The organism is Floridaenema flaviceps BLCC-F50, from assembly GCF_041929275.2.
Classification (GTDB): domain Bacteria; phylum Cyanobacteriota; class Cyanobacteriia; order Cyanobacteriales; family Aerosakkonemataceae; genus Floridanema; species Floridanema flaviceps.
Map to the genome: position 1 here is coordinate 467,501 of NZ_JBHFNR020000003.1, position 115,343 is coordinate 582,843.

Here is a 115,343-nt window from a genome sequence, read left to right on the forward strand (position 1 = left end):
TTGTACGATCCATTTAATCAAACAGCAGAAGGTTTGGGAAATTTGGCATTTCAACTAAATTTAGTTGCTGTTCTTGGTCATTACTCAAGTGAAATGACTCAAAAGGCACTAAACTTTTATGCTAAAAAAGGTTTGCTTTTAGTTAATTCTAGTAGTACTTCTGATGAACTTTCTACTTTACCTATAGAACAAAAGTTGTCCTTTTTTAGGTTGACAACTCCAGATAGAATTAATGCGAAATACTTGGTTAACTATTTAAGCAATAATTGTTTAAATGGCAATCCAGCTAAAGTAGCAATTATTTACAACAAAAATAGCAGTTATAGCACTTCTTATAAAATTGCCGTCGAACAGCAGATTGCTGAACACAAAGGTAAGTTTAAGCTTTTACAAGAATGTAGCTGTTTGAGCGAAGATTATTATAAGGTTAGAGATTACATAGCAGAGATAAAGCAACAAAATGTTGATATTATTATTCTGATTCCTGATGGAGGAATAGAACCAAATTCTCTCAATAATACAGCTTCAATTAGTCGGCTTGGTTTGCAGAATTGTTTAATTGCTGGTTCAGCTACATTTTATCAAGAAAATGTTTTGCATTGGCAAGATGGGTTGGTTAATTTTAATCAAAGTCAGATAATCGCTTGTATTCCCTGGCATTGGAATAGTCAAAATAATGGCAGTAATAGTTCTAATTCTTTAGCTGAATATTTTTGTCAGATTGGTACTGAGTTATGGGGAGAGGAAAATTTAACTTGGCGCAGTGCAACAGCTTTTGATTCGGGATTTATTATCCTCAGAGTTTTAGAATTACATCATTTGCAAAACAATCAATTATTAATGAATAGCCAATCTTTGCTTGAGCAAATGGATCGGTATTTCAAAAGAGAGAAAAATGTAGAAATGGGAGTAACGGGAAGAATTGAATTTGCTGAAAATGGCGATCGCATTAACCCCCCAGCAGAAATCGTTTCTGTAAAATGGAACGAACAAAGGCGACGCTGGAAATGGGAACATTTAAAATCAATGTAAAAACTTGACTTGGCTACACTTGTCGCAAAAGTCGCTACAACAGTAGTAGATATTTTCTGAATTCCGTTAGTAAACTGCACCTATCCAATTGAGGAAATGTGTTATGTCAAAGGAAAATATTACTGGACGTTGGCAGTTTTGGATCGATCGCGGTGGCACTTTTACCGATATAGTTGCTCGTAGTCCAGAGGGTGAAATTATCACTCACAAATTACTTTCGGAAAATCCAGAACGCTATGCTGATGCAGCAATTCAGGGGATTCGAGATATTTTAAGAATTGAAAATAATCAACCAATTCCGGCAGCAGAAATCGCGGTTGTTAAGATGGGAACAACTGTGGCTACAAATGCGTTATTGGAGAGAAAAGGCGATCGCACCATCGTCTTAATTACTAAAGGTTTCCGCGATGCTTTGCGAATCGGTTATCAAAATCGTCCCCAAATTTTTGCTCGTCACATTGTACTTCCTGAAATGCTTTATGAGCGAGTCATTGAAGTAGCAGAACGCTACACGGCACAGGGAGAAGAACTGTTACCTGTGCAAATTAATGACGAATTAATTCAGCAATTACAAACAGCATACAATGATGGAATTAGAGGTTGTGCGATCGCTTTTTTACACGGTTATCGCTACCCCAAACATGAACAACAAATTGCTACTTTAGCTCAACAAATCGGCTTTACTCAAATTTCAGTTTCTCACCAAGCTAGCCCTTTAATGAAATTAGTCAGTCGCGGCGATACTACAGTTGTTGATGCTTACCTTTCTCCCATTTTACGCAGGTATGTCGATCGCGTCGCCGCAGAGTTGCAGGCAGGAGAGATGGGGAGATGGGGGGATGGGGAGATGGGGGGACAAGGGGACAAGGGGACAAGGGGACAAGGGGACAAGGGGAATCTGGATAGTTGTTCCTCCCAGTCCCCAGTCCCCAAATTGATGTTCATGCAGTCGAATGGTGGACTTACTGATGCGCGAATGTTTCAGGGGAAGGATAGCATTTTGTCGGGACCTGCTGGGGGGATTGTGGGTGCGGTCAAAACTAGCTCTATGGATGGATTTGATAAAATTATTGGTTTTGATATGGGTGGCACTTCTACGGATGTTTCTCACTTTAAGGGTGAATACGAACGCACATATCAAACCGAAGTTGCAGGGGTAAGATTGCGTGCGCCGATGATGTCGATTCACACGGTTGCAGCTGGGGGCGGCTCAATTTTAGCATTCGATGGTTCCCGTTATCGGGTTGGCCCTGAGTCTGCGGGAGCTTATCCCGGCCCTGCTTGCTATCGTCGGGGGGGGCCATTAACCGTGACTGATTGTAATGTGATGGTGGGTAAATTGCAAGCTCAATTTTTTCCGGCTGTATTTGGTATAGAAGGAAATTTACCTTTAGATGAAAAGATTGTGCGTCAAAAGTTTGCTCAATTAGCAACAGAAATTAGTGAGAAAACGGGAAGTTTTAGTACTCCTGAACAGGTGGCATCGGGATTTTTAGCGATCGCAATTGATAAAATGGCAACCGCAATTAAAAAGATTTCTGTGCAACGGGGTTATGATGTTACTGAATACACGCTTTGTTGCTTTGGTGGTGCAGGGGGACAACACGCTTGTTTAATTGCGGAAGCTTTGGGGATGAAACAAATTTTTATTCATCCTTATGCGGGAGTTTTGTCTGCTTATGGAATTGGTTTGGCGGATTTGCGATCGCTCAAAGAAAAGGCTGTGGAATTACAATTAAATGAAGATGCAATCCCTACATTAACGGAAATTTTAAACAGTTTGAGTGCAGAAAGTCAAGGGGAAATTATTGCCCAAGGAGTCGATAATTCTTCCATTCAAGTTCTGTGTAAAACTCATCTTCGCTACGAAGGCACAGATTCAGCAATCATTGTGGATTTTGGGAATTTAGGAGTCATGCGCGAACAATTTGAACAGGAATATCAACAGCGATATGGCTTTATTATGCCTGATAAAAACCTGATTGTTGAAGCGGTTTCTGTGGAAGCGATCGGACAAACAACCACTCATCAAGAACCGACTCTTCCATCAGATAGAACTACTCCTTTAGAACCTGTAGCTACAGTGCAAATTTACACTAAAGGTAATTGGCATCAAACTCCAGTTTATCGACGGGAAGATTTAGTTCCTGGCGATCGAATTCCCGGCGCAGCTTTAATCATTGAACCAACAGGAACTAACGTAATTGAACCTGGATGGAACGCAGAATTAACCACAAAAAATCACTTAATTCTCAGACAGCAAAAGGGCAGAGGAGACGATCGCTCGAAAATGGAAAATTTCCCAGTCCCCAGTCCCCAATCCCTAGTCCCCGATCCCATTCTTCTGGAAATATTCAACAATTTATTTAGAGCTATTGCTGAAGAAATGGGAATTACTTTGCAAAACACAAGTTACTCGGTGAATATCAAAGAACGGTTGGATTTTTCTTGCGCTATTTTCGATCGCCAAGGTCAATTAGTTGCCAACGCTCCTCACATTCCCGTACACTTAGGTTCCATGAGTGAAAGTGTTCGCAGCCTCATCGAAGCTAAAGGTGATACCCTAAAATCAGGCGATGTTTACATCTCCAACAATCCCTACAATGGAGGCACTCATCTCCCAGATATAACAGCAATTACGCCCGTATTTACGCAAAACTCCGCCATTCCCATATTTTACCTTGCTTCTCGCGGACATCACGCCGATATTGGCGGCATTACTCCCGGTTCTATGCCTCCTCACAGTAAATCAGTTGAAGAAGAAGGTATATTAATCGACAATTTCTTATTAGTTGATGGGGGACATTTTCGGGAAACAGAGTTACTAGAACTTCTGACATCCGGCAGTTATCCAGTCCGTAATTCCCAACAAAATATTGCTGATTTACAAGCACAAATTGCGGCTAATGAACGGGGTGCGAAAGAATTGCTTCGCATGGTGAATCATTATGGTTTGGAAACTGTGCAAGCTTATATGCAGCACGTTCAAAATAATGCTGAAGAATCGGTAAGACGAGCGATCGATGTTTTAAAAGATGGCAGTTTCACATATCAAATGGATGATGGTTGTGAGATTGTGGTTCAGGTTTCTATTAATCATGAAAAGCGATCGGCTAAAATTGACTTTACCGGAACTTCACCGCAACAATCAACGAACTTAAATGCACCATTAGCAATTTGTAAAGCTGCGGTTCTTTATGTTTTCCGCACCTTAGTTGAAGATGACATTCCTTTAAATGCTGGATGTCTTAAACCTTTAGAAATTGTTGTTCCTGAAGGGTGTATGTTAAATCCTTGTTATCCTGCCGCAGTTGTAGCAGGTAATGTGGAGACTTCACAAGCGATCGCAAATGCCCTTTATGGTGCTCTTGGTGTGATGGCAGCTTCTCAAGGAACAATGAACAATTTTACTTTTGGCAATCAACAATATCAATATTATGAAACAATTTGCGGAGGTTCTGGTGCGGGAATTGATTTTGATGGAACTGATGCTGTGCAAACTCAGATGACTAACTCGCGTCTCACCGATCCAGAAGTTTTAGAATGGCGTTTTCCCGTTTTAGTAGAAGAGTTTTCTATTCGTCCTCACAGTGGAGGAAAAGGAAGATTTCATGGCGGAAATGGTGTGATTCGTCGCATTCGTTTTCGGGAAACAATGACCGCTGCTATTTTATCAGGTCATCGAATAATCCCGCCTTTTGGGTTAGAAGGTGGGGAATCAGGTGCAGTCGGGCGTAATTATGTTGAGCGCGATCGAGGTAACATTGAATCCTTAGAAAGTAAAGCCGAAATTCTCATTCATCCTGGTGATATTTTTGCTATTGAAACACCTGGAGGTGGCGGATTTGGTCGTTAATGCCTCGACTTCAGATCCCCGACTTCTTCAAGAAGTCGGGGATCTTTAGCTGCTGGATTGTTTTACTACTTGAATTGCCCTTCTACGAATTTCGAGAATTTGACCAATTTCACGGGCAAAACTGGGTTGGCGTTCTATCATTTGGTTGACTATAGTTGCAGAAATAATCATTACTTCGAGATCGTTGACAGCAGTTACCGAAACGGCGCTTGGTTCACCGGAAAAAAGTGCCATTTCTCCAAAAAATTCTCCTGCTTTTAATGGTAATACTTCATGTTCTGTTCCCCATTCATCTGTCGTTGTTAATAATGCTTTTCCTGAAATAATGATATATAAATCGTTGACTGGGTAACCTTGTTGAACTACTTTTTCTCCAGCTCCAAAGTGGTGTAATACTATTCCTTGAGAGAGGTTATCTAGGTTTGCTTGTTCTTTGTTAAGCGGTACAAAGGCGGGGATAGATTGCAGACTTTCAGCGAATTTTTTGGTGCCTTGCGATCGCGAAGTTGGCCCGTGAAAATGATACAAAGTCCGAATAGGGAAGGGAATGGTGAGATTGCTTCTTTGTGCTGCGTACCAGATTCTTGTCATAAAGCGATCGCGAATTTCCTCCAACTCGCTATAATTTTCAATAAAAAATTTCACTTCATAAGTTACACTGGAATCATCGTAGGAAACAGTAAAAATCTGCGGTTCTGGATCGCTAATAATGCCTTGAGTTGATAATGCTGTGCTTTTTAAAACTTGCTTGGCTAAATTAGGCGGATCGCTATAAGAAAAGCCGATTTTAATGCGTTCTGCGTGAAGATATAAAGGCTGGCTAAAATTACGAATGGTTTCTCCGCTAATTACTTTATGGGGAATGACAATCATTTCGCGATCGAACGTTTGTAACCGCACTGCACGCCAGTTAATATCAATAACTTGTCCAACAATATCTCCGACTTTTAACCAATCTCCAACGGAAAATGGACGTTCAAATAATAGCGCAATGCCTGACATAACGCTACCCAAAGTATCTTGCAGTGCTAAACCAATGACGATCGAACTTACACCCAAAGCGGTAACTAAACCTGCCAAATCTGCATTCCAGACGCTTGCTAGGACGATCGCAGTTCCCAACAAAATTAACAATAACCGGGAAAGATCGACCAATAGTTTAGGAAATCTTGCACGCCAAGTATTAGCTTCTGCTTGTTCAAATAATATGACATTCAGCAAAGAAAGTGCAGCATGAATCACGCAAATCCATAGCAAAGTTTGCACTGCTTTAATTAAATTATCGTTAGGATTCAGCTTGAGAACTTGCTGCATGAATAGCATGAATACTAGAACGGGTAAAATCAAATTCCGCACAACTAGCAAAGTTGCTGCAAGGGGTTTACCACGCCGTTTTAGTCGGTGGATTGCTTCGCCCAGAATTATTATTAAGAAGGGGAAACCGACTACGAGAGCGATCGACCAAACTAATAAAGTACTTTCAATTGTTGTATTATTCATTGCATTGTTCACAAATTTAAATGTCTCAACAGGTTTCTTCTTCTTTCTTCGTGTTCTTCGCGTCTTCGTGGTTCAAAAAAATCTTTGTTTGAACCACGAAGACACGAAGGAAACGAAGGAAAGAGAAAGAGAGCAGTATATTTTAAACTGGTTAATTACCTCCAACTTCAACAGGTGAGAGCGTACTTTTTAATAGCCACGCATTCAATTTTGATTTACCATTTGTTTCCATGTTAGTCATTTGTTCAAACTGATAAAGGTCTTGCGACCGACGATAAACTGTTTGAGAAACTAGAATTCCGCCTGGTGGACAAACATTTTTCAATTCAGCAGCAACATTAATTGTACTGCCCCAAACGTCGTAAATACAGCGATTTCGACCGACAATTCCGGCAATGATATCGCCAGAATTGATGCCAATTTGAATGTTGAGTTGTACTCCTCGTTCATGATTAAATCGCCGCACAATCATTAGCATTTCTAGTGCTACATCAATGGTTCGTTTGTCGTGATCGAGATAGGGAATGGAAAGTCCACAAACCGCTAGATAACTATCGCCAATTGTTTTGATTTTTTCTACGCCATAGCGATCGGCAGTTTCATCAAATGCCGTAACTAAATCATTTAAAATTGCTACAGATTCAGATGCGCTTAAGCTGCTTGATAGTTTAGAAAATCCGGTTAAATCTGAGAACAAAACGGCAACATTTGCTACATCTTCCGCAATTTCTTTTTCTCCCCGTTGAAAACGTTTCGCTACCGAAGTTGGGAAAATACTTAAAAGTAGTTGTTCGTTTTCCCGATTTTTTTGTTCTACTAAATTAGTTTGAGTGCGAAGACTTTGCACAATTTCATTGACAGAGTTTGCTAATTCACCAAATTCATCTTCGGTTTCTAAAGGAGTAATCGCATCAAGTTTTCCCAATGCTACTTGGCGCGTACTATTAATAAGTTGATTAATCGGTTTCACAAATAAATTAGCTAATGCCATCGCTAACAATGTCACCAATAGCATCAGTAAGGTTGCTGAAATTAAAATTTGATATCGGAAGGAATAAATGGGAGAGTATGCTTCCGAAAGATCCATTTCGGAAAGGATTACCCAATCTAATCCATCGATGCGAAGTGGTGCATAAGAACTGAGAACTGGAATATTTCGATAATCTTTAATAATCCTCGTTCCTTGCTTTCCAGTTAAGGCATCTGCAACGGCTGCTGTTCGCACATACTGTTGTAAAATCGAAGTTTGATATTGGTTAATTCGATCGATCTCTGCCTCACTGACTCCTAGCGATCGCAAATTCTTAGCATAACCTTGAGGATCTTGTACTAAAAACCGAGAAACCGATCGCATTAGCGCATCTCGCCCTACTAAATAAGTTTCTCCCGTGTTGCCTAAACCATCTCTTTCCCAGTTACGATTACCTGTCATTACATTATTAATTTCATTAACGGGAAGCTGAAATGCTAACACTCCAATCAGTTCAGATTGATTATAAATTGGTGCAGCAATAAACGCCGCAGGTGCCCCATAAGAAGGAGAATAAGGTGCAAAATCTACAATTTTGGTATAGTCTCTAGCTTTCGATTCTCGCACCATTTGGTAAAGCTTTGCCAAGTTAGTATTTTGGTAAGCATCCTTCTGCAAATTTGTGGCAAAGTCGGTTTCTTTAAAGACAGTATAAACGATCGTTCCCTGTGGATCGATCAGAAACATATCGTAATAGCCAAATTTCTGAATAATTTTGCGAAAAATTGGATGATAGCGGGCATGAATTTTGCTATATTCGCTATTATCTTGCGGGTTATTTAAAGAATCTTTTTTTCCCACTGAATTGGGATTAGTGGCAATATAATGATATTGTAGATAGCGGGAAGCGATCGACTTTGGCAAATAAGATTCTAAAATTGGTGAACCTTCATCTACCTTAGTCAAACGAGTCAGAAATTCATCACGATAGTAAGCTGTCAATTTCCCCTCAAAAGTTGACGGTACATCGGCATTTTGAAGTTGATTATAAGCAGCAGTAAATTCCTGCATCGCAGCGATTATAGCCGGATTTTCGCTCAAAGTTTGGGTATGATTGCCAATGTTTTGGAAATAAGATTCGATCTGGTATGCCTTAGAAGTACGAACGCTGGTAAGCTGATTAAAAACTCGGTTTGTCAGGTTAAGTTGCCCACTGCGATATCCCAGATAAGCAGTAACTAAAATCGAACAACTGCTGACACCTAGCAGCATCATAATTAGTTTGGATTTTATACTTAGAGAAGTTAGCGATCGCATAAATTAAAGTACAGCTTGCTTCCAAGCCACAGAAATAGCTCTATGTACCATAAGATACAATAAACCACAATATTGTAGTCAGCGAACATAAACAAGGTTTGCTATGATTTAAACATATTATTATTGCCAATTTTGACGAGAAAAATATGATTAGATCCCCGACTTCTTCAAGAAGTCGGGGATCTGAAAGGGGATCTGAAATGATCTGAGAGGATTTAGAGCACCTGATTTAGGGTAATCAATAAATCTTTAGCTGTAAAGGGTTTAGTTAAGAAAGCGTGAACATCTACTCCGGTTAATTCGGACAATTTATCACCTGTAACTAACCCACTAATTGCGACAATTTTCACCTTGGGATTAATTGCTTTAAGAGTACGAATTGCCATTGAACCATCCATTGTCGGCATCATCATATCTATAATTACTAAATTAATATCTTCAGGATGCTGCATATAAAGAGAAATTGCTTCCACACCATTAGTCGCAGTTAATGTTTGATAACCATAAGTTTCTAATGACTTTTCGATAATTTCTCGAATTGCTGCTTCATCGTCCACAATTAAAATAGTTTCTCCATTTCCTGCCGGAAATTCTAAATTTTCCTCTGTTGTTGTCGCTGAAGGAACGATCGCAGGCAAAAATACTTTAAATTCTGTGCCTTGATTAATTGTACTAGAAACTGTGATAAAACCACCGTGACTTTTGACAATTCCGATCGCAGTAGACAACCCTAAACCAGTACCTTTGCCAAACTCTTTTGTCGTAAAGAAAGGTTCAAAAATGCGATCGATTATTTCCGCAGGAATGCCTGTTCCTGTATCGGAAACTGTCACCAAAACATAAGCACCAATCTTAGCATCAATATGTTTTTGGGTATAGGTGGCATCGACAACTAAATTTTGTACATAAAGTTTGAGTAACCCTCCATTTGGCATGGCATCACGCGCATTAACACAAAGATTTACTAACACCTGATGCAATTGAGTTTCGTCGCCAGAAACCGCCCATAACTCTGAGCTAATATTAGTAGAAATGGCGATCGATTTAGGAAAAGTTTCCTCTAGCATTTGTTTGATTTGCTTAATCAAATTTGCCGGGTCAATGAAAGTATGATTTCCCTCCATACCCCGCACAAATAGCATAACTTGCCGAATTAAATCAGCCCCTCGCTTAGTATTACTTTCTAACAGTTCCAACCATTGTTGACTTTGTTTATCTTGATGTTTCATGGCTAATAATTGCACTGAAATTAGAATTGGAGTCAGTACATTATTTAAATCATGAGCAATTCCACTAGCTAAAGTTCCTAAACTTTCCATCCTTTGCGATCGCAAAAGTTGTCTTTCTAACTGTTTGCGCTCAGTCACATCTTGAATTAAAACATAAGTTCCCACGACTTCATCGCCATTTTTATCAGGCACATAAGTCACTTCCAGATTGTGTAAACTACCTTCATTAAAGAGATGATTTTCAAATGTAACCGATTGCCCAGAAAGAGCTTGATTTAACTTAGGTGAAATGTCTTGATACACAACATCACCAAGTAACTCTTTTATATGCCGATTTTCAATCTTTTCTCTGGGCAAATTGTACCATTCTTCATAACCTCGATTCACGAACCGATAGTAGTGATTGCGGTCAATATAGGAAATCAGAACAGGCAAAGAATCAGTTATTAAACGTAGTTGTGCTTCTCGCTGACGCAGTGCTGTTTCTACCTGAATGCGTTCCTGAATTTGTTTTTCTAACTGAATATTCTGCTCTTGAATTTGTCGATTTAGATTTCGTAAATTGAGATGTAATTGAATTCGTGCCAACACTTCTTCATGTTGAAAGGGTTTAGTAATATAATCAACCGCCCCTAATTGCAACCCCTTCACTTTATCAACTGTGTCGGAAAGGGCACTCATGAAAATAATCGGAATATCTTGAGTTGTTTTGTTTGCTTTCAAAGCTTGGCAGGTTGCAAATCCATCCATATCAGGCATTAAAATATCTAATAAAATTAAGTCAGGAGGAGAATATTCTACTTTCTGAATTGCGCTTTTACCTCCTTGAGCAACTAATACTTTAAATCCAGCATCCCGCAAAAAATCAAACAAAACATTTAAGTTTGCTGGAGTGTCATCAACAATTAAAATAGTAGCTGGCTTAGTAATACTCATAACTGTTCTCTGTAGTGGCGAATTAATTCTAAAAGTTGCTGTTCTTCAAATGCTTTAGCAAGCTGTTGCACTTGAGTAGTGAAGGGAATCCAGCGATCGTCAGTTTGCTCTAGTTGAGTTAAGTATTCTATAATTCCTTGTAAATCGCCCTGCATTGCTAAATCGAGAAGAACATCAAGCTCAGATTTGGCTGCAAGTTGGGCAAGATTTTTACTAATCGAAGAAATGGCAAAATCGCTGTTTTTTATTTCCTCTTCTCTATTTGCTATTTCCGGTTCTTTTTCTTCATAAATCCACTCCAGATCGAGATAATTTTGGATATCTTCTAATAAATCTTTTTCTCGCACAGGTTTAGGTAAAAAACTATCATAACCAGCTTGACGACTTGTTTCTCGATCGAAGTCTAATATACTCGCAGAAACTGCAATTACTGTAATATTTTTCAGGGTGGGAGATTTTCGTAAACGGCGAATTGCTTCAAATCCATCCATTAAAGGCATAACCAAATCCATTAAAATTAAATCAGGCTGAAATTGAGCCGCTTTATTTAGTCCATCTTGTCCGTCAACTGCTTCCATAAGCTGGAATCCTAAAGGTTTTAACAAGTCAACCAGTACTGCACGATTTTCCCATTGGTTATCGACTACGAGGACTTTTTTGCGATCGCCCTTATACCCAACAATACTAGGTTTAATCAATGGCAACATCTCACTTTGGTTAGTTGTTTCTGGTAAAGTTAGATCGAACCAAAAACAGCTACCTTTTCCTAATTCACTTTGCAAATAAATTTCACTACCCATTAATCTCACCAATTGACGGGTAATAGCTAATCCTAAACCTGTTCCTTCAATCTGTTGTGAGTTTTCTCCTACTTGCTGAAAAGGCAAGAAAATTGCTTCCCTTTGTTCCTCAGCAATGCCAATTCCCGTATCTGCAACTTGAAATCGAATTGTCAAAGATTCTAGTTGTCGAGCGACAATACTAACTCTAAATTTTACCTGTCCTTGTTCAGTAAATTTAATCGCATTACTTAACAAGTTCAACAATATTTGACGCAAGCGTTTTTCATCAGCATGAATATATTTTGGGAGAGGTGCAACGGGTTCATAAACAAACGCAATTCCCTGACGAACCCGAACTTTAAACATTTGCACTAAGTTTTCGATAAAGGCGATGAACTGAAAAATGTTCGGGTGCAATTCCATCTTTCTCGCTTCAATTTTAGAAAGGTCTAAAACATCATTGATTAAAGTTAACAAATGTTCGCCACTTTGATGAATAATCTCTAAACCTTTTTGTTGTTGTTTTGTTAAACCGGTGTTTTTTTTCAGAATTTGTGTATAACCAAGAATGGCATTTAAAGGAGTGCGAAGTTCATGACTCATGCTGGCTAAAAATTCGCTTTTAGCGCGGTTAGCTGATTCTGCCATTTCCTTGGCTTGCTGGGTGGCGACTTCGGCTAATTTGCGTTCGGTAATGTCATCAAATACCCAAAGACGACCGGGAACATCTCGTAAATAAATTGGTGTGCTAGAAAGGCTTAATACTTGTGTTTGTGGCTGACTAAAAAACCACTGCCAATCACGGATTTCAATTTCAGGATTAGTAAAAAGACTAATAGCTTGTTTGGCAATATCTTGTTGATTATCTGCTTTGAGTCGGAGAGTTGTCATTGCTTGCGCGATCGCCAAAGGTTCCACTGCACCTTGAGGAAGTCCTAATTGCATTGCTGCGGTGTGATTCAACCAACCTTGTTCGCCACTTTCATCAACAAAAACCACACCTTGAGGAATAGTTTCTAAAATTGCCCGCAATCTAGCTTGAATTTTATCTAATCGCAAGTTCATATCTTGAAACCGCAGTAAATTTCTCAATCCACCTAACAAAGATTGGAGAAACTGTTGTAAATTAGGAGAAAAATTTACTTCTTCATACCAAAAAAGGACGATCGCACCACCCATTCGATCGCCTTCCTGCAAAGGCAAAACCGCTACAGATTGCACTCCTTTTGCGACTAAAACCGTTGCTGGGTTAGGAATTGCCGGATAATTAGAATAATAAACACATTGTTTTTTGGCGATCGCTTCCGCAAATAAATCTGGCTTAGTTAATCGATCGGGAAGTGCATTAATGGGTAAACGAACTAAGGCTTCTGCTGTCACTTCATCTAATTGACGGAGGACAATTGCGCCATCAGCACAAACGAATTTTTTTAAAGTAATTAAAGCCTTAGCGATCGTTTGTTCGGGACTAGTTGCTGTTTCATCTTCGGTAAGAGTTGCTAATGTTGTTTGCGCTGCCGATCGCCATTCCTGCTGTACCAAACTCCGCCGTACTAAAGGACTTAGCAAAGCAACTATTGCCAAAACAATTAGTTGACGACTTACTAATTCATCGCCATTGAATAACAGTAATACTGACCAAATGCCGAGAAAAATAAGCATAATTGCTCTGGATGGCGATCGGAATATACAATAAGTAAATAAAAGCGGCGCAATCCAAATTAATGGAGGACAACCGCCGAATATTTCCAAAATTGATAAAACGCTTGCACCTCCCAATAAAAAAGGTTCAAACGTTGGTAATCTTTCTGGATGACAAGCTGGGATAGATGTAAATTTGTCATCTTTTTGGAAAAACTTTAAGCTTAAATTTTGACTCAAGCTGCTAAACATTCTGCAATAGTATTTGTCACAACTTCAGGCGCACTAATATGGGGAAGATGTCCCCGAGCATTAATATTAATTAATTTAGATTTTGGCAAGTTCTTTGCCAAATATTCCCCAACCACTAAAGGAACTGCAATATCGTTGTTAGACTGAAGAATCACCGCAGGAACTTTCAATTTTGGTAGTTCCGATCGGTGATCTGATTGAAAAATTACTCTCGCGACTGCTTGAGCAATATCTGGACGAATAGCGGCTAGGGTGTTGGCAAATTCGATCGCCAATTCCGGTTTTTCGGGGTTTGCCATTGCGATCGGAGCAAAACCACTAACCCAGGCATAATAGTTAGTAGACATAGCCGCATAAAGTGCATCCAAATCAGACTGTTCAAATCCCCCAATGTAATTATTAGCAGGATCGTTCACATAACGAGGAGAAGCACTCAAGAAAATTAACTTCTTAAAGCGACTTGGATCGACTAAAGCAGCCAATAAACTCACCATTCCACTCACAGAATGACCGACTAAAATCACCTGGGAAAGTTTCAATTCTGCACACAATTCTAACAAATCTTCAGCATAGCTATACAAAGAACTATATCTACGTGGACTGTAAGCCGACATATCCGATTTTCCGGCTCCTACATGATCGAACAAAACTATTTTATAAGATGACTGAAAAGCTGCAACTTGATGCCGCCAAGCCGTTTGATCCGAGCCAAAACCATGTGCAAAAACTAGAGTTTGCTCCCCTTGACCCAAGGTAACAACATTATTTCGCTGGAAAATGCTATTTAACATAAATTCTTAATTTCATTAATGAGATTTATTAAGTAATTAATCAAATTCAGTTAAAAATATTATTTTTGTTTAAGTTTAATATAACACTATATTTATAAAGGAGTTGGGCAATTTTACAAAAATCAACTCAAATAGTTTGCTTTTAGAAGAGTGGGAAGCCTCAAAAAATTGCCAATTGGGACAGAAAAGTAGTAATATTTTGACAGAAACAGCAATTTGGCGGAAGCCATAAATAACTCAAGTTGCTAGTTACAAGTCTGCCTCTTTCTTAGCCCCCCTTGTTAAGGGGGGTTGGGGGGATCTAAACGTAGTAATCACAGCCGAAGATCCCCCCTAACCCCCCTTACTCAAGGGGGGAACTCCGAAAGAATTAATAACTAGCAACTTGCGTTAAATATTGTCTTCCATAATTTCAAGTGAAACCTTATAAAAAATGAAAACAGCATTAATTTGTGGTATTTCTGGGCAAGATGGAGCATATTTAGCTCAACTACTTTTAAACAAAGGATACAATGTTTGGGGAACATCAAGAGATGCCCAAGTATCAAATTTTGATAATTTAGCGCGGTTAAAAATTCGGGATTCAGTCAAGCTGGAATCGATGGCTTTGAGTGACTTTCGTAGCGTTTTACAAGTAATTAATAAAGCTAAACCTGATGAAATTTATAACTTAGCTGGACAAACATCTGTAGGTTTATCTTTTGAGCAACCTGTAGAGACAATGGAAAGCGTTACTTTGGGTACTTTAAATTTATTAGAAGCGATCCGATTTACCGGATCGAAAATCAAATTTTATAATGCAGGTTCGAGCGAATGTTTTGGTGATACAGGCGATCGCGCAGCCGATGAATACACCCCATTTCGTCCCCGCAGTCCCTACGCTGTAGCCAAAGCCGCTGCTTTTTGGGAAGTAGCTAACTATCGAGAAGCTTACGATTTATTTGCTTGTTCTGGGATTCTATTTAATCATGATTCGCCCCTCAGACCTAAGCGTTTTGTTACCCAAAAAATTGTCGCTACTGCTGACCAAATTTCCCAAGGAAAAGCAGAGAAACTTTATCTAGGAGACATATCTATTCAAAGAGACTGGGGTTGGGCACCAGAATATGTAGAAGCAATGTATTTGATGTTGCAGCAAGAACAGGCAGATGATTATGCGATCGCCACAGGAGAAACTAACAAATTAGAAACTTTTGTTGCCGAAGTATTTAGTTATCTTGGTCTAGATTGGCGCGAACATATCACTATTGATACTACACTTTTCCGACCTACAGATATTGCCATTAGTCGCGGAAATCCAGCCAAAGCAAAACAACTACTTGGCTGGGAAGCTAAGTACAAAATGAAAGATATCGCCAGAATGATGGTAGATGCCATTCGCAATTAAAGGGGCACAGGGGCAGGGGAGATGGGGAGATGGGGGGATGGGGAGATGGGGGGATGGGGAGAGATCTAGAACTAGAAACTCCCCCCACCCCCCTACCTCCCCACCCCCCCACCTCTTCCCTGTCCCCACTCTAAACTGATGGATAATATCCCGCTGGTTTGATACCGACGGGTTTATTGCCATGAATCATTGCTTGGTGTCCGGGGGTAAAGAAAGTGTAGGGGAATTGAGATTCTGGGCGACCGATCGCATCGAGTCGATCGCTCAATTCCTTCGGCAATTCAAAGTCTAAAGCTTTCAAATTATCTTCCAATTGTGATAATTTGGTAGCTCCTACAATTACCGAACCAACACCCGGTTGATTAGCAATCCAATTAACAGCAACTTGTGCCATACTATGTCCCAATTCTTTCGCAACTGCTTCTAATTCGGCGACAATTTTCCAATTGCGATCGCTAAATTTTTGAAATGCAGGGTTTTGCGTATCCTTCATCACGTCCAATCTTCCCTCTGCACTTAAAACACCTTCGCTGGGGCGATATTTGCCACTTAGCAACCCACTTGCCAGCGGACTCCACACCATGATTCCCATTCCCAGTTCTAACCCCACTGGAACGAACTCGCGCTCGATGTTGCGTTCTACCAGAGAATATTCTAGTTGCAGTGCGCTGATGGGTTCGTAACCACGCCATTCTGCCAAAGTTTGTGCCCTTGCTGCGTACCAAGCAGGAGTGTCACTCAATCCAATATGACGCACTTTGCCCGATCGCACCAAATCATCCAAGGTTCGCATCACTTCCTCAGCTGGCGTGATTCGATCCCAGGTGTGCAGGAAATAGAGATCGATGTAATCTGTTCCCAGTCGCTTTAACGACCCCTCAACTGCACGTAAAATATTTTTGCGTCCGTTACCGCCTGTATTTGGGTTGCAGGGGTCTGCGTTGTAGGTAAATTTGGTAGCAAGGACGATGCGATCGCGCAAATTCCGTTCTGCAATAAATTTGCCAGTCCAGATTTCGCTAGTACCGTTAGTATACAAATCAGCCGTATCAACAAAATTACCACCTGCATCGACGTAGGTATTAAACAGTTGACGCGCTGTTTCTTCATCCGCACCCCAACCCGATTCTGTTCCAAAGGTCATTGTGCCCAAGGAAAGACGACTGACTCGCAAACCGGAACGTCCTAGAGTGTAATAAGCAGCAAGAGACATGAGTAATACTCCTTATAGCTTGTTGAACATATTGGATGAGATTGCCATTCAGATCTCGGATAAAAAGGAATCTTGAGCCGTGCTCCAGAAGAAGGCATCAAACGGATGTTGATTGCGTGAACTACCCACACTTACCCTACGGGTAAGTGTGGGCTTCTGGCACATTTTAATGTTTCCAAAACTTGCTTTGCGGTACTGTGAGTAAATGATTTACTTATCTTCCCGCTCCGCCTGTTTATAGTCAGGAAAAGTTCCAGCCCGACTCTCTTTATGTTGATCGCGGCGTTGATGTCGCGGTCAATTAAGAGTTTTTCTATCTCATCCCAATAGTCCCGAATATTACAATCGGTGAAAACTTTTTCATCACGATAACAAAGGTATTGGGATGTATAACTAGGGGAGACTGCTATAACTCTGACACCAGCTTTTGCGGCTATGTGTTCTAGAGTGGTAAAGAAATTACTAAAAGCAGCATGAGCGAGAAATTACCTCTCTTTTTAGTGGTTAGTAAATCTTCTGCCCGGAGCAGCTAAATTACCAAGGTACTGGTTGACCGAGATGGAAAAAGCCACCACTCGCGCCATCATCGGGAAGGGTTGCTAACTGAACACCTGTTTTTGCTCCCTCAGTAATATCCATCATTGCGCCTTCACCCCCTAATTCTGTTTTCACCCAACCGGGATGAGCGCTATTGACTTTCACAGGCGTATTTCGTAGCTCGTGAACCAAGTGAATAGTAAATGAATTGACTGCTGCTTTGGACGCATCATAAGCAAAGGGTTTTGAATCATAAATGAATGAGGTCGGATCGGCATGAAGCGACAAGGAACCTTCGATGCTTGTCATATTTACAATTCGACCACTCTCACTTTTCAGAATTAACGGTAGTAACGCCTGAGTCACTGCAATTAATCCAAAGAAGTTGGTGTCGAAGGTCTTGCGGATAATGTCGAGCGAAACTGAACTGGCGTTACTGGTTGACCATTCACCATCCAACATGACTCCAGCATTATTAATTAGAACATCGAGCTTGCCAAACTTATTGCCAATCTCCTGAACCGCTGCTTGAATTTGATTAGTGTCATTGACATCTAAGGCGATCGCTTCTGCTTTGAGTCCTTCATTGCAGAGGAGCGTCGCTGCTTCTTTTGCCGCTTGCAGTTTGCGGGCGGCAATGAGAACTGTTAATCCTTGTTGTGCAAGTTGACGACTCATTTCAAATCCTAACCCTTTATTTGCACCTGTAACCAATGCAACCTTACCGTTCGATTCTTTGTTGTCCATTGACTCGTCATCCTTTCGATTAGGGATTTACGCAACTATTTTTCAATGCGATATCAATTCGTCTGTCCACTTTTTTGCAGTGTTTTTGTGGCTCGTCGCCAGAGCGATCGCACATATTTTTTCTGGTCAATTATATGCAGCACAATGAAAGCTAAAAAGGTGTAAGCAATCCAAAAGTGGAGACTGCGGGCTAATTCCAAAACAGCCGAATTTTGCGGAAAAATATCAGGCAATGTTGTCAACCAAAAGAACGGAACATAGTTGCTTTTATAGGAATTGGTCAGAAAAAATCCGCTCAATGGCACTGCCAGCATGAACACATAAATAGCTGTATGAAAAAGGAAAGTGCGAATCCATTCTGGTGAAAACTTTGGCAATCGATGTGTATATTTACGCCACCAAACTCTTTGCAAAACAAAAATTCGCCAAGTCAGCAACGCCATTGTTAATACTCCTACCGACTTATGGAAAGTATAGAGATTGCCTTGGATTGCTGTACCTTCTGGCGATCGTACCATGCTAAATCCGCCGACAAACAACACCAGATAGCAAGCTGCCATCCACCAGTGCATTGACCAAAGTTGCTTAAACGCCGAGTTTAGCCTATTTTTTGGCTTAGGATTTTGCGGTCTGGCTGCAAACTGGGAACTCATTAGACACTTCCTTGAACTTAACTACAATCTAAGCCAGGGTAGATTTGCCAATGCTTACCAGTGGCGCACCCAAATGCAAATCATTAAAGTTAATAATTGCAAACATTTTAAATTTAACTATAACATCCTATCTCATCATTTCTTGCGAAAAAAATTCCGTTCTTGCTGCCCTAACTTTGTTAGTAAAATAGCGACGCGCATTTAATCTGATATTGCATACTTCGCAGGATAGATATTAGGAGAAATTCCTCACAGTTGCCAAACCAGTCTATCTTAATGTCGCAAGAGGACTCCCGTCACAGCGTAGTGGTAATTCATGAATTACTCCTACTTAAGGGGGAGTTGGCTGACCAAATGGGGCAATATTTTATCACAGTCCGCCTTTTTAATGTCATACTTTAGACAGATGTACCCCGTTTTGGGTAACAATTAACCGTTTTCGCGGAATTATTAGATTTTATAGTTTTTTTTTCAGTAAATTCGCTTAATCTGCTCCCTAGTTCTGTTATGACCTTTGAAGATTCTATTGCCTCAGATAATAATGAATTGGTTTTGTCCGAAGAAGCGTTTTTCTTTCATCTATCACTCGATCTGCTAGCGATCGCAGATCTGAAAGGTTATTTTAAGCGGGTTAACGCAGCGTTTACCAAAACCCTTGGTTACTCACAAGCAGAACTTATTAGCCAACCCTCTATTGAGTTCGTCCATCCCGACGATCGCTCCACAACCTTAGCAGAAATTCAGAAATTAGCCACAGGCGCATCCACACTCTATTTCGAGAACCGCTATCGGGCAAAAGATGGTTCTTACCTCTGGTTATCTTGGACAGCATCCCCACAAATTGAGCGAGGAGTAATCTATTGTATTGCTCGTGATGTGACAGAACAAAAGCAAACAGAAGCCGCCTTACAACGAACCAATCAAGAACTAGAACAGCGCATTACCGAACGGACAGCCCAACTAGAGCAAGTAAATGCAGCATTACGGGAGAGTGAAGAGCGCAACCTCTTGGCAATGAGAGTTGCCCGGATGTTTACCTTTGAGTGGGAACCCCAGACCGATCGCGCCAAGCGATCGCCTGAAGGTGCGGCTATCCTGGGGTTAGAACCAGAATTGGCACAAAGGGATACAGGCAGTAATTTTTTTCAACGCATTCATCCAGACGATCGCGATCGCTTCATCGCCATAGTACAAGCACTCACACCAGAGAATAGCACTTACAAAATCACCTACCGCATCCTCCGCCCAGATGGTCTGATCGTTATCCTTGAAGAAAGCGCACGAGCTCTATTTGACCAGCAGGGACAGTTAACCCGACTGATTGGCATGACTGCCGATATCACAGAACGTCAGCAACTCGAAGCCAAATTACAAGAGAATCGGGCAACCTTGCAACGGCAACTGGCTGAAATTGAAACTATCTATCAGTCTGCCCCGATCGGGTTGAACTTTCTTGATACCGACTTGCGCTTTGTGCGGATCAATCAGCGATTGGCCCAAATCAACGGTTTTTCCGTAGAAGAACATATCGGGCGAACCGTGCGAGAATTATTGCCTGACATTGCCGATGTTGCTGAAGAGTTGCTGGGTTCTGTCCTAAAAACTGGAGAACCGCTACTAAACGTCGAAATTCACGGGGAAACTCCGGCACAACCGGGAGTAGAGCGGGTTTGGTTGGAGAGCTTTTTGCCGTTGAAGGATGGCGATCGCATCATTGGCATCAACACCGTTTGCGAAGAAATTACCGATCGCAAGAAAACCGAAGAGACACTGCGCCAATTCAAGCTGCTGATAGAATTATCTTATGAACCTCTTCTGGTGTGGAGCGTTGAGCAGGGAATTATCAGTTGGAACCAAGGCTGCGAGCAGCTTTACGGCTATACAAGAGAAGAAGCTATCGGACAGATCAGCCATACATTGCTCCAGACAGTTCATCCGCTCCGAAAAACTTACTCAAACTTACTTTGGTCACAGAACGAAGCTGGAAACAAAGTTTATTCAATGTTTTCTTCTTGCATCCGACGAATCCTTAACAGTTGAACCATTAAGTTTACTTAACTCTCCACAAGCAATCCCCGTTGAGCTAACGGTTCTTTGAAATTCAATTAAGGGATGCCAATTTTCTAAATTAATACTGGCATTTAAATCTCTATCTAACTCTATTCCACAATTGCCACACTGAAAAGTTCTTTTTGAGAGTGGCATTTTTTGACGGTGATGACAACAGCTACAAAGTTGAGAGCTTGGGTAAAACCTGTCAACTTTAATTACTGTTGAACCATACCAACTAGCTTTATATTCAAGCTGCCTTTTGAATTCATAAAATCCGCAATCAGCGATCGCACTTGCTAAACGATGGTTTTTGAGCATACCGGAGATATTTAAATCTTCGATAACTATTTCGCTGTGGTTCTTGGCTAACCAAGTCGTTAGTTTGTGCAATGCGTCTTGTCTGATGTTGGCAATCTTTCTGTGTAAGAGAGCTACTTTTAGGTTAGCTTTAGCTCGGTTTTTTGAACCGAGTTGCTTACGACACAAAGACCGTTGCAGGTGCGCTAACTTTCTTTTCACCTTTCGATAAGCTTTCTGGTTAGGAAAAACTGTCCCATCGGAACAAGTAGCCAGAGCATTAATTCCCACATCAACTCCGATCCGCTTTCTATTATGGCGAGTTGGCGATAGCTCTAACTCGTATTTAAAACTGATATACCAATCATTTGCTTTTTTAGAAATGGTGACATTTTTTGGTTGAACTGTTGGGAGGATTTCATAACATTTAACCCAGCCAAATAAAGGGATTTTGATCTGATTGCCTGAAATCCTAATATTTCCTTCTAGGTAGAAACTATCTTTGACGTTTTTCTTTTTAAATTTAGGTAGACGAGTTCCTGGTACTTTAAAACAACGTTTAAACGCTGCATCTAAATATCTTAACGCTTGTTGAGGAGCGCATTTGGAAACTTCATAATACCAAGGATTGACTGATTTAACTTCTGCAACTAATCGCTTATGTAAGTCTATAGCAGTTGGTCGCTTTTCTTTGGCCTCTTTTGCTTTCAGACAAACATTTAAACCCCAGTTCCAAGCATGACGAGAAACACCAGCGTGTTTGGCAGCTAATGTTTTTTGCTGGTTATTTAGGTTTAGCTTTGTCTTAAAACTTTTCAGCATTTCAGCAATTACTTAATATGTATTTGGATTATTTTAACATATTTAATCCCGACATTTAAAGACTTTAAACAATAATCTAATTCTAACTTTGAGCTATTTAAAAAGCTAATGAATTAATCATTTGTTTGTACCGCTCTCTTAATTCCGTGCTTAGATTAAACTTGCTCATTTGTTGGTTATAGCTGAGAAAATGAGGAAATTTAAAGAATTTTAGACAAGAATTGAGGAGCAGTCAATACCCCTTGCCTCTGGATGAACTGATGGCAATCTTAGAGAGCGATCGCCAATGGACAGGAGAGTTAAAGCATATTACCCGTTCTGGACAACAGGTGATCGTGGAAAGTCGTCAGCAACTAATTGAGACTAACGGACAGAAATTAATCCTGGAAACCAACCACGATATTACCGATCGGAAACTTGCCGAACAACGTCTGCGCGAATCCGAAGAACGATTGCGTTTGGGAATGCAAGTAGCAGGGTTTGCCCTAGCTAAAGTTGACTACACCTCAAATACCGTTGAGCTTTCCCCAGAAGCCGCTGCTCTGTACGGGTTTGAGACTCAGATCGGGGGCAGGGGGGCAGAGGGGCAGAGGGGCAGAGGGGCAGAGGGGCAAGAAAACCCTGTAGGGGCGGGTTTTGCTGTTAATTCTTCTGCTGTGAATACAGATTTATCTGCTAAACCCGCCCCTACAAACTCAAAACTATCCCAGTCCCCATTAATAGTTTCGCGAGAACAAATCCATGCTACTTTTCACCCTGAAGACTGTGCCGAACTAGCTCAGGCGATCGAGCAAACCATCGATCCAGCAGGAGCAGGTTGGTTTGCCCAGGATCATCGCGTAGTTTGGAGTAACGGCGAAGTCAGATGGTTAACCGTCCGCAAACAAATCTTTTTTGACCGTTCCAGTGAAGTGCCAAAACCAACCCACGCCATTTTAGTCGCCCTTGATATTAGCGATCGCAAAAAAACAGAGGCAGCGCTACGACAGAATGAAGACCGTTTGCGAATGGCGATCGCCTCAGCCCAATTGGGAACCTGGGATTGGAATATCATTACAGGAGAATTGAAATGGGATACAGGCAGCAAAGCCATGTTTGGAACATCGCCCGAAGCCGAGACTAGCATGGAAGTATTTTTGGCAGGGATACATCCTGACGATCGCGATCGCCTGCAAGCAATTATTCAAGCCTCGCTCAATCCCGCATCCGGTGGTTTGTTTGATGCTGAGTATCGGACGATCGGCATTCAAGACCGAGTGGAACGCTGGCTGAAATCGAAAGGGGTATTGACTGCTCCTCAATTCTTGTCTAAAATTCTTTAAATTTCCTCATTTTCTCAGCTATAACCAACAAATGAGCAAGTTTAATCTAAGCACGGAATTAAGAGAGCGGTACAAACAAATGATTAATTCATTAGCTTTTTAAATAGCTCAAAGTTAGAATTAGATTATTGTTTAAAGTCTTTAAATGTCGGGATTAAATATGTTAAAATAATCCAAATACATATTAAGTAATTGCTGAAATGCTGAAAAGTTTTAAGACAAAGCTAAACCTAAATAACCAGCAAAAAACATTAGCTGCCAAACACGCTGGTGTTTCTCGTCATGCTTGGAACTGGGGTTTAAATGTTTGTCTGAAAGCAAAAGAGGCCAAAGAAAAGCGACCAACTGCTATAGACTTACATAAGCGATTAGTTGCAGAAGTTAAATCAGTCAATCCTTGGTATTATGAAGTTTCCAAATGCGCTCCTCAACAAGCGTTAAGATATTTAGATGCAGCGTTTAAACGTTGTTTTAAAGTACCAGGAACTCGTCTACCTAAATTTAAAAAGAAAAACGTCAAAGATAGTTTCTACCTAGAAGGAAATATTAGGATTTCAGGCAATCAGATCAAAATCCCTTTATTTGGCTGGGTTAAATGTTATGAAATCCTCCCAACAGTTCAACCAAAAAATGTCACCATTTCTAAAAAAGCAAATGATTGGTATATCAGTTTTAAATACGAGTTAGAGCTATCGCCAACTCGCCATAATAGAAAGCGGATCGGAGTTGATGTGGGAATTAATGCTCTGGCTACTTGTTCCGATGGGACAGTTTTTCCTAACCAGAAAGCTTATCGAAAGGTGAAAAGAAAGTTAGCGCACCTGCAACGGTCTTTGTGTCGTAAGCAACTCGGTTCAAAAAACCGAGCTAAAGCTAACCTAAAAGTAGCTCTCTTACACAGAAAGATTGCCAACATCAGACAAGACGCATTGCACAAACTAACGACTTGGTTAGCCAAGAACCACAGCGAAATAGTTATCGAAGATTTAAATATCTCCGGTATGCTCAAAAACCATCGTTTAGCAAGTGCGATCGCTGATTGCGGATTTTATGAATTCAAAAGGCAGCTTGAATATAAAGCTAGTTGGTATGGTTCAACAGTAATTAAAGTTGACAGGTTTTACCCAAGCTCTCAACTTTGTAGCTGTTGTCATCACCGTCAAAAAATGCCACTCTCAAAAAGAACTTTTCAGTGTGGCAATTGTGGAATAGAGTTAGATAGAGATTTAAATGCCAGTATTAATTTAGAAAATTGGCATCCCTTAATTGAATTTCAAAGAACCGTTAGCTCAACGGGGATTGCTTGTGGAGAGTTAAGTAAACTTAATGGTTCAACTGTTAAGGATTCGTCGGATGCAAGAAGAAAACATTGAATAAACTTTGTTTCCAGCTTCGTTCTGTGACCAAAGTAAGTTTGAGTAAGTTTTTCGGAGCGGAAAGCCTACTATGATGCCAACGGCAAACCGATTCGCTTCAATGGTACGGTATTGAATATTACAGAGCAAAAACAAGCCGAAGCCCAAAGGGAACAGCTATTCCGACAAGAGCAAGCCGCACGGGAAGCAGCAGAACAAGCCAACCGCATCAAAGACGAATTTCTCGCCGTACTATCCCACGAACTGCGAACACCCCTTAACCCGATTTTGGGCTGGTCAAAACTACTGCAATCACCGCGTATCAGTTCCGAAAAGCTCCAGCAGGGATTAAGCACGATCGAACGTAACGCCAAACAGCAAGCGCAACTGATCGATGACCTCTTGGACATCTCCCGCATCATTCGGGGCAAACTGACTCTTAACTTTAGAGCGATCGGATTATCAGAACCGATTTTGGCTGCTTTAGAAACAGTGCGGTTAGCCGCAGAAGCAAAAGCCATTCAGCTTGAGGTATTGCTTGACCCAACCGTAGGGCAAATTAAGGGGGATGCCAGCAGATTACAACAGGTAATCTGGAATTTATTGTCCAATGCAATTAAATTTACCCCAGCAGGAGGGCGGGTGGAAGTACGGCTGGAGCGGGAGAGCAGGGGAGCAGGGGAGCAGAGGGGCAGAGGGGCAGAGGGGCAGGAGAGTTCTTCCCTAACCCCTAGTCCCCAGTCCCCAGTCGTAGGGGCGATTCATGAATCGCCCGTACCCCAGTTTCCCCAATTAGCTCGAATTACTGTCACCGATACCGGAAAGGGGATTAGGCCGGAATTTTTGCCTCATGTGTTTGAGTTATTCCGGCAAGAGGATAGTTCTACGACTCGTTCTTTTGGGGGATTGGGACTGGGACTGGCGATCGCACGTCAAGTAGTGGAAGCACATGGCGGCACTATTACAGCTGCCAGCGCGGGTGAAGGGCAGGGGGCAACTTTTACGGTACAGTTACCATTAATACCTGTATTTAGTCATAAAGCTCCTGATTTTCTCAACCATCAAACCCTGGATTTAGAGAATCTACGGGTGTTGGTGGTGGATGATGAGCCAGATGCTCTGGAACTGGTTAAGGTGATACTGGAGCAGGAAGGCGCGATCGTCCAGGCTGTCTCCTTGGCACCCCAAGCCCTGCGGTTACTCACTCTAAGTAGGTTCGATCTGCTGATCAGCGATATTGGGATGCCTGAAATGAACGGTTATGTCTTGATTCGTCAGGTTCGCACTCTACCCCCCGAATCTAACCGGGATATTCCGGCGATCGCATTGACTGCTTACGCTGGTGAAACCAACCAGAATCAAGCCCTCACCTCTGGTTTTCAAGTCCATCTAGCAAAACCGATCGAGCCTCAACAACTGCTAGATGCGATTCGCGCCGCGTTAACATAGCTTTCTACTAAAGTGTGGTATTTAGTAGGTAGGTATAAATAAAGTGAAAACTCTTGTGGGGTGGGCATCCTGCCCGCCCCATCCTCATATAACTATTATCACTTTATTTACACCTACTTACAAAACTTCGCTCAACTTATAACCAACTATGAATCTAAAAACTAAAGCAGTATTGGCTTATTTGGCGATCGCTTTTCTCCCAGCTTGGCTCTACTGGACTATTGTTTGGCTAGCCGGAATTTCTGGTACTAATCCCATCTTTCAAGTAGCTGTTTTACCGGGAGCATTTACCCCAGCATTAGCCTGCTTTATAGTTCGCAAATGGGTAACTAAAGAAGGTTTTACCGATGCCGGACTCAAACTAAATTTTAAAAATCATTGGGGCTATTATTTATTTGCTTGGCTATTACCATTAGGAGTAACAGCCGTAATTATTGCTTTAGCAATTCTTTTCAATTTAAGTCAACCAGATTTTACTTTACAGCAGTTCTTTACCACCTTAAATTTACCAGATGGTAATCCAAAAACTTCTAATAATATTTTATTTTTCCTCATACCAACTCTATTGATTCAAGCGATCGTAGTCGCCACACCTATTGTTTGGGGCGAAGAATTTGGCTGGCGTAGCTATTTACAAATTCGCTTACTAGCAGAACGTCCTTTAATGGCAGCGATCGCAACCGGGGTAATTTGGGGAGTATGGCATTACCCGCTAATTTTCATGGGCTATGAACAATATGAAAATCAATTTTTGGGACTACTAATTTTTACTGGATTCACAATATTGTTATCGATTATTTTTGGTTGGTTAAGGATAAAAACCGGAAGTGTTTGGGCTGCTAGCGTAGGTCATGGAGCAACAAACGCTATTGGCGGTTCTCTAACATTAATGCTATTTTCTGGCAGCAAAAATTGGCTGTGGGTTGGCTACAATGGCATCCTTGCTTGGCTTCCTTTAGGGATAGTTTGTGCTTGGATTATTCTTCAAGGCATGGGGAATAGGGACTAGGGAATAGGGATTGGGAAAGTAGGGGGGATTGATGAATCGCCCCTACTGAATTTTCAAAGCTTATTACTGACGATAAACTTCACCAAAATAAGCTTTGAAATCAGACCAATCATGTTGGAGTGAAACTTGAATTTCTTGGCATAAGTAGATGGGAATGGAACTCTTTATGCCGATCGTATTTTCATGGGTGATGGTATCGACTTTTTCAACTTGTTTAAACAATTTTTTCAAGTAATCAAAATCACCGCCAACACTAATAACGATATTACCTGAGTAATTTCTTGGCCCCCAAAAGTAGAAAGCATGAGCGCCGCTAATTACTTTTGGTATATTGTACTTTTTGCCAAAAAAATCGATCGCAGATGCGTAACCATAATCCCACGTTAAAATTGCCACGTCAGATCGATAGCTCAATGCTAGGCTGTGATAAACTTTGCTCGCTTGAGCCGCGATGTCTTCCCAACCAAGCATTTGTCTAAAATGCCAAGGTGCTTCTATGGAGTTTAGGTCTGTACTTTCGCGATCGGGAAGTGTATAAATTGAGGAATAAAACTTGGAAATCTGGAGTAATGTTGGCAGAGGCAAAATAGGCAGAGACATCGGAATTAAAAATACGCTACTAGCAGCTAAAACCGCTATAATCGAAGTTTTCCAAAGCTTTCTATTGCGGACAAATCGCTCAACCATAATCGCCCCTGACGCAAACAATATCGGATAAATGGGAGCTAAATAATAAGATTTGCCTCCCAGTACAAAAAATATGCCAAAAAGCACCAAAAAAGACCAACCAAAGAAGCGATATAGTTTTCCTTCGGGAGAACGAAGATAATAGTAAATTCCTGCTAACCAAACGGGTAACGTTAAAGGTTGCATCATCAAAATTGGTTGAATAAATAAATCAACCATAGATTCTGCCAATGGCTTTTTACTAGATATATTTGCTGCTGCTTGTTGTTCTAAAAAAGGCCAATCATGCTGACTTTGCCACAAAATATTCGGCAAAAACATGACAAAAGCTATTAAGATTGCTGTCCAAATCCATTTTGACCAAAACAGTTGCCGATAGGGAGTTAGACATAACCCAACTAACAAGCTAAACCCGAAGAAAAGCATTGAATATTTGTTGAGTAAACCAATCCCAGCTACAAATCCTACTAGATACCAAAGCTGAGGTAATTTATATTTCAAGCTGAGTAGAATGATGAATGCACATAATGTCCAGATCAGTGGCTCAAAAGCATTCATCGTTAAAATTGTATGGATGAAGAGATAGTAAGGGGAGAAAATTATTGCCAAACAAGCTAAACATTGGGCAAACTTTCCTCCACCAAGTTCGCGAACGATTAATCCGGTTATTACTACTAATAAAGCTCCTGCTACAGCCGGAAAAAATCGAATCGAAAATAAGGAATCTCCGAATAGCGATCGGATAAAATTAGCAATAACCGGAATTAAAGGGGGTAGTTCTGTATAACCCCAATCCAAATGTTCTCCACAAGCAATATAGTAAAGTTCGTCAATCTGATAACCGTATTGCCCATTACTTAAAAAATGCAGCATTAATTTGGCTAATGCCAAAATCCAAATAATCACTATTACACTCCTACGACACCTAGATAAGATTTAAACCTCAATGCCAAATCGAGGTTTTTCAAAACTGCTAAAATTGCTTTTACTCCTGAATCAGTTACTCTTTTTGGGGAGTAAACTTTGTTCTATTGACTTTAACAAAATCAAATTGTAAGGATCTTCACTAATTGCCTGGGCATAAGCAGCTGAAAGGTAAGGACGATAACTAGAATCATTGGTAAGATAAACTCGGAAAAAAGCTAAGTTTAAAGCTTTTAGATAGGATTTGGCAACCTCTGGTTCCTTAATTGTCACTTTATCTGCTACCTCTCGATCGGGAGAAGCAATACTACTTAAAGCAGAAAAATTAAGATTAAGGTGATCGAGTCCTGTTCCTACAATTAAATATTTTTCTTTGGTTTTCAACCAACTAAAAGCAGGAGCTTGTTCTAATAAAAGTGGGCTGAAAATATCTTTATCAACGGCTCCCCAGAGAATTGGAATGTTGATTTTACTTAAACCTGCTTCACCGTAAAGACTGCTACTACCTGGGAAAAGCACAGACACAGCTTTAATTCTATTGTCCCGAAAGTTGTAAGTTTTTTCTGGTAGTTCTAAAGCCTGACACTGAACTAACAGTGATAGTTTTACTAAGTTTTTTTCAGGAGTGCAATCTTTTTTCAATTGGGCAAAGTTGAACTGGGCACCCGCTAAAGCAAGTGCTGTATCACCGCCGAAAGAATTGCCAAATAGTCCGACTTGTTGCAGATTTAGTTGTCCGTTAAATTCAGATGAATTCAATCGTTCGAGTTCATCTAACATATAACTTACATCTAATGGTCGGTTAATATAGGCAGTTGTTTTAAACATTTGTGGCGATAAACCTTGGAAAAATGCTTGCTGTTGGATGTCATCACTATCAGGATGTTGGGGAATGGCAACTGCAAAACCATGAGAGGCTAAATGTTGGGCTAAATAATCGTAGCGATCGAGCTTTGTCCCTATTCCATTAGAAATAACTACTACAGGTATCTTCTCACCATTTGGTACTTCAGGTAAATAAAGCTCAAGGATAAATTCCCTCTGACGACTTGCATCTCGCAGTTTTTTGGTTTGCTGGGAGTAACTGAATTTACCTGTTTCTTTTAAATTTGGTAATTGGGAAAAATCGATCGATGATTCAGCATTTTTAACTTGGACATTGGTTTTTTGCAGAGCCGCAACCAAAGCATTGGTTTTTGAAGTCAGTGCGGAAACTTCTTGAAATTGTTGCATGATTCTTTTGGTATTCAGCCGAATATCTGTCGGAAATTTCCGCAGGAAATTAATCGGAGATAACCCATCAGAATCAGCAGTAGATAAAATTAAAGCAGACCGAATTCCATATAAGCCATTTTGACCGCCTTCAACTTGAATTAACTCTCCCAAATAAGTCAGAAATCTTTCCCCAAACGAAGAGTAAAAAAATCGGGACATTAATACTGAACTAAATTGATAGCGGGAGTTTAATACATTACGTAACTGTGCCTGTTGTTCTGGACTAATCCGATTAAGAATGAAGGCTAATTCTGGCTCTACTTTTCCTTCTTTAGCAAACTTTTCTAAAGAATCAACAGAAATGGAAAAATCGAGAGGGCCATAATTAAAGTAGATGCGATCGGCTGCTCTAACTGGTAAAGCAGTCAAGATAAATACCAGGGAGCAAGCACCCAACAAGGGAAAGAAAAATCTCCGCCCCATCAACTTCCTCAACGGCTTGTGAATATTTGCCAGGTGCTTATCCAACATTCGTTTATTCATTCTTTAGTCGTCTTGCTCTAAGCAATAGGTAGTTTTGCACTCAAACCTATTAATCTTATAAAACAAAAGATCAAATAGCTAGAAACTTAAGTGAATTTCAATTACTGACAAACCATTGTATAATATACAATTGTCTATATTTATCAATGAATTTGATATATCTACCCAGATCCCCTACCCAGATCCCCGACTTCTTCAAGAAGTCGGGGATCTTAGATTCATGATATTATTTGGTATTGGTGCGAGTTTTGATAACTCTACCAGGGCTAACCAAAGATACTCCCTGATTGCCACTGGCATTGATCATCACTGCCTCAATTACAGGTACAGAAACTTGCTTTTGAGTTACCCACTCTACAATAAAACTGGCTCCCGCACCACCACTGGTGTCTTCTTGATCGACAATAAAATTCGTGGAAGCCAATCGGGGAAGTTCTACGGGTTGCTTTAAATATTTGCGGACAAGCTTACCGTTACTATCGTAATAGTTGACAGAGGCAATAATTATTGGGTGAGTCAGGTCAGTGTTGCGAACACTAAGCGTACTGGTTAATTCCATTGTTCGACCACGCTCCCAGATGTAGATATGAGAGTAAATGGGAACATAAACGGTTTGACCTCCAATAATTTTCACTCTGTTGTCAAGGGTGACAGCTTTCAGTTGAGTGACAGGTTCTATTGGCTTTTCTGGTGCTGTGCAAGCTGTAAGCAATACTAACAGTGGCACGATGTAACTACACAGGTATCGCTTCATTGAGTTTGGAATTAGGAATATGGCAATTGATATCATGTCCGGTCGATCAGCCATAATACAGCAGATTGCAGGTTTATGAAGTACTCAAAAGAAACCGGGTTTCTTTGTACCTCAGTTACCTGAAAAGTGCTGTATCTTTTTTCCACGACCCTGTAGAGACGTTATATATAACGTCTCTACAGAGTGGGAAGATACTTAAAATGAATATATCTAGGTTAAAAACTCAAAACTCTCCCAGTTGCGGGTCCCTTAACAAAATCGAATTATTTGGCAACAATTGTGATCGATCGATCGTCTGTTCAAAATGTACTTTCTGCGGGCAATCTTTGGTCTGCACTTTGGAATGGTTGGTGTGTTGCTTGCTTTAACTCAGCAGGTGAAGAAATCTTCCGAGTTAAAATGCCAGTGCAGCCTCCTACTAGTGTTGCTTTCGGTGGAACTAATCTCACAGACCTTTATATTACCGGGGCTGCGATCGGGCTGAGTCAGAAAGACATTCAACAGCAAATTAACGCCGGAGATTTATTTTGCCTGTCAACTAACTCTCCGGGAATCCCTAGCCACCAATTTTTCAATTCATCAATGTAGAATATGAACCGTAAAACTTTATTTATTGTCACTTTAATAGTTGGAGCAGTTGGAATTACATCGATAAATTCTGTAGTCGCACAACAAACTACAAAAAACCCTACTTCATCTTTGGAAATGGCTCAATCCTCTCCACTTAAAGGTAGTTGGCGACTGGGAAACATGGCATTATTAGACTTGCCAACGCCGATGGTTCCCTCACAAGAACTAACAGCCAATTTTGCTAATGGACGTATTTCTGGTTCAGGTGGATGTAATCGCTTTATGGGTAGTTATGAAATTCAGGGCGATCGATTAACTATCAATCAACTTGCATCAACTTTCAAAGCTTGTGAAGAACCGATTATGACCCAGGAATCTAAATATCTGAAAGCATTACAAGGTGCCCAAAGATTTGAGTTAGATGATAAAGGTCAATTAACAATTTATTATCAGAGCGAACAAGAATCAGGCGTTTTGCGCTTTGTTTCTAAAAGCGTCAGGGGATTGTGGTAATTTTAGGGTTAGGGGGTAGGGGTTAGGGGTTAGGGTGTAGGGTGCGTTAACGCCAGTGTAACGCACCATTCCACCATCAGCTAGCGTCACTGCGTAAGCCCTGATGCAATTTGAAACCGCTGCTACACAAAACTTAGTCCGCTTGACAAGGACTAAAGAATAGCGGGGGTGTTTAAACCGGATTTAGTATCAATAAGTGATTTAAATGCGTGGCAGCTTATCATTGGAATAAATTACCAAATATTTTTATCCCATGCCACAACGTCCAATTATTACTATGCCTCAATCTCAACTAGCATTAGTACTCAATATTATCACCGTTGTAGGTGTACTTCTGTCCCTGATTATTGCTATTCGTGGTTGGTTTATTTTACCTGATGTAATTCCTATTCATTTTAATTTGTCTGGTCAACCTAATGGATGGGGTTCTAAAGCAATTATTTGGTTATTTCCAGCTTTAGCTATAATTATCTCAGTGGGCTTAACTTTCTTAAGTCGTTACCCTCGTCTTTTTAATTATCCAGTACAAATTACCCCAGAAAATGCGGCTCGTCAATATCAAATAGCCTGTTCTTTGCTTAACTTTTTCAAAGCAGAATTGGCTTGGATATTCGCCTATACGGTATGGTTGATTTACTATTTAGGAAGCTCTAGCTCAACGGAGTCTGGGATATTAGGATTACCATTAATACTTTTGGTTATTAGTATTTTTACCACAGTAGGTTTTTATTTACGTCAAGCTTTTTTATATCGTTGAATGCCAGGAGACAGGGGTAGGGAGATAATTGATTATTTTGCCATTTCCCCATTACCCTATCTTTTCATCTTTCCTGATTATTTAGACGTGAACAAGCGGAAATAAAGAGATTGAGAAAACTCCTTAATGGGAAAGGCAATATAAGTAATCGGGTTAATGGTAACAATAATGTCCCGAAAATCTCGTTTAGCTAAAGCTACGATCGCCCAAGCTATCCAACGAGCAGACATTACACCATAAGGATTAAGTTGACTCTTAAATGGCCCTAATATTAACTTCCGAATCACGCAAGGAGCATCTAAGCGACGTAGAGTAATCAAGTCTCCGAGAGCTCTTTTAGACAACTCATACAACGGACTGAATGCTGGATTTACTTCGGCTTCTGATGTGTTTATCCAAAGTTCTTTAATCGCTTTGTGGTCAGATTCGGTGACAGTTTCCAGAAATGCTTCGGCTAATTTTACTGCGGAAATAGTGTTGATTTCGTAAGCTTTTTGGATGGCTGCGGGAGAGCGATCGCCATGTACATTCACGCCATGATTAACGATCAAAATATCAACTGTTTTCAAACGATTGATTAACTCTGCTTCCGCTCCTAATTCCCAGTAAACTACATTAATTCCTGGCTGAAATTCAGCAGATTTATTAGTAGTGAAAGCCACTACTTTAGCACCTTGCAAGGAAAGTTCTTCAATTAATGCTTGTCCTAAAGTACCAGAAGCTCCGGTAATTCCTACTACTTTTCCCTTCAAAGATAGAGCAGTTCCCAACATTTTATCCGTTATTGTAAAGTAACCGCAAAAGTAAGCATTACCTTGATCGAAATGATGTCGCCAGTGATAAGTACGATTCACTGTCCATTGGGAAGGTATTTCGACTAAATCTCCTTGTTTATGAGCAAAATCAGTTACAAGCAATAGTCCTTGGGAACGTGCGAAGGCAGGAATCACAAAGACAAAAGCATACAAAACACCGAGCCACATTCCATATATTCCATAGCTCTGAGCTATTCCTGCTGCTAAAGCCGTTACTTGGACCATTACCAGAGACTCAGGTACATCATTGTACAATTGTGCTTTCTTATAAGCCTCTAAGCTGGTCATGCTCAAATCACGGCGATAGGCTTTATGATGCAGGTTATGGAAGCTCTGTAAAGGTTTCCAGTAGTGCCCTGCGAGGTGATAGGCATCCCGTACCACTTCGGCAAATAGGACAGATAGCAGTCCCAGCAGTAATTGGATAAACAGTTGAGGGTGTAGCAGTTGGAAGTCCATCCGGGTTCGTAAAGTTTTTTAGTTATTTGTAAACGAGGTTTATGGGTTAATAGTAATATGGGTAGGGCATTTCTAACCACATTAACCAAAATTTCTAGTAATAAGCTTAAGTACGTTTTAAGTACGTTGTTGCGCTTTAGCGCTTTAATAATAAGAGCGCCCAAGCGCAACAACGTACCTCAACAATGTACCTCCTAAGTTAAACTAACTTTGCTGTTTGTATTATTACCTCTATGAACTCAAATCAATTTTGGCGAATGTTTGAAGATGAGTGGTTTACCCCTAAGTATCGCTTAAAAAAAGTCTTAGGTGCGGGTTCTTCGGGGGCGGTATTTTTGGCGGATGAAGTAATTGTCGATCGCGCCATCAGAGAAGTAGCAATTAAAATTTTTTCTGACGATCGAGAACAGCAAGAACGTCAAATCACTGAATTACAAACTGCAATTTCTCTCAAACATCCAGCTTTATTAGAAAGTTTCAGTCCCGAACAAGGTTGGCTCAAAGGTACAGAATATCTTGGCTTAGTTATGGAACTAGCGCAAGATTCTTTAGCAAAGCGTTTGCGACAAGAAGGTTTACCACTTTCGGAAATCAAATTAATAGACATCGTTATCTATTCCTTTGCGGCTACAGTTTGACAGAAGTTATCAAATTATCAAGTGTTTTTGTGCGATCGTTAAGAAATTTTGGTACTTGTGAATCTATAACTTAATCCCATGAGATAAAAATAGCATTTACAATTAGCCTGTTTTACGGGCAAGGAATAATCTGTGCAAATCAAATTGAGCTTATGTCATTAACCAATCGAGCCAGAATCCTCTATGATTCTCCGTTAAGTAACCCCCGCAAGGCGATACCGATCGTTCTTTTCCTGGCAGTGCTAGTGATTATCAGTGCGATCGTCCTGATTCGCAATTTTTTCGGCGGTATGTCTCCTGCGGGTTTTCAAATCTTTCTCCTTAGTCTGGGAGGAACATTACTAATCTCGATTATTCCTCTATCAATTTTGTGGTTTTTAGACCGTCGTGAACCAGAATCAAAGTGGCTTTACCTAATTGCCATTCTCTGGGGTGCCTTAATCGCAACTGCGCTGGTTTACCCGATTAACACCTGGATAATTGAAAATATTGGCAATCTGGTGAAAACAACCCCCATCCTTAAGACTATTTATGGTTCTGATGCCAAAACAATTATTGGCGCACCAATAGCAGGTCCGATTGTCGAGGAAACCACCAAAGGATTAGGGATTTTGCTTTTATTCTGGCTTTTCAGGTCAGAATTTGATGGGGTGCTGGATGGGTTTATTTATGGTGCGCTGGTAGGAATTGGCTTCAATCTGCTGGAAGCGCCGTTTTATGTGACGAAAGGATTTATGACTACGGGGGATGTGCCGCTGTATTTTCAAATGGCCGATCGCTTTGCCTTATTTGGTTTAGCCGGACACGCTCTGTATTCAGGTCTATTTGGCATGGGACTTGGTTTAGCTCGCCAAACAACTCGTCAATGGCTGCGGTATGCGGCACCCGTGACTGGTTGGTTGTTGGGTTTTTCAGGACACTTTTTCAATAATGCGATCGGTCTAATTTTTTTCTTAGCGGTCTATTTGGTGACGGGTAAATCGATCGCTGCACATGAACCTGCCAAACCAGCCGTTTCTGCGGTTGTTGAACCTTTTCTCAATCAGTGGGTTCAGCATAGTGTCATCAGAGCGATCGCTTTTTTCCCATTTTTTCTGATAGTGGGGGTAATGCTCTGGCAAAGCGGTCTTTGGGAGTTGCAGGTGATTCGGGATGGACTGGCAAATGAAAAAGAACCAGTGATTACGCCAGAGGAATATGAGGGAGTGAAGGGCGATCGCTTATTTGCCACTCGTCGCATTCCTGGGTTGGATCGACGCACATCGTATGCGATCGTCCGCGCACAGAACGAACTGGCGATTCGCAAATGGCGTGTTAATCATGACGGAAAAGATGTGCAAACCGATCCTCTAGTCGCCTCCTGGCGCGAGGAGTTGGCACGGTTGCGCGATCGAGTCAAGAATGCGGTTATTTGATAAAGAAACCATAAACAAACACATCTTTTACCGCATTTGAAGTAAAATTTGATACTGGTTCATCTGAACGAGTTTGAGTTATTTAAGTTCGCGCTGCGTTGCTTAGCGATTGCCAAACCGGACGCATAACTATTAACTCAAGTTGCTATTTATAAGTCTGGCTCTTTCTTAGCCCCCCTTAATAAGGGGGGTTGGGGGGATCAAAACCTAGTAATCACAGCCGAATATCCCCCCTAACCCCCCTTACTCAAGGGGGGAACTCCGAAAGAATTAATAACTAGCAACTTGCGTTATTATCAACCTGTCACAGACACCGAATTTTACAACTACATCTACAGCGACGTAGACGAAGGTTGTTTGTAGTAAACTAATTTTTTCCCATAAGAGTAAGAGTAACCAATGAAAATTCAAACAATTGCCCTCGCATCTATTCTGTCTTTGACATCTCTGAGCATCGCTATTGTTGCCAAAACCGACACCGTTCAAGCTCGTTGTGATGTTTTTCCTAAAGGCGAAGACCGCGCCACCTCTTCCGGCCCTTGTACATTTTCTCAAAGACAAGGTTTTGTCAGCATTCAACTGCAAAATGGCAGACGCTACGAACTGCGTCCAGTGGGCAATCAACCCGGTAACTATCAAGATCAAAATGGTCAACGCGCCTTTCGCCAATCAGGACTAGGCGACAAAGGACAGATTTATCGCCTTGCCAATCAATCAATCTACGTCTATTGGGATACAGCTTCTAGCAATAATAATCAATCCAGTGAATCTACATCCAGTAGTTCTTCGCCTACCCCAGTCACAAAATTGACTCGCCGCAATGCCAACCAATATGCAGTTCAAATTACAGAAGGAGAATTCAAATTCACAGGAGTTTTGAACCGCACATCTGGCAATAAATTTACTGGTACAGATGGGCGAGTGCGCGTGATGTACGATCGCGACACTAAACGCATGACAGTTATCAACGCCGTCACAGGCACCGAATTTTACAACTACATCTACAGCGACGTAAACGAAGGTCGATTATAGTTAAGATAATTTTTTTGTGAGGACTACTAAATGAAAATTAACTTGAACCAAAAATTGACCGCATTAGGAACTGTTGGATTAACCATTGCCACCTGGCTTTTACCCTTCGTTCCCACAGCATCAGCAGAAACTCTTGCCAGAGCACAAGGACGTTGCAAACTAACAGAAGAAAGCTCTCAATATCCTCAATTTGACGGGCATTGTGTCATCAAGCAAAAACAACAAGGCAGCACAATCGTCTTCGTAGTTGAACTAGACGACGGATCTCAGTATCGGTTTTTTGGCCCAGATAGAGAATCGCTGCAAGTAGAAACCCACGATGAAGTCCACAACGTCCGCTTTAGAGATGAACCTGACAGAGGAGTATTCACTTGGGAGGAAGATGGAGCCAGACACCGCTTATCCGTCAAGGTAGACGCTCAATATCCAGCTAACGTTTCCCATGATAACGATCGCAAACCATCAACAGGTGAAGTGGTTGCAGGTGTCGCAGTTGGGGCTTTAATCGTCGGACTCTTAAGCGGAAAACATGGTTCCTCTTCTTCCCACTCAAATTCTTCCCGCTCAAACACCACCCAAGCACGAGTCGGTGCATCCGTCCCAGATTTAGAAGATTTAGTCGGTGCCAGAGCCGGACAAGCCGAAGATACCGTGCGCGAACGGGGTTACGTTTGGGTGAAAGCAACTCAACAAGCCGACAGCGCCTATAGCAACTGGAGAGAACGGCGCACCGGAAATTGCGTAGCGATTAGAACTACCGATGGACGGTATGAAGCGATTGTTTATGCACCCAAGGCAGATTGCGATCGCTAATCCATAACAACCCAAATACTAGTTCAACATTAAACATTCTGAGGGTGAAATCATGACAATTTAGCTTCTTTTTTGCAAAGGACTAAATTAGCTCGTGGTAATTAACTCTGCTGGCGCTTGCCAAATCAGAGTTTTTGATGTCCGCGTCACTTCTGCCTCTTGAAATAGCAACTTAAGGGGCAGATTAACTCAGTTTCGCAGCAGGAATTAATTTTAACTACAGATCACTCTAAATCAAGGAAATCCCTCAAACATCTAACTCAGGGAGGAGAATCACTTCTCCCTGTAAACAAAGTTCTTTCTTCAATTTTTCATTAAGTCAAAGGAGTTCACAATGACTGAAGTTATTTGGGCGAAAGGTTTCGGTAGTACTGGGCCCGATGCAGGCTACGACATCGCCACCGACAGTAGCGGCAACCTCTACACCATAGGTTATTTCAGTGGCAGCGTCACCTTCGGGAATACGACCCTGACTTCCCAGGGAAACAGTGATGTATACATCACCAAACAGGACAGCAGTGGCAATGTGATTTGGGCAAAAAGTGTCCCTGGAACCGACAGCAGTAGTCCCAAGGCTATAACCACCGACAGTAGCGGCAACATCTACGCCACAGGTGTTTTCTCTGGCAGCGCTACCTTTGGGAGTGTTACCCTGACTTCCACCAACGGCACCCAAGACATCTTCGTAACCAAACTGGACAGCAGTGGCAATTTCACTTGGGCGAAAAGTTACGGGGGTAGTGACAATGACATAAGCTACGGCATCGCCACCGACAATAGTGGCAACCTCTACACCACAGGGTATTTCGGTGACAAGACCACCTCTTTTGGGAGTGTTCCCCTAACTCCCCAAGGCGGCTATGACATCTTCGTAGCTAAACAGGACAGCAGTGGCAATGTCACTTGGGCGAAAAGTTTCGGTGGTAAAGAAGGCGATGCTGGCAATAGCATCGTCACCGACAGCAGTGGTAATGTCTACGCCACAGGTAATTTCCAAGGCAGCGCCACCTTTGGGAGTGTTACCCTGACTTCCCAAGGCGACAGTGACATCTTCGTAACTAAACTGGACAGCAGTGGTAATGTTGCTTGGGTCAAAAGTTTTGGTTCTATCGGTAATGACACAGGTCTCAGCATCGCCACTGACAGTAGTGGTAATGTCTACACCACAGGTATTTTATCTGGCAGCGCCACCTTTGGGAGTGTTACCCTGACTTCCAAAGGTAGCACTGACATCTTCGTAGCTAAACTGGACAGCAGTGGCAATGTTGCTTGGGCGAAAAGTTTTGGTTCTATCGGTAGTGACGGAGGTAACAGCATCGCCACCGACAGTAGTGGTAATGTCTACACCACAGGTATTTTCGGTGGTAGCGCCACCTTTGGGAGTGTTACCCTGACTTCCAAAGGTAGCACTGACATCTTCGTAGCTAAACTGGACAGCAGTGGCAATGTCGTTTCGGCGATCGGTATGGGGGGTAGTGGTACCGATCAAGGCAGAAGTATCACCACCGACAATAGCGGCAATGCTTACATCACAGGCGCTTTCAATGGCAGCGCCAGTTTCGGAACTAAACTTCTAACTTCTCAAGGAAACTTAGACATCTACGTAGCCAAACTCAGCCTGTTACCTAATGTCACCCTTGGTTCTACCACACTTGCCAGAGAACAAGGCCATGTCAACGGTACCTTTAGCATTACCTTAGACACACCAGCACCTCAAGGCGGTTTAGTTGTCAACTATAGCCTGGGCGGAAATGCTACCAATACCACTGATTACACCCTAGCCACAGGCACCAACGTTACTGCTGTTAGTCCCACCAGTTTTACCATTGCTGCCGGACAAACCACCGCCACCTTAAACGTCGTCCCCGTTGACGACAGCGAAGTTGAGCCAACTGAAGTCGTCCAACTCACCTTAACCAGTAGTAGTAGCTATAAACTCGGTACCATCACTCAGGCTATTGTCCCCATTCTCGATGATGATGTAGCGGCTCCGATTATTCCCCCAGTTATCACCATTGCCGCAGGTACAAATCCCAGCGAAACAGGCAGCAGCAACGGTACCTTTGTCGTCACCTTAGACAAACCCGCCCCCGCAGGCGGTTTAAGCATCAACTATGGTGTAGCCGGAACCGCCACCAATAACACGGACTACCACTTAGCCCCAGGCAACAATATTGTCGCGGCAACTGACACCGATTTTACGATCGCAGCCGGACAAACCACCGCCACCATAAACGTCTCCCCCTTTGACGACAACATAGTTGACCCCAATGAAACCGTCCAACTTACCTTAAACAATGGCACAGGCTACAGCGTCGGTACAGCCAATAACGCCACCGTCACCATTGCCGATAATGATGTCACAGCCCCCGTTATCCCCACTCTCCCCACTCTCCCCAACGTCACCATTGCCCCAGGCACAAATCCCAACGAGAGAGGCACCATCAACGGCACTTATCTGATCACCTTAGACAAACCAGCCCCCGCAGGCGGTCTAGTCATCAACTATAAAGTTGCAGGAACCGCCACCCGTACCACCGACTACACCCTGACCACAGGCAACAACATTACCTCTGTTACTGCCAAGAGTTTTACCATTGCCGCCGGACAAACCACCGCCACCTTAAACGTCACCCCCGTTGACGACGCAGTAGTTGACCCCAATGAAACCGTCCAACTCACCTTAGAAAAGGGTACTAACTACAACCTTGGTGCTGCCAATAACGCTACCTTGACTATTGCCGATGATGTCCGCGTCGTCAGCATTGCCCCAGGTACAAATGCCAGCGAAAGAGGCAGCAACAACGGCACTTTTCTCATTACTTTAGACAACCCAGCCCCAGCAGGCGGTTTAACCATCACTTATAAGGTAGCGGGAACCGCCACCGAAACCACCGACTTCTCTGTAACACCGGGTACCAACATTACCGACGTTAGACCCAAGACTTTTACCATTGCCGCCGGACAAAAAACTGCCACCTTAAACATCACCCCCGTTGACGACGCAGTATTTGACCCAGGCGAAACCGTGCAACTCACCTTAGAAAAGGGTACAAGTAACTACACTCTCGGTGCCACATCTCAGGCGAGCATCACCATTGCCGATAATACACCCACCGTCACCATTACCTCTAAAGATTTTGCCAGCGAAAGAGGTCTGGTTAATGGCACGTTTGTCATTATCTTAGACAGTCCCACCCCAGCAGGCGGTTTGACCATCAACTATAGCGTGGCGGGAACTGCTACCCTCACCACTGACTACACCCTAGCCATTGGCAACAACATTGCCAACCTAACTGCTACCAGTTTTACTATTGCCGCCGGACAAACCACCGCTATTTTAAACGTCACCCTAGTTGGGGACACCGTATTTGATCCAAATGAAAGCGTCCAACTGGTTTTAAATAGTGGTAATGGCTACAACGTTGGTGCTAACAAAAACGCCAGCGTTGCTATTGCCGATCTAGAAGATTGTTTTTGTGATTATATTACTGCTCCCGATCTGAATAATTTGCCCGGTGTGTTAATAGATTTATATCCAGCTGACGATTTCTTGGATGATGATGACAACGGTAATTTTATTGTCGGCAATATTAGAAACGATCAGTTTTTCGGTTTTGGTGGTGATGATTTTGTACTAGGCGAAGGTGGTAGTGATAATTTAGTTGGTGGAAAAGGGAATGATAATCTTTACGGTAGTACCGAAGATGATTGGGTTGCTGGTGGTGAAGGGGATGATTTTCTCAACGGTAACGAAGGTGAAGATTTTGTTAACGGTAACGAAGGTAATGATACAGTTCGCGGCGGTCAAAATCTTGATTTCCTGCGCGGCGGTCAAGATAATGACATTATCTACGGCGATAAAGGCAATGACATTTTAGCTGGTGATAAAGGTGACGATACAGTATTTGGCTGTGGTGCTGATAATTTATCAGGCAGCACTGATGACGATGTAATCTTTGGCGGTGAAGGTAATGATTTACTTTACGGTAATACTGGCGAAGATTTTATTTTTGGTGAGGATGGTAATGATACGATTCGCGGTGGTCAAGGACAAGATTATCTGTTTGGAGAAGCCGGAAACGATCTGGTGTTTGGCGATTTAGGTAATGATTTTCTCTGCGGTGATGATGGTAATGATACTCTCTTCGGGGGTAATGGAACTGATGTTTCTGATAGTGATAATGATGAAATTTGTGGCGGTATTGGCAATGATTTAATCTTTGGCAATCAAGGGGGAGATTGGCTAAATGGTGAATTAGGAAATGATTCGATTTATGGTGGTAAAGGTGATGACACTCTGATTGGTGGTGATGGTAATGATTTGTTGAGTGGTGATGCGGGAAATGATTTGTTGACTGGTGGTAATGGAAGTGACCTATTTGTGTTAGCTTCTGGCAAAGGTAGTGATGTAATTACTGATTTCCAAGATGGTGTAGATTTCTTAGCTTTATCTGGTGGTTTGACTTTCGCACAATTGGCAATTACCCAAAGTGGAAATAATACGGTTATTACTAAGCTTGGTAGTAATGAATTGTTGGCAACTTTGAATGGAATTGCTGTTAATTTAATTACTCAGGCTGATTTTGTTTCTTTGCCTTAGTTTGGTACGTTGTTGCAGGGGCGAAGACAGCGCAACAACGTACTACTTGACATTTTTTCCTGATTCATATAGCTTGATAATCAAATTATTTTTTTGGGGAAAATCATGAGTATTGAAGACAAAATAAAAGCGGCTGCTAAAGATGCAGAAGGCAAATTACAAGCAGCTGCGGGTGAGTTGACTGGCGATCGCAAAATGAAAGCGGAAGGAGAAATCAAACAAGCGCAAGCATCGGCTTTGAATACAGCGGCAGATATTAAAGATAAAGCCCAAAATTTGCTGGATGGGATTAAGAATGCGGCAAGTGATGCGATCGATAAAGTGAAAGAAAAACTGGACTAAATGTGAACCAATATTGACTGGTTTGGGTTAACAGCTTTGGGGATTACTTAATCATAGTTAACTAATTCTTGAATTAGTCTATTGAGTGAGCTTAAAAATCCCCTTCCTTGGCAACTTTATTAATCACTTATCCAGGTAAAAGAAGTTTTTGTACAAAAAAACTTCTTTTGAACTATATCTTGGCTGTTTTGGTTCTTCCGTATTTAGGGCTTGCTGAAAAAGTCTACAGAACGAATCCAAGCGATCGCGATGAGAGGAAAAACTTCTTGGTTTACTAATTAAATTAATTCCATGAATAAAATAACATCTACTGAGATTGCCCACATTCTCTACGGTTCGCCCTTGAGCCGTCCTAAAAATGCAATCTTTGCCATCATTGTTCTGGTTGTGCTGTTACTAGCCAGTACGTTTTCGTTATTTCGTGTCTACTTTTCGACCCTCTCCCCAGCGGCTGTTCAGGTTTACATTATTGGCTTACTGGGCACATTCCTGGTGACGCTGTTCCCCCTTGCCATCCTGTGGTTTCTGGATCGACGTGAACCAGAATCTCGCTGGCTTTATCTGATTGCCTTACTGTGGGGGGCGCTGATTTCCTCTGGAATTGCTTTTCCTGTTAACGCTGTTTTCTTCAAAAGTCTGGGTGATTTTGTGGCGCTTCACCCCGATATCAAAGGCGTTTTGGGTGAAGATGCCGTGATGTTGCTGACGGCTCCAATTGCAGGGCCACTGGTGGAGGAAACAGCCAAAGGGCTGGGAGTTTTGCTTTTGTTCTGGCTATTCCGAAGTGAGTTTGATAATGTGCGCGACGGCTTCATTTATGGAGCATTGGTCGGCATTGGCTTTAATTTGCAGGAAACTCCATATTACATCACCAAAGGATTTATCAGCACAGGAGATATCCCGCTATATTATGAAATCGCCGCTCGCCTTGCGATATTTGGGTTTGCGGGTCATCCCCTATTTACAGGATTGTTTGGCATGGGGCTGGGGTTAGCCCGTCAAACCACCCGTCGCTGGTTGCGCTATGCGGCTCCGATCGGAGGCTGGTTGCTGGGGTTTTCGGCTCATTTCCTCAACAATATGATCGGGTTGACGATCGCATTAGTCATCTATTTTCAGACGGGCAAACCTGTGGCTGATACACCCGCGACTGTCACACCAGCTGTGGTGGCACCTTTCCTCAATCAGTGGGTACAGCAAAGCGCCATAAAACTGGTGTGTTTTTTCCCGTTTTTCCTGATTGTGGGCGTGATGCTCTGGCAGAGCGGCATCTGGGAGCGGAATGTGATTCGAGAACAGCTTGCCGATGAACAGAAACCTGTGATTACGCCGGAAGAGTATGAAGCCGTGAAGAGCGATCGCATCTTCCAAACCCGCCGCATTCTAGGATACAATCGCCGCACTTCTGCCGCCATTGTGAAAGCGCAGAATGAACTGGCATTTCGCAAATGGCGGGTGCAGCATCAGGGTCAGGATGTAGAAACCGATACCCTGGTAACATCCTGGCGCGAGGAATTGCTGCGTCTGCGTGATGCAAAAATGCTAAACCAGCCCAGTAGTCAAACAGTTTAGTGGCGGGAGTGTATGTTCTCACCGCAGTCCTAATGCCTGATTTCAATCTCAGTAGCTTATCAATCGCGATCGCTATGGATCATCCCGCTAAAGTTAACTTAAAAGTCCGCAACTTAATTCTAGATTATGCGCTGGGAGCGGCGATCGTTGCTCTGCTGCCAATTCCCAACATTGGCTTATTGCAAGCGATCGTCCTGGTGCTGCTCAACGTTTTGCTGGTGATTGGGATTGCCCGCCTCTGGCAGTTCCAGAAGGGAGGCGGGCTCTTAGCCAGGGTTGGCATTTTGTTTGGGATCGCTGGCGCAGTTTTGATGGGGTTCCTAGCCTGGTTATTGACAGTGGCAGTGGGAGTCGTTGTGCCGCTGATTGGGGCGTTAGCACCTGGAATGTTTGCCTTCTCTTATTTCTGGGGTATGGGGCAAGCTGTCAATCATTTCTATGTGAGCAAATTGTCTTTAACTTCAGATCGTCCTCCATCGGGTGAGCAAAATGAGATTTAACCGCCGATTTTTACTCTGGTCTGGATTAGGCACTACGATCGCAGCAGTATTTGGGCGCGAACAGTTGCAGCAGCAAGCGTTGCAAGCCGAACAAGCTAAACTGCGGCAATTGTACGATCCAACGCAACTGGTTCAATCTGCCTTTGGCGCTGACCTGACTTCAATTAAAGATTTGGTCGCTGTGCAACAGAGTGCTAAACTGCGATCGCCGACCATTCCCTACAACCGCGAGTGGTCTAAGCTGTTGATTACTGGCAGCAAGCTCTGTACCCAGCAATATCTCAAAGGTAAATATGACGCGAATTATGACGGTAGGATTTCAGCCTTACCACTCTATACAACGGGCTTTAAACCCTTTCGCCAAATTACATCCTTTAAAGCAGCCGAACGAGTGGAAGAGGCAATTCCCTTTGAAGTGCCACTTGCAAATTTAGCAAACTCTCCTGAGAACCTGAATGAACTGGGCGATCGCGTCAACCAAACAAAAGATATCATTCAGAATCAAGTCAAGCAGGTGGTGAATGTGAAACAACAAATCCCGGTTTACTACGGGTTTTTGTTGTCTTCTCCCAAGATGAATATCCTAATGTTTCGAGGGACTCAGCGCCAACTGGAATGGTTAGAAAATATCCTGGCGATTCAAGAAAACTATGTTCATCCAGTAAATGGGACTGCGATCGGTAAAGTTCACTCCGGCATTTATAACTTTTATCAAACGCATTTAGCCGCAGCCGTTAAGAAAGCAGTTCAATCCTTAGATCCTAAGAAACCGCTGATAATTTCTGGACACAGTTTGGGGGCGGCTCTGACGACCTTTGCCGCGATCGATCTAGCCCTGATTTTCCCAGAGTTGCGACCCAGTATTCAGGTTTATACCTACGCCGGTCCTCGGTTAGGCAACAAAGCTTTTGTGGAAGCCCACAGCCAGTTGCTTCCCAATCACTATCGCATCACCAATCTGGCAGACATGATTCCCATGCTGCCCCTGAGCAAACTACTCAAGGATGACTTTGTGCACGTGGGAGAGTCATGGTCGTTTCTTTCCCAACAGGGCGACATTATGCCCAATCATTTTGTGGAAACTTATCGCCAAACCATTGAGCAAGGAGCAGAAACCCGGTCAGATAAGGGCTTTGATAATTTACGAGTGCGTTTGTCGTAACATCTGTCCCCAATTCCATTCATGTTTGAGCAAACCCTTTTTCCTACAGGACGTTTATGCTAACCCACCCTGCAATGAAATTATCCTTTCCTAACTGGAGATCATCAATGGATACACGAACCGATTCAAAAATCCGCCTGCTCCTGCGTATCCTGCGTTTCCCGCTCACCAGCCTGCTGGTGCTCTACGTCAGTCTCGTACACTTGATGAACGAAGGTGAAACCCTCGTAGGTGTCGCGTCCATCGCCATCGTGTTCGGCCCAATGCTAGCCGCGCCCTATATGGTCACCCGCCGCTTGTGGATGAGCATCGGCCTCCACATTGCCTGGAACTACACGATGGGCAAAATTTTCTCCGGTGCCGTGTCCGGCGGCAATGAGATGCAGGGTCTATTCAAGACCACCTTTGCAGGCCCGCAACTGCTTACTGGCGGCAGCGCTGGCATGGAGGGTTCGCTGATCGCCATCCTGGTGTCTGCCGCTGCCAGCGTGATATTGCTGATCCTGGCAGTTCGGCGTGGCAAGATCGTGCCGCCGTCCTGGAAGCGCAGGGCATGAGCCGGAGTCCAGCATGGATGATGCGTCCCGCCTTAGACCAATAGCCCTCCTTTTCAACATGAGGAGGGGTTTTTCAAAGCGTTTGGTATCAAACCTGGCGATCGAATGTGGTTGAATGAGAAAGATCGTGTGAAAATTTGGTAAGTCTCAAAAGACTAATTTGATTTTTTTTGACTCATGAGTAGGTTCTTATCTTATCGTTGGTTTCAAACAGTAATCCGCTGTTTCTTGATCTGTGTATTCACGTTCAGTTTGTGCATCGGCTGGAATCTTCCTGCTCAAAGTCAATTACCTTCTATATCAACGGCTGCTTCCACCAATCCGATGGAGCCGCCACCAAATGTTAGGAGAATTGGGGAATTTGAAGTTGCAAAAGTTCGATCGCCTCTAGATAGTAAAATTTTGTTTGAAGTGGCATCCCCAACGATTTGGAATCGAGACAATATACCAGAGAGGCGACTTCCGGTTGAGACAAGGGCGCAAGAAATTGCCGATCGACTTTGGCGAGTTGTAGAACGAACTTTTCAAGCAAAACAAACCCCAACTGTTTCAACTGCCATACTGAATAATCGCTACATCATTCAAATTAGTGACGATCGATCTTCTCGTCCAGTTCGGTTAGTCACGGTGACAGAACCCGATGCTGATTATAACGGCAAAACTTTGTCAGAGTTAGCCAAGGAATGGCAAGGAATTATTCAAGAGGAAATAGTTCGCATGAAGCAATTATTATCCCCGGAAGTGTTGCGAGAGAGAATTTGGCAAGCAACACAAATCTTTTTGGGGCTTTTAATTGCTACTGCTGTAGTTTGGTTGTTGCGGCGAATATTGAGTCGTCGGGAAAAAGCTCTGGAAGCTCGTTATCAAAAAGAATTGGAAATTGCGATCGCAGCAGATAAACTTAAGAAATCTCAGGATATAGCTGAATCTGAGACGATGGAGGGAGAAGAGACAGAAGCTAGGGAAATTGCCGATTTGCGCTCTTCTTTTCTGGCTACTATGCAACATCAATTCAGTGTGAAAAAACGATTGGAGTTTGACAAATGTCTGAAATGGTTGCTGCTTTGGATTTTAATTTTAATCTGGTACATCGGGATTTATTTTATCGTCTCCCTAGTGCCAATTCTGATGCAATTCAGCATTACTTTGTTAGCTACACCATTTGCATTGCTTGTGATTTGGTTTGCGATCAGTTTGGCGATTCGGGTTAGCAAAACTTTGATCGATCGCTTCATCCATCCCTGGAAAATCAATCCGGCAATTTCTTTAGCAGAAGCGCAGCGGATTGCCTTACGAACTAAAACAATTGCTGGAGCTTTAAAAGGTTTAATTACCTTTGTTTTAATAATAGTTGGTGTTCTCTGGACACTCAGCTTATTCGACATTCCTACTAGTTCAATTTTGGCTGGTGGTGCTGTGATTGGTTTAGCGATTTCTTTTGGTTCCCAAAGTTTGATTAAGGATCTTGTCAATGGTTGCTTAATTTTAATGGAAGATCAATTTGCTGTGGGAGATTTTATTCAAATAGGGGAGAAAAGCGGATTAGTAGAAAACTTGAATCTACGAGTAACTCAATTAAGAAATGCCGAAGGTCAACTGATTACAATTCCTAATAGTAATATTATAGATGTCAGTAATTTAACACGCCTTTGGTCACGGGTGGATTTTGCGATCGTAGTAGCTTACGAAAATGACCCCGAAAAAGTGTTAGAAATTCTCAGAGAAGTAGGGGAAAAACTTTATAATGAACCGGAATGGCGAGTGCGTTTACCTGAACTACCAGATGTTCTAGGTATTGATGATTTATCCCACGAGGGAATGTTAGTAAGAGTCTGGATAAAAACCGCACCGATGGAACAATGGAGTGTTGGAAGAGAGTTTCGTTTGCGAGTTCGCCAAGCTTTTGCTGCAAATAAAATCGAAATTGGCAAACCTCAAAGGATTAGTTACAACAGATCTTTAAACTAAAGATCCCCGACTTCTTCAAGAAGTCGGGGATCTAGATACTACGACTGCGCGATCGCCTCGATCGAATTTTAACGCTTCTGCCTCTGGAATTTGTGCGACTCGCTGTTCTAATTCTTCTAACTCAAATTGTTGTCTTTCAATATCTGCCAGTCGTTTTTTTTCTGCTTCTTCTCTGCGCTTTCTGTGCAATGCTTCTTGCATCGCCAATTCAATTTTGATTAGTTCTTCGGAAATTGCTAGCAGTTGTATTTCTGACTCTGCTTGTTGGATTGCTTCTACTTGATTTTGACAGTGAAATTGCAATGTTACTGCTTCTTGGAGATAATAATTCCCCCATTGCCAGCTGAGTTCGGAAAGTAAACCCTGTACTCGGATTTGCAGTTGGTGACGCGAATCTTCTAATTGTCTTTGTCGTTCTAATTCTTCTGCTTCTTGCCGTCGTCTTGCTTCAATTTGGGCCCGTCTCTGACGTTCAGCTTCTAATAATTTTTGTTTCCATTCAGCAATTTCTGCTTCGGAGAATTTAGGGGTGCCACTCATAATCCTAATTTTAGACCCGCTCTTAATTGAAGTTTTAATTAACTAAATTCAGTATTTATTTTACCCATTTTAGAACTCCATCGGTCAAAAGTCAATTTTTCGTAACTACAGCCCTAGTCGTACCACAAAATATTCTGCAAGTTCTGCCGTTTCCCGATCTGGTTAAAAACCACAAATTTATCTATTTTTATCAAAAAAGTGATATGATAACTGTACTAAGAACTATGAAAAGCATTTTATAAGTGAAAATATGAAATTACACCTGCGATTTATCTTAATTGTTCCTTTTTTATTACAAATTTTTGCAGTGGTAGGATTAACAGGATGGCTTTCTTTACGCAATGGACAAAAGGCAGTAGAAAATATTGTGATTCAATTGCAGAGGGAAATAGGCGATCGCATCGAACAACACCTCCATAATTATTTACAAAAACCCTATATCGTTAATCAAAACGTTTTAGACGCAATTAATCTAGGATATCTCAATCCCGAAAAACCCCGCAGTATGGACAAATACTTTTTACAGAAAATTAGATTGTTTGCGGGAGTTAGTGTGATTCAAGTTGGCAACGAAAAAGGCGAATTTTATGGAATAAACAACTTTAATGAAGAAGGTTTGATCATTTCGATTGTCGATCGCGCCACAGGTTACAACATGAACGGCTACGCCACCGATAGTCAAGGGAAAATGACGCAAAAGTTAATCGTTTCCATACCAAACTTCGACCCCCGTCGTCGCCCTTGGTATCTTCCCGTCGCTACCCAAGGTAAATCAATCTGGAGCGATATTTATGCTTTTCGCGGAAGCACTCAACTTGCCATAACTCTTGGGACTCCCATTTACAATCAAAATCACAAGCTAAGGGGAGTTGTTGCTACAGACCTAGTTTTGTTAGACATTAATCGATTCCTCAGTAAGTTGAAAATTGGCGAGTCAGGACAGACTTTTATTTTAGAACGTTCCGGGCTATTGGTTGCCAGTTCCACAAGGGAACATCCTTTCTACTCGACAGGTAAAAACCAAACATTACAACGACTTCCAGCTATTAATAGTCAAAATAAGTTAACCAAATTGACGGCGAAATTTTTACAGGAACGCTTTGGTGATTTCAGCAAAATTAGTGGGAGAGAGAAACTAATTTTAGAGATAAATGGCGAACGGAAATTTTTACAAATAATACCTTATCAAGATAAATTAGGTTTAGATTGGCTAATCGTGATAGTTGTGCCAGAAAAAGACTTTATGGCTCAAATTAATGCCAATACTCGCACTACCATTTTGCTGTGTATTGTCGCATTAGGCATCGCTTCTGTGTTAGGAATTTGCACTTCTCGTTGGATTTCTCTCCCGATATTGCACTTGATTCAATCCGCAGAAGCTATGTCTCGTGGCAATTTAGACCAACAAGTTTCTAATATTGTGACGATCGCAGAACTTAATACACTGTCTAATGCCTTCAATCTCATGGCAAACCAATTGAATGCTGCTTTCGCAAATCTAGAACAAAAAGTTCAAGAACGTACAACTGAACTGATGGAAGCTAACCTTGATATTCAAGAAAAAAACCAACATTTGCAACAAACTCTGCAAATATTGCAGCAGACTCAAGCTCAATTAATCCAAGCCGAAAAAATGTCGAGCTTGGGACAAGTAGTAGCAGGTATTGCTCATGAAATTAATAATCCTATTACTTTTATTTCAGGAAATATCAATCATGCTCGTGAATATGTTGAGGAATTATTTGACCTAATTGCGCTTTACGAACGAAATTCTCCTCATCCCCATCCAGCTATTCAAAAAAAATTAGAAGAAATCGAATTAGAATATTTGCGTGATGACTTGGATAAGCTGTTTAATTCTATGGAAAGAGGGAGCGATCGGATTTCTAAAATTATCCTGGGTTTGCGTAACTTCTCTCGCCTTGATGAATCAGAAAGGAAGGCAGTAGACTTACACGAAGGACTCGATAGTACGTTAATGATTTTGCAACATCGCTTAAAAGCTAATAGCGAATACTCGGAGATTGAAATCGTCAAAGATTACGGGAAACTTTCCCTAGTTAACTGCCATGCTAGCCAAATTAATCAAGTGTTTCTGAATATTCTGAGTAATGCGATCGATGCTTTAACTCAGTTTCGCGGTATTGATTATCCCAGAATTCAAATTACTACCAAAATGTCGGACGCACAAACAGTAAAGATTTTCATTGCTGATAATGGGCCGGGAATGGATGAAAGTGTTCGCCAAAAAGTTTTCGATCCGTTTTTCACCACCAAACCTGTTGGTAAAGGAACTGGTCTAGGATTATCAATTAGTTACCAAATTATTACCGAGCAACATCGAGGACAGTTACAATGTTTTTCCCAACCTGGGAAAGGTGCAACTTTTGCGATCGTCCTCCCGATTTTGTAAGGGCACAGGAGATTCTCTTAGTCCTTAGTCCTTAGTCCCTAGTCCCCTGTCTCCAGTCCCCGAATTTAGCATAATTCCTCGTTGCTGCATTCTGGAGGCAAATTCTTCTCGGAAACCTTTCAGGGCGGGAACGCCAGTAAAATAGAATGCGCCTGTAACATCTATGCCAAATTCTAGTCCTGCCGATCGATCGCCCTTCCCCAACTCTACCGCTAAAATTTGCTCGTAGCGATCGCTCAACAACAACAATCTTTGATTACTGGAACCTCGCCACAGCAAATCACCATGTAAGGATTCAATATACAATCCATCTACTAGTAAATCAATGCGATCGAGCAATAATTTTTGCGCTGCTGTTCCCTGTTGTAGTTGCTCCCAACGGTAGCTAGTGTAACACATGACACCCAAGTTTTTGCTCTCACGAATTTTATCAATTAAATTTACCAAAGCTGCTGCTTGTAGCATTGGTTCTCCGCCAGAAATTGTAATTCCTTCAATATCTGGTTGTGCTAAAATCCAGTTGGTTAGTTCGGTTATGCTGATAGTTTCTCCCCCTGTTTCATCCCAAGATTCGGGAACTAAGCAACCTGAACAGGCAAACTTGCAACCTTGTACCCAAATTACTGCTCTTTTGTCAGGCCCTAATACCATTACAGGCGATTGACGGCGAAAAATACGTAAATAATTTTGGCTACTCTTATTAATCATTATTAAGTTTGGGTATAATTTCCAGGACTTACGCAAAGCCTCCATCCTTCGGGTGCGTTAACGCCAGTGTAACGCACCATTTCACTTACGCAAAGCCTCCATCCTTCGGGTGCGTTAACGCCAGTGTAACGCACCATTTCACCATATTTAGCGTCGCTGCGTAAGTCCTGATTTCATCTAATTGCCTACAGCATAGCAGTCTTCTTGACAAGGGCGATCGCTTCTGCCTCTGCTTATATATCCGGCACCTCTTTCCAGTCTGCCCTAAGAAGTAAAAAACTGCTGCAAAATTTACATCTTTTGAAACAAACCGAAATTGCCACAAGATAGATGATGAAAGCGGCGGAAATTTGGCATATATAGAATTGAAATTTAGAAAATACTTTTTATAGACTTATGTTTGACCTAATGCAAGCGGCTGTTAAACCATTAATTGATAACACTGTTACGCCTTTAACCATTAACTGGAAACTGCTGGATGTTGCTTACCAATTATATTTGGAAGCGCCGCAAGATTCTTCTCCATTAATAAACTTAAAAGAACTTTCTCGAAAAACTGGCGCAAGTATGCTCGAATGTCGTAATGCAATTGTGGAAGCAAATAGATTGGGGAAATTTCCCAATTGTAGCCTCGAATCTTAAGTATTGGAAGTTTAGATTATTGCGGTTGTATTGCGATAGTCTAAACTCCACTATTTTAAAAACATATTTATAAGTTGTTTAGAATCAAGGCAAATTCTATCGAGTCAGCGATCGAATATCTATGACAGAAAATCAGAAAAAGCGCACAGTGTTTGCACCTCAACCAACATTAGTTTTATCCTCTAATCTCCCAGCTAATCGCATTATCAGCGTTGAACTAAATGATAATGAAGATGTAGAGTGGATGTGGGCAACATTGCCTGATGGTACAAAGTATGTCAGTGGTTATATTATTGTTAAAAAAACTGTATAGTTGTTGCAGTAACTCCTGATCTCCCCGTCGTAGGGGTAATTCATGAATTACCCCTACGACGGCAGGAGATGAATTGCGATCAATAACTCAGATTGAGTGTAACAAATCAATATAATAATTGACGAGAGCAATTTTTTCGATCGCTTATCCCAGATCTTGCACTCAAAGGAGGTAGAACCTCCCACATCTCGTACATCTCGTTCCCAGGTTCAACCAGGGAACGAAAAATAGAGGCTCTGCCTCCTGATGCAAGATCTCAGTTATCCCCTTTTCTCGTTTCTCGTGTTTCTCGTTCTCGTGTTTCTCGTTCCCAGGTTCAACAAATGGAACGAAGTCTAGGAGGTTCTACCTCCACTGCCGCCAGATCGGAATCAGAACGTCTCTACATTATGGTTAATCAAGTCGATATAAGTGTTTTTGACAAATTTTAAGTAACATTATTGACTAATATAAAATATTTTTCCAGTCAGCAAACTACGATCTTGTCAGTTAATTGAAAAGTAGTGTAAAACAGTTTTAAAGCTTAGGCAAAAAACCAGAGTTATAAGCAACAAAGTACCGAGAACATTGTTTAGTTCTTGTGACACTTGCGTAACTCCTAGTTTGTTTAATTGTAGGGGCGGGTTTAGAGGACAATCCTTGATTCTCACAAACAATATCTAGACAAAACCGCCCTTACCATGCAATGTTTATCGAACCGGACACAAATTCCTGCATAATCTCTCAAAATGACACCCATCTATTATTAGTACCCATTAAAAGCTAACCAACAAAAAGCATCATTTAAATCAGAGGCAGTATGGCATCTATCCAAAGAAGGATATTTTGGTTTTACCAATCTTTAGCAAGTGCTTTAGCCCTAACTTTTCCCAGCCATCTCCCCTTCATCTTACCAGCCGCTGCCCAGCCAATTATCCCAGCCAAAGATGGTACTGGCACAGTAGTAACGCCGAAAAATGGTAATCAATTTGACATTACTGGCGGAAGTACCTCAAAAGATAACGCTAATTTATTTCATAGTTTTACTGAATTCGGATTAAGTCAAGGTCAAATTGCTAACTTCCTATCTCGACCGGAAATCCAGAATATTTTAGCCAGAATAAACGGTGGCAATGTTTCTTATATTAACGGATTGATTCGAGTTACTGGAGGCAATTCTAACTTATTTTTAATGAATCCATCGGGGATTGTTTTTGGGGCAAATGCTAGTTTAAATGTTCCCGCAGCTTTTACAGCGACGACTGCGAATGGGATTGGTTTTGGCAATAATTGGTTTAATGCTGTTGGGACTAATAATTATGCGGAATTAATTGGCAAACCCAACGTTTTTGCTTTTACGATGAATCAACCCGGAAGCATTATTAATTCCGGGAATTTAAGCGTGGGATTAGGGCAAGATTTAACTTTACTTGCGGGTACAGTAATTAATACCGGACAATTAACAGCACCCGAAGGTAATATTACAATTGCGGCGGTTCCTGGTTCTAGTTTAGTGCGATTGAGTCAGGCGGGATTTTTGCTGAGTTTAGAAATTCAACCAATTGGAAATAACAGCAATTTACCGAATAATTTTCCTTTGTCAATTGCATCTTTACCGCAAATGTTAACTGGAGGAAGCGGGGGAAATGCAACGGGGGTGCAAGTCAATCAAGATGGAAGTGTAGAATTAATTGGTTCGGGAATTAGGATACCGCAAGAAGGTAATACAGCTATTGCTTCTGGCAATATTAACGTATCCACACCCCCATTTAGCAAGGGGGGAATTGGTGGTTCGGTTAATATTTTAGGTGGTAAAGTTGGGGTTATTAGTAGTAATATCAACGCTTCTGGGACTAATGGCGGTGGTGTTGTCCGTGTAGGTGGAGATTATCAGGGGAAAGGTGCTTTACCGAATGCGGCGCGGACTTTTGTGAGTAAAGATTCGGTGATTTCGGTTGATAGTTTGATTCTGGGAAATGGCGGAAAAGTAATTGTTTGGGGAGATGAAGCAACCCGTTTTTATGGGACGATTACAGCGCGGGGTGGAATGCAGGGTGGGGATGGTGGATTTGTTGAAGTTTCGGGGAAAGAATCATTAGATTTTCAGGGAAATGTTAATACTTTAGCAGCAAATGGAAATGCAGGAATGCTGTTGCTCGATCCAACAGATATAACGATCGTATCAAGTGGGGGTTCGTTTACAGCATTGACTGATGTGGATGAATTTGGCGATCCTAATAATGGTGAAAATAAAATTAATGCTGCTTTGATTGATGCGGCGACTACTAATGTAACTTTGCAAGCTAGTAATGACATTACTTTTAGTGCGCCGATTAATATTGCAGCGGCGGGAGTTGGGATTACAGCGCAAGCTAATAACAATATTAATGTTAATAACAATATTACGACAAATGGGGGAGCAGTTACCCTGAATGCCGATGCTGATAATAGTGGTGCAGGCGCACTTAGTATCAACAATGGAACAATTAATGCTGGAGGAGGCAACATTAATCTCACAGGCATGGGAGGAAATGGTGGTAGTCAAAACTACGGCATCGCTATTTACAATAGTGGTGCAGTAACAACTACAGGAACGGGAACAATTACCCTCATTGGTACTGGTGGCACTGGCATAGATGATAATAGCGGAATATTCCTAGATAACTCCAAGATCAAAACAGCAGACGGAAATATCACCTTCACTGGCAAGGGTGGTAATGGGAGTGGAAAAAGCAACCGAGGCATCAATATTCAAAATGGTAGCGAAATCACAAGTACGGGGACAGGTGCGATCGAGCTTATTGGCGATGCTGGTACAGGCACGGATAGTAACATAGGAATATACATAAATTCATCCAGTGTCAACTCAGCAAATGGAAATATCACCTTCACTGGCACTGGTGGCAAAGGTACTGGAAACAGCAACCGTGGCATTAACATTCAAGGCACTAGCTCTCTCAATAGCACCGGGAATGGCACAATTACCCTAAAGGGAAAAGGTGGCTCTGGAAAAGATAACAATATTGGGATATTTATAGATATAGACGATAATGCTGGTAACAATGGTCAGAGTGACCCTAGAAACTCCGATAGCGTCGATAGTAATAGTGTGATATCCACAGGTAGTCCCAGCGAAAACGGTGCTCAAGCCGGAAAAATCGAACTGATTGGCATTGGTGGTGATGGCACCGGAATACGCAACCGAGGCATTAATATTCAAGGTAAGAGCATTCTCAATAGCGCTGGGAATGGCACAATTATCCTCAATGGGAAAGGTGGTTCTGGTGGAACCAATAGCAATATTGGCATATTTATAGATAATTCTGCGCTCAACACAGGTGGAACGATTGAACTGATTGGCAAGGGTGGTAATGGAACTGGAGAAAGCAACCGAGGCATCAATATTCAACAAGGCAGCGCAATCACAAGTACAGGGACAGGTGCGATCGAGCTGACTGGCGCTGGCGGCAACGGTACAGATGATAACCTTGGGATATTTCTAAGTTCAAAATCCAAAGTCAACTCAGCAGGTGGAAATATCACATTCACTGGTGAGGGTGGTAATGGAACTGGAATACGCAATCGAGGCATCAATATTCTAAATGGTAGCGAAATCACAACCACAGGCACAGGTGCGATCGAGCTGACTGGCACAGGCGGCAATGGCACGAATCAAAACAACGGGATATTTCTAAGTTCAAACTCCAATATCAACACAGCAGATGGAAATATCACCTTTACTGGCAAGGGTGGTAATGGAACTGGAGAAAGCAACCGAGGGATCAATATTCAAAACACTAGCACACTCACAAGTACGGGGACAGGTGCGATCGAGCTGACTGGCACAGGCGGCACTGGCACGAATGAAAATAACGGGATATTTCTAGATACAAACTCCAATATCAGCACAGCAGATGGAAATATCACCTTCACTGGCAAGGGTGGTAATGGTACTGGAATACGCAACCGAGGGATCAATATTCAAAACACTAGCACACTCACAAGTACGGGGACAGGTGCGATCGCACTTACTGGCGCTGGCGGCACTGGCACGAATGAAAATAACGGGATATTTCTAGATACAAACTCCAATATCAGCACAGCAGATGGAAATATCACCTTCACTGGCAAGGGTGGTAATGGTACTGGACAATTCAATGGAGGCATCACTATTCAAAACAGTAGCAAAGTCAAAAGCACGGGGACAGGTGCGATCGCTCTGACTGGTACTGGTGGCGATGGCACAAACAACAACAACGGAATCAGAATTTCTGACTTAAATACTGAAGTTAGTACAGTCAATGGAAGTATTAGCTTGATAGGAAAGGGTGGTGTTAATGGAACCGAGACTAATAACTATGGCATTAATATCTTTAATAGTGCTGTAGTGAAAAGTACTGGAACGGGTGCAATTAATCTTACTGGCGATGGTGGCACTGGCACAAATGATAATATCGGCATACGCCTGGATAACTCGACACTCAACACAGCAGGTGGAAATCTGATCCTCATGGGTGTTGGTGGTAATGGAACTGGAGAAAGCAACCGAGGGATCAATATTCAAAACACTAGCACACTCACAAGTACAGGGACAGGTGCGATCGCACTTACTGGCACTGGCAGCACTGGCACGGATAACAACATTGGGATATTCCTAGATGCAAACTCCAAGATCAACACAGCAGGTGGAAATATCACCCTCACTGGTACTGGTGGCAATGGGACTGGAATCCGCAACCGAGGCATCGATATTGAAGACGATAGCGCACTCACGAGTACGGGGACAGGATCGATCGAACTGACTGGCACTGGCGGCACTGGCACGAATGAAAACAACGGGATATTCCTAAGTTCAAACTCCAATATCAACACAGCAGATGGAAATATTACCTTCACTGGTAAGGGTGGTAATGGTACTGGACAATTCAATAGAGGTATCACTATTCAAAACAGTAGCAAAGTCAAAAGCACGGGGACAGGCGTGATCGCTCTGACTGGTACTGGTGGCAATGGTACGAATAAGAACAGTGGGATAGTTGTAGATTCCGCTACAGTCAGCGTCAATCATGGAGATATCGCCCTTAATGGTATTGGTGGTAGTGGGACTAACTTCTCCAATGACGGCATTGACCTTTATGATAATGCCAAGTTGGAAATTACAGGAACGGGAAACATTACTATTTATGGTACTGGTGGGGGTCAAGGGAGTCAAACCAATGGGAATGACGGAATATGGCTACCAGATCCGGGAAATATTATTGTAAATGATGGAAAGATTGACTTTATCGGCATTAGCGGTAATGGAACTGATAGTCTAGCAATTAGGTTTGAAAGTGATGTTACATTCAAATCTCCAGTAACATTACGATCGCTCGAAGGTTCGATCGACACATCATTTTCTAATATCACTGGAACGGGTAATGCCAGCATTACCCTAGAAGCAAACGGAGATATCACTACTGGCAATATCACCACTCCCGGAAATGCAATAACTATCATCAGCACAAACGGCAATATTGATACTAGTGCAGGCACTCTTGATTCTAGTTCTACAACAGGTAATGGAGGTGCAATTACCCTTTCTGCTCCTGGTGATATTATCACAGCAGATATTTTTTCTTTTAGTCAGGGTTCTCCGGGAAATGGGGGTAAGATCACCATTACTAGCACTGGCGGTCTAATTGATACCAGCTTAGTTAGCTTAGATTCTAGTGCAACGAATGGAATGGGAGGCGCTATTACTCTTTCTTCCCCCACTAATATCGTTGCAGAGAATATCAATGCTAATGGCGCTACCAGTGGCGGTGACATTAATTTAACTAGCAATAAATTTGAGTTAGTAGGTGGAGATAACTCAATATCTAGTCAAAATGGTACTTTAACTTTACAGCCTTTTACACCTAGTCAAAATTTAGATATTTCGCTAATAAATCTAGATCCGTTTCAAGATGGATTTAACTCTATTACTATTGGCAGAATCGATGGAACGGGAACTTTAACTATTGGAAATCCCATCACTTTTAACGATCCGACAATTATACGCTCTCCCCAAGGATCGATCGCCCTCAACGCACAACTCACTGGTACAGACAACGCCTCCATTACCCTCAACGCCGCAACCATAAACCTCAACGCCAATATCACTACAAATAATCAAAATATCGCCATTAATGGTAATTCTATTCTCGGTAATGATCTGAACTTTACCACTGGCACTGGTGCCGGAGATATCAGTTTTTCTGGTACTGTTGAAGGCAACCGTAATTTGACTGTTAATGCTGGTACTGGGAATGTTGCATTTGCGGGAGCGATCGGCAATACTAACCCTCTGAGCAGTTTAAATATCAACGGTCAAAATGTTAATATTAATTCTACCACCAAAGTAGCAGGAAATATCAACATCACCTCTACTGGTACTCTGAATTTAAATAATACTCTAACTACTACTAATAACGGTAATCTCACCCTTACTAATACACAAGACTTAACTTTACAAGCAGATAACTTTAGTTTAGATGGCGCTTTTACGCAAAATGGTATTGGCTCAGTCTCCATTTCTGGTAATCTGAATACTACGAATGACGATATCAGTTTTAGTTCTCCAGTCACATTAATTGGCAACACTACCTTCAATCCAGGAACTGCTAAAATTTACTTTGGTTCTACTTTGAATGCTGGTGATTATCCTTTGAATTTAAGGGCAGGTGAAATTGATTTTAATGGTGCAGTATCGGGGAATAATACTATTTTACTCGAACCTGCAACAGCCAAACAAAATATTGTTATTGGTGATTCTAGTAATACCACCGATGCTTTAGATTTAACTGCTGCCGAAATAGCTAATCTGCAAAATGGTTTTAGTGCAATTACTATTGGCAGAATAGATGGAACGGGAACAATTACTATTAATAACAGTACGTTTAACGATCCGGTAACGATTCGATCGGGAAATGGAACAATTAACCTGAATGGTAATTTAACTGGAACAGGTGACGCTTCAATTACATTGAATGCTGCTACAACTACTTTAAAGGGAAATATTACTACAGAAAATCAAAATATTGCGATCGGCAATAAGATCGTACTAGATGCAGATGTTTTCCTAAATACAGGTACAGGCGCGGGAGATATTAACTTTAACGGTTTATTGGATGGGACAAAACAATTGCAATTAAATGCAGGTACAGGTAATATCCGATTTAAAGATGCTGTTGGTAGTAGCACTCCTTTAAGTAATTTGGAAATTACCAATGCTAATAATGTTTTTGTCGCTAGTGGAATTAGAACTAATAATAGTTCCCTCACTTTTAACGCACCCGTTACTCTGACTGAAAATGCTGTGTTTAATACAGGTAATGGCAATATCACTTTCGGTAAGACTGTCGATAGCGAAGCAGGAGAAGCTAATAATTTAACCCTGATTGCTGGAACTGGTAATGTTAATTTTAATGGTGTCGTCGGTGGGGGAACAAATCAACAACTTGGTGCGATTTTAATAGAAAGTGCGGCTAACTTGTCCGCTACTTCAAATATTAACGCTAATAGTCTGCAATACACAGGAGGCACAGGAACAATTTCCTTGCAAGGCAATGTCATAACTAATGGTAATGCTGGCGTAAATTTAATCACTAATGGTAATATCAACACAGCTAATTTTACTTCAAAAGGTGGTAATATTAGCCTAATTAGCAACAATGGTACTGTTACAACTGCTAATCTCGATTCTTCATCTACTACGGGAAATGGAGGTGCGATAAACCTTTCTGCTCTTAATAATATCACCACAGGCAATTTAACTTCTAGTTCAGAAAATAATGCGGGTGGAAATATCACTGTTAATAGTACAAGTAGTATAAATGGAACTGTCACAACTGGTGACTTAAAGGCTTCAGGTAATAGTAAAGGTGGAGATATTACTGTCAAAGCACAAACTGCGATTACTGCTGGAAAAATTAATTCTAGTGCTGTTATAGGTGATGGTGGTAATGTTTTTCTCGATCCAGATTTTGATATCGTAGTTGAATATATTAACGCTCAAGGTGGAACTAGCGGTCAAGGTGGTAATGTAGATATTACTAGTAAACAATTTTTCCAAGCGAAGGGTAGTTTTCAGGCTCTCAATGGACTAGATGCTAGCATTTCCACTGCTGGGGGAGCGGGTGGTGGTGCAATTAGAATTCGTCATGCAGGTGGAGATGGAGTAGATCCGATCGCACCTTTTATTATTGGCGATGCTAGCACTAATGGAACTGCTGGAGCTATCACCAGTGGAACATCTACACTGGCGCAAGGCGAAAGTTTTCCCCGTTCCTTCTCGCGGGGTGATATTCAACTAGTGACTGATGACGGGATCACGCTACAACCACAACCGCAACCACAACCGCAACCGCAACCACAGCCGCAACCGCAACCACAACCACAACCGCAGCCACAACCGCAACCGCAACCACAACCACAACCGCAGCCACAACCGCAACCACAGCCGCAACCGCAACCGCAGCCAGAACCACAACCGCAGCCACAACCGCAACCACAACCGCAACCACAACCGCAGCCACAACCGCAACCACAACCGCAACCACAACCGCAACCACAACCGCAACCACAACCACAACCACAACCACAACCACAACCGCAGCCACAACCACAACCACAACCGCAGCCACAACCACAACCACAACCACAACCGCAGCCGCAACCGCAACCGCAGCCACAACCGCAACCACAACCACAGCCACAACCGCAGCCACAACCGCAGCCACAACCACAGCCACAACCGCAGCCACAACCGCAGCCACAACCACAACTATCTAATCAAGTAGAGCGATCGCTAACTCCCCAAGAAAACCCTGCACCTCAACCAATTATAAATTCCGCTGCTAATTTAGAACTAGACACATCGATCGCTGCGATTGAAGAATTTTTCACGCGAGAATACGAAGTGTATTTAGGTCAACCTCCAGTGACGCGAATTCAAACAATATCAGAAATTGTCACAAGATTGCGGGAAAATGAACAAGAAACTGGTGTTAAAACTGCTTTGGTTTATATTGTATTCAATCGCCGCAAATTAGGAACCAACAGTGTTTTAATTTGTCCATTATCTCAATCTAGGGAAAATCTAGAACAGACAGAAGAGCAACAGAAATTATGCGATCGCAACCCTGAAGATCCGGCAAATTTAATTTTATTAACTAGCAAGGGCATAAACATTAATTTACCAATACCTAATACTAAACGACAGGAAGTAGAAGCCTTAGTTAAGGAAATGCGGGAAGGAATAACAATTCCCTATCGAGATATTGCGCCCGATCAATACCTGAATGCTGCTCAGAAATTATATCAATTACTAATTGCACCAATTGAGCCAACTTTACAGAAGGAAGGTATCAACCATATTGTCTTCATTCCAGATAGGGGGATTCGCTCTCTACCATTTGCCGCACTGCATGACGGAAAGCAATTTCTGATCGAAAAATATAGTCTTGGCATCATGCCCAGCTTTAGCTTAACACTACCTCGCTACAGTAATATTTCTAATACGCCAATCCTAGCAATGGGCGCATCAGAATTTCCTAATGCCCCAGAGTTAAATCCTTTACCGGGAGTCCCCCTTGAGTTAACTAATATTACTAGTAATAACTCATATCCGAATCAATCAATTCTCAATGAAAAATTTACCTTGGACAGTTTTATCACTCTCAGAAATACTCCCAAATTTAAAATAGTTCACTTAGCCACTCATGCTGGGTTTGACAAAGGCGATCGCAACAATGCTTTCATTCAATTTTGGGATACTAAATTACGGTTTCCTGAAATAGAAAAACTCCAATTGAAAAAACAGGAAATAGAATTGTTAGTTCTCTCTGCTTGCAATACGGCGGTGGGAGATGAACAAGCTGAATTAGGTTTTGCATCATTAGGATTACAAACCGGAGCCAAATCTGCAATAGCAAGTCTTTGGTCTAGCAGTGATGTGGGAACATTAGGATTAATGGTCGAATTTTACGCACAATTAAAGCTAGGAAAAACTCGCGCTCACGCTATTAGGGAAGCTCAAATTGCCATGTTGAAAGGAAGTGTTACCTTGAGAACCGGACAATTGTTAATTTCTCGTGGGGCAGCGGTATCGCTACCTTCAGAAATTGCTCCGAGTGAAATAGACTTTTCTCACCCTTATTATTGGGCGGGATTTACTTTAATTGGAGATCCTTGGTAATATCCATACAGCATATTTATGTTGGTTTTTCTGTCCAGATTTTTTACCCGACTGGCGCTCTAGTGGTTATTTTGCATTACTATTTTTACCTAAAACTTGGTAAACATCGACAGATTGTTCTCTTCCTTTCAGTTGTACGGAACCAATAAATTCTGTGGTAAATTTATCTTTAATATATTCGTAAGTTTGTCCGCTAATTAAAATTCGACAAATGTTACTCTCTAAGGATTTATCGTAACTTTCCAAGCGAGCAGCTATGTTAACAGTATCGCCAATAGTTGTATAGTTCAATCTTTGACGAGAGCCTAAACTTCCCGCTACTACAGTTCCCGTAGCAATTCCTACACGCATCATCACTACAGGAAGTTGTTTTTCTTGCCATTGCTGATTGAGTTGTTGCAATTTTTCGCCCATTTCTACGGCACAATTAACTGCTGCGATCGCATCTTGAGCAATTTCTTTTTCTGTAGTTCTAGGAATGGGAACACCAAATACAACCATTACCGCATCGCCAATAAATTTATCCACCACACCATCGTTATCTATCACTACTTGAGACATGACTTTCATATAATCATTGAGCCAAAACATTAAAGTTTCTGGCTCAGTTTTTTCTGTAATAGTTGTAAAACCTTTAATATCAGTAAATAACACTGTTGCTGTCATTTTTTGTCCCAACAATTGTCCTTCTCTTAGTAACTGATGGCGATCGCTCCAAACAGCTTGAGCAATTTTGGGGCTAACGTGCTGACCGAGCAAAGTCATTACTGTTAATCGATCTTGTCGTTCAATATAATTAATATAAGCTGTGATGCCAACTTCCGAGCAAATTAAAGCTAACAAAGAAGGTATAACCGGAATCCACCATCCGAAAAGAAAAGCAATGTAACTACTACCAACAATCGATACTCCCACCAACAAAATACTAATTATTTTCCAACGAATTCGTAATAAATGAAATCCTAAAATTGCGCCCACAGCCGAAAAAACCCCAATCAAACATATTTCGCATTCTTCCGACCAAGATTTAATTAAAGCACGTCCATCTAAAGCAGCACTAATAAGTTGACTGCTCAGTTCTGCGTGAATTTCTACTCCTGGTGTAGGTTCTAATATATTAAAACTATAAGGAGTAAAAAAGCTATCTTTGACACTTTCTGCATTTGAACCAATTAACACAACGCGATCGCGGATTAGCTCGCCAGAAACTTGATTTTTTAGTACATCACTTATGGAAACAGTTTCAAAAATTCTGCAATCTTTTTGCTGTTTTTTCCCTCGGCATTTATGAGAGCGAAAATTTAATAAAACTTGGTATCCACCCGAATCTAAATTTATATAACCGCCGTAATTTTCCGTCAATGGATATACTTCAGCTTTTCCTAACTTATAAATACTTAAGTTATTATCTATTGCTTCAAAATTAATCCCCTGTTTCTCTAAGTACCTATCAGCCAATTCTGCACCTAGAGAGGAAATTGATTTATTTTTTTGTTTTTCAAGAGATATGAAAGCGCGACGCACTTTACCATCGGCATCGAATGGGATGTCGCTAGCAGCAACTTGATTTAACTTGTCCAAGGTAGGTGGAGGAGCAACTGAATTTTTTTCATTGCCAATTTTGGTAATTCCAATTAAGTTAGGTGTGGTTTCAAACAAGGAAACTAATTCTTTACCTCCCGGTTCAACAGGCAAATCTCGATAAATATCTAAGCCGATTACTCTCGGCTGAAATTTTTTGATTTTCAGCAATAATTCGGCTAATTTGCGATCGGAAATCGGCCATTGACGCAACTTTTTAATATCTGTTTCCGTAATTTCTACCAACAAAATCCGAGAATCTGTTGGTTCTTGTGGTCGCCAGCGAAAAAAACTATCAAGTGTGGCTAACTCCAACAGCTGCAAAAGTCCTATTCCTCGCAATGCAATCACAAGTAAAGCTACTGTTGGTACGGTGATTAACACTCCCCGCCATTCACTCAATAATTGCCGTAGCTTTTGGAGTTTCATGCTCACTTTTTCCGAATTTAGCGCTATTTGGCTGGTTTGCAACAATCAATCAAGGGATAGGAAACTATTTCTTTTAAATTTTCTGCTTGTAGGAGTTCTTCCCACATAGTCGCTGCATTAGAATTCATACCAGTTTTCGGGCGCAGTTCAGCTACAGTTTGCAGAGCATCATACCAAAGATTGTTTTGTTGATAAACTCGCGCTTTTTCTAAAGAGTTAGGATTTCCTTGAATTTTAGCGATCGCTTCATTAGGCGCTACTCGCTTAATTTCTCCACTTTTTATGATATCTTCCGAGCGATCGTCATTCGGCTTACAATGTAATAAAAAACGCCACTCATAATTATTATCTATCTTTAGAGGTGGTTTGTCTTTGGGTAGTTGTATGCTGATAATACCAGGAATGCCACTTAACTCGAAAGTTGTTTGATAAACTAATTGTTTTTCAGTGCGATCGTATAAAACAAATTCTCCTGTCTTAGATTTTGTTTGCGGCACGAACACAAAAAAAGTAGGATATTTCTCCACTGTTAACCCCTCTTTATTATTAGGGATTAATAGGGTGATATCTGGCTGGAAATTTAAATTTACATCTTGCGGACATCCTCCTCTGGTTCCCCCGCCACCAGTACCCCCCCTTGGTCTACCCGGTCTACCGGGAGGAGGAGTGGGAACAGAGCTAATTTTTATAGGTAAATTTTGGTTAATTTGACTTGAGTCTTGTAGTGGTGATTCAACTTTTCTCAAATCCGCACCAAAACCTAAGTTTAAAGGAAAAAGCAGCAAAAATACCGATAAATACAAGCAATCTTGTTTCGCCGTCATCTTAAATTTTATCCTCCCTACATAACTTTCTGACGACTTACTTTCAATACAGGTCGGTTTGTTCATATTTAGCCTGCTAAAATGTAGATTTGGGAAATTTAATACCCTATTTTGCTTAGAGAATAATTTTTTCTGACATCGGGTCTGTAAAATCTAATACTAACTAAGTTTGGTGCAGAACAATTAGCTAAAATTACAGTCTTTTTTAATCAGAGTACTAAGAATATCGGTTCGGCAAAAAGACCGTGTTTCTGAGGTGTACTCTAACTGAAAACTGTTAGATCGTTTGATTGAGATAAAGAGCTTTATTCGCAATTATAGTGATTGAGTTTGGACTTTGGCAAGATCAACTTGGCTACTAACAGAATGTAGTCAAAGGCAGTTGGTGAGAGCAATAGCAAAAACTTACCTTTTTCCTCTAAAAAGTTGGTGGGGGTAGGGACACGGCATCATTAATATTTGCAATTCTTACCGTTATCTCTTTCATGCCGTGTCCCTACAATTTCCTGGAAAAAAGCCAGGATAAAAGCGCCAAAAGGTCAATAAAGCCTTTTGCACTTGTTTTGAGCAAAAAAGTCGCTTTCACCCTTGCCTATCTTACTTTTTACCTTTATTCAGCAAACCCTAATTAGTGGTTATTTCTGCGGCGCTGCACTAGTAAAAGAAGGTAGAAGGAAAGAGGCTTGTACAAAATCATTTCTTAATATTGGTTTATATAGTTTGCGATCGCATAATGAAGTACGATTGAGCAAAGCGATCTACTGAAATGTGGGTGATGGTTTAGGGTGGTAGTGGTTATCAATGTATACTGACATCAGTTGGCGGTTCTCCCTTAGCCGGACGCAAAGGTTATTTGTTTTGCATTAATCCGGCGCGACAATGGCAATTTTGGTTGGGAACTGGGCAACCCAAGGGATTTTGGCAGGTGATAACTGGGTCTGTAGCTAGGCAAAATTCTTGGGCGCATTTAGCAGGAGCTTACGATCGCTACGGCTCTGGCGAAGATTTTTTATTTTTAGACGGGCAACTTATTGCCCAAACAGCTAACACAGAAAAAGGCAAACCTAAGCAGAGCCAAATCCCGCTAGGAGCCTTACAAAAAGGACTTCATACAATTTCCATTACCACATCGAATGGTGTCGATGCCGCACATCTTATAGATTACTTACAACTCCAAAATTCTAAACTTATGGCCTCAAAATCAACTTCTCAAACTGGGGGCCTTGCTGGGAAGCAAGCCCCCCTCAAAAGGCAACCAATCAGGTTCTCAACAGCAATCCGCTCAGTCTGGTGGAAAAGGTAGTGGGTCGCTTGGTGGACTTACTCCTGTAACGGGGAAAACTTTGACGGTGCGAGTGTAGGCGGAAAAGTTGGGGGTAAATTATATAGCTATTGCTGGCCCCGAAATTATTGGTAAATATTATGGTGAGGCGGAGTTACGCTTGCGGCAAGTTTTCCAAAAAGCTTCAACCTCTGCACCTTGTTTGATATTTATTGACGAAATTGATAGTTTGGCTCCCGAACGCAGCAAAGTTGAGGGGGAAGTGGAAAAGCGGGTAGTAGCACAACTTCTCAGTTTGATGGATGGCTTTGCTCAATTAAATGGGGTGATTGTTTTAGCTGCTACTAATCGTCCCGATCATGTCGATCCGGCGTTGCGTCGTCCGGGTAGGTTTGATCGAGAGGTGTGTTTTCGCGTTCCCGATCGCAACGGCAGGTTAGAAATTTTACAGATTCACACGCAGACCATGCCCTTGGCTTTTACGGTGAATTTGGAGGCAATTGCAGATTTGGCGATCGGTTTTGTCGGCGCAGACTTACGCGCCCTTTGCCAAAAAGCAGCGTATAATGCCTTACACCGAGTCAATCCTTCCCTAGATGACCCCGCCCTACCCGAAAATTTGTGGATTGAGCATCAAGACTTTCTGGGAGCTTTGCAAGATGTGAAACCTTCGGTGTTGCGTCCGGTAACAATTCAAACTTCAAATGTTACTTGGGATCAAATTGGTGGGTTAGAAAATATCAAAGCCATTTTGCAAGAATCTGTAGAAGGTGCGTTACTTTATCCCGAACTTTATCAACAGATGAAAGCAGTTTCGCCGCGTGGGATTCTGCTTTGGGGACCACCGGGAACTGGCAAAACTTTGTTAGCAAAAGCAGTAGCAGCACAAGCTAGAGCTAATTTTATTGCAGTCAATGGGCCAGAATTTTGGTATAAAGAGAAATTGAGATACAGCTTTTATGAAGGGTGTTTAATTCAGCAAGTCTGTGTCTGAATCGCTCATAACTCCCGGAAAGAAATCAGGGTTTTCTATTTCTTGCCAAGTATAAGAAATCTCAGACGGAAAAGTTCGCAGTTCCATTAATGTTTCCCGAACAGCTAAGTCTCTGCCATCAGCCCAAGCTTTTTTCAATATTTCATCTAAGCTAGATTTTAGGCTAGGACTTTCTTGGAGTAAATCGGTAACTTTCCGGCGCTGTTCCCTGATTGTCGCCACCCAATTTCTAGACCTTCTGTTGGGTTGATACTCCCATTTCAACGGATTTAACTTTTTGTATTCGGAAGCAAAACCAGAAAAATATTTAACATCTCGGCGGAATCTTTTGTGTCATGAGAAAGTGTTAGAACAAGCAATGAGTGAAGGTTTTCCTAACCTTTTACCGCTACGTTTTGGATTGGTAGTGAAAGATTGGGAAGCAGTTACCAATCACTTGATCAATCCTTATAAGGAAAAATTGGAACAGTTATTTGTCAAGTTAAGTGGACAACGAGAAGTTAGTGTTAAGGTATTTTGGAATAGCAATTCGGAAATGCAAGCGTTGTTAGTATCAAATCCTAGTTTAAAGCAAAAACGGGATATGTTGGAAGGTAAAACTTTAAGAATGGAGGAAGTAATCGAAATAGGCAAAATAATAGAAGAAGGTTTGCAACTTCGCAAGGAAGAAGTTATTAATACGTTTCGGAATGAATTGGATATTTTAGCAGAAGAAGTGATTGAAAATGATACAATGACGGAAGAAATGATTTACAATACGGCTTATTTGATTCCTTGGGATAGCGAAGCGAATTTTAGTGAAAGGGTAGATGCGATCGATCAAAAATTTGGCGATCGTCTACGAATTCGGTACAACAATTTTACTGCTCCTTATACATTTGCTCAACTTGAATAATCAGTATAAATGAAAGTAGAGGTTTACTTATGATGACGCTGCTTAAACTATTAACATTTCCTGTTTCAGCGCCGCTGAGTGGAATTTTTTGGATTGGAGAACAACTTTCAGAACGCGCCAATACCGAATTAAATGATAAAGAGAATTTGCAAAAGCAATTATTAGCCTTGCAATTAACCTTTGATTTGGGTGATATTTCCGAAGAAGAGTTTGAGATTCAAGAAGAAGAACTGTTGCTGCAAATTCAAGCAATGGAAGAAGCAGAAGATTAGGTACGTAGTTGCGCTTCAGCGCTCTTATTATCTCGGAGATAAGAGCGCTGAAGCGCAACTACGTACTTATTATTAATATTCCAGAAAAAAGGTTTCAAACTTACTTGTTTCAGAATTCTCTTTATTATCAGCCGATTTTTTATCAGGAGTAGTGCGATTAGCTGCACTCCACCTGAGATAAAATGACCGGAAAAAGTGCCTCCCAATTTCAGCGATTTTATTGCTGAAGAAAGACAGTTAATACTGGTTGGCGGGAAAGGAGGAGTGGGAAAAACTACGGTAGCAGCTGCGATCGGTTGGGCGTTAGCAAATCGCTATCCTGAAAAAAATATTCGGATGATTTCGATCGATCCTGCTCATTCTTTAGGCGATGCTTTTGGCACACAATTAGGACATGAACCAACTCAAATTCTGCCTAATTTAAGCGGTCAAGAAATCGACGCTGAGATAGTTTTGGAAAAATTTCGTAATGATTATCTTTGGGAATTAGCCGAAATGATTAGCGGCGAAGGAACGGAGGAAGGCGCAATCAAAATTGCTTACACTCCCCAAGCTTGGCGGCAAATTGTTGCCCAAGCTTTACCGGGAATTGATGAAATGTTATCGCTAATTACGGTTATGGAATTATTAAATAGTAAACGATTTAATTATTTTAGATACTGCGCCAACAGGTCATTTATTGCGATTTTTGGAAATGCCAACCGCATTAGCAGATTGGTTAGCTTGGATTTTTAAACTGTGGATGAAATATCAAGCTGTGTTAGGTAGAGTTGATTTAATGAGTCGGTTAAGAAATTTGCGCCAACAAGTTATCCAAGCACAGAAAAAGTTGAAAAACCCGCAACATACAGAATTTATTGGCGTGATTCAAGCGGAAGCAGCAATTATTGCCGAACAAGTGCGGTTAACTGAATCTTTGGAAAAAATGGAGGTTTCACAGCGTTACATCGTTCATAATCGTTATAATTCAGTTAGTGAAATAGATGCAAACATATTTCCAAATCAAACAATTATTCGCTTGCCAATTTTACCCCGATCGATCGAAGCGATCGCCAGAATTCAAGCAGCAGCCCAACTTTTATTTTAATCCTGGTCATTAGTCCTTGGTCATTGGTCAAAAGGTTAACAAATGACAAATGACAAATGACAAATAACAAATGACAAATGTCTCAATTAGTGAATAAATATGTTCAACCTACAAGTTGCTTGGGCTCGTCCGATTAAACTTAGTTCGCAACTCTCAGAACACATTTTAAGAGTGCGAATTCTACCTTTAGAAAATCAAACTACAACTAAGCAAGAACCGCAAACTTTGCCTTTACAATTAGCGATCGCTTTAGATACTAGCGCTTCTATGCAAGGGGAAAAATGGGAAAAAGCGAAAGCAGCTTGTCAATCATTAGTCGCACAATTACGACCTTGCGATCGCCTATCCATCGCCGGATTTGCTGATTGGGTAACTCCTTTAGCCAAAAATTTACCAAGTGTTGAACTGGGAAATTTACCGACTATTTTAAATACTTTAGTTGCTGAAGGTGTCACCAGAACTGATTTAGCTTTAAACTGGATTCATTCTACATTATCTTCAGAAACAATTCAAACAAAAGTCGGAATTTTGATTACAGATGGATATCCAACTAGTCAACAAGGAGATGTTTTAGAGAACTTTGAATCGCTAATTTTACAAGCCGAAAATATGGCAGCACAAGGTATGATGCTTTGTACTGTAGGTTTAGGGGATGCTGCTGATTTTAATTCAGGGTTATTGGTGAGTTTAAGCGATCGCGGCAAAGGTACTTTTATTTATGCTGACCAGCCTATCTAATTAACACCTCAATTACAAGAACAATTACAAGTAGTGCAACAAATCGCCGTGACAAATGCTAGTTTAAAATTAAATTTGCTTGAAGGCGTTAAATTAAAAAATATTTGCCAGTTTCGTCCTGAATATTTACCTTTAACAGTAACGGATTACCAAATAATTTCTTTACCAAATCTTAGAGCCGATGTTCCTACAGATATATTATTAGCCTTCGATTTTCCGGCTTTTAATCTTAATGAATTTGGCAATTATATAGTTGCTGAAATTCAGTTATAAGCTTTGGAGTTTGCGCCAATTACTGCCCAAGTTCCGCTACAATTTACTAATTCCTATCGGGAAGCACAACAATTTAATCAAGAGGTCGATCGCGATCGGCTTTGCTGGGATATTAATCGTTATAGCAACGACGCATTTCATCCAATAATTTATTCTGATAGCGTAAAAATTCTTGGCGGGATTCTTGAGAACGACGTTTATGATCTGCGTAAATTTCCTTACGTAAATCCTCAATTTCCTGAACTCGATTTTTGTGGTCGTTCAGGAATTGGTTTTGATGCCTGAGATATTCTCCATGCCATTCACGGTAGCGGCGATCGCCATCTCGAACCATCATTTGGCGATAATGTTCGCTAGACAGTAAATGTACTGGAATGTTGCTAAGATCCGCCATAGTTTAAACCCTCTTGCTTTATTTCTATTATCAGCTAACACTGTTCAATTAAGAGTAAAATTAAAAGCAGTTCTGCTTATTTTTAAAGAATTAGGTATGTTGTTGCGCTGAAGCGCTCTTATCCCATTTGTGAGAAGAGCGCTTCAGCGCAACAACGTACCTAGCGCTTCAGCGCAACAACGTACCTAGAAAGCAAGTGTAGGATAGAAATGTCCGAAAAAGGGCTACCTCACTTTAACAGCAATGTCAGAAACTACTTTACCTGCAACTCTGATTGAATCTCCGCCCACCCAAGCCGAACTTCCTTATGATGATGGTGAACCAATGGAAAGTGCAAGACACAAAGCGCAGATGGATTTGCTGATCGATGCTTTAATTCCTTGGTTGTCACAACGAGAGGATGGGTTTGTTGGTGGCAATATGTTTGTTTACTACAGTCTGGCACAGCTGCGAAACCAAGACTTTAAAGGGCCAGATTTTTTTGTGGTGTTGGGTGTGCCTAAAGGTGAACGCAGAAGTTGGGTTGTTTGGGAGGAAGGAAAAGCACCAGATGTCGTGATTGAGTTGCTTTCAAAAAGTACCGCTGCGGCAGATAAAAACGAGAAAAAGCTGATTTATCAAAACCAAATGCGGGTGCCGGAATATTTCTGGTATGACCCTTTTAATCCTGATGATTGGGCAGGTTTTTCGATTCAACAAAGAGTTTACCAACCTCTAATTCGTAACGATCGCAATCAACTACGGAGCGAATCTTTAGGATTAGCTTTGCAGCAATGGCAAGGAAATTATAAAGGGATTGATGCAATTTGGTTACGCTGGGCAACTTTGGAAGGAGAATTACTGCCAACGCCTGAAGAACTAGAACGCCAACACGCAGAACAAGAACGCCAACGCGCAGAACAGGAACGCCAACGCGCAGACAGGGTTGAGTCACAGTTATTACAAACTGCAAGCAATTTACTGGCAAAGGGAATGACGGTGGAACAGGTTGCCAGCGTTACAGGTTTGGATGTATCTGCGATCGAACAATTGCTCCCATAAGCATTAGAAACTGAATGAAAATCGAATTAATAACCTGAAAATCACAGTTATTCGTCATTCTTTAAGATAAAGTAACTCAAAGGAGAAATTGCAATGTACACCAGTTCCGACAAATCAATGGGTAAAGTTTTAGTTACGCTCACCATTACCAATCGTGCTGACCAGTCTGCTGCCGCAAGAGGATTTATTCCAACTGACCAAATACGTTCCATCACATTAGATAACGTTTTGGTAGATACGGGTGCAACTACATTATGCTTGCCATCGGAAGCGATCGCCCAACTCGGTCTTGAATTGCTCAAAGAAGTAGATGTTGCTACCGCAACTGGATTTAGTAAAGCCCGGATATTTCAAGATGCTAAAATATCCCTTTGCGATCGAGAAGGCACTTTTGAATGTTTGGAATTACCGGGTGGTAGAGATGCTTTAATTGGAGTAATTCCCTTAGAAGCTCTCGGTTTAGAACCTGATTTACGCAACCAAACTTTAAAAGTTTTACCCTCGGAATCAGCAGATACTTACTTAACAATTTTATAGTTACTAAAAAATGTTTGTTAATCAGGGCGTTTCCACTGTCTAATTAACCATTGTCTTCGAGCTTCATTTGCCAGCATTTTTGCGGTAGCACCTATGGCACGGGCGCGAGCGCTCTCTGATAAATCCAAATGGCTCAATGTTTGACAGGCGCGAAAACTGGCGATCGTTCCACTTGTCCGAACTTGCTTCATTGTCCGAATTCTAATCATCTTTTTGCCTCTCCACGTTTAGCAGAAAGCCGCTTTGTTGGTGGCGTATCTTTGAACAATTCTTGCAAAATCAATTTGGATTCACTTTGAGCAACTTTAGCACGAGACAGCAAAACGTCTTTGCAAATATCTTGAAAGTCATCATTATTCAACGCCACTGGAATACTCTCAGTGTGGCAAACTTTGGCGATAATTAAACAAGCTCTTAATCCAGAGGATTTCTCAGCTTGCGTGCGCTGACGATACTTTTTCACTAAGTCTACAATTAGTGAAGCATCTCCTCTCACCAATCCAGCTTTATGCACTAAAATTTCTTGCTGGGTTAGGTCGTCTGGCTCTGGAATATCAATTGTCACCATCCGATCCATTAGTGCGTCTTGAGTTTCATGAACTCCGCAATATTCTTCTGGATTAGAAGTAAAAATAGCACGAAATTCTGAATGCACTTTAATATATTCCTGACGTTGTGCCGCAGCTGGCAACACTAACATTTTTTCTTCTAATGCTGAAAGTAAGACATTGTTCACTTCCGGTCGGGACCACAATATTTGGCGCGATCGGGTTGTAATTTTTGTTTTAATTGCCAGACTCCTTGCTCTAATTTGTAAGCGTAAACAGTTCCTACACCAAAAACGCCGGAAACTGTAGTATTAACTGCGCCAACTAAAGCATATTCTCCCCAAACAGCGACAGAATAACCAAAGAGATCGTTAGTACCAAGTTGAGGAGATAAGAGTTTTTGGTGTTGTTTCCAAACTCCATTTTCTAAGCGATAAATGTAGGCACCACCAGGGCGTTTAATACCTGCTGATGCAAAGCGATCGCCACCACCAATGAAAGCATATTCGTTGGAAATTGCGATCGCATTCCCGAAGCATTGATCGGCATTTAGATCGCTAGGTTGAAGTTTCTGCCTTTGTTGCCATATAATACTTACTTTCTTGGTTGTGATAAAATGTTTCTGGTGCTGGTTTTGTAGCGAATAATTCACCGTTACGGTAGAATTTATACTCTTTCCCTGCTTTTACCCAAGTAATATGAACCCACTCATTTTCGGCTGTAAAAAAGTTATCTAAATTGCCCTTAAATTGTTGACCTGTGAGGTCGGAAGAGTCAAAATATAGTCCGGTTTTTTCAGGATTTAACCATTCTACCAGCACCTTCATTAAAAGGCCAATAACCAATAAGTCCTGATTCATTGCCCGTTAAATTTTCATACAAATTCGCTTGAATTTCATCTACACTCCGAGCGTAATTCCAAATCGCAAATTCGGCAATTTGTCCATCCCAAAAAGTGTCAGCTTTACCAATCCAGTAAGAGGAATGTTTATTAGTATAAAAGCTATCTGGTGCAGGTTTGGTAGCAAACAATTGACCGTTGCGATAAAACCTATATTCAATTCCTTGCTTCACCCAAGTAATGTGAATCCATTGGTCTTTAACTTCAAAAAAGTTATTTAATGGTTCACCATAACGTTTACCGTCGTTGTCATAAGAATCATAATGTAATGCTGAATTATTTGGAGATAACCACAATCCAGGTTTTCGGTATTGATCGCCTTGTTTTGAAATCTTCTGTGGTAATTTCGATCGCACTAGGATCGCTTAACCCTTGTGTACGATAACGACGGATTGCTTCTACCGCTGCTCGATCGCCTAACAAAGCTAAATCTGGGTGCGAATTCGACTGTTGCCAATGCCGGACGGACTATTACGAGGAATACTGCCGCTAGGAGGAATATTACTGAGCGATCGAGCATTTATTTGCACATCCGCTTTCAGTTCTCCTTTTTCCAGTTTTTCTTCCAAAGTTTTGGCTAATTCTAGTAAATCCTGAAAGCCTTTGAATAGGTCGCTCATCGCCTTTCCTCAACTCGCAGCCCGCAAGTTTTTGCATTATAGAAAGAGCATATCCGAAAATGTACCAAACTAATATTTCAAGATTTTTATTTATGTTTATCTAGGTTCATTTGAGTTTATCTTTTGTAAAATACTTCCCTGAAAGTTTGTTGTTGCGACTTCAGTCGTTGCGAGCACTAAAGTGCTCACAACAAACCTGAAAGTTTGTTGTTGCGACTTCAGTCGTTCTAACGAGTCAGGATGGTATTTACGCTGGATGTGCCATTAGATTTAGGATTAGTGGTCTTTGCTTTTTGTTGTTGATAATCAGAGATAGAAATAAGTTGCCATTGAGAATTTTCTCCTAACTCCAATACCCATTTATGGTAACTAAACAGGCTTTCTCGATGTCCTACACTAATAAAAGTTGTCTGAGTTGCTTGTAAATGTTGATATAAATTGCCTTCGTTTTTCAAATCTAACGCACTGGTGGCTTCATCTAATATGGTAAATCTGGGAGAAGTTATTAGTATTCGTGCAAAAGCAAGGCGTTGTTGTTCTCCCAAAGATAAGATATTTTCCCAAGGAACTTCTTTATCAAAACCTTCGATTCGTGGCAGTAAATTTTGCAAATTAACTTGTTCTAAAACAGCTTCGAGTTCTCGATCGCTCATTTCCCGATTAGTATTGGGATAAAGTAATTGTTCGCGCAAAGTTCCCAAAATTATGTAAGGTCGTTGCGGTAAAAATAACATATCTTCTAAAGGCGGTCGCACTAACCGACCACTTCCAGCATTCCACAAACCTGCGATCGCACGCAATAAAGAACTTTTCCCTCTGCCACTAGGCCCAACTATTAATAAACCTTCTCCCGCAGGTACAGAAAGTGATAAATGTTCTACTATCACTTGTTGATAATCAGGTGTTTGTAAAGTTAAATTCTCGAAAGCTAAACCATGTTCTTCTATAGTTTTAATCCTACTCACATTTTTGGGTTTTTGCTTAACAGATTCTAAGGCATTTGAGAATTCTGCTAACCGTTCAGCATAACTAGAAAATCGTCCTGAACTGCCAAATTCACTGATTAATTGTCCTAAAGCACTAGAGAAGAGAAAACTACATAAACTAGCTTGGTTAATTTCTCCAAAATCAATTTTTTCTGTGATAAATAAAGGTGTTAGTATAAACATTGAAAATACAGTAATAGCAGACTGATATCCTCTATTAAACATATCTTGACTTCTCTCCCAATTGAATCTGCGTTCAATAGTAGAGATGACATTATTAAATCTCCGCTCGATGATTTTTGCTTCTTCAGCCTCTCCCTGAAAAAACGCTATTGATTCCGCATGATTCCGAATATGAGTTAAACAATAATTGTAGTCGGCTCTAAATTTCAGTTCCTCTTGAGTAATCTTGTTCATTTCTTGATTCAAGTAAATGGCAATAAAGTTACCCGCTACCGTATAAATTACCAAAATAATTGTAATTGTTGGGGAAATTGACCAGAGAATTATTAAAAAAGTTACCATTTCCAGCCCTTTTTCCAGTAAAGTAGCTGAGAAACTGAGAAAATATCTAGTTATGGGTTCAATTTCTTGAGCTATACGTTGATCGGGGTTATCTAGTACAGATTTCAAGCTGATTTGATAATAGGCTTGATTGCTTAAGTATTTTTCTAAAATGTGATTATTCAGCCATTTATACCAATCAAGAGCAATTTTTTTTCTAACGAATCTAGAAAATGCGCCTAAGACAGCTACTACCACAATACCCATAGTGGAAATCCATAGCGTATCCAGATACTTAGAAAGGTCTTTTTCTTCAATAACAATATTGATTACATAGCGATTCCAGTAGCTATTAAATGTCGTTACGCTTACCAGAGAAACTATTAATAATATCAGTAAAAACAGCATTACCCAAGAGCTTATTACATCGGAAAACGCCCTTCCTTCTGCTTTGGTGGGATACCAATAAGGTTGAGCGATCGCTTTGACATCTTCCCAAAACTTAAAAAAACCGGAAGAAGTAGTCTCTGAGGCTTGATCGCGAACAACTTGAGTTTGCATATTCCAGAACTATTGAGTTTCTTGTTTTCATCGAACTAAAAGAAGCAAAGAGTCCGACGAAACTTATTATATCTGCATTTTAGGTAATTTCAAAACTAAAAGAAAAGTTCGTAGTAGCGACTTGGGTCGTATATTCCCTGAATAAAAGGACTAAAGTCCTCACAACGAACCAAATTTATTACAAGTTATTTTTTGACTAAAATTTCGGCAATTGCTTCAGAAATCGGGAAATTTGGCGAAAATGTTTCCATCCAAAAGAACTCGCCAACGGGATTAATTTCCAGGAATATATGGCGATCGTCCGGTGTAACAATAATATCGATCGCACCATAATTTAACCCAAAATAAGCCATGAGTTTCAGCAGCTTTTTCTCAACATCTTCCGGCAAATTGTAAGCTTCCCAATCTTTAACTAAAGCTCTACCTTCTTTGCGCCAATCATAAGTAGACCCCGCCAACTTTTGCGAATCTACTGCTGCTGTAAATACCCGATGTCCCACAATTGTTGTCCGTAATTCTAACGCCTTTGGCACATTTTCTTGAAACGTCATCGGACAAAAACGTAGTCCTGACAAATTTTCTAAATCTTCCTGTGTAACTAAACTGGTATACACAACTTGTTCTTGACCTTGCTCATCATAAATAGCAAAGGAAGAAAGCATTTTGGTAATAATACCCTGCTCCTGAAACTCTTGAGCAAATTGCTTCACTGCTTCTGGATTATTTGTAGTCAAAGTGCGGGGAGTACTCAGTCCAACTTCCCTGGCAATTTGCATCTGAAGTTGCTTATTTTTAGCCCGATCCACATTAGACATTTTATCAAAATGAAATGCTTTTAAACTAGCAATCATTCCCCTAACGCTAAGGCGACATTCTTCAATTGAAGCATCTCTAAATTGCCTATCCATCGACTGAGGAATTTTTGCCCCGTAACGCATCCGGCGATACCAAACTGAGGAAACTTCACTTAAATCTAGCTTTTCTTCGCCATCAGTAATAATTACTCGTTCACCATCACCATAATTAATATCTAGTAGCACTTCGGTAGGAAATCTATCTGTGTCAAAACGAAAAGCTTTTTCTCCTTTGGATTCGATCGCTTTCATTACCAAAGGAATACTTTCGTTGTCGTTGCTGTAAGTAATAATTAAAACTGTCATTTGATTGTATTAGATAAATGTTAGTCAATTAGAGCGTCTGCGATCGCACCTGAAATCGGCAAATCCAAATCTTTCTCCAACATTCCCCACTCTCCGATCGGATTAATTTCCAAAAACACATATTCTCCCGATGGTGTCACAATAAAATCAAACGCTCCAAACAGCAACCCAAATTTACCCATAAAAGCTTTAAGACAACAAACAATTTCTTCAGGAAGTTCGTGATGTTGCCATTTCCCAACATCAACACCCGGAGAACGCCAATCAACTTTCGCTCCTGCATAAACAGACGCATCTAGCGCCCCCACAAATACATTACCATTCACATACACCACCCGCAATTCCAACAGTTTAGGAATCTCTTCTTGAAAAACCATTGGACAATAACGCAGTGAATCAGCATCAAGTAAATCTTCCTCTTTAACCACACTAGTGTAAAGAAAAAAAGCAGGTTGTTCCATACTGCGGGAAAGAGAAGTTAACAACTTACTCACCATTTTTCCCTTAACTTGTTGAAAAAACTCCCTTGCTGTTTCCGCTTTATTAGTAACCAGAGTTTTAGGAATCACAAAACCTACTTCCTCAGCAACTCGCAGTTGACGCAACTTATTATTTGCAACATTAATTCGTTCTAAATTATCCACCCAACGAGCTTCTCTCAAGCTATCCCAAAAACCATCCAAAGTCGCCAGTGATTCTTTAATGCAAGCTTGGAGGAACTGAGGAGCTAATTCTTCACCCAATTTTGGCTCCCATATACGGCGCATCCACACAGCTTGCACCTGCTCTGTACTGATAGAATGCCCCCCATATTCCAACCTGTGATAACTTTTAGACCTGTCAAACTGTGCTGTTAATTGTACTTCCAGGGGAAACTTGTCAGTGTCGAAGCGAAATGGTTGCACCCCTTTTTTTGACAAAGCTTCTGCTACTCTATCTATTGTGAAGAAATCACCGCTGTGGGTAATTAATAAAACAACATCACGGGACAGGGGCATAAGATACTTCTTTTGAGGGTGTTCTTCGCTCGATATTTAGGAATTATCGCCAATCAATCATTTATCTTAATTTATTTGTGATTCTCACACTTTTAACTTTTATTTAGAAAAGCTACAAATATTAGCAAATATCCCCAACTCAATGATTACCATCTTAATTTTTTGTAGCTTTTCTTAAATCCTTGCTCCCAGACGATCGCCAAATTTCACTCTATTAGGAACGCACGATCTTACTATTTTAATTTTACTTTAAGATAGCAAAGATCATGCTTCCAAGAGTAGTTGACACTTGTGCGCTTTTACTCCTTGTTTTCCGAGCGAAAATCGGGATTTAAAAATCTTCCCAATCCGAAGGAAACTTGAAAGTAAATAGAAAAGGAGGAAGAGGAGGAGTTGGAGGAGTTGGAGTCGGTTCTTGTGGAGTTTCAGTTTCATCAGCCGAAGAAGATGAAATAGAATCATCTAAGAACCGAGCGAAAAAAGGTACAGCTTTGCTGTTTGTTCCTATTTCGTTAGACATGATATTTTTCCTTGCAAACTGCTTTGCCAACTTTAATTATCGATCGGTCAACTAAATTAGTCAAGCAAACTCTAAAAATTCCATTTTTTGCCTTAAACCAAATACTACAATTTAGAAAATCGACAAAAAACTTATTAAAAGAAACTCCTCACTTCCTGTGCTTTTCCTAATAAAGGAGGTGCGAAATCTTCAGCTTTTTTGGTAATATAAATAATCCGCCCCTTGGGGGCGGAATCTTTTTAGCCAACGAAAGTTGATTCCCGATTCTTGATTGTCAAAAGTGTCTGCTGGATGCAAGCGTTCAACCGTTCTGCTAAAACCTGAACATGGGGTAAACGCAGGATCGTAACATGGTTGCCTGGAACACAGTGGACATCCACTGGTCGGCTAGAAAAGGCATCCCAACCCAAAGCTTTCTCTCTAAAAAATTTTGAATATTCAAGAAGTTCCGGATCGGAAATCTCAGACTCATCCACCGCAAAAACGTCACTAGAACGAAATAAACTAATGGGGACTGGATAAAACAGTTCTGGGACATAAACAGTCATACTTTCAGCCCGGTAAATTTGCAACACCTCGGACAAATAACTTGGTTCAGCATCAGGAGGTAAAAGATCGGCCATTTTCAAGGAATCTAAAACATATTGAACTTGTGCCTCTGGAGCCAAAGATCGAAGTTGTTCAGCATCCAAATTTAACTCTTTACCATAGACAGCTTTCATGGAGTAATCAAAACTTATCATCCATGAAGCATCATCCATCTTTTCTAGCAGTTCCACGTAAGATCTTGGTATTGCCGCTGGTGCTGTAGTATCAAGAATAGCCAGCAGAGCCACCTCTTCTCCCCGATCGAGCAACTGTAGTGCCATTTCATAAGCTATTTTACCACCAAAAGAATGTCCAGCCAAAAAATATGGCCCTTGGGGTTGAAGCTTCTGCATTGCCTGAATGTAGTAAGCAGCTATTTCCTTCACATAGGAGATGCTTGTCAATTTCTGCTTGTAATAATTTGCTTGGAAACTATAGAGAGGTTGGTATGAAGGGAGACAACGGGCTAAGTTATACAAATAGAACGGATAGCCACCCGCACCGGGAACACAGAACAAAGGTGGATTAGAACCAAGAGACTGAATAGCTACCAAAGGAGAATCACTGAAAGTATCCACACCTTTTTGCAGCACAATTGCTAACTGTTCGATCGTAGGATTTTCAAACAGAGTAGTTAAAGGGATATCCTTACCAAAGTGTTCCTTAAGTTGAGCCATTAAGTAAGGAGCTAACAGAGAATGACCACCAAGGTCAAAAAAGTTATCTTTTACCCCCACAAGGTTAAGTTTGAGAATTGTTGACCAGATTTGTGAGAGCGTCACTTCTACGGGGTTCCGGGGTAAAACAAAGGTGTCCGAACTAGTGCGATCGGAAGGTTCGGGTAAAGCGCGACGATCGACTTTACCACTCGGAGTTAAAGGCAGAGTGTCCAATAACACAAAAGCACTCGGCACCATGTATTCTGGTAACTTCGCTTTTAGGTATTGCCGCAGTTCGTTGCTTGTCGGTGTCGCTGACGATTGCGATGTGATGTAAGCAACTAGCCGTTTATCTAGGGGTGTGTCTTCCCGGACAATCACCGCAGCCGCTTGAACTTGAGGATGTTGACTTAATAATGCTTCGATTTCACCCAATTCAATGCGGAAGCCGCGTATTTTTACTTGATTGTCAATCCGTCCCAAGTATTCGATGTTCCCATCCGGTAAATAGCGGGCTAAATCTCCGGTTTTGTAAAGTTTTGGGGGTTGGGGGGTAGGTGTTAGGGGTTGGGGAAATTCTTCTTCCCTACACCCTAACACCTGACCCCTATCCCCGAAGGGATTGGCGATGAATTTTTCACTAGTTAATTCTTTCCGGTTCAGGTAGCCTCGTGCTAAGGAAACACCGCCAATGTGCAATTCTCCAGGTACTCCGATTGGTACTGGCTGGAGATGGCTGTCCAGGATATAGATTTGGCTGTTGGCTATGGGGCGACCGATCGGTGGCAGTAAGGGCCAACTTTCTCCTGTCTGATTGAGGGTATAACTGGTAACTACATGACTCTCTGAAGGCCCATAATGATTGTGCAAAGTGCAATTGCTTTGCTGACTCAACCACTGGATAATTGCTGGTGTCATCTGTAGCTGTTCCCCTGCGGTGATGATTTCCCGCAGTTGCACTTCCGATTTACTCTCCGTCGCTACCTCTGCTAGCTGTTGTAAGCCGACAAAAGGTAGAAACAGTCTTTCTACTGCTTGTTGCGAGAGTAAATCTAATAAAGCTACAGGTTCGCGGCGTAATTGTTCACTAATCAAGAGCAATGTACCACCACTACACCAAGTTGAGAACATTTCTTGGCAAGAGACATCAAAGCTAATTGGCGCAAATTGCAGGGTTTTGCCTCCAGGCGAAATTGTCGAATTTTGCACTTGCCAAAGGATCAGATTCACCAAGGGTAGATGATTCATCGCTACCCCCTTGGGTTGACCTGTGGAACCAGAGGTATAAATTACATAAGCTAAGTTTTCTGGTTGGACATCACAGGTGGGATTGGTTGGACTATGCTGCGAAATTTCTGACCAGTCTGTATCCAAGCAAACTAAGTGTGCTGGATGTGTAGGTAGAGACGTTGTATACAACGTCTCTACGAATTTTTGTTGTGTCAGCAGCACTCTAATTTGTGAGTCTGACAACATCAAGTGTAAACGCTCAACTGGATACTCTGGATCTAGGGGAACATAAGCACCACCAGCTTTGAGAATTCCCAACACTCCCACAAGCATTTCGATCGAACGTTCCACACATAAGCCTACGGGCACATCTGCACCCACACCTAATGAGCGCAAATAATGTGCTAACTGATTGGCGCGATCGTTCAATTGGGAGTAAGTCAGTTGTTGAAAATCAAATACTACTGCTACTGATTGGGGTGTCTTCTCTACCTGTTGTTCAAACAACTGATGTAAACATCGATCGAGCGGATAATCTATTTGAGTATTGTTCCATTCAATTAACTGCTGTTGTTCAGTTGCAGTTAAGATTGGTAGTTGGGAAATCAGCGCTTCTGGATGGGCGACAATTCCTTCAAGCAAGGTGACAAAATGCCCTGCAATCCGCGTAATTGTACTAGCCTCAAACAAGTCAGTATTATATTGCCAACATAGTTGCAAAACTGATTGAGCTTCCATCACCGCTAAATTCAGATCGAAATCTGCACCGCGTTGATGTCCGAGTAAAAATGGCTCCATCTGAAGCACTTGTTCTTGACTATGTAATGAATTCTCTATTGGTTGACACCACCGATGCGATTGCCAGGTAAAAATCACTTGACATAAAGAAGGGCGACTGGGATCTCGCTCTGGAGCAAGTTTTTCTGTCAATCTAGAAAATGGATAGTCTTTATGTTTTTGACCCTCTTTTACAGTGTTACTAACTTGAGCCAGGAGTTCTGTAAATTTGATGTTTTTTTCTAGAAAAATTCGTAAGGGAACCAGATTAACGAAGTAGCCAATAATCGCTTTGAAATCTCCACTTCTATGCCCTCTCATTGGGCTTCCTATGAGGATGTCTTCTTGGTTAGTATAGCGATAAAGCAGCACGAAAAATGCAGTTAACAGAATTCCATAAAGGGTTTTACCAGAAGTTTGAGCCAAATTATTGAGTTTTTCAATTAACTGCTCTTCTAACCTAAAAAGATATGTTTCTCCTTGATAAGTCTGTCTGGGTGGGCGGGGTTTGTCTGGGAGCAAATTCAAAATAGGCAATTCGCCAGCTAATTGTTTTTTCCAGTATTGCCAATGTTTTTCTTCCCTCTCATCCGATAGCATTTCTGACTGCCATCGGACAAATTCTGTATATGATTTATTTTGGATTAAAGAGCCTTTAACACTATCTGCTTGTTCGATTTGGGCAGTATACAAAGCCTGAAATTCTTTCAGCAGTAAATCAAAAGACCACATATCACCCGCAATGTGGTGCATTGTTAGCAACAGAATATGATCTTTTTCAGAACAAGTAAACAAATTAATCCGCAAAACGGAATCTGTTTCTAGGTTAAATGGGCGGTCAGTTTCCGCAAATATCCTCTCCTTTAAATAATCTTCACTCCAGTGGGAAGCATCTATTAACTCAATACTCAATTCCTGTGCTTCATTAATTTGCTGGAGTGGTTTACCTTCATGACTAGTATATGTAGTTCGGAGAATAGGATGGCGTTCAACAATCTTATTCCATACAGTGATGAAGGCAGAAATATTTAAAGGTGAATTGATTTTGGCGGTGATAAATATATTATAGGCGACCCTCTCTGGAGCTATTTGGTAGAGCAACCATAAAGCTTGTTGACCAGATGAGAGCGGATAGGTTTCTGTTACTTTTGTGTTCATTTGAGTTCCTTAAAATCTTTTTTTTCCAAACTTCAACACTCGGTAGATAACCCGCCCACAAAGGGCGGAATCTTCAAAAGTCAGAGATAGCGGATTGCCCGTTGTTAGTTGTTAATTTTGCTTGCTGGATGCAAGTATTTAACTTTTGGGCTAACACCTGAACATGAGGGAAATGCAACATCGTCGTATGATTGCCAGGGACAAATTGAACATCCACAGGGGCTCCAGAAATAGCACTCCAACCAAAGGTGGAATCCTGAAAAACCTCACGGAAAAACTCATTTTCTTCGACTTTAATTTCACTAGAGCGAAACAGAGTAATGTGGACAGGATAAACCTGTTGTTGTGGGGAATACTTAGCTTTATGGTCAGCCATGAAAGATTGCAACAGATGCAACAAATAAGTGGAATCAGCATCAGGAGGTAGGATATCAAACTTTTTCACGTACTCCAGAACATATTGAATTTGTGCATCTGGAGCCAAAGATATAAGCTTCTCAACATCCAATTCCAAATCAGATGCAAAAGTAGCTTTCATTGCACCAACCAAATCAATTAACCATTGAGTATCATCCCAATCATCTGAAGTTTTTCCAAAGCCTGGTGGTGTCGTATCAAGAATAGCCAACAGAGCAACTTCTTCTCCTTGATCGAGCAACTGCTGTGCCATTTCATAAGCTACTTTACCACCAAAAGAATGCCCAGCTAAAAAATATGGGCCTTGGGGTTGCACTGTCTGGATAGCTTGAATGTAGCGAGCAGCTTTCTCCTCAATATGGGTAACAGGCACTATTTCCTGCTGGTAATAATTTGCTTGGAAAGTGTAGAAAGGTTGGTCTGGAGGTAGACAACGAGCCAAGTTATACAAGTATAAGGAATAGCCACCCGAACCGGGAACACAGAACAAAGGTGGATGCTCACCCACAGGCCCAATTGCAAGCAAAGGAGAATCACTCTTAGTATCCACATCTTTATCTTTTTGTACCACAGTTGCTAACTGTTCGATCGTCGGATTTTGCAACAGAGTAGCTAAAGGGATATCCTGATTAAACGCCTGCTTAATTTGCGCCATTAAATAAGGAATTAATAGGGAATGACCACCAAGGTCAAAAAAGTTATCTTTTACCCCCACAAGGTCAAGTTTGAGAATTTTTGACCAAATTTGTGTGAGTTTCAGTTCTACAGGGTTCCGGGGTAAAACAATTGTATCCGAACTACTGCGATCGGAAGGTTCGGGTAAAGCGCGACGATCGAGTTTGCCACTCGGAGTTAAAGGCAAAGTCTCCAATAACACATAAGCACTCGGCACCATATATTCTGGCAACTTCGCTTTTAGGTATTGCCGCAGTTCGTTGCTTGTCGGTGTCGCTGACGGTTGTGCTGTAATGTATGCAACTAAGCGTTTATCTCCAGGTGTGTCTTCGCGAACAATGACCGCAGCCGCTTGGACTTGGGGATGTTGACTAACAATGGCTTCGATTTCGCCCAATTCGATGCGGAAGCCACGTATTTTTACTTGATTGTCAATCCGTCCCAGGTATTCGATGTTGCCATCCGGTAAATAGCGTGCCAAATCCCCAGTTTTATATAGTTTTGGGGGTTGGGGGGTAGGTGTTAGGGGTTGGGGAAATTCTTCTTCCCTACACCCTAACACCTGACCCCTATCCCCGAAGGGATTGTCTATGAATTTTTCACTGGTTAATTCTGGGCGGTTGAGGTAGCCTCGTGCTAAGGAAACACCGCCAATGTGTAATTCTCCTGGCACTCCTATTGGTACTGGCTGGAGAGATCGATCGAGAATATAGATTTGGCTGTTGGCGATCGGTTTTCCGATCGGTGGCAGTAACGACCAACTTTCTCCTGTCTGATTTACGGTAAAACTGGTAACAACATGACTCTCTGAAGGCCCATAATGATTGTGCAAAGTGCAGTTACTTAGTTGATTCAACCACTGAGTAATTGCCGGAGTCATCTGTAACTGTTCCCCAGCTGTGATGATTTCCCTCAGAGACACAGTTGATTGGCTTTCCATAGCTACCTCAGCTAACTGTTGTAAGCCGACAAAGGGGAGAAACAGTCTTTCTACTGCTTGTTGCGAGAGTAAATCTAATAAAGCTTCTGGCTCTCGACGCAGTTGCTCACTAATCAAGAGCAATGTGCCACCACTACACCAAGTAGAGAACATTTCTTGGCAAGAGACATCAAAGCTAATCGGTGCAAATTGTAGGGTTTTTCCTCCTTGAGCAATTGTCGAATTTTGCACTTGCCAAAGCATCAGATTCACCAAGGGTAGGTGATTCATGGCGATGCCTTTGGGTTTTCCTGTGGAACCAGAGGTATAAATTACATAAGCTAAGTTCTCCGGTTGGACATCACAAATCAGATTGCTTGGACTGTGCTGCGAAATTTCTGACCAGTCTGTATCCAAGCAAACCAAGTGTGCTTGATCTGTAGGTAGAGACGTTGTATACAACGTCTCTACAAATTTTTGTTGTGTCAGCAACACAGAAACTTGTGAATCTGACAACATCAAGCTTAACCGCTCTGTGGGATATTCTGGATCGATCGGAACATAAGCGCCACCTGCTTTGAGAATTCCCAACACTCCCACAAGCATTTCTCTTGAACGTTCCACACAAATGCCTACGGGTATATCTGCACCTACACCCAAAGAACGTAAATAATGTGCTAACTGATTGGCTTTTGCATTTAATTCCCGATAAGTTAGTTGTTGATTCTCAAATACTACTGCTACTGCATCGGGTGTTTTCTCCACCTGTTGTTCAAACAACTGATGCAGACACAAAGAAGGTGTTAGGTGATAGGGGTTGGGTGTTAGGGAATGGTTTTCTTCCCTATCCCCTATCCCCCTACCCAGTTCCCCTAAAGGTGTTTGAGTATTGTTCCATTCAATTAACAGTTGATGTTGTTCGGCTGCTGTTAACATTGGTAGTTGAGCAATTGGTGTTTGGGGATTGGCGACAATTGCTTCTAGCAGGGTGACAAAATGACCCAACATCCGGCTGATTGCATCATCATCAAACCGATCGCCATCGTAGTACACCTTCAGCAATAACTGTTTTCCGGGTCCTACTAAAATTGTTAAAGGATAGTTGGTTTGTTCGATCGTTCGTAAATTAGAGAACGACAAACCCTGATTTTCTTCTAGGAGTTCATCATTTACTGGATAATTCTCGAACACCAGAATACTCTCAAACAAAGCCGTCCCTCTCTTAACATCACTCCATCCCTGAATTTCCACCAATGAACTATAGGAAAACTGCTCCGACTCCACCAGTTGAGCTTGCAAATCCTTTAACAAACCCAGCAATTCCGTCCGATCGCCCAATTGCACCCGCATTGGTAATGTGTTGATAAACAATCCTACCATCGACTCTACCCCAGCTAGCGCCGCTGGACGACCAGAAACAGTCGCACCAAACACCACATCAGTTTCTTGAGAATAGCGAGATAGCAACAAAGCCCAAGTTGTCTGCACCAAATTAGAAAGTGTCAATTGATTTTCTCGGACAAAAGATACCGCCTTTTCTGTTGCCGAAACACTTAACCCAATTTGTTGTTCCCTGTAACTGCGTGAACCTTTTTCCCGGTTTATTATCGGTTTATCCACCATCAAAGGTGTTGGGGCTGCAAAACCTTGCAGTTTGTTGCGCCAAAATTCTTCTGCTAGCTTTTGCTCTTGTTGTTGTAGCCAAGCAATGTAGTGACGGTAATTGAGTGCGGGTTGATAATCTAAACTTTGACCCAGGACAATTGCTTGATAACAATTCAACAGGTCTTGAAATACTAATGGTAAAGACCAGCCATCCATTAATATATGATGAAAACTCCAGACAAATTCATAAGTAATTTCTGAGCATTGAATCAGATAGAGACGCAACAATGGTGCTATGCCAAAATCGAAACCCTGTTGCCGTTTTGAATCAAGAAACAATTGTAATTGCTGTTCCTGCTCCACCGCAGATAATTCCCGCCAATCCAATCTTTCGACTTTCACTTCTATTTGTCGATACAACACTTGCACTGGTTGTTCTAAAGATTCCCAAACAAACGCTGTGCGGAAAATTGAATGATGCGCTACTAGTTGTTGCCAAGCTTGCTCAAATGCCGATACATTTAAGTTTCCGGTTAAAGTGGAAGTCATCTGTTCCACATATACACCAGAATCAGGAGCATACAAACTTTCAAACAGCATCCCCTGTTGCATTGGTGATAAGGGATAAATATCCTCAATATTTTGCCAATTAGTTAATGGGAGACTGGCTAATACCCGATCTAATTCTGGTTGTGTGAGTTTGATTAAGGGGAAATCACTGGGAGTGTAACCTCCATTTTCTGGTGATAAACAATGAGCGATCAACTCTCGTAAGGTGGTGACAAAATCTGTGGCTATTTTCTCGATCGTACTAGAGTCATGTACATTGCTGCTGTATATCCAATCTATATGCAGCCTACTTGCTGCGATCGCAGCGTTAACATCAAGTAAACCCGATCGCTGACCTTGTAAACTCAGGCTGTTTCCAGTTGACTCGGTTGCTAATTGGAACACAGAAGATTGATTGAGCGCTTGACCAAATTGACCTAAATAATTGAAGTTAATTTCTGCTTCTTTTATTTTCTGCACTTGGCTCTTAACTTCTGGATCGTCACAAAGATAACGCAATAAGCCGTAGCCAATTCCTTTATGAGGAATCTTGCGTAATTGTTCTTTGACTGATTTTAAAATTGTCCCTAGATTATCAGTTTCTTCCAGTTCCACCTGCACCGGGAAAAGGGTGGTAAACCAACCAACAGTTCGGGATAAATCTACTCCCTCAATTATATCTTCCCTTCCATGCCCTTCTAAGTTGAACCGCACTGAATTTGAATTAGTCCAGCGACTTAAAACTAGGACTAAAGCTGTCAATAAGACATCATTAATCTGTGTTTTATAAGCTTTGGGAACCTCTTGTAACAAAGCTTGAGTTTCGGCTTCATTTAAACTGACACAGATATTGCTAGCGGAGGCAACTGTGTTCTCTCCAGCAGGATAATCTACAGGCAAGGGTGAAACATTTGTGTCAGATTTGGGTAGCCAATAAGCTAATTCCAATTTGAGAATTTCTGATTGAGCATAAGTGGTTAATTGTTGTGCCCAATCTTGGAAAGAGGTGGTTTTTGGCGGTAACTGAATTGCTTGACTCTGACTTAGTTGTTGGTAAGCTGTTAGTAAATCTTCTATCAAGATCCGCCAAGATACTCCATCTACTACTAAATGGTGAATTACTATTAGTAATCTTCCTTCTTTGTCTTCTCCTAATTTGAAATGGGCGACTTGGACGAGATTGGATGCCAGGTTCAAACTTGCTTGTAAACTATTGGCGGTGTTTTCAATTGTCGCGGGAATCTCACTTTCTGGGAGACTTGATAAGTCGAAACAGGATATGGCAATGTTTTTAGTTGGAGTAGCGTGAATCTGTTCCCAACCGGATTCTGATTGAGTAAAGCGTAAACGCAAAGCATCGTGATGTTGGAGTAATTTCTCCCAGATTGGTGACAATAATTCCGGTTGAAACTCGGATGGTGTCGTGAAGAGAAATGATTGATTAAAGTGGTGTGGTTCTAACCATTTTAGCTCAAAAAATCGCTGTTGAATTGGCGTTAGGTGTACTTTACCAGTAACTAATTCTTGGGCAATTTGAATTACTTTGGTAGTCCCGGCAACAGCAGCTAATTCGGCAATAGTTTGATGGGCAAATAATTGGTTAACCGTGAGTTGCAGTCCAGCTTGCCTTGCTTTAGTGACGATTTGAATGCTGAGGATAGAATCGCCACCTAGTTCAAAGAAGTTATCATGAATGCCGATCGGATCTACCTTCAAAACTTCTTGCCAAATAGTTGCCAGAATTTCTTCAACTGGAGTACCGGGAGCAACTAAATTTGCTTCTATTCCTGAACGAGATTCCGGCATCGGTAAAGCGCGATAGTCTACCTTGCCATTTGGTGTTAAAGGCAAGTTTTCTAGTACCACAAAATTAGAAGGAATCATGTAGTCGGGCAGGATTTTCTTAAGATTAGCCCTCAAAGATGGCACTAAATTATCTGATTGATTAGTTTCGCCCTGGTCATAATTAGCAAATAATCGTTGATAGAAAGGTGTTTGCCGAAAATTATTTTTATAATGATAGGAAAAATATTCAAAATCAATCTTTTGCCCATTCTTTTTCAGCAAACTACCTTTAATTGCATAATCAGGGTTGAGATTATTATCGCAAAGTGTCCGATAACAAACTGCTTGAATGATATCACCTTGCTCTACTTCAATTCCTGGCTCAAATACTGGGAAATAAATCGGAAGCCAGCAATGTTCATGTTCTAGGATATCTATTTCTTCTCCAGCAATTGTATGCAAATTCAACCAGACTAAAAAGCCATCCATTCGCCCATTTTTTTGCATTTCCAATTTAATTTCATGGGTGAAATCCGGGCTAACATATTCATTGAAATTCAAGTCTTCCAAAACATCCACTGTGGATAGAACATTGGATTTGGGGAATTTCTTAATACATACCCTTAAGTCAAAGGGATATCCGACTTGCTTAAAGATTTCTTTAGCGTAATGTGCCCCAATCTCAGCAAACTGAGGATTGTGTAATATTTCATCTGGAAGCGTGACAGCTGCCATTTTAGTAACGCTTCTTTCAGGAATCATCAACCCATCAGGCTTGAGTAATCTTCTGGAGTTATTAATAATTACTGTTGCTCCTTCAGAGCCACCGATCGATCCCACAATTTCTGAGACGCAGACATCAGCAAGTTCTGGGAGATTAACTACAGTTGCATCTCCATGAATCACTATAATTTTATCTGCTAAACCTAACTTTTCAACACAAGCTCTGGCTTTGTGGCAGGTTTCTTCATTTAGTTCAATTGCATAAATTTTCTTGGCACCCCCGGCAACACAAAATCTCGCTAAGATCGCATCTTTACCTGTGCCGATTTCCACAACTATTTTATCTTTGACCAATTTATTGATAGCAACCTGATAACTATTATTGCGTCGATGGTCATTTGTCATCGCGTAATACAGTAAATCATCGTAAACATAGAATTCAGCTACAGATGGCAATAGTTCTGCTTTATCTGTTAATGAATCTTCTAGTTTGTTTGACGAGCCGAAGTTTTTCTCTTGTGGAACAATGTATGCTACCAAGCGTTTTTTGTTCGGTTCATCTTCCCGTGCAACAACAACCGCCGTTTGGACTTCAGGTAGTTGGGATAAAGCTGTTTCAACTTCTCCTAATTCAATTCGGAAACCGCGAATTTTTACTTGATTGTCAATGCGTCCCAAGTATTCAAGATTGCCATCAGGTAAATAGCGGGCTAAATCTCCTGTTTTGTAAATTCGCTCCCGTTTGCCGCCTAATTCCACTTCGATAAACTTTTCGCTCGTTAAATCGGGACGATTCAAATAACCCCTAGCTAAACCTACCCCAGCAATGCACAATTCTCCTGGGATTCCTACAGGTAATGGTTGATTGTAGGCATCTAAAATATAGATGCGGAGATTGGACAAAGGCTTACCAATGGGCGGTTTTTTGCCATCCGGTTGAATTAGTGCGACAGCAGCTGTTACCGTAGATTCTGTTGGCCCATAGCAATTGTAGAACTGCCTTCCTACACCCCAAAAGCTTGCTAACCCAGGGGGACAAGCCTCACCACCAACAGTTAAATATTGCAAATGGGGTAAGGTTGCTTGCGGTAAAACAGACAAAGCCGAAGGAGATAAAAAGCTGTGGGTGATTTGGTTTTGGGCTAAGAAATCAACTAGGTTTTGACTGGGTAACAAAGTTTCTTTATCAGTGAGATATAAACTAGCACCACTGACTAAACTTGTGGCTATTTCTCCTACAGATAAATCAAAACTAAACGAGCCAAACTGAAGCAAACGGCTCATACTTTGCACTTGAAAAGTTTTTGCCCAACTCAAAGAAAGATTGACAATAGCACGATGCTCAATCATCACACCTTTGGGCGTGCCAGTGGAACCAGAAGTGTAAATTACGTAAGCTAAATCAGCCGGAACACTCAGCGAAACCGGATTATCTTTTAATTCTGAATTAAAAGTTGCCTGGTCTAAGCAAATAATTTGTGGAGATGGTTCTAGATTAATGCTGCTTAATTTGTCGGATAGGAAACTTTGGATCAGCAGCACTGAAGTCCCAGAATCTTCAAGTATAAAACTTAAACGCTCTATTGGATAATCTGGGTCAAGGGGTAAGTATGCGCCACCCGCTTTGAGAATTCCTAGTATTCCCACTACCATTTCTAAGGAACGTTGCACGCAAATTCCTACTAGCACTTGGGCACCTACACCTAAAGAGCGCAAATAATGTGCTAACTGATTCGCTTTTTCATTCAATTGGGAGTAAGTTAAGTGTTGATTTTCAAACACTACGGCTATAGCATCAGGTGTTTTCTCTACCTGTTGTTCAAACAACTGATGTAGACACAAAGAAGGTGTTAGGTGATAGGGGTTGGGTGTTAGGGAATGGTTTTCTTCCCTATCCCCTATCCCCCTACCCAGTTCCCCTAAAGGTGTTTGAGTATTGTTCCATTCAATTAATAGTTGATGTTGTTCTGCTGCCGTTAAAATTGGTAGTTGAGAAATTGGTGCTTGGGCATTGGCAACAATACTTTCGAGTAAGGTGAGGAGGTGATTTGTCATCCGAAGAATCGTAGAGTCATCAAACAAATCAGTGTTGTACTCCCATACTCCCGCCAATCCTTCAGGTGTGCTAGCTATTGCCAAATTTAAATCAAATTTAGCGATCGGATTTTCGATCTCTATCGAACTCAGCGTTAACCCACCCAGTTCTAACTCGGACACAGGTGCATTCTGGAATGCAAACATCACCTGAAATAGAGGGGTATGGCTGAGATTACGTTCTGGTTGCAATGCTTCCACCAACATCTCAAACGGCAAATCCTGATAAGTATATGCCTCCATTGCCGTTTCTCGAACCCGACTCAGTAATTCGTTAAAGCTGGGATTACCTGATAAATCAGTCCGCATCACTAATGTATTGACAAAAAAACCAATCAGCCCTTGAATTTCACTATGATTACGATTAGCAATGGGTGTCCCTACCAAAATATCCGACTGTCCCGTATAGCGGTACAGCAACGTATTAAATGCTGCCAACAGCGTCATGAACAAAGTCGCTCCTGTCTCCTGACTAAGTTGGGTCAATTTTTGTGACAATTCAGGAGAAAGTGCAAACCGTTGATTTGAGCCGATGAAAGTTTGTACTGGTGGTCTGGGACGGTCTGTAGGTAGTTCTAATAGAGCAGGTGCGTCTTTGAGTTTTTCTTGCCAATAATTCAATTGGCGTTGCAGAACTTCCCCTTGCAACCACTCTCGCTGCCAGATAGCAAAGTCCGCGTACTGAATTGGTAGTGGACTTAAAGGTGATGGCTGACCTTGAGTGTAAGCATTGTATAGTGCCGATAGTTCCTGAACAAACACACCCGTTGACCAGCCATCAGAAACAATGTGGTGCATACAAACCAACAAAATATGTTCGTCTGGAGACAGCACTATTAACGTCGCTCTGATTAATGACTCACTTGTTAGGTCAAAGGGTTGCAACCCTTGTTTTTGCAGTAATTGTTGTGAAATTATCTCACTTTCTTGTGTGGATAAATGCTGTAAATCCACAACTGAGAGATTCCAGGTCGTTTCTGTATGGATGATTTGGGTTGGTTGTCCATCAACAACAGCAAAATTGGTGCGTAAAACCTCGTGACGCTCAATAATTTCACTCAAGCTTTTTTCCAGAGCCACGCGATCGAGAGTGCCCTCCAGACGTAATGCGGCTGGGACATTGTATAAAGCACTGTTTGGCTCAAATTGGTCTAAAAACCATAAACGTTGTTGAGCATAAGATAGGGGTAATTCTTCAGTAATCATCTTCTTTTCCTTGGTAAGATTCGTGGGGTCGTTTGGTCTGAGTTTTGTTGGGGTAAATTGGCTATTTTTTGCGCTAATTCAGCTAATGTCGCAGCATTAAACAAGTCGCGCAAAGGTAATTCAACCTTAAAGCGATCGCGAATACATAAAACCAATTGAGTTGCCAGTAGAGAATGTCCCCCTAATTCAAAGAAGTTATCGTGAATGCCCACTCGCTCTACTTTCAGGAGTTCTATCCAAATTTGAGCCAGCGTTTCTTCAACAGGCGTGCGAGGTGCTTCATATTTGTCAGATGGTTCGCTCTTTAAATTTGGCGTGGGTAAAGCGCGGCGGTCTACTTTGCCATTAGATGTCAGAGGTAAGGATTCCAGGACTACAAAAGTATTCGGCACCATGTAGGCTGGTAATTGGTTGGCGACGAATTGACGTAGTTCCTCCGTTTGAACCGATGCTTCACCTTTGGGCACCACGTAAGCCACCAAACGTTTATCGCCCGGTGTTTCCTCTCGCACCACCACCACACTTTCCCAGACTGTCGGATGTTTCACCAGTAGAGTTTCTATTTCGCCCAATTCAATACGGAAACCCCGAATTTTGACTTGATTATCAATCCGTCCCAAATACTCCAACTCGCCAGATGGTAAATAACGAGCCAAGTCTCCGGTTTTATAGAGTTTTGAGTTGTCGAATGGGCTAGAAATAAACCGTTGTGCTGTCAGTTCGTCACGGTTGAGGTAGCCGCGTGTTACTCCCGCACCACCAACATACATCTCGCCGGGAACGCCGATTGGTACTGGTTGTAAATGTTGGTCTAGCACATATACCTGTAGGTCCCGAATTGGACGACCGATCGCGCTGGCACTCACATTCACATCAGCTATAGTTAACGGGCGATAGGTGACATGAACGGTAGTTTCCGTAATCCCATACATATTTACTAATTGGGGTTGTCGATCGCCATGACGCTCAAACCAAGGTTGCAAACTCTTCGGTTCTAAGGCTTCTCCACCGAAAATTACCAGGCGTAAGTTCAAATCTCCTACAGTAGCTAAGGACTCTTCGACTTGAATTAACTGCCGGAATGCCGAAGGTGTTTGATTGAGAACTGTGACTTTCTCTTCTACTAATAATTGGTAGAAGGATTCGGGTTCTCGCGTTACTAAGTACGGCACAACTACTAGTTTTCCACCATAAAGCAATGCTCCCCAAATTTCCCACACAGAAAAGTCAAAGGCGTAAGAGTGGAACAATGTCCAGACATCTTGAGCATTAAACCCATACCAATCGTTTGTAGCAGCAAACAAACGCACGACATTCGAGTGGTCTACTAACACGCCTTTGGGTTGACCTGTAGAACCAGAGGTGTAGATGATGTATGCCAGATTATTAGGTGTTGCAGTGTTTTCCGGGTTGGCGTTGCTATACTCTGCAATGGTTTCCCAGTCCCGATCCAAACAAACGATTTGCGCTTGATGTTGCGGTAGAGACGTTTGTTCAGGTAGAGACGTTGTATACAACGTCTCTACGAATTTCTGTTGAGTCAGCAACACTGACACCTGAGAGTCTGACAACATAAAGCGTAAACGCTCAGTAGGATAATCTGGGTCAAGGGGGACATAAGCACCACCCGCCTTGAGAATACCAAGTATTCCCACGATCGTTAAGAGAGAACGTTCTACACAAATTCCCACTAAGACATCTGCACCTACGCCTAATGAGCGTAAATAATGGGCTAATTGATTTGAGCGATCGTTCAACTCACGATAAGTCAGTTGTTGCCCTTCAAACACGACTGCTACTGCATCGGGTGTCTTTAATACCTGTTCTTCAAACAACTGATGCAGACATCGATCAACTGGGTAATCAGTTTGAGTATCGTTCCATTGAGTTAATATCTGTTGTTGTTCTTCTTCTGAGAGAAGAGAATGCAACTCGTAGCGTCCTTGCGGCTCTTTTACCATTGCAAACAGAGCATTAAAGTAGTATTCACCAATCCGGTTAGCTTGCTCTGTTGCTATCTTTGAAGCATCGTAAGTAATTCTTAACTCTACCTCAGACGAGCCTGGATTCACACTAAATTGAGCCACAACAGTAAAGTTAGTTTCTTCAAAAAACTTTCCACTTAACACCTCTAAATTATCCAGTCCGATCACCTGTTCATAGACATGGAAATGGGTGAAGTTAAACGCCGTTTCAAACAAAGGTTCACCACCCAAACTCCTCTGAATTTCTGCCAGTGGATAGCGACGATGTGGTAACAGTTCTCGTTCCGCTGCGAACACTTGCCGCACTAAGTCTATCCAAGTTCCTCCAGTTAATTGCAAACGAAATGGCAAGGTATTTAGGAAAAGTCCCAAGACGCGCTCACCATCATTTTGTTCCGGTCGTCCGTTGCTGACTAATCCTGTTAGCACATCTTCGTTACCACCTAACAGATTTAACACTCGTAAATGAGCAGCTAAGAGCACGCTTTTCAGTGGTACTTCTGCCGACTGTGCCAATCCTCTCAAGGAAGCACAAATTTCGGGGGAAAGAATTACATCAGTCACGCCAACATCTTGAACATTGGTGTTAGTTGAAACAGAAGACCAGCGGGGTAAAGGCGTGAAAGTGCGATCGCTCAACTTTTCATTCCAGTAACGCTGACACTCTCGCGAGGCTAACGCTTGTGCTTCTAATGCTACGAAGTCTCGAAATTCAATACTTAATGGTGTTGAGTTTAACTCGATTGGTTCGCCTAAATCTGATAAGTAACGCTTGAGCAGTTCACTCATCATAGAAGCAACACTCCAACCATCCAGAATGGCGTGGTGGAAGCTCAAACTTAGATTAAATGTTTCCGGTGTCCGACGATGAACAAACAAGCGTAATAAGGGAGGATTAGTCCAATCAAAATGCTGTTTCTTTTCGGCTTCAAACCAAGCAGTTAAGGCTTCTTCTTGCTCAGAATCATTTAAATGACACCAATCTTCTACAAGCATCGGAACTTCTACTTGCTGATGAACTAGTTGCAAGGGAATACTATACTTACTGAGTTCAAATGAAGTCCGTAGTACAGCGTGGCGAAGGGCTAAATCTTGCAATGCTCTCTTTAAACATTGAACATCAAGAGGAGCTTTCAGATAGAAGCTAAAAATGTCGTGATAGATGCCACTATCTTTGCTGTATTCACTGTGGAAAAGCATTCCCATTTGCAGTTTTGCCAGAGGATAAGCATCCTCTACACCATCAGGTAACTGTTGTTTGTCTGCTTCAGAAATCAAACTGAATGGTTGAGTTAATTCTAATTTTTCGATTTCATTTTCTTGGGTTTTCAGTTCTTCCAATAGCTCATGAATTGTTTGATGTTGGAATAACTGTACCAGAGAGAAATTCAAACCTTGGGCTTTAGCAAGAGCTAGTACTTGAATACTGCGGATAGAATCCCCACCTAAAGCAAAGAAGTTGTCATTAATACCTACTTGTTCTACACCGAGAACCTTAGCCCAGACAGCCGCTAAGATTTTTTCTTCAGGTGTGTTCGGTGCAACAAAGGCATTTTCTAGTTCTGGTCTGGCGCTCTCAGGTGCTTTTAATGCACTCCGGTCTAGTTTACCGTTGGCTGTCAGTGGTAGAGCGTCTAATTGTACAAAAGCACTTGGCACCATGTACTCTGGCAGAAAAGCTTTTAGAAAACGACGTAGTTCGGCACGGCTTGGAGATTGTTCTTCCTTGGGAATCACGTAAGCGACGAGACGTTTATCCCCTGGCGAGTCCTCTCTTACCACTACCACACTTTCCCTGACGGCTGGGTGAGAAGCCAGTGATGCTTCAATTTCGCCCAATTCGATGCGGAATCCGCGAATTTTCACTTGTTGGTCAATGCGCCCTAAGTACTCTAAATCGCCATTTGGTAAATAACGAGCTAAGTCCCCTGTTTTATAGAGTCGCGCATTTGGATTGTGGCTAAAACGATCGCGAATAAACCGTTGAGTTGTCAGTTCATCCCGATTCAGATAGCCGCGTGTCACCCCAGCACCACCAACATACATCTCGCCGGGAACGCCTACTGGTACTGGTTGTAAATGTTGGTCTAACACATACACCTGTAAGTCCCGAATCGGACGACCAATTACACTGGCACTCACATTCACATCAGCCATACTTAACGGGCGATAGGTAACATGGACGGTGGTTTCTGTAATCCCGTACATATTGACTAACTGGGGTTGCCCTTCGCCGTACCGTTCAAACCAAGGTTGCAAATTCTTCGGTTCTAAGGCTTCTCCACCGAAAATCACCAGGCGTAATCTCAAATCATCCTCTGTTTCGGCAGAAAGTGCAACGGGAATTAACTGGCGAAATGCCGAAGGTGTTTGATTGAGAACTGTGACTTTCTCTTCTACTAATAATTTATAGAAGGATTCGGGCGATCGCGTCACCAAGTACGGCACAACTACCAATTTTCCACCATAAAGCAATGCTCCCCAAATCTCCCACACTGAGAAGTCAAAGGCGTAAGAGTGGAATAATGTCCAGACATCTTGAGCGTTAAACCCATACCAATCGTCAGTTGCAGCAAACAAACGCATGACATTTGAGTGGTTCACTAACACGCCTTTGGGCTGACCTGTAGAACCAGAAGTGTAGATGATGTATGCTAAGTTGCTCGGTTCTGCTGTGTTTTGTGGGTTTGACTGGCTATGTTGAGCAATGGTTTCCCACTCGCTGTCTAAGTAAATAACTCGCGCTTGATGTTGGGGTAATTTCTCATTGAGATGCTGTTGACTCAGCAGAACAGAAATTTGAGCATCTGACAAAATAAAGCTTAAGCGGTCTTGAGGATAGGTTGGGTCTAGGGGTACATAAGCTCCACCTGCTTTGAGGATACCAAGTATTCCCACGATCATTTCTGGCGATCGTTCTACACAAATCCCCACTAGCACATCTGCACCCACACCCAAAGAGCGTAAATAATGGGCTAATTGATTTGCTTGATCGTTCAATTCCCGGTAAGTCAGTCGTTGATTCTCAAACACCACTGCTACTGCATCTGGTGTCTTTAATACCTGTTCCTCAAACAACTGATGCAGACATTGCTCTACTGGATAATTCGTTTGAGTATAGTTCCACTGGGCCAACAACTGTTGCTGTTGGGATGAAGTTAACATCGGCAATTGAGAAATGGCGGAAAGCGGATTGGCGACAATGCCTTCTAGCAGGGTGACAAAATGACCTATCATTCGCTCGATCGTACTGCCATCAAATAAGTCGGTGTTGTACTCCCACCACCCCAATAGTCCATCTGGGGTACTTTCCATTGAGAGAGTTAAATCGAATTTGGCGATCGGATTTTCGATCTCTATTGGTGATAGGGTTAACCCATCTAACTCGACAGAAGACAACGGCGCATTCTGGAGGACAAACATCACCTGGAACAGTGGTGTATAGCTGAGATCCCGTTCTGGTTGCAATGCTTCCACCAGCATCTCAAACGGCAAATCCTGATGGGTGTATGCTCCTAAAGACACCTCTCGCACTCGATCGAGTAAAGTAGCGAAACTCGGATTATTTGATAGGTCTGTCCTGAGCACTAAAGTATTGACAAAAAAGCCAATTAACCCTTCAATTTCACTCTTGTTCCGGTTAGCAATGGGTGAACCTACCACAATATCTGTCTGTCCACTGTAGCGGTAGAGTAAGGTATTAAACGCTGCCAACAATGTCATAAACAGAGTTACTCCCTCCTCTTGACTTAGTTGGTTTAATTTTTCGCTTAGTTGAGCAGACAAGGCAAATTGTTGATGTGCGCCGACAAAGGTTTGTTTCGCTTTTCTGGGTCGGTCAGTGGGAAGTGATAATATTGCTGGTGCGCCAGCCAGTGATGCAAGCCAGTAACTTAATTGGGTTTGCAGAACTTCACCTTGCAACCAATTTCTTTGCCAAATCGCAAAGTCAGTATATTGAATTGGCAGTGGACTTAATGGTGATGGCAGACCTTGAGCATAAGCATTGTATAGTGGCGTTAATTCTTCCACAAATACACCGATCGACCAACCATCAGAAACTATGTGGTGCATACATATCAGTAAGATATGTTCAGTGTCAGACAGTGTGACTAATGTGGCTCTGAGTAATGAGTCACTTGCTAAATTAAATGGTTGAATCGCTTGTTGTTGTACTAGTTCGACTGCGGCAATTTTTGATTCGCTTTCTGACAAATGTTTGAAGTCAACAACAGATAATCGACTGTTAGTTTGTTCATGAATTATTTGATTCGCTTGCCCATCAACGGTAATAAAGTTGGTGCGTAATGCTTCATGACGCTGGATAATTTCTTTTAAGCTTTGTTCTAAGGCGGTTACACAGAGAGTTCCCTCTAGACGCAATGCGGCTGATATGTTGTATAAAGCGCTATTGGGTTCAAACTGGTCGATAAACCATAGCCTTGTTTGGGCATAAGACAGAGGTAAGTCGTTATTATTGTCTCTGGCTAAGAGTGGTGGCGCACTAAGCTGTAAATCTTGTTGCTGTAACTGTTGAATAATTGGTGCTAATTGAGCTACTGTGGGTGCGCTAAACAGATTCCTTAGTGGCAGTTCTACTTGCAAGTGACTGCGAATGCGAGAAATTAGTTGGGTGGCGAGTAATGAATGTCCCCCTATTTCAAAGAAGTTGTCGTGAATCCCAACTTGATTTAATTTGAGGATTTGTGCCCACTCTTGAACCAGGATTTCTTCTATTGGGGTGCGGGGTGCTTGATACTTATCTTTCTGTTCAGTATGTAAGTCTGGTGCGGGTAGGGCGCGACGATCGATTTTGCCGTTAGGCGTTAAAGGCAAGGTTTCCAAAAGTACAAAAGCACTCGGCATCATGTACTCTGGTAACTTCGCTTTCAGGTATTGTCGCAGTTCATCAATTGTTGGTGTCGCCCCAGTTTCAGTGGTAATGTAAGCAACTAGGCGTTTATCTCCGGGATTATCCTCACGCGCTATCACGACAGCGGCTTGGACTTCAGGATATTGACTTAAAACTGCTTCGATTTCGCCTAATTCAATGCGGAAACCCCGAATTTTTACTTGATTGTCAATCCGTCCCAAGTATTCAATGTTGCCATCAGGCAAGAAACGAGCTAAATCTCCAGTTTTGTAAAGTTTTGGGGGTTGGGGGGTAGGTGTTAGGGGTTGGGGAAATTCTTCTTCCCTACACCCTAACACCTGACCCCTATCCCCGAAGGGACTGTCTATGAACTTCTCATTAGTTAATTCTGGACGGTTGAGGTAGCCTGTGGCTAATCCCACACCGCCGATGTGTAATTCTCCTGGAACTCCGATGGGTACTGGTTGTAAAAGTTGGTCGAGAATGTATATTTGAGTGTTGGCAATTGGTTTTCCGATCGGTACTGTGTCCAGTGACGAATGGCGATCGCATTCCCAGTATGTCACATCGATCGCCGCCTCTGTCGGCCCATAAAGGTTGTGTAATTCACACCCCAAACGAGCGAAGAATTTGGTTTGCAAGTCAACAGATAGAGCTTCCCCACTACAAATCACCCGCCGCAAACTCTCACATAATGCTAAGTTTGGACTCTCCAAAAATACTTGCAGCATCGAAGGCACAAAATGCAAGGTAGTCACTTGCTGTTGAGAGATCAGATTCACCAAATACTCAGGATCGCGATGTCCCCCTGGTTTGGCTACCACTAAACGGCTACCATTAAGCAGAGTCCAGAAGAATTCCCACACTGAAACATCAAAGCTAAAGGGTGTTTTTTGCAACACTACATCATCTGTTGTCAATTGGTAAGCTTCTTGCATCCACAACAGACGATTACAAATCCCCTTGTGGGTATTCATTGCACCTTTGGGTTGACCTGTGGAACCAGAGGTATAAATGATATAAGCCAAGTTTTCTGGTGCAACATTAAGAGGCAGATTATCTTGACTGGAGTGAGAAATTGCTTGCCAGTCGCTATCCAGACAAAGGATTTGTGCTTGATGTTCGGGTAGAGAATCGAGTAATTTTTGTTGTGTCAGCAGCACTGTTACAGATGAGTCGTTCAGCATAAAGCGTAAACGATCTGTTGGATATTCTGGATCGAGGGGAACATAAGCGCCACCTGCTTTGAGAATCCCCAGTAGTCCGACTACCATTTCGATCGATCGTTCTACACAAATCCCTACGGGTACATCTGCACTTACACCCAAAGAACGCAAATAATTGGCTAACTGATTGGCGCGACAGTTCAACTCACGATAAGTCAGTTGTTGATTCTCAAATACTACTGCTACCACATCGGATGTCTTTAATACCTGCTCTTCAAACAACTGATGCAGACATTTATCAGTTGGATAATCAGTTTGAGTATTGTTCCATTCGGTTAATATCTGCTGTTGTTCAGCAGGAGTTAACATCGGCAAATGGGAAATTGGCGTTTCGGGATTGGCGACAATTGCTTCTAGCAGAGTGACAAAATGACCCAACATCCGGCTGATTGCACCATCATCAAACCGATTAGCATCGTAGCTCACTTTCAGGAACAATTGTTCGCTAGGACCTACTAAAAGTGTTAAAGGATAATTTGTATGTTCGATCGCTCGGAAATTAGAGAACGAAAAGTTACTATTGTCTTCTAAAAGATCGCTATCTACTGGATAATTCTCAAACACCACAATGCTATCGAACAGAGAAGTACCTCTAGGTACATTACTAAATCCCTGAATCTCCACCAAGGAACTATAAGCAAATTGTTCCGACTCCACAAGTTGCGCTTGTAAATCCTTTAACACTCCCAAAAGTTTAGTATTTTCATTGAATCGAACGCGCATCGGTAAGGTATTAATAAATAACCCTACCATCGACTCGACTCCATTAATAACAGGCGGACGACCAGAAACAGTCGCACCAAACATTACATCAGACTCTTGAGAATAGCGAGACAGCAACAAAGCCCAAGTTGCCTGCACCAAATTAGAAAGCGTTAATTGATGTTCTCGGACAAAAGAATTAGCCTTTGCTGTTGCTGATAAACTTAACTCAATTTGTTGTTCCCCATAACTAGCCGAGCCATTTTCCCGATGCGATAAAGGTTTATCAACCATCAAAGGAGTTGGCGCAATAAAACTGGCAAGTTTTTCTCGCCAAAAAGCTTCAGATTGAGCTACATCTTGTTGTTGTAGCCAAGCAATATACTGTCGGTAGTTGAGTGAGGTTTGACGATCTAAAGTTTTCCCTGTCAAAATAACTTCATAGAAATCCCAGAGATCTTTCAATACCAAAGGTAAAGACCAACCATCTAGCAATATATGATGAAAACTCCAAACAAATTGGTAAGTATTGGGCTGCGTTTGGATTAGATATAAACGCATTAATGGCGCTGGTGAAAATGAGAAACCTTGCTGACGCTCCGAATCAAGAAATGCCTCTAATTGCTGTTGCTGATCCACCGCAGATAAATTGCGCCAATCATAAGTGACGACATTAACATTCACTTGTCGAAAGACAACTTGTAGAGGTTGCGGCAAAGATTCCCAAAGGAAAGCTGTACGGAAAATTGAATGCTGGGCTACTACTTTAGCCCAAGCTTGCTCAAATGCTGACACATTTAAATTTCCGGTAATAGAGAAAGTCATTTGCTCAAAATATACTCCGGTTTCGGGAGCATACAAAGTTTCAAATAACATCCCCTGTTGCATTGGCGATAAGGGATAAATATCCTCAATATTTTGCCAATTAGTTGTCTTTAGTCCTGATGTAAGTGCTGAAGTTGCTAAAACGCGATCGAGTTCTATTTGACTCAGTTTGACTAACGGGAAATCACTCGGAGTATAACCACCATTTTCTCTTGATAAACAATGAGTAATTAGCTCTCTAAGCAAAGCAATAAATTCTTGGGCAATCTGTTCAATGGTACTAGAGTAATGGACATGAGTGCTGTATATCCAATCTATGTGCAACTGTTCGTTAGTAATTATGGCGGTAATATCGAGTAAATTAGAGCGCTGACCTTGTAAACTTTGGCTATTTCCACTCGATTCATTCGCTAATTGCAGCAGCGAACTTTGATTTATAACTTGGCTAAATTGTCCCAGATAGTTAAAGCTAATTTCTGCTGTTTCTCTGGTTTGAAGTTGGCTCTTGATGTTGCGATCGCCAGATAAATAGCGCAAGAGTCCGTAGCCAATTCCTTTATTAGGAATCTGGCGTAATTGTTCTTTAACTGATTTTAAAGTTTCTCCCAGATTATCTGTTGTTTCCAGTTCGATCAGCACCGGGAAAATTGTGGTAAACCAACTGACAGTCCGGGATAAATCTACCCCTTCAATAATATCTTCCCGTCCATGACCTTCTAAGTTGAATAACACAGACTTTGAGTTAGTCCATTTACTCAAAACTAAGGCTAAAGCTGTCAATAAAACATCATTAATCTGAGTTTTATATGAAGAGGGGACATCTTGTAAGAGTGCGATCGTTTCCGCTTCATTTAACGACACAGAGATATTTTTAGCCGAAGCAACTAAGTTCTCTCCTCCGGGATAGTCTACAGGAATGCGAGAAACCTCGGCGTAAGATTCGCGCAACCAATAAGATAATTCGGATTTTAAAATCTCTGACCCAGCGTATTCTTGCAAATGTTTTGCCCAATCTTGGAAGGAGGTAGTTTTTGGTGGTAGTTGAATTGGTTTACCTTGACTTAATTGCTGGTAAGCTGTCTGCAAGTCTTCTAACAATATCCGCCAAGAGACTCCATCGACTACTAAATGGTGAATTACTATTAGTAATCTTCCTTCTTGGTTTTCTCCCCCTTTGAAATAGGCAACTTGCACGAGATTTTCTGCCAAATTTAAACTTGCTTGTAAGGTGTTGGCAGTGTTTTCAATGGTTACAGTAATCTCACTTTCTGAAAGATTGGATAAGTCGAAACAGGATATAGCAATGTTATCAGTTGGTGTGGCGTGAATCTGTTCCCAACCGGATTCTGTTTGGGTAAAGCGTAAGCGCAACGCATCATGATGGAGCAGTAATTGTTGCCAGATTGGTGCTAAGAGTTCGGGTTGGAAATGGGATGGCGTTGTCAGTAAAAATGATTGATTAAAGTGGTGCGGTTCAACCAAGTTTTGCTCAAAAAACCACTGTTGAATTGGCGTTAGTTCTACTTTCCCTGTGACTAATTCTTGAGAGATTTGAGTTACTTTGTTAGTACCTGCGACAGCCGCTAATTCGGCAATTGTCTGATTGGTAAATAGTTGTTTGACACTAAAGTCTAATCCCGCTTGCCTTGCTCTGGTGATGATTTGAATGCTCAAAATCGAATCGCCACCCAGTTCAAAGAAGTTGTCGTGAATGCCGACAAGTTCTACTCCCAATACTTGTTGCCAAATAGTTGCCAGTGTTTCTTCGGTTGGAGTGCGGGGGGCAACTATAGTGTTATCTATTCCCGATCGCAATTCTGGGATCGGTAGGGCGCGGCGATCGATCTTCCCGTTTGGTGTCAGTGGAAGAGTTTCCAGCAGCACGAAAGCACTCGGTACCATGTAATCTGGTAAAAGAGCTTTCAGATATTGCCGCAATTCACCAATTGTGGGCGTGGCTTCGGCTTGGGGTAAGATGTAAGCGACTAGGCGTTTAGTCCCTGGAATATCCTCACGAGCGATGACTACAGATGTCTGCACTTGGGGATGTTGGTTGAGCAAACTTTCAATTTCGCCTAATTCGATGCGGAAGCCACGAATTTTTACTTGATTGTCAATCCGTCCCAGGTATTCAATGTTGCCATCAGGTAAGTAACGAGCTAAGTCTCCAGTTTTGTAAAGTTTTGAGTTTTGAGTTTTGAGTTTTGAGTTGTTAAAGGGATTGGGAATGAACTTTTGATTAGTTAATTCTGGGCGGTTGAGGTAGCATAAGGCTAATCCAGCACCTCCAAGGTGTAATTCTCCTGGTACACCCACAGGTACTAGTTGTAGATTTTGGTCTAACAAATAGATTTGGGTATTGGCAATTGCCCGACCGATGGGGATAGTTGTCGCACTCTGGGGTAAGTCCTCTACCAAGTACCAAGAGGAAAAGGTAGTATTTTCCGTAGGCCCATAGACATGAAGCAGTTGTTGGGGCGCACCATGCCTGAGCACCTCTCGTACCCAGAAGGGATCTACCGCTTCACCGCCAAATAGTAGGTATCTTAAACCGCTAAACGCTTGTGGCACTAAACTGGCTAACTGATTGAATAGGGCGGTGGTTAAGAATAGGATGCTGATTTGGTTTTCCCGCAAACTTACCGCAAATTCTGGTGGCGACAGCAAGACTGATTTAGTGATTATGACTACTTTGGCTCCGTTGAGCAATGCTCCCCAAATTTCAAAGGTTGCCGCATCGAAAGCAATATTTGATGCTTGAGCAATGCGGTCATCAGCTGTTATTTGTATGTAGTTGGTATTTTTAACTAGCCGATTCACAGCTTGATGAGTGACAACTACTCCCTTGGGAGTTCCTGTTGAACCAGAGGTATAAATTACATAAGCTAGGTTTTCCGAACTAACTGTATTGTTGAGATTGTCCTGACTTGCTTGGTTAATGCTTTGCCAGTCGCTATCTAAGCAGACGACTAATTCTTGATGTTTGGGAAGAGACTCGACTAATTTCTCTTGGGTCAAGAGAACTTTCACCCCTGTATCGGTAAGCATAAAGCTTAAGCGGTCTTGGGGATATTCTGGATCGAGGGGTACATAAGCGCCACCTGCTTTGAGAATTCCCAATATTCCCACAACCATTTCCAGGGAACGTTCGACACAAATTCCCACTAGCACATCTGCACCCACACCTAATGAGCGTAAATAATGTGCTAATTGATTCGCTCTGTTGTTCAATTCTCGGTAAGTCAATTGTTGAAAATCAAACACCACTGCTACTGCATCGGGTGTCTTCTCTACCTGTTCCTCAAACAATTGATGGAGACACAAAGTAGCTGGATAGTCAGTTTGAGTATCGTTCCAGTCTACTAATAACTGTTGTTGTTCCGATGAAGTTAACATCGGCAATTGAGAAATTGGCACTTCGGGATTGGCAACAATGCCTTCTAGCAGGGTGACAAAATGACCTGTCATCCGCTCAATAGTGTTGTCATCAAATAAGTCGGTGTTGTACTCCCACAAGCCCACCAGTCCATCTGGGGTACTTTCCATTAATAAAGTTAAATCAAATTTGGCGATCGCCCGATCGATCTCTACAGGACTTAGGGTTAACCGGGTCAGTTCTAACTCGGACACAGGTGCATTCTGGAGGACAAACATCACCTGAAATAGAGGGGTATGACCCAGATCCCGTTCTGGTTGCAATGCCTCCACCAACATTTCAAACGGCAAATCCTGATGGGTGTATGCTCCTAAAGATACCTCCCGCACTCGATCGAGTAAAGCAGCGAAACTGGGATTATTTGATAGGTCTGTTCTGAGTACTAAAGTATTGACAAAAAAGCCAATTAACCCTTCTATTTCACTCTGGTTGCGGTTGGCAATGGGTGAACCCACCACAATATCTGTTTGTCCACTGTAGCGGTAGAGTAAGGTATTAAACGCTGCCAACAGAGTCATAAACAAAGTAACTCCTTGTTCTTGACTTAGTTGGTTCAATTTTTTGGTGAGTTTCTCTGACAGGGTAAACTGTTGATGTGCGCCTTGATAGGTTTGCACTGCTGGTCTGGGGCGATCGGTCGGCAGTGTAAGAAAAGCTGGTGCGCCAGCTAGTTGATTTTCCCAGTAACTTAATTGGGTTTGCAATACTTCACCTTGCAACCAATTTCTTTGCCAGATAGCAAAGTCAGTGTATTGAATTGGCAGTGGATTTAACGGTGATGGCAGACCTTGAGCATAAGCATTGTACAGTGCCGTTAGTTCTTCGACAAATACACCGATCGACCAACCATCAGAAACTATGTGGTGCATACATATCAACAAGATATGTTCGGTTTCCGACAACACCACTAATGTAGTTCTGAGTAAACAATCATTTGCCAGGTCTAATGGTGCTAGAGCTTGTTGTTGCAGTAATTGGGTTAGCGCACTTTCTGGTTCTTTTGTTGATAAATGTGTCCCATCTACTATTGATAAAGTCCAACTCGTTTGGGAGTGAATGACTTGTCTGGGTTGCCCATCCACCGTCAGGAAATTGGTTCGTAAAGCCTCATGACGCTGGATAATTTCTCGGAAGCTTTGTTCTAAGGCGGCGACACAGAGAGTTCCTCGCAAACGTAATGCGGCAGGGATGTTGTATAAGGCACTATCAGGTTGAAACTGGTCAATAAACCACAACCTAGTTTGGGCATAAGAGAGCGGTTGGTCGCTATGGTTATCTCTGGGTAAAAGCGGTGGCGAACTGGCTGGTAAATTCTGTTGCTGTAATTGCCCAATTATCCGCGCTAATTCAGCTATAGTGGGTGCTGCAAACAAACTCCTTAGTGGCAGTTCTACGAGTAAGTGGCTGCGAATCCGGGACATTAGTTGGGTGGCGAGTAGGGAATGTCCCCCTATTTCAAAGAAGTTGTCGTCAATCCCGACTTGATTTAGTTTGAGTATTTGTCCCCATAGATGACCCAGAATTTCTTCTATGGGCGTGCGGGGGGCTTGATACTTGTCTGTTTGGAGACTCTGGAAATCGGGCGCTTTTAAGGCGCGGCGATCGACCTTGCCATTTGGTGTCAGTGGGAAAGTTTCCAAGAATACTATTGCACTCGGCACCATGTATTCTGGCAGTTTCGCCTTCAAGTATTGCCGCAAATCATTCAGAGTCGGTGTCGCCTCAGTAAGAGTAGTAATGTAAGCAACTAGACGTTGATCCCCTGGAATATCGTCACGCACCATCACAACCGCGCCTTGGACTTGAGGATGTTGACTAAGAATAGCTTCGATTTCGCCCAACTCAATGCGGAAGCCGCGAATTTTTACTTGATTGTCAATCCGTCCCAAGTATTCAATGTTGCCATCTGGTAAATAGCGTGCTAAATCCCCAGTTTTGTAAAGTTTTGGGGGTTGGGGGGTAGGTGTTAGGGGTTGGGGAAATTCTTCTTCCCTACACCCTAACACCTGACCCCTATCCCCGAAGGGATTGTCTATGAATTTTTGACTTGTTAAATCTGGACGGTTCAGGTAGCCTCTGGCTAGGGAAACACCTCCGATGTGTAATTCTCCTGGTACTCCTATGGGTACTGGTTGCAGATATTGGTCGAGGATATAGATTTGGGTATTGGCTATGGGTCGTCCGATCGAGATTTTGGGATTGTCATTACTGTATCTTGCGATCGTGGCACAAACGCTAGTCTCTGTTGGCCCATAAGCATTGTAGAAGTTTCTCCCTATAGACCATTGTTGCATCAATTCCACCGCACAGGCTTCTCCTGCCACAATTAGTGTTTGCAGTGCCGGGAGTTCTTCTGATGGCAGAACTGCCAGTGCAGATGGAGGCAAGGTAACGTGAGTAATGCCATCATCACGTAAGCGCTCAACTAATGGCATACCAGGCATCAGAGAATCTTTGGTTCCCAGATAAAGTGTTCCCCCTGACCCAAAAGCCATAATCACTTCCCAGATCGAAGCATCAAAACTGAAGGAGGCAAACTGGAGAACGCGGCTCCCTGAATCCAAACCAAAAGCCTGAATCTGAGCCATTGCTAGGTTACGTAAGCCTTTATGCTCAACCATCACCCCTTTAGGTTTACCTGTAGAGCCGGAAGTGTAAATCAAATTTGCCAGATTAAAAGCACTTACCCCACCGATCGGGTTATCTTGGCTATGTTGGATAATTTCTGACCAGACTTCATCCAAACAAACAAGTTGTGCATGATGCTCAGGTAACCTTTCGAGAAGTTGCCGTTGACTGAGCAGAACAGAAACTTGAGCATCTGACAAAATAAAGCTTAAGCGGTCTTGGGGATAGGTTGGGTCGATTGGGACATAAGCTCCACCCGCTTTGAGAATCGAGAGTATTCCCACTACCATCTCTAGGGAACGTTCTACACAAATACCAACCAACACATCTGCACCCACACCTAATGAGCGCAAATAATGTGCTAACTGATTCGATCGACTATTCAATTGCGAGTAAGTCAGTTGTTGTCCTTCAAACACCACTGCTACTGCATCTGGAGTACGTTCTACCTGTTCTTCAAACAACTGATGTAAACACTGTTGGGCCGGATAATCAATTTGAGTATTGTTCCACTCAATTAACAGTTGATTTTGTTCAACTGCGGTTAACATTGGTAATTGAGAAATTGGCACTTCGGGATTGGCGACAATGCCTTCTAGCAGGGTGACAAAATGACCCGTCATCCGCTCAATAGTGTCCCCATCAAACAAGTCGGTGTTGTACTCCCACCACCCCAATAGTCCATCTGGGGTACTTTCCATTGACAGAGTTAAATCAAATTTGGCGATCGCCTGATCGATTTCTATTGGTGTTAGAGTTAACCCATCTAACTCGACAGGAGACAACGGCGCATTCTGGAGGATAAACATCACCTGGAACAGTGGTGTATAGCTGAGGTTGCGTTCTGGTTGCAATGCCTCCACCAACATCTCAAACGGTAAATCCTGATGAGCGTAAGCCCCTAACGACACCTCCCGCACTCGATCGAGCAGTTGGTCGAAACTGGGATTAGTTGATAGGTCTGTTCTGAGTACTAAAGTGTTGACAAAAAAGCCAATTAACCCTTCGATTTCACTCTGGTTCCGGTTGGCAATGGGTGAACCCACCACAATATCTGTTTGTCCACTGTAGCGGTAGAGTAAGGTATTCATAGCTGCCAACAGCGTCATAAACAAAGTTACCCCTTGTGCTTGACTCAGTTGGTTTAATTTCTCGGTTAGTTGGGCTGACAGGGCAAACTGTTGATGTGCGCCCACAAAGGTTTGCACTGCCCGTCTGGGGCGGTCTGTGGGTAGTGCTAATAGAGGTGGCGCATCTGCGAGTGATGCAAGCCAGTAACTTAATTGGCTTTGCAACACTTCCCCTTGCAACCATTCTCGCTGCCATAAGGCAAAGTCAGTGTACTGAATTGGCAGTGGACTTAATGGTGATGGTTGACCTTGAGCATAAGCATTGTACAGTGCCGTTAGTTCTTCCACAAATACACCGAGCGACCAACCATCAGAAACTATGTGGTGCATACACAAGCTCAAAATGTGTTCGGTGTCCGACAGTGCGATTAATGTGGCTCTGAGTAAGCAATCATTTGCCAGGTCTAATGGTGCAAGAGCTTGTTGTTGTAATAATCGTGCTGCTTCCTGGTTTGATAAATGTCTCCCATCAACTATTGATAATTTCCAGTTGGCTTCTTCATGAATGATTTGTATGGGTTGCCCATCAACGGCAATAAAATTGGTTCGTAATGCCTCATGGCGCACCATAATTTCTCGGAAGCTTTGTTCTAAGGCGGCTACGTCTAAGTTTCCGACCAAACGTAATGCGGCAGGGATGTTGTATAAGGCACTATTCGGTTGCAACTGGTCGATAAACCACAATCTGCTTTGGGCATAAGAGAGCGGTCGATCGCTATAGTTGTCTCTGGGTAACAGTGGTGGCGAATTCAGTTGTAAATTCTGTTGCTGTAATTGCTGTATTATCGGTGCTAATTCTGCAACTGTGGGTGCCGTAAACAAAGTCCTTAGTGGCAGTTCTACTTGTAAGTGGCTGCGAATCCGGGACATTAGTTGGGTGGCAAGGAGTGAATGTCCCCCTAATTCAAAGAAGTTATCGTTAATCCCGACAGAGTGAAGTTTGAGAACTTGCGAAAACAGATGAACCAGAATTTCTTCTATTGGGGTGCGTGGTGCTACATAGTTTTCTGTGGGTGCGTTGTCGAAATCTGGTACTCTTAGGGCGCGACGATCGATTTTACCGTTGGGTGTGAGTGGCAGGGTTTCCAGGAAGACAAAGGCACTCGGTACCATGTATTCTGGCAGTTTCGCTTTGAGATATTGTCGCAGTTCGTTGCTTGTGGGTGTGACTTCTGAATTGGAAACGAGATAAGCCACTAGTCGTTTTTCTCTACTGTTGTCAACAGGAGCGATGACTACAGATGTTTGGATTTGGGGATGTTGACTAAGAATAGCTTCGATTTCCCCTAACTCAATGCGGAAACCGCGAATTTTTACTTGGTTATCGATGCGTCCCAAGTATTCGATATTACCATCTGGTAAATAGCGAGCCAAATCTCCGGTTTTATACAGGCGAGAATTCGGTTCATTGCTAAAGGGATTGGCGATGAATTTCTCAGTAGTTAATTCTTTCCGGTTCAGGTAGCCTCGTGCTAATCCCACGCCGCCGATATGCAATTCTCCTGGTACTCCAATTGGTACTGGCTGGAGTTGGCTGTCGAGTATGTAGATTTGGGTGTTAGCAATGGGACGACCGATGGGTACAGTATTAAGTTGACTTTGCTCGAGGCATTCCCAGTATGTGACATCGATCGCCGCCTCTGTCGGCCCATAAAGGTTGTGTAATTTACAACTCAAACGCTCGAAGAATTTGGCTTGTAAGTCAACTGATAGAGCTTCTCCACTACAAATCACTTGCCGCAAACTCTCACATAATCTTAAGTTTGGACTCTCCAAAAATATTTGCAGCATCGAAGGCACAAAATGCAAGGTAGTTACCTGCTGTTGAGAGATCAGATTCACCAAATACTCAGAGTCCCGATGTCCCCCTGGTTTGGCTACCACTAAACGGCTACCATTACACAAAGTCCAGAAAAATTCCCACACTGAGACATCAAAGCTAAAGGGTGTTTTTTGCAACACTACATCATCTGTTGTTAGTTGGTATTCCTGTTGCATCCACAACAGACGGTTACAGATGCCTTTGTGGGTATTCATTGCACCTTTAGGCTGACCTGTGGAACCAGAGGTATAAATGACATAAGCCAAGTTTTCTGGTTGCACTTGAGTGAGCAGATTTTCAAAGCTAAACTCCTGAATCCCTTGCCAGTCTGTATCGAGACAAAAGATTTGTGCGCTCTGTTCGGGAAGAGTGTCGAGTATTTTTTGTTGCGTTAGCAGCACTGACACCAGGGAGTCGGAGAGCATAAAGCGTAAACGCTCAGTGGGATACTCTGGATCTAGGGGAACATAAGCGCCACCTGCTTTGAGAATCCCCAACAGTCCGACTACCATTTCTATTGAACGTTCTACACATATCCCTACGGGCACATCTGCACCAACACCCAAAGAGCGTAAATAATGTGCTAATTGATTGGCTCGATTATTCAATTCCCGATAAGTTAGTTGTTGATGCTCAAATACTACGGCTACGGCATCTGGTGTCTTCTCTACCTGTGCTTCAAACAACTGATGTAAACATTTATCGATCGCATAATCAACTTGAGTATCATTCCACTGAACTAACAACTGCTGCTGTTGGGATCGCGTTAATATCGGCAATTGGGAAATTGGTGTTTGGGGATTGGCGACAATTGCTTCTAGCAGTGTGACAAAATGACCTGTCATCCGCTCAATGGTACTGCCATCAAACAAGTCGGTGTTGTACTCCCACCACCCCACTAGTCCATCTGGGGTACTTTCCATTGCCAAACCTAAATCAAATTTGGCGATCGCATTTTCTACTTCTACAGTCGTTAGCTTTAATCCATCTAGCGGGACTAAAGACACAGGCGCATTCTGAAGCGCAAACATCACCTGGAACAGAGGTGAATAGCTGAGGTTGCGTTCTGGCTGCAATGCCTCCACCAGCATCTCAAACGGCAAATCCTGATGTGCATAAGCCCCTAAAGACACCTCTCGCACTTGATTGAGTAATTTGGTGAAACTCTGATTATTTGATAGATCTGTCCTCAACACTAAAGTATTGATAAAAAAGCCAATTAACCCTTCGATTTCATGGTGATTCCGGTTGGCAATAGGTGAACCGACTACAATATCTGTTTGTCCACTGTAGCGGTAGAGTAAGGTATTAAATGCTGCCAACAGGGTCATAAACAAAGTTACCCCTTGTTCTTGACTTAGTTGGTTCAATTTCTCGGTTAGTT

General features: G+C 41.9%; 64 protein-coding genes and 5 pseudogenes (2 of these 69 running past the window's edge). 35 read left to right on the forward strand and 34 right to left on the reverse strand.

The window, feature by feature from the left end:
* Window positions 1-1,032, forward strand: the 3' portion of a protein-coding gene (locus ACE1CI_RS31270) for a hypothetical protein (RefSeq protein ID WP_413264985.1). Its footprint begins 828 nt before the window's first position; 1,032 of the gene's 1,860 nt are visible here — the last part of the coding sequence; its start codon lies beyond the left edge, outside the window; its stop codon occupies window positions 1,030-1,032.
* A gap of 103 nt (window positions 1,033-1,135) precedes the next feature.
* Window positions 1,136-4,888: a hydantoinase B/oxoprolinase family protein gene (locus ACE1CI_RS31275; RefSeq protein ID WP_413264984.1), complete on the forward strand. Its 3,753-nt coding sequence runs from the start codon at window positions 1,136-1,138 to the stop codon at window positions 4,886-4,888.
* A gap of 45 nt (window positions 4,889-4,933) precedes the next feature.
* On the opposite strand, the gene ACE1CI_RS31280 is transcribed toward ACE1CI_RS31275, so the two are convergent.
* From ACE1CI_RS31280 to ACE1CI_RS31300, 5 genes are all read right to left on the reverse strand, one after another.
* Window positions 4,934-6,388: a mechanosensitive ion channel domain-containing protein gene (locus ACE1CI_RS31280; protein WP_413264983.1), complete on the reverse strand. Its 1,455-nt coding sequence runs from the start codon at window positions 6,386-6,388 to the stop codon at window positions 4,934-4,936.
* Window positions 6,389-6,539: 151 nt separating this feature from the next.
* Window positions 6,540-8,633, reverse strand: a complete 2,094-nt coding sequence (locus ACE1CI_RS31285; protein WP_496615948.1) for an adenylate/guanylate cyclase domain-containing protein — start codon at window positions 8,631-8,633, stop codon at window positions 6,540-6,542.
* 257 nt (window positions 8,634-8,890) lie between these two features.
* Window positions 8,891-10,840: an ATP-binding response regulator gene (locus ACE1CI_RS31290; protein ID WP_413264981.1), complete on the reverse strand. Its 1,950-nt coding sequence runs from the start codon at window positions 10,838-10,840 to the stop codon at window positions 8,891-8,893.
* Window positions 10,837-13,515 carry an ATP-binding protein gene (locus ACE1CI_RS31295; protein WP_413264980.1) on the reverse strand — a complete coding sequence of 893 codons (2,679 nt, stop codon included), beginning with the start codon at window positions 13,513-13,515 and terminating at the stop codon, window positions 10,837-10,839. The genes ACE1CI_RS31290 and ACE1CI_RS31295 overlap by 4 nt, the downstream gene beginning before the upstream one ends.
* Complete coding sequence (locus ACE1CI_RS31300) at window positions 13,500-14,306, reverse strand: alpha/beta fold hydrolase (protein WP_413264979.1); 807 nt, start codon at window positions 14,304-14,306, stop codon at window positions 13,500-13,502. Before ACE1CI_RS31300 ends, ACE1CI_RS31295 begins: the two co-directional genes overlap by 16 nt.
* Window positions 14,307-14,739: 433 nt before the next feature.
* On the opposite strand from ACE1CI_RS31300, the gene ACE1CI_RS31305 reads away from it, so the two are divergent.
* A complete protein-coding gene (locus ACE1CI_RS31305; protein WP_413264978.1) occupies window positions 14,740-15,693 on the forward strand; it encodes a GDP-mannose 4,6-dehydratase in 954 nt (317 codons plus the stop codon).
* A gap of 130 nt (window positions 15,694-15,823) precedes the next feature.
* Here the strand turns inward: ACE1CI_RS31305 and ACE1CI_RS31310 are convergent, their stop codons facing one another.
* The 4 genes from ACE1CI_RS31310 to ACE1CI_RS31325 all read right to left on the reverse strand — a co-directional run bounded on the left by ACE1CI_RS31310 (window position 15,824) and on the right by ACE1CI_RS31325 (window position 18,843).
* Window positions 15,824-16,906 (reverse strand): aldo/keto reductase, encoded by a 1,083-nt coding sequence (locus ACE1CI_RS31310; RefSeq protein WP_413262619.1) that lies wholly within the window; start codon window positions 16,904-16,906, stop codon window positions 15,824-15,826.
* Between the two features lie 131 nt (window positions 16,907-17,037).
* Window positions 17,038-17,343, reverse strand: a complete 306-nt coding sequence (locus tag ACE1CI_RS31315; protein ID WP_459564009.1) for a zinc ribbon domain-containing protein — start codon at window positions 17,341-17,343, stop codon at window positions 17,038-17,040.
* Window positions 17,344-17,440: 97 nt separating this feature from the next.
* Entirely contained in the window at window positions 17,441-18,190 is a 750-nt protein-coding gene (locus tag ACE1CI_RS31320; RefSeq protein ID WP_496615949.1) for an SDR family NAD(P)-dependent oxidoreductase, read from the reverse strand.
* 53 nt (window positions 18,191-18,243) lie between these two features.
* Entirely contained in the window at window positions 18,244-18,843 is a 600-nt protein-coding gene (locus tag ACE1CI_RS31325) for a cytochrome b (protein ID WP_413262621.1), read from the reverse strand.
* Window positions 18,844-19,350: 507 nt separating this feature from the next.
* Here ACE1CI_RS31325 and ACE1CI_RS31330 point away from each other — a divergent pair.
* Window positions 19,351-20,883, forward strand: coding sequence for a PAS domain-containing protein (locus ACE1CI_RS31330; protein WP_413262622.1), 1,533 nt, complete (start codon window positions 19,351-19,353; stop codon window positions 20,881-20,883).
* Here the strand turns inward: ACE1CI_RS31330 and ACE1CI_RS31335 are convergent.
* Window positions 20,842-22,014 carry an RNA-guided endonuclease TnpB family protein gene (locus tag ACE1CI_RS31335; RefSeq protein ID WP_496615950.1) on the reverse strand — a complete coding sequence of 391 codons (1,173 nt, stop codon included), beginning with the start codon at window positions 22,012-22,014 and terminating at the stop codon, window positions 20,842-20,844. The genes ACE1CI_RS31330 and ACE1CI_RS31335 overlap by 42 nt on opposite strands.
* Before the next feature lie 260 nt (window positions 22,015-22,274).
* On the opposite strand from ACE1CI_RS31335, the gene ACE1CI_RS31340 reads away from it, so the two are divergent.
* From ACE1CI_RS31340 to ACE1CI_RS31355, 4 genes and pseudogenes are all read left to right on the forward strand, one after another.
* The gene (locus ACE1CI_RS31340; RefSeq protein WP_496615951.1) at window positions 22,275-23,336 is read left to right on the forward strand and encodes a PAS domain-containing protein; all 1,062 of its coding nucleotides are present in this window, start codon (window positions 22,275-22,277) and stop codon (window positions 23,334-23,336) included.
* Window positions 23,337-23,536: 200 nt separating this feature from the next.
* Complete coding sequence (locus tag ACE1CI_RS31345; protein ID WP_496615950.1) at window positions 23,537-24,709, forward strand: RNA-guided endonuclease TnpB family protein; 1,173 nt, start codon at window positions 23,537-23,539, stop codon at window positions 24,707-24,709.
* A gap of 63 nt (window positions 24,710-24,772) precedes the next feature.
* A pseudogene (locus ACE1CI_RS31350) lies at window positions 24,773-26,140 on the forward strand (hybrid sensor histidine kinase/response regulator); the annotation flags it as partial.
* A gap of 148 nt (window positions 26,141-26,288) precedes the next feature.
* Window positions 26,289-27,149 (forward strand): CPBP family intramembrane glutamic endopeptidase, encoded by an 861-nt coding sequence (locus tag ACE1CI_RS31355; protein WP_413264863.1) that lies wholly within the window; start codon window positions 26,289-26,291, stop codon window positions 27,147-27,149.
* A gap of 63 nt (window positions 27,150-27,212) precedes the next feature.
* Here ACE1CI_RS31355 and ACE1CI_RS31360 read toward each other — a convergent pair whose 3' ends face one another.
* The 3 genes from ACE1CI_RS31360 to ACE1CI_RS31370 all read right to left on the reverse strand — a co-directional run bounded on the left by ACE1CI_RS31360 (window position 27,213) and on the right by ACE1CI_RS31370 (window position 31,272).
* Window positions 27,213-28,742 (reverse strand): glycosyltransferase family 39 protein, encoded by a 1,530-nt coding sequence (locus tag ACE1CI_RS31360; RefSeq protein WP_413264864.1) that lies wholly within the window; start codon window positions 28,740-28,742, stop codon window positions 27,213-27,215.
* Between the two features lie 90 nt (window positions 28,743-28,832).
* The gene (locus ACE1CI_RS31365; protein WP_413264865.1) at window positions 28,833-30,506 is read right to left on the reverse strand and encodes an alpha/beta hydrolase; all 1,674 of its coding nucleotides are present in this window, start codon (window positions 30,504-30,506) and stop codon (window positions 28,833-28,835) included.
* 238 nt (window positions 30,507-30,744) lie between these two features.
* Window positions 30,745-31,272 (reverse strand): DUF3124 domain-containing protein, encoded by a 528-nt coding sequence (locus tag ACE1CI_RS31370; protein ID WP_496615952.1) that lies wholly within the window; start codon window positions 31,270-31,272, stop codon window positions 30,745-30,747.
* 267 nt (window positions 31,273-31,539) lie between these two features.
* Between ACE1CI_RS31370 and ACE1CI_RS31375 the strand changes: the two genes are divergently transcribed.
* The 3 genes from ACE1CI_RS31375 (at window position 31,540) to ACE1CI_RS31385 (ending at window position 33,112) form a co-directional block, all read left to right on the forward strand.
* Window positions 31,540-31,860 (forward strand): SMP-30/gluconolactonase/LRE family protein, encoded by a 321-nt coding sequence (locus tag ACE1CI_RS31375; RefSeq protein ID WP_413264867.1) that lies wholly within the window; start codon window positions 31,540-31,542, stop codon window positions 31,858-31,860.
* A gap of 3 nt (window positions 31,861-31,863) precedes the next feature.
* Window positions 31,864-32,355, forward strand: coding sequence for an META domain-containing protein (locus ACE1CI_RS31380; protein ID WP_413264868.1), 492 nt, complete (start codon window positions 31,864-31,866; stop codon window positions 32,353-32,355).
* Between the two features lie 253 nt (window positions 32,356-32,608).
* Window positions 32,609-33,112 carry a DUF1648 domain-containing protein gene (locus tag ACE1CI_RS31385; RefSeq protein WP_413264869.1) on the forward strand — a complete coding sequence of 168 codons (504 nt, stop codon included), beginning with the start codon at window positions 32,609-32,611 and terminating at the stop codon, window positions 33,110-33,112.
* A gap of 77 nt (window positions 33,113-33,189) precedes the next feature.
* Here the strand turns inward: ACE1CI_RS31385 and ACE1CI_RS31390 are convergent, their stop codons facing one another.
* Window positions 33,190-34,386, reverse strand: a complete 1,197-nt coding sequence (locus ACE1CI_RS31390; RefSeq protein WP_413264870.1) for a bifunctional sterol desaturase/short chain dehydrogenase — start codon at window positions 34,384-34,386, stop codon at window positions 33,190-33,192.
* Window positions 34,387-34,619: 233 nt separating this feature from the next.
* On the opposite strand from ACE1CI_RS31390, the gene ACE1CI_RS31395 reads away from it, so the two are divergent.
* The 11 genes from ACE1CI_RS31395 (at window position 34,620) to ACE1CI_RS31445 (ending at window position 48,988) form a co-directional block, all read left to right on the forward strand.
* Window positions 34,620-35,024 (forward strand): protein kinase, encoded by a 405-nt coding sequence (locus ACE1CI_RS31395; RefSeq protein WP_413264871.1) that lies wholly within the window; start codon window positions 34,620-34,622, stop codon window positions 35,022-35,024.
* A gap of 152 nt (window positions 35,025-35,176) precedes the next feature.
* Window positions 35,177-36,439 carry a PrsW family glutamic-type intramembrane protease gene (locus ACE1CI_RS31400; RefSeq protein ID WP_496615953.1) on the forward strand — a complete coding sequence of 421 codons (1,263 nt, stop codon included), beginning with the start codon at window positions 35,177-35,179 and terminating at the stop codon, window positions 36,437-36,439.
* Window positions 36,440-36,838: 399 nt separating this feature from the next.
* Window positions 36,839-37,471, forward strand: a complete 633-nt coding sequence (locus tag ACE1CI_RS31405) for a hypothetical protein (protein ID WP_496615954.1) — start codon at window positions 36,839-36,841, stop codon at window positions 37,469-37,471.
* Between the two features lie 30 nt (window positions 37,472-37,501).
* Entirely contained in the window at window positions 37,502-38,284 is a 783-nt protein-coding gene (locus tag ACE1CI_RS31410) for a hypothetical protein (RefSeq protein ID WP_413264874.1), read from the forward strand.
* Between the two features lie 334 nt (window positions 38,285-38,618).
* Window positions 38,619-42,887 carry an SBBP repeat-containing protein gene (locus ACE1CI_RS31415; RefSeq protein ID WP_496615955.1) on the forward strand — a complete coding sequence of 1,423 codons (4,269 nt, stop codon included), beginning with the start codon at window positions 38,619-38,621 and terminating at the stop codon, window positions 42,885-42,887.
* A 105-nt stretch (window positions 42,888-42,992) separates the two neighbouring features.
* Window positions 42,993-43,229: a CsbD family protein gene (locus ACE1CI_RS31420; RefSeq protein ID WP_413264876.1), complete on the forward strand. Its 237-nt coding sequence runs from the start codon at window positions 42,993-42,995 to the stop codon at window positions 43,227-43,229.
* A 291-nt stretch (window positions 43,230-43,520) separates the two neighbouring features.
* A complete protein-coding gene (locus ACE1CI_RS31425; RefSeq protein ID WP_413264877.1) occupies window positions 43,521-44,801 on the forward strand; it encodes a PrsW family intramembrane metalloprotease in 1,281 nt (426 codons plus the stop codon).
* Window positions 44,802-44,833: 32 nt separating this feature from the next.
* Window positions 44,834-45,301 (forward strand): hypothetical protein, encoded by a 468-nt coding sequence (locus ACE1CI_RS31430; protein ID WP_413264878.1) that lies wholly within the window; start codon window positions 44,834-44,836, stop codon window positions 45,299-45,301.
* Window positions 45,291-46,463, forward strand: a complete 1,173-nt coding sequence (locus ACE1CI_RS31435; RefSeq protein WP_496615956.1) for a lipase family protein — start codon at window positions 45,291-45,293, stop codon at window positions 46,461-46,463. The genes ACE1CI_RS31430 and ACE1CI_RS31435 overlap by 11 nt, the downstream gene beginning before the upstream one ends.
* Before the next feature lie 107 nt (window positions 46,464-46,570).
* Window positions 46,571-47,020 carry a CPBP family glutamic-type intramembrane protease gene (locus tag ACE1CI_RS31440; protein ID WP_413264880.1) on the forward strand — a complete coding sequence of 150 codons (450 nt, stop codon included), beginning with the start codon at window positions 46,571-46,573 and terminating at the stop codon, window positions 47,018-47,020.
* A gap of 177 nt (window positions 47,021-47,197) precedes the next feature.
* Entirely contained in the window at window positions 47,198-48,988 is a 1,791-nt protein-coding gene (locus ACE1CI_RS31445) for a mechanosensitive ion channel family protein (protein WP_413264881.1), read from the forward strand.
* A gap of 15 nt (window positions 48,989-49,003) precedes the next feature.
* On the opposite strand, the gene ACE1CI_RS31450 is transcribed toward ACE1CI_RS31445, so the two are convergent.
* The gene (locus ACE1CI_RS31450; RefSeq protein WP_413264882.1) at window positions 49,004-49,528 is read right to left on the reverse strand and encodes a hypothetical protein; all 525 of its coding nucleotides are present in this window, start codon (window positions 49,526-49,528) and stop codon (window positions 49,004-49,006) included.
* A 250-nt stretch (window positions 49,529-49,778) separates the two neighbouring features.
* Here ACE1CI_RS31450 and ACE1CI_RS31455 point away from each other — a divergent pair, with 250 nt between their 5' ends.
* Window positions 49,779-51,941, forward strand: coding sequence for an ATP-binding protein (locus ACE1CI_RS31455; protein WP_413264883.1), 2,163 nt, complete (start codon window positions 49,779-49,781; stop codon window positions 51,939-51,941).
* A gap of 24 nt (window positions 51,942-51,965) precedes the next feature.
* Here the strand turns inward: ACE1CI_RS31455 and ACE1CI_RS31460 are convergent, their stop codons facing one another.
* Both ACE1CI_RS31460 and ACE1CI_RS31465 read right to left on the reverse strand, forming a co-directional pair.
* Entirely contained in the window at window positions 51,966-52,649 is a 684-nt protein-coding gene (locus tag ACE1CI_RS31460; RefSeq protein WP_413264884.1) for a 4Fe-4S single cluster domain-containing protein, read from the reverse strand.
* A 2-nt stretch (window positions 52,650-52,651) separates the two neighbouring features.
* Entirely contained in the window at window positions 52,652-52,786 is a 135-nt protein-coding gene (locus tag ACE1CI_RS31465; RefSeq protein WP_413264885.1) for a hypothetical protein, read from the reverse strand.
* A 259-nt stretch (window positions 52,787-53,045) separates the two neighbouring features.
* Here ACE1CI_RS31465 and ACE1CI_RS31470 point away from each other — a divergent pair, with 259 nt between their 5' ends.
* From ACE1CI_RS31470 to ACE1CI_RS31480, 3 genes are all read left to right on the forward strand, one after another.
* Window positions 53,046-53,291 carry a hypothetical protein gene (locus ACE1CI_RS31470; RefSeq protein ID WP_413264886.1) on the forward strand — a complete coding sequence of 82 codons (246 nt, stop codon included), beginning with the start codon at window positions 53,046-53,048 and terminating at the stop codon, window positions 53,289-53,291.
* Window positions 53,292-53,412: 121 nt separating this feature from the next.
* Window positions 53,413-53,604 (forward strand): hypothetical protein, encoded by a 192-nt coding sequence (locus ACE1CI_RS31475; RefSeq protein WP_413264887.1) that lies wholly within the window; start codon window positions 53,413-53,415, stop codon window positions 53,602-53,604.
* A gap of 799 nt (window positions 53,605-54,403) precedes the next feature.
* Complete coding sequence (locus ACE1CI_RS31480; RefSeq protein WP_413264888.1) at window positions 54,404-63,802, forward strand: CHAT domain-containing protein; 9,399 nt, start codon at window positions 54,404-54,406, stop codon at window positions 63,800-63,802.
* Between the two features lie 66 nt (window positions 63,803-63,868).
* Here the strand turns inward: ACE1CI_RS31480 and ACE1CI_RS31485 are convergent, their stop codons facing one another.
* On the reverse strand, window positions 63,869-65,812 hold the full coding sequence (locus ACE1CI_RS31485; protein WP_496615957.1) for a CHASE2 domain-containing protein: 1,944 nt from the start codon (window positions 65,810-65,812) through the stop codon (window positions 63,869-63,871).
* A gap of 23 nt (window positions 65,813-65,835) precedes the next feature.
* Complete coding sequence (locus ACE1CI_RS31490) at window positions 65,836-66,702, reverse strand: DUF928 domain-containing protein (protein ID WP_496615958.1); 867 nt, start codon at window positions 66,700-66,702, stop codon at window positions 65,836-65,838.
* Between the two features lie 742 nt (window positions 66,703-67,444).
* Here ACE1CI_RS31490 and ACE1CI_RS31495 point away from each other — a divergent pair.
* The gene (locus ACE1CI_RS31495; RefSeq protein WP_496615972.1) at window positions 67,445-67,939 is read left to right on the forward strand and encodes a LamG-like jellyroll fold domain-containing protein; all 495 of its coding nucleotides are present in this window, start codon (window positions 67,445-67,447) and stop codon (window positions 67,937-67,939) included.
* A 22-nt stretch (window positions 67,940-67,961) separates the two neighbouring features.
* Window positions 67,962-68,912, forward strand: a pseudogene (locus ACE1CI_RS31500) (AAA family ATPase); the annotation flags it as partial.
* Here ACE1CI_RS31500 and ACE1CI_RS31505 read toward each other — a convergent pair.
* The gene (locus tag ACE1CI_RS31505; RefSeq protein WP_413264891.1) at window positions 68,889-69,134 is read right to left on the reverse strand and encodes a DUF29 family protein; all 246 of its coding nucleotides are present in this window, start codon (window positions 69,132-69,134) and stop codon (window positions 68,889-68,891) included. The pseudogene ACE1CI_RS31500 and the gene ACE1CI_RS31505 sit on opposite strands and share 24 nt — an antisense overlap.
* A 40-nt stretch (window positions 69,135-69,174) precedes the next feature.
* On the opposite strand from ACE1CI_RS31505, the pseudogene gvpF reads away from it, so the two are divergent.
* From gvpF to ACE1CI_RS31530, 5 genes and pseudogenes are all read left to right on the forward strand, one after another.
* A pseudogene (gvpF, locus tag ACE1CI_RS31510) lies at window positions 69,175-69,807 on the forward strand (gas vesicle protein GvpF); the annotation flags it as partial.
* 29 nt (window positions 69,808-69,836) lie between these two features.
* On the forward strand, window positions 69,837-70,079 hold the full coding sequence (locus tag ACE1CI_RS31515) for a gas vesicle protein GvpG (RefSeq protein WP_496615959.1): 243 nt from the start codon (window positions 69,837-69,839) through the stop codon (window positions 70,077-70,079).
* A gap of 186 nt (window positions 70,080-70,265) precedes the next feature.
* Window positions 70,266-71,166 (forward strand): annotated as a pseudogene (locus ACE1CI_RS31520) (ArsA family ATPase); the annotation flags it as partial.
* Between the two features lie 99 nt (window positions 71,167-71,265).
* Window positions 71,266-71,904, forward strand: coding sequence for a vWA domain-containing protein (locus tag ACE1CI_RS31525; protein ID WP_413261251.1), 639 nt, complete (start codon window positions 71,266-71,268; stop codon window positions 71,902-71,904).
* A gap of 33 nt (window positions 71,905-71,937) precedes the next feature.
* Complete coding sequence (locus ACE1CI_RS31530) at window positions 71,938-72,177, forward strand: hypothetical protein (RefSeq protein WP_413261250.1); 240 nt, start codon at window positions 71,938-71,940, stop codon at window positions 72,175-72,177.
* Window positions 72,178-72,289: 112 nt separating this feature from the next.
* Here ACE1CI_RS31530 and ACE1CI_RS31535 read toward each other — a convergent pair whose 3' ends face one another.
* Window positions 72,290-72,571, reverse strand: coding sequence for a hypothetical protein (locus tag ACE1CI_RS31535; protein ID WP_413261249.1), 282 nt, complete (start codon window positions 72,569-72,571; stop codon window positions 72,290-72,292).
* 243 nt (window positions 72,572-72,814) lie between these two features.
* On the opposite strand from ACE1CI_RS31535, the gene ACE1CI_RS31540 reads away from it, so the two are divergent.
* Together ACE1CI_RS31540 and ACE1CI_RS31545 are read left to right on the forward strand one after the other, a co-directional pair.
* Complete coding sequence (locus ACE1CI_RS31540; protein WP_413262085.1) at window positions 72,815-73,612, forward strand: Uma2 family endonuclease; 798 nt, start codon at window positions 72,815-72,817, stop codon at window positions 73,610-73,612.
* A gap of 93 nt (window positions 73,613-73,705) precedes the next feature.
* The gene (locus ACE1CI_RS31545; protein ID WP_413262084.1) at window positions 73,706-74,149 is read left to right on the forward strand and encodes an aspartyl protease family protein; all 444 of its coding nucleotides are present in this window, start codon (window positions 73,706-73,708) and stop codon (window positions 74,147-74,149) included.
* A gap of 17 nt (window positions 74,150-74,166) precedes the next feature.
* Here ACE1CI_RS31545 and ACE1CI_RS31550 read toward each other — a convergent pair whose 3' ends face one another.
* The 13 genes and pseudogenes from ACE1CI_RS31550 to ACE1CI_RS31610 all read right to left on the reverse strand — a co-directional run.
* Window positions 74,167-74,358, reverse strand: coding sequence for a hypothetical protein (locus ACE1CI_RS31550; protein ID WP_413262083.1), 192 nt, complete (start codon window positions 74,356-74,358; stop codon window positions 74,167-74,169).
* Complete coding sequence (locus ACE1CI_RS31555; RefSeq protein ID WP_496615960.1) at window positions 74,355-74,885, reverse strand: hypothetical protein; 531 nt, start codon at window positions 74,883-74,885, stop codon at window positions 74,355-74,357. The genes ACE1CI_RS31550 and ACE1CI_RS31555 overlap by 4 nt, the downstream gene beginning before the upstream one ends.
* Window positions 74,882-75,349 carry an FG-GAP repeat protein gene (locus ACE1CI_RS31560; RefSeq protein ID WP_496615961.1) on the reverse strand — a complete coding sequence of 156 codons (468 nt, stop codon included), beginning with the start codon at window positions 75,347-75,349 and terminating at the stop codon, window positions 74,882-74,884. Before ACE1CI_RS31560 ends, ACE1CI_RS31555 begins: the two co-directional genes overlap by 4 nt.
* A complete protein-coding gene (locus ACE1CI_RS31565; protein WP_413262081.1) occupies window positions 75,255-75,524 on the reverse strand; it encodes a LamG-like jellyroll fold domain-containing protein in 270 nt (89 codons plus the stop codon). Before ACE1CI_RS31565 ends, ACE1CI_RS31560 begins: the two co-directional genes overlap by 95 nt.
* The gene (locus ACE1CI_RS31570; RefSeq protein WP_496615962.1) at window positions 75,493-75,954 is read right to left on the reverse strand and encodes a LamG-like jellyroll fold domain-containing protein; all 462 of its coding nucleotides are present in this window, start codon (window positions 75,952-75,954) and stop codon (window positions 75,493-75,495) included. Before ACE1CI_RS31570 ends, ACE1CI_RS31565 begins: the two co-directional genes overlap by 32 nt.
* A gap of 78 nt (window positions 75,955-76,032) precedes the next feature.
* Window positions 76,033-76,218: pseudogene (locus tag ACE1CI_RS31575) on the reverse strand (AAA family ATPase); the annotation flags it as partial.
* 227 nt (window positions 76,219-76,445) lie between these two features.
* Window positions 76,446-78,269: an ABC transporter ATP-binding protein/permease gene (locus ACE1CI_RS31580; protein WP_413262077.1), complete on the reverse strand. Its 1,824-nt coding sequence runs from the start codon at window positions 78,267-78,269 to the stop codon at window positions 76,446-76,448.
* A gap of 185 nt (window positions 78,270-78,454) precedes the next feature.
* Window positions 78,455-79,429, reverse strand: a complete 975-nt coding sequence (locus ACE1CI_RS31585; RefSeq protein ID WP_413262076.1) for an MvdD family ATP-grasp ribosomal peptide maturase — start codon at window positions 79,427-79,429, stop codon at window positions 78,455-78,457.
* Window positions 79,430-79,449: 20 nt separating this feature from the next.
* Window positions 79,450-80,427, reverse strand: coding sequence for an MvdC family ATP-grasp ribosomal peptide maturase (locus ACE1CI_RS31590; RefSeq protein ID WP_413262075.1), 978 nt, complete (start codon window positions 80,425-80,427; stop codon window positions 79,450-79,452).
* A gap of 331 nt (window positions 80,428-80,758) precedes the next feature.
* Window positions 80,759-80,947 (reverse strand): microviridin/marinostatin family tricyclic proteinase inhibitor, encoded by a 189-nt coding sequence (locus ACE1CI_RS31595; RefSeq protein WP_413262074.1) that lies wholly within the window; start codon window positions 80,945-80,947, stop codon window positions 80,759-80,761.
* Window positions 80,948-81,186: 239 nt separating this feature from the next.
* Window positions 81,187-85,359, reverse strand: coding sequence for a non-ribosomal peptide synthetase (locus tag ACE1CI_RS31600; protein WP_413262073.1), 4,173 nt, complete (start codon window positions 85,357-85,359; stop codon window positions 81,187-81,189).
* 73 nt (window positions 85,360-85,432) lie between these two features.
* Window positions 85,433-95,332, reverse strand: a complete 9,900-nt coding sequence (locus tag ACE1CI_RS31605) for a non-ribosomal peptide synthetase (RefSeq protein WP_413262072.1) — start codon at window positions 95,330-95,332, stop codon at window positions 85,433-85,435.
* Window positions 95,329-115,343, reverse strand: the 3' portion of a protein-coding gene (locus ACE1CI_RS31610) for a non-ribosomal peptide synthase/polyketide synthase (protein ID WP_413262071.1). Its footprint extends 4,039 nt past the window's final position; 20,015 of the gene's 24,054 nt are visible here — the last part of the coding sequence; its start codon lies beyond the right edge, outside the window — the gene reads right to left on this strand; its stop codon occupies window positions 95,329-95,331. The genes ACE1CI_RS31605 and ACE1CI_RS31610 overlap by 4 nt, the downstream gene beginning before the upstream one ends.

Bases quoted from the DNA above. Each gene is read 5' to 3' on its own strand.
- ACE1CI_RS31275 (WP_413264984.1), top strand. From the start codon at position 1,136: ATGTCAAAGGAAAATATTACTGGACGTTGGCAGTTTTGGATCGATCGC.
- ACE1CI_RS31280 (WP_413264983.1), bottom strand. From the start codon at position 6,388: ATGAATAATACAACAATTGAAAGTACTTTATTAGTTTGGTCGATCGCT.
- ACE1CI_RS31285 (WP_496615948.1), bottom strand. From the start codon at position 8,633: ATGATGCTGCTAGGTGTCAGCAGTTGTTCGATTTTAGTTACTGCTTAT.
- ACE1CI_RS31290 (WP_413264981.1), bottom strand. From the start codon at position 10,840: ATGAGTATTACTAAGCCAGCTACTATTTTAATTGTTGATGACACTCCA.
- ACE1CI_RS31295 (WP_413264980.1), bottom strand. From the start codon at position 13,515: ATGTTTAGCAGCTTGAGTCAAAATTTAAGCTTAAAGTTTTTCCAAAAA.
- ACE1CI_RS31300 (WP_413264979.1), bottom strand. From the start codon at position 14,306: ATGTTAAATAGCATTTTCCAGCGAAATAATGTTGTTACCTTGGGTCAA.
- ACE1CI_RS31305 (WP_413264978.1), top strand. From the start codon at position 14,740: ATGAAAACAGCATTAATTTGTGGTATTTCTGGGCAAGATGGAGCATAT.
- ACE1CI_RS31310 (WP_413262619.1), bottom strand. From the start codon at position 16,906: ATGTCTCTTGCTGCTTATTACACTCTAGGACGTTCCGGTTTGCGAGTC.
- ACE1CI_RS31320 (WP_496615949.1), bottom strand. From the start codon at position 18,190: ATGGACAACAAAGAATCGAACGGTAAGGTTGCATTGGTTACAGGTGCA.
- ACE1CI_RS31325 (WP_413262621.1), bottom strand. From the start codon at position 18,843: ATGAGTTCCCAGTTTGCAGCCAGACCGCAAAATCCTAAGCCAAAAAAT.
- ACE1CI_RS31330 (WP_413262622.1), top strand. From the start codon at position 19,351: ATGACCTTTGAAGATTCTATTGCCTCAGATAATAATGAATTGGTTTTG.
- ACE1CI_RS31335 (WP_496615950.1), bottom strand. From the start codon at position 22,014: ATGCTGAAAAGTTTTAAGACAAAGCTAAACCTAAATAACCAGCAAAAA.
- ACE1CI_RS31340 (WP_496615951.1), top strand. From the start codon at position 22,275: ATGGCAATCTTAGAGAGCGATCGCCAATGGACAGGAGAGTTAAAGCAT.
- ACE1CI_RS31345 (WP_496615950.1), top strand. From the start codon at position 23,537: ATGCTGAAAAGTTTTAAGACAAAGCTAAACCTAAATAACCAGCAAAAA.
- ACE1CI_RS31355 (WP_413264863.1), top strand. From the start codon at position 26,289: ATGAATCTAAAAACTAAAGCAGTATTGGCTTATTTGGCGATCGCTTTT.
- ACE1CI_RS31365 (WP_413264865.1), bottom strand. From the start codon at position 30,506: ATGTTGGATAAGCACCTGGCAAATATTCACAAGCCGTTGAGGAAGTTG.
- ACE1CI_RS31370 (WP_496615952.1), bottom strand. From the start codon at position 31,272: ATGAAGCGATACCTGTGTAGTTACATCGTGCCACTGTTAGTATTGCTT.
- ACE1CI_RS31380 (WP_413264868.1), top strand. From the start codon at position 31,864: ATGAACCGTAAAACTTTATTTATTGTCACTTTAATAGTTGGAGCAGTT.
- ACE1CI_RS31385 (WP_413264869.1), top strand. From the start codon at position 32,609: ATGCCACAACGTCCAATTATTACTATGCCTCAATCTCAACTAGCATTA.
- ACE1CI_RS31390 (WP_413264870.1), bottom strand. From the start codon at position 34,386: ATGGACTTCCAACTGCTACACCCTCAACTGTTTATCCAATTACTGCTG.
- ACE1CI_RS31395 (WP_413264871.1), top strand. From the start codon at position 34,620: ATGAACTCAAATCAATTTTGGCGAATGTTTGAAGATGAGTGGTTTACC.
- ACE1CI_RS31400 (WP_496615953.1), top strand. From the start codon at position 35,177: ATGTCATTAACCAATCGAGCCAGAATCCTCTATGATTCTCCGTTAAGT.
- ACE1CI_RS31405 (WP_496615954.1), top strand. From the start codon at position 36,839: ATGAAAATTCAAACAATTGCCCTCGCATCTATTCTGTCTTTGACATCT.
- ACE1CI_RS31410 (WP_413264874.1), top strand. From the start codon at position 37,502: ATGAAAATTAACTTGAACCAAAAATTGACCGCATTAGGAACTGTTGGA.
- ACE1CI_RS31415 (WP_496615955.1), top strand. From the start codon at position 38,619: ATGACTGAAGTTATTTGGGCGAAAGGTTTCGGTAGTACTGGGCCCGAT.
- ACE1CI_RS31420 (WP_413264876.1), top strand. From the start codon at position 42,993: ATGAGTATTGAAGACAAAATAAAAGCGGCTGCTAAAGATGCAGAAGGC.
- ACE1CI_RS31425 (WP_413264877.1), top strand. From the start codon at position 43,521: ATGAATAAAATAACATCTACTGAGATTGCCCACATTCTCTACGGTTCG.
- ACE1CI_RS31430 (WP_413264878.1), top strand. From the start codon at position 44,834: ATGCCTGATTTCAATCTCAGTAGCTTATCAATCGCGATCGCTATGGAT.
- ACE1CI_RS31435 (WP_496615956.1), top strand. From the start codon at position 45,291: ATGAGATTTAACCGCCGATTTTTACTCTGGTCTGGATTAGGCACTACG.
- ACE1CI_RS31440 (WP_413264880.1), top strand. From the start codon at position 46,571: ATGGATACACGAACCGATTCAAAAATCCGCCTGCTCCTGCGTATCCTG.
- ACE1CI_RS31445 (WP_413264881.1), top strand. From the start codon at position 47,198: ATGAGTAGGTTCTTATCTTATCGTTGGTTTCAAACAGTAATCCGCTGT.
- ACE1CI_RS31450 (WP_413264882.1), bottom strand. From the start codon at position 49,528: ATGAGTGGCACCCCTAAATTCTCCGAAGCAGAAATTGCTGAATGGAAA.
- ACE1CI_RS31455 (WP_413264883.1), top strand. From the start codon at position 49,779: ATGAAATTACACCTGCGATTTATCTTAATTGTTCCTTTTTTATTACAA.
- ACE1CI_RS31460 (WP_413264884.1), bottom strand. From the start codon at position 52,649: ATGATTAATAAGAGTAGCCAAAATTATTTACGTATTTTTCGCCGTCAA.
- ACE1CI_RS31465 (WP_413264885.1), bottom strand. From the start codon at position 52,786: ATGGTGCGTTACACTGGCGTTAACGCACCCGAAGGATGGAGGCTTTGC.
- ACE1CI_RS31470 (WP_413264886.1), top strand. From the start codon at position 53,046: ATGTTTGACCTAATGCAAGCGGCTGTTAAACCATTAATTGATAACACT.
- ACE1CI_RS31475 (WP_413264887.1), top strand. From the start codon at position 53,413: ATGACAGAAAATCAGAAAAAGCGCACAGTGTTTGCACCTCAACCAACA.
- ACE1CI_RS31480 (WP_413264888.1), top strand. From the start codon at position 54,404: ATGGCATCTATCCAAAGAAGGATATTTTGGTTTTACCAATCTTTAGCA.
- ACE1CI_RS31485 (WP_496615957.1), bottom strand. From the start codon at position 65,812: ATGAAACTCCAAAAGCTACGGCAATTATTGAGTGAATGGCGGGGAGTG.
- ACE1CI_RS31490 (WP_496615958.1), bottom strand. From the start codon at position 66,702: ATGAACAAACCGACCTGTATTGAAAGTAAGTCGTCAGAAAGTTATGTA.
- ACE1CI_RS31515 (WP_496615959.1), top strand. From the start codon at position 69,837: ATGATGACGCTGCTTAAACTATTAACATTTCCTGTTTCAGCGCCGCTG.
- ACE1CI_RS31525 (WP_413261251.1), top strand. From the start codon at position 71,266: ATGTTCAACCTACAAGTTGCTTGGGCTCGTCCGATTAAACTTAGTTCG.
- ACE1CI_RS31535 (WP_413261249.1), bottom strand. From the start codon at position 72,571: ATGGCGGATCTTAGCAACATTCCAGTACATTTACTGTCTAGCGAACAT.
- ACE1CI_RS31540 (WP_413262085.1), top strand. From the start codon at position 72,815: ATGTCAGAAACTACTTTACCTGCAACTCTGATTGAATCTCCGCCCACC.
- ACE1CI_RS31545 (WP_413262084.1), top strand. From the start codon at position 73,706: ATGTACACCAGTTCCGACAAATCAATGGGTAAAGTTTTAGTTACGCTC.
- ACE1CI_RS31550 (WP_413262083.1), bottom strand. From the start codon at position 74,358: ATGATTAGAATTCGGACAATGAAGCAAGTTCGGACAAGTGGAACGATC.
- ACE1CI_RS31565 (WP_413262081.1), bottom strand. From the start codon at position 75,524: ATGAAGGTGCTGGTAGAATGGTTAAATCCTGAAAAAACCGGACTATAT.
- ACE1CI_RS31580 (WP_413262077.1), bottom strand. From the start codon at position 78,269: ATGCAAACTCAAGTTGTTCGCGATCAAGCCTCAGAGACTACTTCTTCC.
- ACE1CI_RS31585 (WP_413262076.1), bottom strand. From the start codon at position 79,429: ATGACAGTTTTAATTATTACTTACAGCAACGACAACGAAAGTATTCCT.
- ACE1CI_RS31590 (WP_413262075.1), bottom strand. From the start codon at position 80,427: ATGCCCCTGTCCCGTGATGTTGTTTTATTAATTACCCACAGCGGTGAT.
- ACE1CI_RS31595 (WP_413262074.1), bottom strand. From the start codon at position 80,947: ATGTCTAACGAAATAGGAACAAACAGCAAAGCTGTACCTTTTTTCGCT.
- ACE1CI_RS31600 (WP_413262073.1), bottom strand. From the start codon at position 85,359: ATGAACACAAAAGTAACAGAAACCTATCCGCTCTCATCTGGTCAACAA.
- ACE1CI_RS31605 (WP_413262072.1), bottom strand. From the start codon at position 95,332: ATGATTACTGAAGAATTACCCCTATCTTATGCTCAACAACGTTTATGG.